General features: G+C 40.6%; 103 protein-coding genes, 1 tRNA gene, 3 pseudogenes and 1 riboswitch (2 of these 108 only partly in view). Of the genes and pseudogenes, 41 read left to right on the top strand and 66 right to left on the bottom strand.

Annotation, left to right across the window (positions count from 1 at the left end; translation table 11 throughout):
* The 7 genes from Xish_RS14985 to fbaB form a co-directional block, all read left to right on the top strand.
* Positions 1–1836, top strand: partial view of an MdtB/MuxB family multidrug efflux RND transporter permease subunit gene (locus Xish_RS14985; RefSeq protein ID WP_099118519.1) — the 3' portion only. The gene continues 1320 nt to the left of window position 1, outside the view; only the last 1836 of its 3156 coding nucleotides appear in the window; the start codon falls outside the window, past its left edge; it ends in the stop codon at positions 1834–1836.
* Complete coding sequence (gene mdtC / locus Xish_RS14980) at positions 1833–4934, top strand: multidrug efflux RND transporter permease subunit MdtC (protein ID WP_099118518.1); 3102 nt, start codon at positions 1833–1835, stop codon at positions 4932–4934. The genes Xish_RS14985 and mdtC overlap by 4 nt, the downstream gene beginning before the upstream one ends.
* A gap of 24 nt (positions 4935–4958) precedes the next feature.
* On the top strand, positions 4959–6341 hold the full coding sequence (baeS, locus tag Xish_RS14975) for an envelope stress sensor histidine kinase BaeS (RefSeq protein WP_167383274.1): 1383 nt from the start codon (positions 4959–4961) through the stop codon (positions 6339–6341).
* The gene (baeR, locus tag Xish_RS14970) at positions 6338–7048 is read left to right on the top strand and encodes an envelope stress response regulator BaeR (protein ID WP_099118516.1); all 711 of its coding nucleotides are present in this window, start codon (positions 6338–6340) and stop codon (positions 7046–7048) included. Before baeS ends, baeR begins: the two co-directional genes overlap by 4 nt.
* Positions 7049–7128: 80 nt before the next feature.
* Complete coding sequence (locus tag Xish_RS14965) at positions 7129–7473, top strand: YegP family protein (RefSeq protein WP_099118515.1); 345 nt, start codon at positions 7129–7131, stop codon at positions 7471–7473.
* Between the two features lie 203 nt (positions 7474–7676).
* Positions 7677–9041: a prephenate-dependent tRNA uridine(34) hydroxylase TrhP gene (gene trhP, locus Xish_RS14960; RefSeq protein ID WP_099118514.1), complete on the top strand. Its 1365-nt coding sequence runs from the start codon at positions 7677–7679 to the stop codon at positions 9039–9041.
* Positions 9042–9650: 609 nt separating this feature from the next.
* Positions 9651–10700 carry a class I fructose-bisphosphate aldolase gene (gene fbaB / locus Xish_RS14955; RefSeq protein ID WP_099118513.1) on the top strand — a complete coding sequence of 350 codons (1050 nt, stop codon included), beginning with the start codon at positions 9651–9653 and terminating at the stop codon, positions 10698–10700.
* Positions 10701–10761: 61 nt separating this feature from the next.
* Here fbaB and thiD read toward each other — a convergent pair whose 3' ends face one another.
* The 4 genes from thiD to mgrB form a co-directional block, all read right to left on the bottom strand.
* Positions 10762–11562 carry a bifunctional hydroxymethylpyrimidine kinase/phosphomethylpyrimidine kinase gene (thiD, locus tag Xish_RS14950; RefSeq protein WP_208614861.1) on the bottom strand — a complete coding sequence of 267 codons (801 nt, stop codon included), beginning with the start codon at positions 11560–11562 and terminating at the stop codon, positions 10762–10764.
* 41 nt (positions 11563–11603) lie between these two features.
* Positions 11604–11696, bottom strand: a riboswitch (TPP riboswitch).
* A 123-nt stretch (positions 11697–11819) separates the two neighbouring features.
* Positions 11820–12029, bottom strand: a complete 210-nt coding sequence (cspE, locus tag Xish_RS14945) for a transcription antiterminator/RNA stability regulator CspE (protein WP_099118511.1) — start codon at positions 12027–12029, stop codon at positions 11820–11822.
* A gap of 872 nt (positions 12030–12901) precedes the next feature.
* Positions 12902–14266 carry an amino acid permease gene (locus Xish_RS14940; RefSeq protein ID WP_099118510.1) on the bottom strand — a complete coding sequence of 455 codons (1365 nt, stop codon included), beginning with the start codon at positions 14264–14266 and terminating at the stop codon, positions 12902–12904.
* Positions 14267–14570: 304 nt separating this feature from the next.
* Positions 14571–14726, bottom strand: a complete 156-nt coding sequence (gene mgrB / locus Xish_RS14935) for a PhoP/PhoQ regulatory lipoprotein MgrB (RefSeq protein ID WP_099118509.1) — start codon at positions 14724–14726, stop codon at positions 14571–14573.
* A 187-nt stretch (positions 14727–14913) separates the two neighbouring features.
* Between mgrB and Xish_RS14930 the strand changes: the two genes are divergently transcribed.
* Positions 14914–15300, top strand: coding sequence for a helix-turn-helix domain-containing protein (locus Xish_RS14930; RefSeq protein WP_099118784.1), 387 nt, complete (start codon positions 14914–14916; stop codon positions 15298–15300).
* Between the two features lie 118 nt (positions 15301–15418).
* Here the strand turns inward: Xish_RS14930 and Xish_RS14925 are convergent, their stop codons facing one another.
* On the bottom strand, positions 15419–16249 hold the full coding sequence (locus tag Xish_RS14925; protein WP_244186143.1) for an N-acetylmuramoyl-L-alanine amidase: 831 nt from the start codon (positions 16247–16249) through the stop codon (positions 15419–15421).
* Positions 16250–16473: 224 nt separating this feature from the next.
* Positions 16474–17928, bottom strand: coding sequence for an alanine/glycine:cation symporter family protein (locus Xish_RS14920; protein ID WP_099118507.1), 1455 nt, complete (start codon positions 17926–17928; stop codon positions 16474–16476).
* Between the two features lie 791 nt (positions 17929–18719).
* Between Xish_RS14920 and Xish_RS18685 the strand changes: the two genes are divergently transcribed.
* The 3 genes from Xish_RS18685 (at position 18720) to Xish_RS14905 (ending at position 20168) form a co-directional block, all read left to right on the top strand.
* Positions 18720–18911, top strand: a complete 192-nt coding sequence (locus tag Xish_RS18685; RefSeq protein ID WP_167366747.1) for a hypothetical protein — start codon at positions 18720–18722, stop codon at positions 18909–18911.
* Positions 18912–19184: 273 nt separating this feature from the next.
* On the top strand, positions 19185–19664 hold the full coding sequence (locus tag Xish_RS14910) for a PliI family lysozyme inhibitor of I-type lysozyme (protein WP_099118505.1): 480 nt from the start codon (positions 19185–19187) through the stop codon (positions 19662–19664).
* 132 nt (positions 19665–19796) lie between these two features.
* The gene (locus Xish_RS14905) at positions 19797–20168 is read left to right on the top strand and encodes a hypothetical protein (protein ID WP_099118504.1); all 372 of its coding nucleotides are present in this window, start codon (positions 19797–19799) and stop codon (positions 20166–20168) included.
* A 394-nt stretch (positions 20169–20562) separates the two neighbouring features.
* Here the strand turns inward: Xish_RS14905 and Xish_RS14900 are convergent, their stop codons facing one another.
* The 8 genes and pseudogenes from Xish_RS14900 to Xish_RS14860 form a co-directional block, all read right to left on the bottom strand.
* Positions 20563–20946 (bottom strand): putative signal transducing protein, encoded by a 384-nt coding sequence (locus Xish_RS14900; protein WP_099118503.1) that lies wholly within the window; start codon positions 20944–20946, stop codon positions 20563–20565.
* Positions 20947–21072: 126 nt separating this feature from the next.
* Positions 21073–21396, bottom strand: a complete 324-nt coding sequence (locus Xish_RS19420) for a phage tail protein (RefSeq protein ID WP_141553986.1) — start codon at positions 21394–21396, stop codon at positions 21073–21075.
* 86 nt (positions 21397–21482) lie between these two features.
* Positions 21483–21776: a type II toxin-antitoxin system RelE family toxin gene (locus Xish_RS14890; RefSeq protein WP_099118502.1), complete on the bottom strand. Its 294-nt coding sequence runs from the start codon at positions 21774–21776 to the stop codon at positions 21483–21485.
* Positions 21766–22020, bottom strand: a complete 255-nt coding sequence (locus Xish_RS14885) for a type II toxin-antitoxin system RelB/DinJ family antitoxin (RefSeq protein ID WP_099118501.1) — start codon at positions 22018–22020, stop codon at positions 21766–21768. Before Xish_RS14885 ends, Xish_RS14890 begins: the two co-directional genes overlap by 11 nt.
* 378 nt (positions 22021–22398) lie before the next feature.
* Positions 22399–22851, bottom strand: coding sequence for a tail assembly protein (locus Xish_RS14875; RefSeq protein ID WP_099118500.1), 453 nt, complete (start codon positions 22849–22851; stop codon positions 22399–22401).
* A 76-nt stretch (positions 22852–22927) separates the two neighbouring features.
* A complete protein-coding gene (locus tag Xish_RS14870; protein ID WP_244186063.1) occupies positions 22928–23272 on the bottom strand; it encodes a hypothetical protein in 345 nt (114 codons plus the stop codon).
* Positions 23273–23386: 114 nt separating this feature from the next.
* Positions 23387–23752: pseudogene (locus Xish_RS14865) on the bottom strand (C40 family peptidase); the annotation flags it as partial.
* A 2-nt stretch (positions 23753–23754) separates the two neighbouring features.
* Positions 23755–24525, bottom strand: a complete 771-nt coding sequence (locus Xish_RS14860) for a phage minor tail protein L (RefSeq protein WP_099118499.1) — start codon at positions 24523–24525, stop codon at positions 23755–23757.
* Positions 24526–24662: 137 nt separating this feature from the next.
* Here Xish_RS14860 and Xish_RS14855 point away from each other — a divergent pair.
* A pseudogene (locus tag Xish_RS14855) lies at positions 24663–24965 on the top strand (site-specific integrase); the annotation flags it as partial.
* A 112-nt stretch (positions 24966–25077) separates the two neighbouring features.
* Here Xish_RS14855 and icd read toward each other — a convergent pair.
* Positions 25078–26331, bottom strand: a complete 1254-nt coding sequence (gene icd / locus Xish_RS14850) for an NADP-dependent isocitrate dehydrogenase (RefSeq protein WP_099118497.1) — start codon at positions 26329–26331, stop codon at positions 25078–25080.
* Between the two features lie 140 nt (positions 26332–26471).
* Between icd and rluE the strand changes: the two genes are divergently transcribed.
* From rluE to Xish_RS14810, 8 genes are all read left to right on the top strand, one after another.
* Positions 26472–27101, top strand: a complete 630-nt coding sequence (rluE, locus tag Xish_RS14845; RefSeq protein WP_099118496.1) for a 23S rRNA pseudouridine(2457) synthase RluE — start codon at positions 26472–26474, stop codon at positions 27099–27101.
* The gene (locus Xish_RS14840; RefSeq protein WP_099118495.1) at positions 27094–27546 is read left to right on the top strand and encodes an NUDIX hydrolase; all 453 of its coding nucleotides are present in this window, start codon (positions 27094–27096) and stop codon (positions 27544–27546) included. The genes rluE and Xish_RS14840 overlap by 8 nt, the downstream gene beginning before the upstream one ends.
* Positions 27547–27620: 74 nt before the next feature.
* Positions 27621–28724, top strand: coding sequence for a tRNA 2-thiouridine(34) synthase MnmA (gene mnmA / locus Xish_RS14835; protein ID WP_099118494.1), 1104 nt, complete (start codon positions 27621–27623; stop codon positions 28722–28724).
* A 2-nt stretch (positions 28725–28726) separates the two neighbouring features.
* A complete protein-coding gene (gene hflD / locus Xish_RS14830) occupies positions 28727–29353 on the top strand; it encodes a high frequency lysogenization protein HflD (RefSeq protein WP_099118493.1) in 627 nt (208 codons plus the stop codon).
* Positions 29354–29432: 79 nt separating this feature from the next.
* Complete coding sequence (gene purB, locus Xish_RS14825; RefSeq protein ID WP_099118492.1) at positions 29433–30803, top strand: adenylosuccinate lyase; 1371 nt, start codon at positions 29433–29435, stop codon at positions 30801–30803.
* A 353-nt stretch (positions 30804–31156) separates the two neighbouring features.
* Complete coding sequence (gene phoP / locus Xish_RS14820; RefSeq protein ID WP_099118491.1) at positions 31157–31840, top strand: two-component system response regulator PhoP; 684 nt, start codon at positions 31157–31159, stop codon at positions 31838–31840.
* The gene (gene phoQ, locus Xish_RS14815) at positions 31833–33296 is read left to right on the top strand and encodes a two-component system sensor histidine kinase PhoQ (RefSeq protein WP_099118490.1); all 1464 of its coding nucleotides are present in this window, start codon (positions 31833–31835) and stop codon (positions 33294–33296) included. Before phoP ends, phoQ begins: the two co-directional genes overlap by 8 nt.
* A gap of 131 nt (positions 33297–33427) precedes the next feature.
* Positions 33428–34549, top strand: a complete 1122-nt coding sequence (locus Xish_RS14810; protein WP_099118489.1) for a ribosomal protein uL16 3-hydroxylase — start codon at positions 33428–33430, stop codon at positions 34547–34549.
* 213 nt (positions 34550–34762) lie between these two features.
* Here the strand turns inward: Xish_RS14810 and Xish_RS18680 are convergent, their stop codons facing one another.
* A complete protein-coding gene (locus tag Xish_RS18680; protein ID WP_167383273.1) occupies positions 34763–34933 on the bottom strand; it encodes a hypothetical protein in 171 nt (56 codons plus the stop codon).
* Between the two features lie 465 nt (positions 34934–35398).
* Here Xish_RS18680 and Xish_RS14805 point away from each other — a divergent pair, with 465 nt between their 5' ends.
* A complete protein-coding gene (locus tag Xish_RS14805; protein ID WP_099118488.1) occupies positions 35399–39763 on the top strand; it encodes an inverse autotransporter beta domain-containing protein in 4365 nt (1454 codons plus the stop codon).
* 86 nt (positions 39764–39849) lie between these two features.
* Here Xish_RS14805 and Xish_RS14800 read toward each other — a convergent pair whose 3' ends face one another.
* The 8 genes from Xish_RS14800 to lolC form a co-directional block, all read right to left on the bottom strand.
* Positions 39850–40713 carry an N-acyl homoserine lactonase gene (locus Xish_RS14800; protein ID WP_099118487.1) on the bottom strand — a complete coding sequence of 288 codons (864 nt, stop codon included), beginning with the start codon at positions 40711–40713 and terminating at the stop codon, positions 39850–39852.
* Positions 40714–40894: 181 nt separating this feature from the next.
* Positions 40895–41926, bottom strand: a complete 1032-nt coding sequence (locus Xish_RS14795; RefSeq protein WP_141553985.1) for a hypothetical protein — start codon at positions 41924–41926, stop codon at positions 40895–40897.
* 135 nt (positions 41927–42061) lie between these two features.
* Positions 42062–43630 carry a hypothetical protein gene (locus Xish_RS14790; RefSeq protein ID WP_099118485.1) on the bottom strand — a complete coding sequence of 523 codons (1569 nt, stop codon included), beginning with the start codon at positions 43628–43630 and terminating at the stop codon, positions 42062–42064.
* A 676-nt stretch (positions 43631–44306) separates the two neighbouring features.
* Positions 44307–45542, bottom strand: coding sequence for a peptidase T (gene pepT, locus Xish_RS14785; RefSeq protein WP_099118484.1), 1236 nt, complete (start codon positions 45540–45542; stop codon positions 44307–44309).
* A gap of 64 nt (positions 45543–45606) precedes the next feature.
* Positions 45607–46437, bottom strand: a complete 831-nt coding sequence (gene cobB, locus Xish_RS14780; protein WP_099118483.1) for a Sir2 family NAD+-dependent deacetylase — start codon at positions 46435–46437, stop codon at positions 45607–45609.
* Between the two features lie 109 nt (positions 46438–46546).
* Positions 46547–47794, bottom strand: coding sequence for a lipoprotein-releasing ABC transporter permease subunit LolE (gene lolE, locus Xish_RS14775; protein WP_099118482.1), 1248 nt, complete (start codon positions 47792–47794; stop codon positions 46547–46549).
* Positions 47794–48498, bottom strand: coding sequence for a lipoprotein-releasing ABC transporter ATP-binding protein LolD (lolD, locus tag Xish_RS14770; RefSeq protein WP_099118481.1), 705 nt, complete (start codon positions 48496–48498; stop codon positions 47794–47796). Before lolD ends, lolE begins: the two co-directional genes overlap by 1 nt.
* Positions 48491–49693, bottom strand: coding sequence for a lipoprotein-releasing ABC transporter permease subunit LolC (gene lolC, locus Xish_RS14765; protein ID WP_099118480.1), 1203 nt, complete (start codon positions 49691–49693; stop codon positions 48491–48493). The genes lolD and lolC overlap by 8 nt, the downstream gene beginning before the upstream one ends.
* 199 nt (positions 49694–49892) lie before the next feature.
* On the opposite strand from lolC, the gene mfd reads away from it, so the two are divergent.
* The gene (gene mfd, locus Xish_RS14760; RefSeq protein WP_099118479.1) at positions 49893–53339 is read left to right on the top strand and encodes a transcription-repair coupling factor; all 3447 of its coding nucleotides are present in this window, start codon (positions 49893–49895) and stop codon (positions 53337–53339) included.
* 135 nt (positions 53340–53474) lie between these two features.
* Here mfd and umoD read toward each other — a convergent pair whose 3' ends face one another.
* The 19 genes from umoD to yceD all read right to left on the bottom strand — a co-directional run bounded on the left by umoD (position 53475) and on the right by yceD (position 69705).
* Positions 53475–53957 (bottom strand): UmoD family flagellar biogenesis regulator, encoded by a 483-nt coding sequence (gene umoD, locus Xish_RS14755; protein WP_099118478.1) that lies wholly within the window; start codon positions 53955–53957, stop codon positions 53475–53477.
* A gap of 731 nt (positions 53958–54688) precedes the next feature.
* Complete coding sequence (locus tag Xish_RS14750) at positions 54689–55993, bottom strand: NAD(P)/FAD-dependent oxidoreductase (protein ID WP_099118477.1); 1305 nt, start codon at positions 55991–55993, stop codon at positions 54689–54691.
* 202 nt (positions 55994–56195) lie between these two features.
* Entirely contained in the window at positions 56196–57206 is a 1011-nt protein-coding gene (nagZ, locus tag Xish_RS14745) for a beta-N-acetylhexosaminidase (RefSeq protein ID WP_099118476.1), read from the bottom strand.
* 39 nt (positions 57207–57245) lie between these two features.
* Positions 57246–58130, bottom strand: coding sequence for a phosphotransferase (locus Xish_RS14740; RefSeq protein ID WP_099118475.1), 885 nt, complete (start codon positions 58128–58130; stop codon positions 57246–57248).
* Complete coding sequence (gene lpoB, locus Xish_RS14735; protein WP_099118474.1) at positions 58117–58686, bottom strand: penicillin-binding protein activator LpoB; 570 nt, start codon at positions 58684–58686, stop codon at positions 58117–58119. Before lpoB ends, Xish_RS14740 begins: the two co-directional genes overlap by 14 nt.
* A gap of 50 nt (positions 58687–58736) precedes the next feature.
* Positions 58737–59087 (bottom strand): purine nucleoside phosphoramidase, encoded by a 351-nt coding sequence (gene hinT / locus Xish_RS14730; protein WP_099118473.1) that lies wholly within the window; start codon positions 59085–59087, stop codon positions 58737–58739.
* Between the two features lie 53 nt (positions 59088–59140).
* Complete coding sequence (locus tag Xish_RS14725) at positions 59141–59926, bottom strand: metal-dependent hydrolase (RefSeq protein ID WP_099118472.1); 786 nt, start codon at positions 59924–59926, stop codon at positions 59141–59143.
* Positions 59927–59948: 22 nt separating this feature from the next.
* Positions 59949–60965: a DNA polymerase III subunit delta' gene (gene holB / locus Xish_RS14720; RefSeq protein WP_244186061.1), complete on the bottom strand. Its 1017-nt coding sequence runs from the start codon at positions 60963–60965 to the stop codon at positions 59949–59951.
* 6 nt (positions 60966–60971) lie between these two features.
* Positions 60972–61604: a dTMP kinase gene (gene tmk, locus Xish_RS14715; protein WP_099118471.1), complete on the bottom strand. Its 633-nt coding sequence runs from the start codon at positions 61602–61604 to the stop codon at positions 60972–60974.
* Entirely contained in the window at positions 61601–62626 is a 1026-nt protein-coding gene (mltG, locus tag Xish_RS14710; protein ID WP_099118470.1) for an endolytic transglycosylase MltG, read from the bottom strand. The genes tmk and mltG overlap by 4 nt, the downstream gene beginning before the upstream one ends.
* A gap of 36 nt (positions 62627–62662) precedes the next feature.
* On the bottom strand, positions 62663–63490 hold the full coding sequence (gene pabC / locus Xish_RS14705) for an aminodeoxychorismate lyase (RefSeq protein WP_099118469.1): 828 nt from the start codon (positions 63488–63490) through the stop codon (positions 62663–62665).
* 68 nt (positions 63491–63558) lie between these two features.
* Positions 63559–64800: a beta-ketoacyl-ACP synthase II gene (gene fabF, locus Xish_RS14700; protein ID WP_099118468.1), complete on the bottom strand. Its 1242-nt coding sequence runs from the start codon at positions 64798–64800 to the stop codon at positions 63559–63561.
* Positions 64801–64874: 74 nt separating this feature from the next.
* The gene (gene acpP / locus Xish_RS14695; protein WP_012989255.1) at positions 64875–65111 is read right to left on the bottom strand and encodes an acyl carrier protein; all 237 of its coding nucleotides are present in this window, start codon (positions 65109–65111) and stop codon (positions 64875–64877) included.
* Between the two features lie 150 nt (positions 65112–65261).
* The gene (gene fabG, locus Xish_RS14690) at positions 65262–65996 is read right to left on the bottom strand and encodes a 3-oxoacyl-ACP reductase FabG (RefSeq protein ID WP_099118467.1); all 735 of its coding nucleotides are present in this window, start codon (positions 65994–65996) and stop codon (positions 65262–65264) included.
* Positions 65997–66007: 11 nt separating this feature from the next.
* Positions 66008–66937 (bottom strand): ACP S-malonyltransferase, encoded by a 930-nt coding sequence (fabD, locus tag Xish_RS14685; RefSeq protein WP_099118466.1) that lies wholly within the window; start codon positions 66935–66937, stop codon positions 66008–66010.
* Positions 66938–66955: 18 nt separating this feature from the next.
* On the bottom strand, positions 66956–67909 hold the full coding sequence (locus Xish_RS14680; RefSeq protein WP_099118465.1) for a beta-ketoacyl-ACP synthase III: 954 nt from the start codon (positions 67907–67909) through the stop codon (positions 66956–66958).
* Between the two features lie 6 nt (positions 67910–67915).
* Positions 67916–68968 carry a phosphate acyltransferase PlsX gene (gene plsX / locus Xish_RS14675; RefSeq protein WP_099118464.1) on the bottom strand — a complete coding sequence of 351 codons (1053 nt, stop codon included), beginning with the start codon at positions 68966–68968 and terminating at the stop codon, positions 67916–67918.
* A 29-nt stretch (positions 68969–68997) separates the two neighbouring features.
* Positions 68998–69168: a 50S ribosomal protein L32 gene (rpmF, locus tag Xish_RS14670; RefSeq protein WP_004253223.1), complete on the bottom strand. Its 171-nt coding sequence runs from the start codon at positions 69166–69168 to the stop codon at positions 68998–69000.
* Positions 69169–69180: 12 nt separating this feature from the next.
* On the bottom strand, positions 69181–69705 hold the full coding sequence (gene yceD, locus Xish_RS14665; RefSeq protein ID WP_099118463.1) for a 23S rRNA accumulation protein YceD: 525 nt from the start codon (positions 69703–69705) through the stop codon (positions 69181–69183).
* A gap of 145 nt (positions 69706–69850) precedes the next feature.
* Here yceD and Xish_RS14660 point away from each other — a divergent pair, with 145 nt between their 5' ends.
* On the top strand, positions 69851–70444 hold the full coding sequence (locus tag Xish_RS14660) for a Maf family protein (protein ID WP_099118462.1): 594 nt from the start codon (positions 69851–69853) through the stop codon (positions 70442–70444).
* Here Xish_RS14660 and rluC read toward each other — a convergent pair.
* Positions 70438–71394, bottom strand: a complete 957-nt coding sequence (gene rluC / locus Xish_RS14655; protein ID WP_099118461.1) for a 23S rRNA pseudouridine(955/2504/2580) synthase RluC — start codon at positions 71392–71394, stop codon at positions 70438–70440. The two genes, Xish_RS14660 and rluC, sit on opposite strands and share 7 nt — an antisense overlap.
* 554 nt (positions 71395–71948) lie before the next feature.
* Here rluC and rne point away from each other — a divergent pair.
* A complete protein-coding gene (gene rne, locus Xish_RS14650) occupies positions 71949–75230 on the top strand; it encodes a ribonuclease E (protein ID WP_099118460.1) in 3282 nt (1093 codons plus the stop codon).
* A 110-nt stretch (positions 75231–75340) separates the two neighbouring features.
* Here the strand turns inward: rne and tmaR are convergent, their stop codons facing one another.
* Positions 75341–75661 carry a PTS system regulator TmaR gene (gene tmaR / locus Xish_RS14645; protein ID WP_074018717.1) on the bottom strand — a complete coding sequence of 107 codons (321 nt, stop codon included), beginning with the start codon at positions 75659–75661 and terminating at the stop codon, positions 75341–75343.
* Between the two features lie 390 nt (positions 75662–76051).
* On the opposite strand from tmaR, the gene sbcB reads away from it, so the two are divergent.
* Entirely contained in the window at positions 76052–77482 is a 1431-nt protein-coding gene (gene sbcB, locus Xish_RS14640; protein ID WP_099118459.1) for an exodeoxyribonuclease I, read from the top strand.
* Positions 77483–77574: 92 nt separating this feature from the next.
* Here sbcB and dld read toward each other — a convergent pair whose 3' ends face one another.
* The 9 genes from dld to yieE form a co-directional block, all read right to left on the bottom strand.
* Positions 77575–79320 (bottom strand): D-lactate dehydrogenase, encoded by a 1746-nt coding sequence (gene dld / locus Xish_RS14635; RefSeq protein WP_099118458.1) that lies wholly within the window; start codon positions 79318–79320, stop codon positions 77575–77577.
* Between the two features lie 193 nt (positions 79321–79513).
* Entirely contained in the window at positions 79514–80899 is a 1386-nt protein-coding gene (locus tag Xish_RS14630) for an APC family permease (protein WP_099118457.1), read from the bottom strand.
* On the bottom strand, positions 80889–81101 hold the full coding sequence (locus Xish_RS14625; protein WP_099118456.1) for a hypothetical protein: 213 nt from the start codon (positions 81099–81101) through the stop codon (positions 80889–80891). Before Xish_RS14625 ends, Xish_RS14630 begins: the two co-directional genes overlap by 11 nt.
* A gap of 463 nt (positions 81102–81564) precedes the next feature.
* Positions 81565–83523, bottom strand: a complete 1959-nt coding sequence (locus tag Xish_RS14620) for a ligand-gated channel protein (protein ID WP_099118455.1) — start codon at positions 83521–83523, stop codon at positions 81565–81567.
* 152 nt (positions 83524–83675) lie between these two features.
* The gene (locus tag Xish_RS14615; protein WP_099118454.1) at positions 83676–84464 is read right to left on the bottom strand and encodes an ABC transporter ATP-binding protein; all 789 of its coding nucleotides are present in this window, start codon (positions 84462–84464) and stop codon (positions 83676–83678) included.
* Positions 84461–85546, bottom strand: coding sequence for a FecCD family ABC transporter permease (locus Xish_RS14610; RefSeq protein ID WP_099118453.1), 1086 nt, complete (start codon positions 85544–85546; stop codon positions 84461–84463). The genes Xish_RS14615 and Xish_RS14610 overlap by 4 nt, the downstream gene beginning before the upstream one ends.
* A gap of 19 nt (positions 85547–85565) precedes the next feature.
* On the bottom strand, positions 85566–86666 hold the full coding sequence (locus tag Xish_RS14605; RefSeq protein WP_208614827.1) for an ABC transporter substrate-binding protein: 1101 nt from the start codon (positions 86664–86666) through the stop codon (positions 85566–85568).
* A gap of 262 nt (positions 86667–86928) precedes the next feature.
* The gene (locus Xish_RS14600; protein ID WP_425275040.1) at positions 86929–88398 is read right to left on the bottom strand and encodes an amino acid permease; all 1470 of its coding nucleotides are present in this window, start codon (positions 88396–88398) and stop codon (positions 86929–86931) included.
* A gap of 147 nt (positions 88399–88545) precedes the next feature.
* The gene (gene yieE / locus Xish_RS14595; RefSeq protein WP_099118450.1) at positions 88546–89409 is read right to left on the bottom strand and encodes a DNA-binding transcriptional regulator YeiE; all 864 of its coding nucleotides are present in this window, start codon (positions 89407–89409) and stop codon (positions 88546–88548) included.
* Positions 89410–89598: 189 nt separating this feature from the next.
* Here yieE and Xish_RS14590 point away from each other — a divergent pair, with 189 nt between their 5' ends.
* Both Xish_RS14590 and nfo read left to right on the top strand, forming a co-directional pair.
* Positions 89599–90672 (top strand): YeiH family protein, encoded by a 1074-nt coding sequence (locus Xish_RS14590; protein WP_099118449.1) that lies wholly within the window; start codon positions 89599–89601, stop codon positions 90670–90672.
* A 95-nt stretch (positions 90673–90767) separates the two neighbouring features.
* The gene (nfo, locus tag Xish_RS14585) at positions 90768–91610 is read left to right on the top strand and encodes a deoxyribonuclease IV (RefSeq protein ID WP_099118780.1); all 843 of its coding nucleotides are present in this window, start codon (positions 90768–90770) and stop codon (positions 91608–91610) included.
* Here the strand turns inward: nfo and fruK are convergent, their stop codons facing one another.
* Positions 91611–92549, bottom strand: a complete 939-nt coding sequence (gene fruK / locus Xish_RS14580; protein WP_099118448.1) for a 1-phosphofructokinase — start codon at positions 92547–92549, stop codon at positions 91611–91613.
* A gap of 219 nt (positions 92550–92768) precedes the next feature.
* Here fruK and Xish_RS14575 point away from each other — a divergent pair, with 219 nt between their 5' ends.
* The 3 genes from Xish_RS14575 to yeiP all read left to right on the top strand — a co-directional run bounded on the left by Xish_RS14575 (position 92769) and on the right by yeiP (position 95303).
* Entirely contained in the window at positions 92769–93188 is a 420-nt protein-coding gene (locus Xish_RS14575; protein ID WP_099118447.1) for a nucleotide triphosphate diphosphatase NUDT15, read from the top strand.
* Between the two features lie 166 nt (positions 93189–93354).
* Positions 93355–94599 carry a tryptophan permease gene (gene mtr / locus Xish_RS14570; RefSeq protein ID WP_099118446.1) on the top strand — a complete coding sequence of 415 codons (1245 nt, stop codon included), beginning with the start codon at positions 93355–93357 and terminating at the stop codon, positions 94597–94599.
* A gap of 131 nt (positions 94600–94730) precedes the next feature.
* On the top strand, positions 94731–95303 hold the full coding sequence (yeiP, locus tag Xish_RS14565; protein ID WP_099118445.1) for an elongation factor P-like protein YeiP: 573 nt from the start codon (positions 94731–94733) through the stop codon (positions 95301–95303).
* Between the two features lie 78 nt (positions 95304–95381).
* Here the strand turns inward: yeiP and Xish_RS14560 are convergent, their stop codons facing one another.
* Both Xish_RS14560 and Xish_RS14555 read right to left on the bottom strand, forming a co-directional pair.
* The gene (locus Xish_RS14560; protein WP_099118444.1) at positions 95382–95693 is read right to left on the bottom strand and encodes a type 1 fimbrial protein; all 312 of its coding nucleotides are present in this window, start codon (positions 95691–95693) and stop codon (positions 95382–95384) included.
* Positions 95694–95974: 281 nt separating this feature from the next.
* Entirely contained in the window at positions 95975–96295 is a 321-nt protein-coding gene (locus tag Xish_RS14555; RefSeq protein ID WP_099118779.1) for a type 1 fimbrial protein, read from the bottom strand.
* A 470-nt stretch (positions 96296–96765) separates the two neighbouring features.
* Between Xish_RS14555 and Xish_RS14550 the strand changes: the two genes are divergently transcribed.
* Positions 96766–97470, top strand: a complete 705-nt coding sequence (locus Xish_RS14550) for a phosphatase PAP2 family protein (RefSeq protein WP_099118443.1) — start codon at positions 96766–96768, stop codon at positions 97468–97470.
* 345 nt (positions 97471–97815) lie between these two features.
* Positions 97816–98403: a bifunctional murein DD-endopeptidase/murein LD-carboxypeptidase gene (mepS, locus tag Xish_RS14545; protein ID WP_099118442.1), complete on the top strand. Its 588-nt coding sequence runs from the start codon at positions 97816–97818 to the stop codon at positions 98401–98403.
* Positions 98404–98496: 93 nt separating this feature from the next.
* Here the strand turns inward: mepS and Xish_RS14540 are convergent, their stop codons facing one another.
* The 3 genes from Xish_RS14540 to rsuA form a co-directional block, all read right to left on the bottom strand.
* The gene (locus Xish_RS14540) at positions 98497–98841 is read right to left on the bottom strand and encodes a YejG family protein (protein ID WP_099118441.1); all 345 of its coding nucleotides are present in this window, start codon (positions 98839–98841) and stop codon (positions 98497–98499) included.
* A 665-nt stretch (positions 98842–99506) separates the two neighbouring features.
* The gene (locus Xish_RS14535) at positions 99507–100697 is read right to left on the bottom strand and encodes a Bcr/CflA family multidrug efflux MFS transporter (RefSeq protein ID WP_099118440.1); all 1191 of its coding nucleotides are present in this window, start codon (positions 100695–100697) and stop codon (positions 99507–99509) included.
* Between the two features lie 33 nt (positions 100698–100730).
* On the bottom strand, positions 100731–101438 hold the full coding sequence (gene rsuA / locus Xish_RS14530) for a 16S rRNA pseudouridine(516) synthase RsuA (protein ID WP_099118439.1): 708 nt from the start codon (positions 101436–101438) through the stop codon (positions 100731–100733).
* A 271-nt stretch (positions 101439–101709) separates the two neighbouring features.
* On the opposite strand from rsuA, the gene radD reads away from it, so the two are divergent.
* Both radD and rplY read left to right on the top strand, forming a co-directional pair.
* Positions 101710–103467: a DNA repair helicase RadD gene (gene radD / locus Xish_RS14525; RefSeq protein ID WP_099118778.1), complete on the top strand. Its 1758-nt coding sequence runs from the start codon at positions 101710–101712 to the stop codon at positions 103465–103467.
* A gap of 178 nt (positions 103468–103645) precedes the next feature.
* Positions 103646–103927, top strand: coding sequence for a 50S ribosomal protein L25 (gene rplY / locus Xish_RS14520; protein ID WP_047679702.1), 282 nt, complete (start codon positions 103646–103648; stop codon positions 103925–103927).
* 98 nt (positions 103928–104025) lie between these two features.
* On the opposite strand, the gene yejK is transcribed toward rplY, so the two are convergent.
* Positions 104026–105033 carry a nucleoid-associated protein YejK gene (gene yejK / locus Xish_RS14515; protein ID WP_099118438.1) on the bottom strand — a complete coding sequence of 336 codons (1008 nt, stop codon included), beginning with the start codon at positions 105031–105033 and terminating at the stop codon, positions 104026–104028.
* Positions 105034–105310: 277 nt separating this feature from the next.
* On the opposite strand from yejK, the gene Xish_RS14510 reads away from it, so the two are divergent.
* The 6 genes from Xish_RS14510 to Xish_RS14485 all read left to right on the top strand — a co-directional run bounded on the left by Xish_RS14510 (position 105311) and on the right by Xish_RS14485 (position 111337).
* Positions 105311–105538, top strand: a complete 228-nt coding sequence (locus Xish_RS14510; RefSeq protein ID WP_074022095.1) for a YejL family protein — start codon at positions 105311–105313, stop codon at positions 105536–105538.
* Between the two features lie 29 nt (positions 105539–105567).
* A complete protein-coding gene (gene yejM, locus Xish_RS14505; RefSeq protein ID WP_099118437.1) occupies positions 105568–107307 on the top strand; it encodes an LPS biosynthesis-modulating metalloenzyme YejM in 1740 nt (579 codons plus the stop codon).
* 75 nt (positions 107308–107382) lie between these two features.
* Positions 107383–107459: transfer RNA gene (locus tag Xish_RS14500), tRNA-Pro, on the top strand.
* A 533-nt stretch (positions 107460–107992) separates the two neighbouring features.
* Positions 107993–109534, top strand: coding sequence for a phosphoethanolamine transferase (locus Xish_RS14495; protein WP_099118436.1), 1542 nt, complete (start codon positions 107993–107995; stop codon positions 109532–109534).
* A gap of 667 nt (positions 109535–110201) precedes the next feature.
* Positions 110202–110795 (top strand): lytic polysaccharide monooxygenase, encoded by a 594-nt coding sequence (locus Xish_RS14490; RefSeq protein ID WP_099118435.1) that lies wholly within the window; start codon positions 110202–110204, stop codon positions 110793–110795.
* A gap of 146 nt (positions 110796–110941) precedes the next feature.
* Complete coding sequence (locus Xish_RS14485; protein ID WP_099118434.1) at positions 110942–111337, top strand: VOC family protein; 396 nt, start codon at positions 110942–110944, stop codon at positions 111335–111337.
* A gap of 148 nt (positions 111338–111485) precedes the next feature.
* Here the strand turns inward: Xish_RS14485 and Xish_RS14480 are convergent, their stop codons facing one another.
* A complete protein-coding gene (locus Xish_RS14480; RefSeq protein ID WP_099118433.1) occupies positions 111486–111920 on the bottom strand; it encodes a lysozyme in 435 nt (144 codons plus the stop codon).
* A 513-nt stretch (positions 111921–112433) separates the two neighbouring features.
* Between Xish_RS14480 and Xish_RS19415 the strand changes: the two genes are divergently transcribed.
* Positions 112434–112829, top strand: coding sequence for a DUF6693 family protein (locus tag Xish_RS19415; RefSeq protein ID WP_425275000.1), 396 nt, complete (start codon positions 112434–112436; stop codon positions 112827–112829).
* A 204-nt stretch (positions 112830–113033) separates the two neighbouring features.
* Here the strand turns inward: Xish_RS19415 and Xish_RS14470 are convergent.
* The 4 genes and pseudogenes from Xish_RS14470 to nrdA form a co-directional block, all read right to left on the bottom strand.
* A pseudogene (locus Xish_RS14470) lies at positions 113034–113321 on the bottom strand (N-acetylmuramoyl-L-alanine amidase); the annotation flags it as partial.
* Between the two features lie 259 nt (positions 113322–113580).
* Positions 113581–113847, bottom strand: a complete 267-nt coding sequence (gene yfaE / locus Xish_RS14465; protein ID WP_099118432.1) for a class I ribonucleotide reductase maintenance protein YfaE — start codon at positions 113845–113847, stop codon at positions 113581–113583.
* A gap of 1 nt (position 113848) precedes the next feature.
* The gene (gene nrdB, locus Xish_RS14460; protein ID WP_099118431.1) at positions 113849–114979 is read right to left on the bottom strand and encodes a class Ia ribonucleoside-diphosphate reductase subunit beta; all 1131 of its coding nucleotides are present in this window, start codon (positions 114977–114979) and stop codon (positions 113849–113851) included.
* Between the two features lie 12 nt (positions 114980–114991).
* A protein-coding gene (gene nrdA / locus Xish_RS14455; RefSeq protein ID WP_099118430.1) for a class 1a ribonucleoside-diphosphate reductase subunit alpha crosses the window boundary here: on the bottom strand, positions 114992–115343 show its 3' portion. Its footprint extends 1940 nt past the window's final position; the window shows 352 of its 2292 coding nt (coding positions 1941–2292); its start codon lies beyond the right edge, outside the window — the gene reads right to left on this strand; it ends in the stop codon at positions 114992–114994.

Genomic DNA, 115343 nt, shown 5'->3' with positions numbered 1-115343 from the left:
GGTTTTACGATTATCTCCCTGACGTTCTCGTTAATCGCCGTCTTGATCCCTCTGCTGTTTATGGGGGATATCGTCGGTCGACTGTTCAGGGAATTTGCCATTACCCTCGCTGTCGCCATTTTAATTTCCGCCGTTGTCTCATTGACGCTAACACCGATGATGTGTGCAAGGATGCTGAAATCCGAAGCTAATATTAAACACAATCGCTTCGAACAGGCGTGCGAACACTTCTTTGAACGCATGATTGCCGGATATGCAGTCTTCCTGAAACGGGTGCTGAATCACCCCTGGATGACGCTTGGTGTCGCATTCGGTACGTTGGCTCTGACCGCCCTACTCTACATCATGATCCCCAAGGGATTCTTTCCCTTGCAAGACAACGGCCTGATTCAGGGCACACTGGAAGCACCACAATCTATTTCATTCAATGCAATGGCAGATAAGCAGCGGCAAGTTACGGTTCTGTTATTAAAAGATCCTGCCGTGGATAATGTCACTACCTTTATAGGTGTCGATGGTAGCAATCCAACATTGAATAATGCACGCCTTCAAATCACGTTGAAACCTCTCAGCCAGCGCGATGACCGTATTGACGAAGTGATCCCACGCCTACAGGCGCGGATTGCTAAAGTTCCTGACGTCAAGTTGTACCTGCAAGCAACCCAAGATTTGACTATTGATACCCAAATATCACGCACGCAATACCAATTTACGTTGCAAGCAACTTCACTTGATGAACTCGCTATCTGGGTTCCCAAATTACAACATGCCCTGAAACAACAGCCAGAATTGATGGATATCGGTAATAATTGGCAAAATCAGGGATTAGTGGCTTACCTTGATGTAAATAGGGATATGGCTAGCCGCTTTGGGATTTCTATGGCTGCCGTAGATAATGCTTTGTATAACGCGTTCGGCCAACGCTTGATTTCGACTATTTACACCCAATCAAATCAATATCGCGTTATCCTTGAGCAAGATACGAAAAATTCATCAGGACTGGAAGCGATAAACAATCTTTATCTGACCGGTAATGATGGAAAAATGGTTCCCCTGAATACCATTGCAACTGTCGAACAACGATTGGGGTACTTGTCTATCGACCATCTACAACAATTTCCCGCTGTCACTTTTTCATTCAACGTAGCAAAAGATTCGTCCCTTGAACAAGCTGTTAATGCCATCAAGGAAGCAGAACAAGCGATCCAAATGCCAAAAGACATCACTACGCAATTTCAGGGAGCAACGCTGGCGTTCCAGGATGCGCTCAGTAATACCCTCTGGCTGATTTTGGCTGCTGTTGTTGCCATGTATATTGTGCTCGGTATTTTGTACGAAAGCTTTATTCACCCTGTCACTATTTTGTCAACTTTGCCCACTGCGGGAGTTGGTGCATTGTTGGCGCTGATGGCTGGAGGGTATGAGCTGGATATTATCGCCATCATTGGGATCATTCTCTTAATTGGCATTGTGAAGAAAAACGCCATCATGATGATCGATTTTGCTCTGGCCGCAGAGCGGGAAAAAGGCATGACCCCTTATGAAGCTATTTACCAAGCCTGTCTGTTACGTTTCAGGCCGATATTAATGACAACCATGGCAGCATTGCTGGGCGCATTGCCGCTGATGTTGAGTACTGGCATTGGTGCAGAGCTGCGCCGTCCTTTAGGTGTCAGTATGGTGGGTGGCCTGATTATGAGCCAAATCCTGACCTTGTTCACAACTCCCGTGATTTATCTGCTATTTGATCAGCTAGCACACTATCGTCGAAATAATAAGAAAGGTAATCAAATAAAGCTGGATAAATCCTCAGATAATCATCAGGAGCCGCAGTGAAATTCTTTGCCCTATTTATCCAGCGACCAGTTGCCACAACATTGCTGAGTTTAGCCATCACTCTATGCGGCGCACTCAGTTTTGTCCTGCTGCCTGTGTCGCCACTGCCACAAGTTGATTTTCCCGTGATAACGGTTTACGCATCTATGCCTGGCGCATCACCGGAAACGATGGCGTCTTCGGTAACGACACCGCTGGAACGCGCATTGGGCAGAATAGCCGGTGTAAAAGAGATGTCTTCTGCCAGCTCATTGGGAAGTTCTTCTATTTATCTGGAATTCGATCTCAATCGGGATATCAATGGCGCAGCACGAGATGTCCAAGCCGCCATCAATGCCGCCCAAAGTTTGTTGCCTTCCGGTATGCCAAGCAAGCCAGGGTACTATAAAGCTAATCTGTCAGGCGCCCCGATCATGATTTTGACCCTTTCCTCAGACAATTATAGTGAGGGCCAACTGTATGATCTTGCTTCCACCAGATTAGCTCAAAAAATTTCTCAGATAGAAGGTGTCAGCAAAGTCAGTGTCATTGGCAGTTCGTTACCCGCTATACGTGTTGAACTAAACCCTAATGCACTCTTCAATCAAGGTGTTTCTCTTAACGATGTCAGTAATGCCATCAATAATGCCAATGTCCGTCTTCCGACAGGTCATATTGATTCCGATCACCAGATTTGGCAGCTACACACCAATGATGAATTGGAAACACCTGACAGTTACCGCTCAATTATCGTCCATTATAATAATGGAGCACCTGTCAGATTGCAGGATGTTGCCGATGTTAAAAGCTCTGTCGAGGATATCCGCGCCGCAGGCATGTCTGGAAATAAGTCTGCAATTTCTCTTATTATCCGTCGTGAAGCCGGTGCAAATATCATCTCGACCGTTCAACGTATTCGTGATCAGTTTCCTGTCCTGCAAGCCTCCTTACCTGCCAATATTCAGCTAAACGTTGTCCAGGATCGTTCGCCAACTATTCAGGCTTCCCTGCAAGAAGTAAAACGGGCATTAGCCATTGCCGTCGCCTTGGTGATTCTGGTTGTATTCCTGTTTTTACGTTCTGGCCGAGCTACGCTGATCCCAGCAATTGCCGTTCCGGTATCACTGATTGGTACTTTTACCGCCTTGTATCTATGTGATTTCAGTTTAAACAATCTGTCGTTGATGGCATTAACTATTGCCACCGGATTTGTTGTCGATGATGCCATTGTGGTACTGGAAAATATTTCCCGCCATTTGAATGCGGGGTTAAAACCCATGCAAGCGGCTCTCAAAGGAACCAGGGAAGTTGGATTCACTGTGCTGGCTATGAGCTTATCACTCGTTGCGGTATTTATTCCCCTTGTATTGATCGATGAATTACTTGGCAGATTATTCCGGGATTTTGCTGTCACCTTGGCAACCGCCATTGGGATTTCTCTGTTAGTCTCACTGACTTTAACCCCGATGATGTGTGCGCATTTGCTCAAATCCACACCTAAAAATGCCCAGAAACAGACGCGAGGATTCGGTAAGGTATTTTTGAGAATTCAACAAAGCTATGCCCGTTCATTGAAATGGATACTCAATCATACTCGCTGGGTATTGTTGACATTAGTTGGCATTATCGCCCTGAATATCTGGCTCTATATCAGCATTCCGAAAACGTTTTTTCCACAACAAGATACTGGGAAAATGTTAGGGTTTGTGGTCGCTGATCAAAGCATTTCATTTCAGGCTATGCGTGAAAAAATGAAACGATTTATGCTGGTCGTCGATGGTGATCCAACCGTGGATAATGTCGTCGGTTTTACCGGTGGTGGTAGCATTAATACAGGTTTTATGTTTGTTTCGCTAAAACCATTGAAAGAACGTAACGAAAGTATCCAGCAAGTTATTACTCGCTTAAGAAGTCAACTGACTAATGAAGCGGGAGCACGCCTATATTTAATTCCTGTTCAAGATCTGAGAAGTGGAGGAGGACAGGGAGGTAAATCAACATATCAGTTTAATTTGTTGTCGGATGACTTTGATGAATTACGTAAATGGACTCCTGTCGTCAAGAAAGCATTGGGAAAATTACCTCAATTGGTGGATATCAACGCCGATAGCGATGAAGAAGCTAAAGGCGCTGAAATAGCAATTACCTATGATCGTGATGTTATGGCCCGTTTAGGCATCAATGTTGCCGAGGCAAATAATTTGCTTAACAACGCTTTTGGGCAGAGACCAGTTTCCACGATTTATGCCCCGTTGAATCAATATAAAGTGGTCATGGAAGTTGCACCGCAATATAACCAAGATCCCAGTGCGTTAGAGAAAATGTTTGTCATTAATAGTCAAGGAGAACGTATTCCTCTCTCCTACTTTGCCCAATGGCGCCCTGCCAATGCACCCTTGGACGTTTATCACCAAGAACTTTCAGCTTCTTCTACCATTGCCTTTGATGTGGCACCAGGCTATACGCTGTCTGAGGCAATCAGTGCAATAGAAAGAACAATCACTGAACTGGGCGTGCCTTCCACAGTACGCAGCTCTTTTGCCGGCACAGCACAAGATTTTCAAAAGAGTGAAAACTCCCAATTAATGGTGCTTCTGGCTGCTATAGTCACTGTTTATCTGGTGCTCGGTGTCCTCTATGAGAGTTATATTCACCCTCTGACAATTCTTTCTACCCTGCCTTCGGCGGGTATAGGTGCTTTGCTGGCTCTGGAACTGTTCAATACGCCATTTAGCCTGATCGCCATGATTGGGATTATGCTGCTGGTTGGTATTGTCAAGAAAAATGCCATTATCATGGTGGATTTTGCCCTTGAAGCTCAACGAAACGGTAAACTCAGTGCCCAGGAAGCAATTTTTCAGGCCAGTTTATTGCGATTCCGTCCGATCATGATGACGACGCTTTCCGCTCTGTTTGGTGCTTTACCTTTAGTACTGAGCAATGGGGATGGCGCAGAATTACGTTTCCCGCTGGGTATCACAATTGTTGGTGGCCTGGTGGTAAGCCAGCTTCTCACTCTGTATACCACGCCGGTTGTGTATCTGTTTTTTGACCGATTGCGTGAAAAGTGGCGCCATCGCAAAGTGACACCATCTCAGATGGTTGACCCCAGTAGCTAAACCAGAATGAAATTCAAGGTAAAAATGGGTATCAGCAGTAAACTTTTTCTGGCAATTTTTGCCACTTGTATGCTGGTATTGGTCACAATGCACTGGGGCATTCATCTCAGCTTTCAGCACGGCTTTATTGGCTATATCAAACAAAATAGCCAAAATCGGGCGAATATGCTGGCACAAGCATTGACAGAACAATACCAGCAATATGGCAATTGGCATTTTCTGACCCAGAATGATCGCGCGATATTTCAAATTATCCGTACGATTGAACAGAGTGACACTCCTAATCAGAAAACCAAACCTCATGGTTGGCGTCCCCAATTTTGGGTTGTGGACACTCACATGCATCGTTTGGTAGGGCATTCTAATGATATTCCGGCAGAAAGTTATCGCAAGCCTGTCATCTATAAAAATAATATTGTCGGTTGGGTAATTGTCAGCGCATCAGACAAAATTACCCGTCAGGCTGATCTTAGTTTTGCCCACCAGCAGCAATTCACCAGTTGGGCTATTGTCGGTTTTTCCACTTTATTGGCACTGATTGTCACTTTTCTGCTCTCTCGTGGCCTCTTAAGACCGGTTAAGCGACTAGTGGAAGGGACACATAAACTCGCGGCCGGCGATTTCAGCAGCCGTGTCGTGCCATCCAGCAAAGATGAAATCGGTAAATTGGCAACGGATTTTAACCAACTTGCCAGTACACTGGAAAAAAATGAACAGATGCGCCGTGATTATATGGCGGATATCTCCCATGAACTACGTACCCCACTTTCTGTTTTGCGTGGTGAACTGGAAGCCTTACAAGATGGCGTGCGGAAACCAACACAGGAAACTATCCATTCTTTGCTTTCAGAAGTGACGACTCTGACCAAGCTGGTGGATGATCTGCACTTATTATCCCTTTCTAATCGTGGTTCATTGGCCTATAGAAAAGAGCCTGTTAATGTCAGTGAATTACTGCAAATCTCCGTGGCAAATTATCATGCCCGTTTTGTGGATAAACAACTTAAGCTATCATTGAATTTAAAAGAAAACGTAATATTGTTTGCCGATCCAAGTCGGCTAACACAGCTATTTCATAATCTATTGGAAAATAGCCTGCGTTACACCAATGAGCATGGAAAAGTGATTATTCGTGGATATTCAGATCAGCAAAAATGGATATTAGATATGCAGGACAGTGCACCTGGATTGACTGTTGAACAATGCCAGCATGTTTTTGAACGTTTTTATCGTTGTGAATCTTCCCGTAACCGCGCAAGCGGAGGTTCAGGACTTGGGTTAGCGATTTGCTATAACATTGTTGAAGCTCACAATGGAATCATTCGCATGGAAAGCTCAGCTTTAGGTGGTATTAAAATTCACGTAGAATTACCGTTGGTTAAATCGTCTGAACTTGAAACACAATGAGTACACATTTCACACAATACACTGTTCTCATCGTTGAAGATGAACCAAAGTTGGGGCAACTGCTGGTTGATTATCTACAATCCGCAGATTATCAAACTCAATGGCTTAAGCGTGGTGATGAGGTCATCGCTCATGTGCAAAAATACCATCCCCATATTATCTTGCTTGATCTTATGTTGCCTGGTCTTGATGGATTGTCTATCTGTCGGGAACTGCGTAAATGTTCAGATATCCCGATTGTGATGGTGACTGCAAAAACGGAAGAGATTGACCGGCTACTCGGCTTAGAAATTGGGGCTGACGATTATATCTGTAAGCCTTATAGTCCCAGGGAAATGGTAGCCAGAGTAAAAACAATCTTGCGCCGTTGCTACCGTCCGAAAGATATTATCAGTGAGCAAGGTGCGCTAACCATTGATGAAAACCACTTTCAGGCGCGTTACTTTGAACAAGTGCTCGAATTAACACCGGTTGAATTCCGGCTACTCAAAATTATGTCCAGCCAACCAGGGCGAGTTTTTTCTCGTGATCAGTTATTGAATAACCTTTATGACGATCATCGCATTGTTAATGACCGTACTATTGATAGCCACATTAAAAACTTGCGCAGGAAACTGGAACTATTAGATGGAGATAAATCTTTTATCCGCTCTATCTATGGATTGGGTTATCGTTGGGAAGCAGAAATCTGTCGTTTGATGATATAAATTTTTCTCATCAAACCCTTTGACTGTACAAAATTCGGACTAAACTTAAGCTGATAATTACCCAATCAGGAGAATTTCTTATGGCTACTGGGCATTATGATCTTAAGAAAGCAAAGAACGGGCAATTTTATTTCAATCTGGTGGCGGCAAACGGTGACATCATTCTGAGCAGTGATATGTATACCACCAAAGCTGCGGCCCATAAAGGTATTCACTCTGTGCAAGTCAATTCTCCCGATAAGACTCGCCATGAAATGAGAAAAAATAAATCAGGCAAACCTTATTTTGTCCTGAAGGCCCGAAACCACCAAATTATTGCTATCAGTGAAACTCATACTAATGAAGCAAGTATGAAGAAATCTATACAATCGGTCGTAAAAATCGGGCCAACCGAAAGCATTCGTGACCTGACCAAACAAAATTAGCAGAGACCATTAATGATCCGCGCCGTATCCACGGCGCGCTTTCCCACATAGCGATCAAATATGGCGCATATCATTGCCATAATGTATTTGTGCTAATGATAAAATAGGCGTTAAAATCCCCTTCCTTTAAACCTTACCCTTAGTAATGACAATGAAGACCGGGTAAGGGCTGACTTGAACTCAGACCGAGAACGTTAAAAAATATGTTTACTCCAGAATTACTTTCTCCTGCCGGCTCTTTGAAAAATATGCGTTACGCATTTGCTTATGGCGCAGATGCCATTTATGCCGGACAACCTCGCTATAGTTTGCGTGTCCGCAATAATGAATTTAACCATGAGACATTGGCACAGGGTATTAAGGAAGCGCACGAATTAGGTAAACGTTTTTATGTCGTTGTCAATATCGCACCACATAACGCAAAGCTGAAAACGTTTATTCGTGACTTAAAACCCGTCGTAGAAATGGGACCTGATGCTTTGATTATGTCTGATCCAGGCTTAATTATGATGGTGCGCGAGACATTTCCTGAAATAGATATCCATCTTTCGGTTCAAGCCAATGCTGTTAACTGGGCTACAGTTAAATTCTGGAAACAAATGGGATTGACGCGAGTCATTCTTTCCCGTGAGCTTTCGCTGGAAGAAATTGCTGAAATTCGTCAGCAAGTGCCTGATATGGAGCTTGAGATTTTTGTGCATGGCGCACTTTGTATGGCTTATTCTGGCCGTTGCCTGTTATCAGGCTATATCAACAAGCGCGATCCTAATCAGGGTACTTGCACCAATGCTTGTCGCTGGGAATACAATGTGCAGGAAGGCAAGGAAGATAGTATTGGTAATATTGTCCATATGCATGACCCTATTCCTGTTAAAAACATTGAACCAACACTGGGCCAGGGTGCGCCAACCGATAAAGTATTCATGGTAGAAGAAGCCAAGCGTCCCGGCGAATATATGTCAGCGTTTGAAGATGAACATGGTACTTATATAATGAATTCCAAAGACTTACGTGCCATTGAGCATGTAGAAAGATTAACCAAGATGGAAGTTCATTCACTGAAAATCGAAGGCCGTACTAAATCTTTCTATTATTGTGCCCGCACCGCCCAGGTATATCGCCGAGCCATAGATGATGCCGTTGCTGGGAAACCCTTTGATCCAACGTTGATGACCACATTAGAAGGTTTAGCACACCGTGGCTATACCGAAGGTTTCCTGCGTCGTCATACCCATGATGCTTACCAAACTTACGAATACGGCTACTCCGTATCAGATACTCAACAATTCGTTGGGGAATTTACTGGTAATCGAGTCAATGGCTTGGCAGAAGTTGCCGTGAAGAATAAATTTCTTGTCGGGGATCATCTGGAACTCATGACTCCATCGGGCAATATTAACTTCACGTTAGGATCTATGATAAATAAAAAAGGTCAGGCCGTAGAAATTGCGCCAGGTGATGGGCATCTCGTTTATCTTCCTATTCCTGAGGAAATTAATCTGGATTATGCTTTACTTGTGCGAAACTTAAAAGGTGGCAATACCAGAGCACCTCATCCACAGGAGTGATAAGTAAAGTAATTCAAAATAGGGTTTTAAAGAAATTGATCTATTTTTTTAGAAATAGATCACATCAATGTTAATTTATTTCTCGTATTATCAGCCCTGAAAAATAAAGAACTAAAAAATTTTGTTGTAAGACTAGGAACCACCTCCTTGGCTAGCTCAATCTCCCTTGGGCTGGCCTTTTCTTTTACATAAATAAACACACAAACAAGATAAAAATCAATAAATTCAATCGGTTAACAAAAACAACTTATCTTCAGAAACCATCAAATTAATTAATATTGCCAAATCCAAGCTGAACATTTATTCAGCTTTTACTGACGATAGTATTTATAATAATCAAAAAAACATCTTTTGATAAATATAGTTAGGATTTATTCAGTTTAATGAAGGAAATTTTGAGAAAAAATAAGCCTGATTTCTAAATAACTTCAATATTTATCACCACATCAGATAAATATTATTTCACTTCATTGTCATACAAAATGGTTAAGTTTTGGCAACATTTGTATTAACTGAAGCGATCCACTGCGGCTTCCCTCTCAACTTGTCTTGTGATCAGTTCAAATATAAACAACAATCAGTAGCGCCTTTTGCAAACTGGAGTTAATCATGACTGATATCGTTAAGTTGTTAGGAAAAGACGCAGAGAGTTTATTGGAACATCAATGCAATACCATTCCACGTGAAAATCTCTATCTCCCAGGTACAGATTTTGTTGATAGAGTAATGCTGGAAAATAACCGCCCCAATCCTGTTCTTCGTTCCATGCAAACCTTATTGAATCATGGACGTTTGGCAGGTACTGGTTATCTCTCAATTTTGCCGGTAGATCAGGGAGTTGAACATTCCGCCAGCGCTTCTTTCGCTGCCAATCCCCTCTATTTTGATCCCAAAAATATTGTTGAGCTGGCGATTGAGGCAGGCTGTAACTGTGTTGCTTCAACTTACGGTGTTCTGGCGTCTGTTTCTCGCCGTTATGCCCATAAGATCCCGTTTCTGGTTAAACTTAATCATAACGAAACTTTGACCTATCCCGCCCAGTATGATCAAACTTTATATGCCAGTGTCGAACAGGCATTTAACATGGGTGCCGTTGCGGTAGGTGCAACAATCTATTATGGCTCTCCCGAATCACGCCGCCAAATAGAAGAAATTTCAGCCGCTTTTGAACGCGCTCACGAACTCGGCATGGTCACTGTATTATGGGCTTATCTGCGCAACTCCGCTTTCAAGAAAGATGGGGTTGATTACCATACCAGCGCTGATTTAACCGGTCAGGCGAATCATTTGGCAGCAACAATCGGTGCCGATATCGTTAAACAAAAAATGGCTGAAACTAATGGTGGTTATACTGCTATTGGGTTCGGGCACACAGACAAACGCGTCTATAGCAATTTGACCACTGAGCATCCGATTGATCTCGTCCGTTATCAAATTGCTAACTGTTATATGGGGCGCGCTGGATTAATCAATTCAGGTGGGGCTTCTGGAAACAATGACTTAAGTGATTCTGTCCGCACTGCCGTTATCAATAAACGTGCCGGAGGGATGGGATTAATCCTTGGCCGCAAAGCGTTCAAGAAATCGATGAAAGAAGGCGTTGAGTTAATCCACTCCGTACAGGATGTTTATCTCGATAAGAAAATTACCATCGCCTAATCAAGTTATTAGGTTCACTACTTTCAAGATGGGGATCTCTGCATCCCCATTATGCAAGAATTCACCACCATTGATGAAAATGGTGAACCGGCCCAACACCATGACCAACTTGCAAACTATCCGCCTGTGTCAGAGCATTTTGTAAATATGTTTTGGCAACTGGCAGCGTGCTTTGCCAATCAGAATAACGCGGACGCAATGCAGCAAGTGCTGCCGACAAAGTACAACCTGTCCCATGAGTATGCCGTGTATTTACTCTGGGAGCGGTAAAACGCCACTCCCCTTCCGAGGTAAAAAGCCAATCAGGGCTTTCCTCATTATTCAAATGCCCACCTTTCAATAACACTGCCTGACATCCCATTGAACATAATGCTCTCCCCTGTCGCAACATTTCATTTTCGGTATCAGCAAGATCACATTTCAATATGGCTGCCGCCTCCGGCAAATTGGGAGTAATCAAAGAGACGATCGGCAGCAATTGCTCTACCATTGTGGTAATAGCCTCCGGTGATAGCAAAGGATCACCACTTTTCGCTACCATAACTGTATCCAATACAATGTAGGGAATAGGATAACGATGTAACGACTCTGCTACTACAGTGATATTAGCCGCATTTGACAACATCCCAATTTTGGCACTGTCTATCCTGACATCTGAAAGCACTGATTCTAGCTGAGCAGCAACAAAAAGAGGATCAAGCTCATAAATTGATTGTACGCCCAGTGTATTTTGTGCAACCAATGCAGTAACAACTGTCGTACCATAAGCTCCAAGCGCAGAAAAGGTTTTTAAATCGGCCTGAATGCCGGCACCACCGCTAGGATCGGTTCCTGCGATAGTGAGTGAATTAATTCTCATTATAATGGTTCCTGTCACCAGCTAAAGAAAAGCGGGTATCGGAACAAGGGATACCATGACTTCCCTACGCTGGCATTATCCAGATCAGGTAATACGGGTACTTCTCAGTTCAATAAAGAACGCCCCGAGTCAAATAAAAATCACTCTATTAGTACCCTAATAGAGTGATATTTGCAATAAGTTATTGTCAGATATTAAAACTGAACTAACGATAAGTATATTTAGCCAGTAATCAGATACCAGACAAATTAAATTTGTTACTATAAAGTTGTGACGTTTGCAGCAGCAGGACCTTTAGGGCCATCCTGAATTTCAAACTCAACTCGTTGGCCTTCAGACAATGTTTTAAATCCATCTTTCGTAATCGCAGAAAAATGTACAAATACATCTTTGCTACCATTAGCTGGAGTAATAAAACCAAAACCTTTAGACTCGTTGAACCACTTCACAGTACCAGTGATTTTTGCCATTTCAAAAATTTCCTTTGAATCACTTTATTAGCCTGTTGGCATAAAAACAAACAAACCAGTATTAGTTACTATTATTTATTTAACAGAACAATACTTCGTTTACCCATATGTTTTATCACATACTCTTTATATAATCGCAAGCCATTTTTTTCAGGTGCTGGAGCCAACGCACATATTTAAAATTCTGAATCTCTATTCCTGCTTGAAACTTCTAAACAATCTGTAAATAACATAACTGCATGAATTAATGTAAAAATAAAAAACCACCTCAAAAAACCTCCTTAATAGAGGTAATACATAATACTATTTTTCATATCTGTTATGGTGTAGATCAGGAAGTTATTGTTATGAAAAATTAATTTCAGATAAAAATAAAAATTATATCTCATTCCCCTTATTATTTCTGAACATACAATATAACCGCCTTACATATAACCAGTTTAATTTTTGTTTATCATTTATTAAATATCATTCAATTATAATATATTGAGGATATCTTTATACGATCAACTGATTCCATAAAGAAAGCGCATGCTATTGGAGGGGGGAAAGTTTAAAAAAATTATATTTTCAAAAAAGAGTATAGCCACTCTCATTCTGAATTATAGAAAAAATATAGAAATAATATTTCATTAAAATGGAATTAACCAGATAATGATATTTATTTACTCATAATCATATGATACAACCCTTTTATCTATGATAAAGGAAAATATCTTCGATTCGCTTTGAGGAATTTATATTTCCAGTTACACACAATAACAGTAATGTACTATTTAGCTGGCTATACTGGTTTGTGTAGTTAACAATAACAATCAGCCGGACATAATACCCGGCTGAAAAAACGTGACATGGCTTAACAACTAATTCATTTATCTTTTGGCTTTCTTTGAGTGAACAATCAAATAGCCAACCCATAAAATACCAATCCAAAATGGCATCAAGATAACTGAAATGCGAATTGGTGGCATCATTAAAATAACGATGAGAACGAATGCCAGGAATGCCAAGCACAGATAGTTCCCAAATGGATACCACAGTGCCTGAAATTTCGTCTTGACACCTTCTTTATCTTTGGCTGAACGGAATTTCAAATGAGCACAACAAATCATAATCCAGTTGATGACCAGAGTTGTTACGACTAATGCCATCAATAATTCAAATGCCTTACCAGGCATAACATAGTTAATCAATACACCAATTGATGTTGCCAGTGCTGATAAACCAATAGATAAGACAGGTACATTACGTTTGTTAACTTTTGTGAGTACACGAGGTGCATTACCTTGTTTAGCCAAACCATACAACATCCGACTATTACAATACACGCCACTGTTATAAACAGACAACGCCGCCGTTAGTACCACCACATTCAACATATTAGCTACCCAAAAGTTATCCAGATCATGGAAGATCAAAACGAATGGGCTACCACCTTCTACAACCTTCGTCCACGGATACAGCGACAGCAAAATAGCCAATGAACCGATATAAAACAGCAAGATTCGATAAACAACCTGGTTAGTTGCTTTTGGGATATTTTTCTCAGGATTTTCTGCTTCTGCTGCGGTAATGCCTACCATCTCCAGGCCACCAAATGAAAACATGATCACAGCCAACGCCATAATCAAGCCAGAAATCCCATTTGGCATAAAGCCACCCTGCTGCCATAAGTTGGTGATACTTGCCTGTGGGCCACCATTACCGCTAATCAGCAAATAACTCCCAAAGATAATCATCCCAATGATGGCACTGACTTTAATAATAGAGAACCAAAATTCGGTTTCACCATATAACCGAACATTAATTAGATTGACGAGATTAATCAGTATAAAGAATATTGCGGCAGAAACCCAGGTTGGAACTTCCGGCCACCAATATTGGATATACATACCAACAGCCGTTAATTCTGCCATGCCAACCAAAATAAACATCGCCCAGTAATTCCAGCCTGATAAAAAACCGGCAAAGCTTCCCCAATATTTATAAGCAAAGTGGCTAAATGACCCGGCTACTGGCTCTTCAACAACCATCTCACCCAGTTGGCGCATAATTAAAAATGCGATAAATCCGCCGACCGCATACCCAAGAAGCACTGAAGGCCCTGCCATTTTAATGGTTTGGGCAATACCCAAAAATAATCCCGTTCCTACTGCACCGCCAAGAGCAATAAGCTGAATATGCCTGTTTTTTAAACCACGCTTAAGCGTAGATTGTTGTTCTAGTTGTTCTGCCATCTAATCCTCTTTTTACGATGCTTAGAACCCGTCTCATTAGAAGTTGTTTTATTTGTTATTTTGAACCTTTGTACCTGAATAGAGTCAGAAATTCTCCTACTCTTCTCAAATTTAGCAAAATCTGCTGAGTTTAAATTTCCTCAACATAATTCCTTCAACATATTGTGGTGGCTGAATTATGTACTGATTTAACGCAATATTGAGTTTGTTAATTCGTATCAAGTGGATATTAAAACATCATTTACAAATAATGAATACTACAGATGCATATTAACACACATGCAGGCAGAATAATGTTTGATTGTTAAAAAGGTAAGTATCGGGTGATGGAACAAACGCCTAATTCAAATACATCATTACCTTGCTCACAATGTACATCCAACGCTAACAAATACAAAAACAAACCTATCAATATCGAACATAGAGTTAAAAGGATTTTTTTAGTATTCAATGAGGTCACCTTAGGATTATTTCATTGTAGTTAACTTTATAATAAAATATTATAGTAAGTTATCATACGATAGAGTGATGCTAGTGTATTAAAGTTTTTAATCTATTCACTATTTTCCCTACTAATGATGGATTTTGTCATCTTGAAAAGAAGTTGTGTATACTTCCCCCCAACCTTCAACCAATTTAAAATTGTAATGGCACAAGATAACCACTTAGCACTTGTATGCGCACTGAGCAAATGGATAGAAAACCATCTTGGCCGTGTCATTCATCTTGAAGAGCTTGCTGCTTATTCTGGCTATTCACTTTGGCATATGCAGAAAATATTCAAGGAAGTTACCGGCATATCTCTTGGGAAGTACATCCGTCAACGACGCTTGGCTGGCGCTGTTTATCTGTTGAAAAATAGTTCCTTGCCTATTTTTGATATTGCCCTGGATTTCGGTTTTGGCTCTCAATCCCATTTCACTTATATGTTCCGTAAAGAGTATGGCATTACACCTTATGATTTTCGCCAAAGTACAGATATTGAACTTGAAGTTAAGCTTCCACTACATCTAACTTACAACTGCGAATCATAAAATTTGGTATCGTTAGCGGCCATTATTCATGGCCGCCATGCCCAATTTATTTATATCCAGCATTTACTTTATCTTTCCGAAAAACATCACTCTATTTCTATATATTGAGCATAAGCTGTTATTGGTATTTTTCGATCAATGCCAGGGCTATCGCTTCCGTTTCTGCATCGGGAATCCCACTAATGTTTGACGGGCGAAAATGCATCTGAAATGCTTGAATAGTTTTATGTGTGGCACTATCCAAAACGCCCGTTTGAGGGATACTATAACCATAAAGGGACAGTACTTTCTGAATGGATATCACTGATGCTGGCATATCCGGTGCCCTACCAGCCAGATATTTATTCACTGTTGTATGATCAGGCCAAGCACCAATTCCCTGTTCATAAAGCTCACGCCACGGGAAAACAGGCCCTGGATCTTTTTTTCTCAGTGGTGCGATATCGCTATGGCCCACAACGTTCACAGCCTGGATCTTATACCTATGAATAATATCCTTTGCCAATCTGATGACTGCATCAATTTGTGATGGGTGATATAAACACCATTCTTTTTTAATAAATTCTTGTTTGAATCCGCAATTAACAATTTCAATACCGATAGAATAGCGGTTTAAACTTTGGTATCCATTCCACTCACTCTTCCCCGCATGCCATGCTCTTTCCTTTTCTGCAACCAATTGGAAAATAATCGGCTCCTTATCCTCATACCTCGGTTGCGAAGGGATAAGGTAATGACTACTAACACGCCCTCCCGTTAATTCCCGTAAAGAGCTTTTATCACCTAATGCAGTATAGTGAAGGACAAGAAATCTAATTGAGTCAATATCTTGCTTGGTCGAATAAGGATAGGAATAGTCAACAATGTAACCATTTCTATCTTCTTGCTTAGGGGAATAAGAACAACCAATCAACAATGTGATAAATATGCATATTACTAATCGTTTTATCATGATCGGTCAGCTATTTTGCAGAAAAAGATAACATTAGAATGATTATATATTAGATGAAACAAAAAGAGATGTGGTGTTCTTATACTTATCCGCATGTTTTTAAAAACAAATAAAAGCCAGCTATCCGTGGAACGAACGAATAGCTGGCTAATAAAATTACTTGATACGCGTCATCTTGTGTTACAGATATCTTATAGATAGACTACATAGACATTTCAGTATCAGCAATTACTCTTCTTACTGTTATGCGGTGCATCATTATCCCAAATACCTTTTTCAACTTGCTGTTGGATCTCTGGGTAGCTATTAATATTGAATGTTGGTAATTTGCCTGATTTTCTCTGCTGGTTATAGTCTTTCGCCAGTTTCATCGCGATACCTGACAACATAAGTATGGCAATCAAGTTAACAATAGCCATACACGCCATTGATAGGTTAGCCATATTCCAAACCAGAGGTACGTCCGCCAATGTACCAAACATCACCATACCCAATGCAGCCAACCGCAGAATAAATAAGCCAGCAGTATGGTTACGCTCCAGGAATATCATGTTGCTTTCAGCATAAGCGTAATTGGCAATAATCGACGTGAAGGCAAAGAAGAAAATAGCAATTGCAACGAACATTGTTCCCCAATGTCCAACAGCGGATGACAATGCTCGCTGAGTTAACTCAATCCCACTGATCGCAGTAACATTTTCGTTAAGAACGCCGGAAGAGAGGATAATCATAGCCGTCGCACTACAGATGACGATGGTATCCATAAATACCCCCAACATCTGCACATATCCCTGAGAGGCTGGGTGTGGTGGATATGGAGAAGCTGATGCCGCTGCATTTGGCGCAGAACCCATTCCCGCTTCATTCGAGAATAATCCGCGTTGAACGCCCTGAAGCATTGCCTGGGAAATACCGTAGCCTAATGTTCCCGCTATCGCTTCCTGAATGCCAAAGGCACTCTTAATAACCAGTGCAAATACCGCTGGGATACGTTCAATATTGTGGCCAACAACCCAAATTGCCAGGATAAAATAAGCAATCGCCATAAACGGTACAACAATTTCCGCGACCCGAGCGATAGAACGCAACCCACCGAAAATTATGATGCCACTGATGATAACTAATATGATACCGACATAAATAGGCTTAATATTAAAGGCAAAGGCGGCCGCTTCCGCAATTGAATTTGCCTGAACGGCATTAAATACAAGACCAAACGCGATAATAAGGAAGAATGAAAACAGAATCCCCATCCATCGCTTCTTCAACCCTTTTTCCATGTAGTAAGCCGGGCCACCGCGATAATTTCCTTGATCGTCTTTCGTCTTGTACAACTGGGCAAGCGTGCTTTCCACAAAGGCAGTCGCCATACCAATAAATGCCACTACCCACATCCAGAAAATAGCCCCTGGTCCACCGGCAGTAATTGCAATGGCAACACCGGCTAAGTTACCGGTTCCTACACGAGCAGCAAGACTGGTACACAAGGCCTGAAAAGATGAAATGCCAGAATCATCCGACTTATTACTTTTTCTCAGAACCGAAAACATGTGGCCGAAGTGGCGAAGTTGTATAAAACCAGAACGCAGTGTGAAGTAAAGACCAACCCCAAGGAGAAGGTATATCAGTACATAGTCCCAAAGAATGTTGTTAATGAAGTTAATCAGATCCGTCAAGATATTTTCCCCTTACTAATTAGCAAACATTAGCTGACCATAATGCCGTATTCGGCGAAATTTTATTGAACTTAATTCCTTTTATAATTAACAGGTAACATAATTCTGTATTTTTCATATACAGAGATACGAGCCATTAAAACAGAAAGAATGTAACACAATATTTATTTCAATGGGTAACTTTTAATGAAATTTTTACATTTACTTTAGTATTATTGAACTTTTACCTTGATATTCATAAGCGCTTCATTTCTTATTTCAAGCCACTTAATTACATTTTTAGCGCAAAAAATACGCAATAATTTTCTTCCCATATATAAGCAAGAAACATAAACAAATTAACAATCATACTTAAAATACGAAACCAGTTGGCAACCAAAATACAACATACCAAAAACAGCATCAATCTAATACCTACACCAATGCCTACAACATATAGAGCATATGTTAACTGGAGATTATTAATATCATGCCAAACAAAATGCATAGAAAAATTTAGATAATCACGTATTGCCATATCACTAATGTAGTAATAACCAAATTCATTAAAAAAAATGGGGTAATTACAAAATTTAATATTGAAATTTCCTATATTTACAAAAACATATGGTAATATTTCACTTAAGATGAGATTATTAAATTTTAACACTGTGATAGTTGGAAAAAGCTACCATTGCATATTAAAATTTTCAGTTGTTATTTTTACAATAGGAAACAACAATAACAATTTGGTAACATGTTAATAATCCACTATCTGGTCATCAGATAATCTGAAAGTGAGGTTATAATTGATGTTAGAGCGAAAAAGAAAAAATCCCGCAGACAACATACTGCCCAAGAGAGTTTACAGAGGAAAATCAAAGTATGAATATCACCCTGCAACAGGTGGTTCAATCTCTATCTGCTGTTTGAGCTCACCAGTATCTGTTGTTTGGAAAGAGTACAATAAAATTGTGGAAAAAATAGAAAAAAATAGCACATAGAGTCCAATATATGTCGAGGTTAATAAAAACGGGAGCCATGACTCCCGTTGATGCTAACTCCATAACCCCTACCATAATAAAACAATAAGATAATCTAATGTTTTTTTGGGGGATTTTATACTATATCCTCAATAATCTATATCATCTTTCATATCTATATACTCAATATTAAATAGCTATCGGGCTACCATTACCGTTAAGAATATAGTCTTCCCAAATTCGTGCTACGATATAAATCACACCTATACATTGATTAAAAACGGAGCATTACTCATGCCTATAAATAACATGATGAAAACTATTGCTATCCCTACCCTAATTACCCTAATGTTATCAACACCTGCCAGTGCAGGAGAAGGTAAACTGATTCAATTACCCGATAAACGATTTGCCGTCCTGTCCACTGGTGATCTGGAAAGTGCCTCAATTGGCAGCTACTCCATTGCTATTTTTAAGGATAAAGATCTCATAGACTTTGAAACTGGAGGTGTATTTAAACGTGATGGTTCAGTATTTGAAGATAATGGCACTCCGAGGATAAAATTTGCTGATATTGATAGTGATGGTGCCAAAGAGCTCATTGTTTCCAAACTTAGTGCAGGCTCTGGAAATTATCTTGAAGTCGATGCACTTAAGATTACCAAGAAAAATGTCAAACTTATCAGCCGCATCTATATAAATGGAAAAAATGATCCTATCAAGTCACTCCGAGCAATATGTAAAAGAGGAAAATGCATAGAGCAAAAGCCTTAATAACCATCTCCTCACTTAAAATTTCTATCCTTTGGGATTCAACGCAAACGTTGAATTATGTACTATTGTTAATGTTGTCGTTCCTGTTAAAGTTATCACTACTATCGTGATATAGTCGATCAAGAGGAAATCATGAAACATCTTTTATTACCAATTTTCCTTGCCCCATTCTTCTCATATGCCGCACATGCTAACGCAGATAAAACCGCAGAAACTTATTGTAACTTATTTGGGAAAGCCTCTGTAGAAGCATTTAAAACTCATGACTCACCCGACACGATAGCGCAAAAGGCATTCAATGAATTAACTGGTAAGGGATTTGATCTTAAAGAGATCCATAGTAACAAGGATGAATTTATTGCATCTATCAAACAAACTGTCACAGAAGTCAGAAAAAATAAACAAGTCTTCCCAAGCACACGCCATTTTGACGAATCATTGGATAAATCTGTTAAGGCATGTAAAGTACAAACAAAACATGCCCTATCTAACAGTACAAAATAAGATCTTGTAGAGCGACATACTATATTGTCGCTCTACTTTACTAACACTTTCCGTTCAAGCTATATTGCTGCCAGTGTTTAATTACTGTCATACTATTATTTTATATATTTAGCTCTATACCATGTGGAGTGGAAATTAAAGAATATCTATTAGTTGTATACACTTATTCCTGTAATACATTCCTTTCATAGATGATTCAGTCAAAAAGTGATTTAATAAAGACTTCTGGAAAGCAAACAATGCTTATACATGGTTAACGTATAATGATGAACTGTTTTACAATGAAATAAGGCGACTACCTAAATAACCATCTTTAAATATAATGGAAATTATACAAATCGTAAATAGGATCGCCATTGTGATGTATTTCACATAATATCTATAATCGATTATTTTAGTTTTTCAATGGCAATGCTATACCCAACATTAAAAACAATAAAAGTACTAAAAAAGTATTTATTGATACAGAGAAATAATATTGAAACGGTGATTTCTCTTTATTGCTCTGATTAGATTCTGTTTTATCTAACAAAAACTTATTATCCTCAATTTCAGTAAGTATCGCTTTTGCGCGTTCTATATCAGCATGATAAACAAGCAGTTTAACACCACCAAATGCCTGAGAATACATGTAGTTATTCCATACAATATCTTCATCTATTACTACTGCATAAATATCTTCTGATAACATCCTGCCCAAGACAATATGGGCATCTATTGGCGATAGAAAGTTCACTAATAACCGCATATTTCCTCTCTGAGGATGACTATTCCACATAAGTACACCATGATGAGATGATTTATAGATCAGTATAGCCTATCATTGCATTATCTCACTTCATTGTTTAATAGTAAAAACAACGGGGACCATTAAGCAATCATTATCTGTTTCTGTTAGTGACTATCACACATAAGAAATAATAGCATCACATAAATCGATACATTTAAGAAACTTAGAGACATCCATCAGGCGTTCAAAATCGTAAGTCACAGTCTTGGCAGCAATAGCACCTTCCATTCCCTTAATAATTAGGTCTGCGGCTTCGAACCACACCTCTTCTTTCACGCCGATATAAGAGTAAGACCACGATTGACTTTCTGGGTTAATATCATCAGCAGAAATTTGTTTGTAACCATCCCTAAACTCAATCGATTTAATTCGGTGTTTAAATTCACCGCTGGGCGAATCCTGAATTTGAGTGCGCCATTTAAATTCCTCAATAGACATATGAGTACCTATAAATGAAAAAACCGCAATTAAGCGGCCTTAGAAATGAAAAACCCGCGCGGGCGGGTTAGTTATAAATTTATGGCTTATCGTGCAATTCGTTCGCTGGCTATCTTATAGGCTTTCGAGTCTTCTCTTATGCCTACCGCTATCACCCAAATCACAATATCTTCATCTATCACCTGATAGACAAGGCGAAATCCAGAAGAACGAAGTTTTATTTTAAAACAGTCAACTAAATCACCATGTAATCTGGCTGACTCGATATAAGGGTTATCTTGTAGCTTCCGTAGTTTCTTTTTAAACTGCTCACGGATGGTATTATCCAGCTTATGCCATTCCTTTAAAGCACGCTCGTCAAACTCAATGTTAAATTTCATCGATATTTACCCGGATGCGTTTAGCGGGATTTTTTAAGCGCTCCCTCACGACATCAAGAATATCCTCATCTTCGTCTTGCTCCGAGACCATCACAGATACTTCTGTGAACGGCAGTTTCTCATTTTCTGCTACATAGCGTAAGAAGAGCCGCATTGCATCGGAAGGAGAAAGGTTCATTTTTTCAAGTGCCTGATAAGCACTTTTTTTAAGTTCTTCATCCACTCTAATCTGAATTGTGCTCATAGCATCACCATATGTAATTACATTTGTATTACATTGTATGCTATTTAATCTATAATACAATGGGTTTTGTGGGAATTTACGCCAGCCGTGGCTTAGAGTTAGAATGGACAGTTTGGAATTCTCAGTTTGTGTAGCACCTTCCAATTATCCTTTTGAACAGGTTTAACTTGAATATGTTCCGTTACTTTTTCCAGTATTCACCTTACTCTATTAGCACATTTTGATGATACGTTGGGGTTGGTTGGTAGCGAAAACTTCTTTGAGCTGTTGCCATGCAGCTAGTTTGATTGATTCATGAAATATAAAATTACATTCCATCTAACCTCCTATAATCCCTAGAAAATAGTATCCTCTTCTTGCCATTTCAGTAGATCACCCTCAGTACATCGCTGGTAACATTTGGACAACGCCACCGAGTGCCATTGATGCGCCCACCATCGCTGCTCCTCCCCAAAATCCTTGGGCGGCAAATGCCGCTCCAACACCACCTGTTGCGTATGCTGCAATAGCAACTAATGCCACACCTAAAATAGTCTGAAATAATCCCGCGCGTTTACTACCAATAATGACAGGCAGGATATGAATATCTTCCGTGCCTTTTGTCATCTCAAGTTCATCCTGACTGATATTTCTGTCACCCACAAAAATAGAAAACGTTAGCCCTTTTTTATGCGCCTCGGTCATATATTTTTCAAAACCGGGTAACAGGTTACGCATGGCGTTAATAGCATGTCGGGCATCCCGTGCTTTATATTGAAATTCTTTGCCGAAGCGGGAAATAAGAGTGCCATGTAAGCGCACGGTGCGCACGGGGGTATCGATAAAAGCCATATTATTCACCTATAAAAAAACCCTCCGAAGAGGGTTGGTTGGACTGAAAAGAAGCTTAAGCAATAGGATTGCGTTATTATTTCTTACATAACAATCTGAAATTCTCCAAGCCAGCTTGGTCATCATCGTCCACTATAACTACAGGTCCATGATGTTTTAGCTTACCGCCTTTGGTTTCAATATAAACATAATATGGTTTTTTCCCTGTGTACCCACCATATGTATTTTTGGCATTAACCATCCCACATACATAACCATCTGATTCATCTTGCGAGGGGTAGAATGAATCAAATTTTGCACTATCTGGATCTTTGAGGTTATCTCTAACAATAGATTCGCCTATGTTAATAAAGTCTTTTTCTGTAGGCTTACAAGCCACTAGTGATAATCCAAAAAACACAACAATTAATACCCTATTCATCCTTACCCCTTTTATTTCTTCGGTAATATTTCTCCATGCTAGTTATGATTTATTATTTATGCAATTTCTCATATCGCAGCATCTTCACAGTTCTGTCTTTCCAATACCCACCATACCCAACACGAATGGGCGACCCACCAACGGCAATTCACCGCGTGGGTAGATAGTCCTGAAATCACCTTCCGGCCAACTGACAATATGCCACGGTAGTTCAGTGGTATCACATTGGGCAGCATCCAGTTCACTCGGCTGGGTGGTGGCGTCCGGGTGGCTATGAACGATGCCGGTAATCGTGCCCCATTCGCTAGCTTTGGCATAATCAAGTGGGGCAAGGTGAAATTGTTCGGTGGGGTTGAGGGCTAAGTTTTTACAAGGAAAGTATTTTTCTACACGACTTTTTTGAGCAATCACGCCACAGCATTCGTTGGGATATTCTGATTTGGCGTGTGCAAAGATTGCCTGTAATGTATTGTCACGCATCGTCACCGCCTGATTAATGCCGCGCCGGGAAAACCGCCAAATGGTAAAGATTCATCTTCACAAAATCGCAACTTACACGCCCTGAGTAAGCCGGAGCATCTGTCTTTACTGGGATCATCAACCGGATTATCGTTTTCATCAAAGTAACGGTTTCCGGCATAATCACAGCCCTTCCCTGTGCGATACCAGCCCCGTGAGCACCATGTGCACAAGCTATGGATTTGTCGCGTGGGTATTCTGAGTCCTTCCAAATCAGCAGGACTGGCCAGCTCGAATGTGACCGATACATCTGTTTCTGACTCTTTTCGGTCAACATAGAAAACCTGTTTCCGCTCCTGTTCGGGGTTGGTGGTCGGGTTCCCCTCTGGAAAGTTCACCGCATCCAGATAATGCACAAAAGTGTCATGAATAATCACCTTAGCCTGAACCATGTCGTCAAATCGCAAGCAAAGCGCTGTCACGACCCCGTTGAGGTTAGCGATGGTTAATTTCGGATGGGCTGACTGTCCGTCACTGGACATCTCCAGCCCCTCCATTTTAACAGGCCACGCACCATATTCTTCTCCTTGCCACCAAATAGATTTCGGTTTGGGTTTATGCTTTGCTGCCTCAATTTCGTCAGGTGTGAGGGGAATACCGTAAGCATGGAAGCGCAAAACGTCTGCACCGAACGCGGTTCCATCCACTTCATACAACCGGATAGTATTACCCGGCTCCAGTTTTTGGATATTTCGCCGCAATATCCTGTTTACGGCGCTCAACCTCTTCGGCATTCTGTATAGCCCTGTCCGCAATCTGGCGCTGCAACTGCTTTTCGGCTTCTAAACGGGCATGTGTGGCCTTGCGGTACGGGTCGGACTCGATGGCGTCATGCAGATCTTGGGTGCGCTGTTTAGCCAGAATGCTGGCCTGCCGTGATCGTGTTGTTAGTCCCTATTTAGTTCACTATTTTCACACTACATCGCAATCTAAACGTGGAGGAAAAGTAACGGCCAATACACTAACGACAAATTTCAAAAAAGCACGCGATAAAGCAGAAATTGATTGGGGGGAAGGAACTCCTGCCTCTTTCCACGAACAGCGTTCATTGTCAGAACGCCTATATCGCGAACAGGGTATTAAAACGAAGGATTTATTAGGGCACAAAACACAACAACAGACCGATAAATATCACGATGACCGCGGTAAAGATTGGATAAAAATTGTGATCTAAAATACCTGAGTTTTGATAAATTGTTTTGATAACTTTTTGATAACCGTTACTCACGTTATAATAAAACAACGGGAACCATTAAGTCCCCGTTATCTGTTTCAATCAGTGACTGTTACATATGAGAGATAATGGCATCACCGAATTCGCTACATTTCAGCAGCTTAGCGCCATCCATCAGGCGTTCAAAATCGTAAGTCACAGTCTTGGCAGCAATAGCGCCTTCCATTCCCTTAACAATTAGGTCTGCGGCTTCGAACCATCCCATGTGGCGTAACATCATTTCAGCGGAAAGGATCACTGAGCCAGGATTGACTTTATCCTGACCCGCATATTTAGGTGCAGTACCGTGTGTTGCTTCGAACAGCGCGCATTCATCGCCAATGTTTGCGCCTGGAGCAATACCGATGCCGCCTACCTGTGCAGCCAGGGCATCAGAAATGTAGTCACCATTCAGGTTCATACAAGCAATAACATCATACTCTGCCGGACGCAGCAGGATCTGTTGCAAGAAAGCATCTGCAATGACATCCTTAATGATGATATCTTTGCCATTTTTAGGATTCTTGATCTTAACCCACGGACCACCATCCAACAGTTCTCCGCCGAACTCAGTGCGAGCCAGTTCATAACCCCAATCTTTGAACGCACCTTCGGTGAATTTCATGATATTGCCTTTATGAACCAGAGTGACTGATTCACGGTCATTATCAATGGCATATTCAATCGCGGCACGTACTAAACGTTTAGTACCTTCTTCTGAACAGGGTTTTACACCGATACCACATTGTTGAGGGAAACGGATCTTACTAACACCCATTTCATCTTGCAGGAATTTAATTACTTTGTCCGCTTCCGCTGAACCCGCTTTCCACTCAATACCCGCATAAATGTCTTCAGCGTTTTCACGGAAAATAACCATATCGGTCAGTTCAGGCTGCTTAACAGGGCTTGGCGTGCCTTGATAGTAACGAACCGGACGCAGGCAGACATACAGATCCAATTGCTGACGCAGTGCGACGTTCAGCGAACGAATACCACCACCTACTGGTGTTGTCAGAGGGCCTTTGATAGCAACACGGTATTCACGGATCAAATCCAGCGTTTCATCTGGCAACCAAACATCTTTACCATAGACATGCGTGGATTTTTCACCTGTGTAGATTTCCATCCAGGAAATTTTGCGCTCACCGCTATACGCTTGCTGAACCGCAGCATCAACAACTTTTAGCATGACCGGCGTAACATCAACACCAATGCCATCCCCTTCGATATAAGGGATAATAGGGTTATTCGGAACACTTAATTTACCTTTGGCATCAATAGTAATTTTTTTACCTTCCGCCGGAACAACTACTTTGCTTTCCATTAACCTCTCCTTTCAAATAAGCGCAATGCCTTGTTAATTTTTTGTAAGGGACGTGTCAATACTACTTGAATATTCTGCAAACGCCAACGGTCGCAGATTTAAGGTATAATACGCACCCTAATTTTTAACGATGGCTTATCATGACAAATATCTCTTTTAAAAAACGCCAACTTAACCGATTCAGCCAAAGAAAAAATAACAGAACCCTAAAAAAAACAATCGGTCCTCGTCGTGTTTTGATTTTTAACAAACCTTATGATGTCTTACCCCAATTTACCGATGAAATGGGAAGGACAACGTTAAAAGATTTTATCCCGTTTACTGATGTTTATGCCGCCGGTCGTCTGGATCGTGATAGTGAAGGCTTGCTGGTGTTGACCAATGATGGAAAATTGCAGGCCAAATTGACTCAACCCGATAAAAAAACCGCTAAAGTTTATTATGTTCAGGTCGAGGGCATTCCTGATGAAACTGCGCTGAATAAACTTCATAGCGGCGTTTTATTGAAAGATGGCCCGACTTTGCCCGCTGGAGCTGAATTAGTGGAAGAGCCGGAATGGCTCTGGGAGAGAACACCTCCTATCCGTGAACGAAAAAACATTCCGGTCAGTTGGCTTAAAATTACGTTATATGAAGGACGTAACCGACAGGTACGTAGAATGACCGCCCATGTGGGTTATCCTACACTGCGCCTAATCCGTTTTAGTATGGGTTTGACGCAATTAGACTCACTATCCCCTGGAGAATGGAGAGAAATTAACCTTGTTTAGTCCACATGTTACAGTTGCCTGCCTTGTTCATGCAGAAAATAAGTTTTTGGTTGTTGAAGAGTTGATCAACGGCAAACCTCTGTGGAATCAACCCGCAGGCCATCTTGAAGCTGATGAAACATTACTGGAGGCTGCTGAACGGGAATTATGGGAAGAAACCGGAATTCGTGCGCAACCGCAAGCATTTTTAAAACTGCACCAATGGGTTGCACCGGATGGAACGCCATTTATCCGTTTTTTATTCTTGGTTGAAATGGAAAAAATTCTGAGCACCAATCCACAAGATAATGATATCCATTGCTGCCACTGGTTAAGTGCAGAAGAAATCCTTAATAGTTCACAGTTACGTTCCCCTCTGGTTACTGAAAGTCTTCTCTGCTATTTAGAGCACAAAACTTATCCACTATCGATACTGGATTATTATGGTTCACCGTTCTTCAAATGAAGACGTTTGATGCACCTTGGCTGCCAACGTGCTAAAGTATTGCGTTTGTTTTTTTCCGCAGTGAGATATTATCCATGTCAGATAACAGCCAGAAAAAAGTCATTGTCGGCATGTCCGGCGGTGTTGATTCATCCGTTTCCGCCTACCTTCTGCAACAGCAGGGCTACCAGGTAGCTGGCCTGTTCATGAAAAACTGGGAAGAAGACGATAGTGAAGAGTATTGCTCGGCTGCCACCGATCTTGCCGATGCCCAGGCCGTTTGTGACAAACTGGGTATAGAATTGCATACCATCAATTTTGCAGCCGAGTATTGGGATAATGTATTCGAACATTTTCTTGCTGAATATAAAGCAGGCAGAACACCAAATCCGGACATTCTTTGCAATAAAGAAATCAAATTCAAAGCATTTTTGGAATTTGCCGCAGAGGATTTAGGTGCTGACTATATCGCAACCGGACATTATGTCCGTCGTCGGGATGTGAACGGCACTAGCCAATTGCTCCGTGGCCTGGATGACAACAAAGATCAAAGCTATTTCTTATATACCTTAAGCCACCAGCAAGTTGCCAAGAGCCTGTTTCCAGTAGGAGAATTGGAAAAACCCGAAGTACGCCGCATTGCCGAAGAAATTGGCCTGGTTACCGCAAAGAAAAAAGATTCAACCGGTATCTGCTTTATTGGTGAGCGTAAGTTCCGTGATTTCCTTGGGCGCTATTTACCCGCCCAGCCTGGCCCAATTATAACCGTGGATGGACAAACTATCGGCCAACATACTGGCTTGATGTACCATACGCTCGGCCAACGCAAGGGACTAAGAATTGGGGGTACGAAAAATGGCAGTGAAGAACCTTGGTATGTCGTTGATAAAGATGTCGAAAATAACATACTGATTGTTGCCCAAGGCCATGAACATCCTCGCTTGATGTCTGTCGGTTTGATTGCCCAGCAACTTCATTGGGTTGATCGCCACTCCCTGCAAGCAGAAATACGCTGTGTAGTTAAAACACGTTACCGTCAGCATGACATTCCCTGCACTGTCGTCCCTCTGGGCGAAGATAAAATTGAGGTTCGTTTTGATAGCCCTGTTGCCGCTGTCACCCCTGGTCAATCTGCCGTGTTTTATCAAGGTGAAATCTGTCTCGGTGGTGGCGTAATCGAACAACGTATACAGGAGTAGTTGTGGCTAAAAATTATTACGATATTACACTGGCTCTGGCAGGTATCTGCCAGTCAGGCCGTCTGGTACAAAAACTTGCCCATGAAGGCCAGTGTGATACTGATGCTTTTGAGATCATGATAAACAGCATCCTGAACATGAACCCAACATCCACGCTGGATGTTTTTGGCAATAACGCCTGCAACCTGCGTATTGGCCTTGATGCCATGTTGGGAATGTTCAATGGTTCACATAGTGGCGTTTCTGCTGATCTTACCCGCTATATGCTGAGTTTGATGGTACTGGAACGCCGTTTGAATAAAAATCAATCTGGCATCAACCAATTGACAAATCGCATTGAACAATTAGAACGTCAGCAAGCCCATTTTGAGCCTATGTCAGAGGGAATGCTCAACGCCCTGGCTGGAATTTATGTCGATGTTATCAGCCCACTGGGACCACGCATTCAGGTGACGGGTTCACCTGACGTATTACGTAATACATTAATTCAGGCAAAAGTCAGATCTGTGTTGCTGGCCGGTATCCGCAGTGCCGTTTTATGGCGACAAGTTGGCGGTGGCCGCCTGCAAATCATGTTTTCGCGTCAGCGCCTGATCCGACAGGCAAAAGAGATCATCGCTAATTGTTAGATAAAGACTATTAGCTAAAAACTGTTAAACCAAAGCTGTTAAGCTTAAATTATTAAATAAAATCCGGGAGTTGCTACCAATGGAATTATCCTCACTGACCGCTGTTTCTCCAATTGATGGCCGTTACGGCGATAAAGTCAGCGCACTACGCACTATTTTTAGTGAGTTCGGCTTACTAAAATTCCGTGTGCAAGTCGAAGTACGTTGGCTGCAAAAACTGGCCGCAACAACAGAAATCAAAGAAGTTCCTGCTTTTGATGCCAACGCAAACGCTTACCTTGATGAAATCATTGTAAATTTCAATGAACAGGATGCATTGCGTATTAAAGAAATTGAACGCACAACCAACCATGATGTTAAGGCTGTTGAGTATTTTCTGAAAGAAAAAGTTGCGCATATCCCCGCTTTGCATCAAGTTGCAGAATTTATTCACTTTGCCTGCACATCAGAAGATATTAATAACTTATCGCATGCATTGATGCTTAAAACAGCCCGTGAAGAAGTGCTGCTACCTCAATGGCGCCAAATAATCGATACCATGACACGCATGGCACATGATTATCGCGATCTGCCACTGCTATCACGCACCCACGGTCAACCTGCCACACCTTCTACTGTCGGCAAAGAATTTGCTAACGTGGCCTATCGTATGAAGCGCCAATTCCGTCAGCTTGAGCAGGTAGAAATTCTGGGTAAAATCAACGGTGCGGTCGGTAACTACAATGCACATTTGTCAGCCTATCCACAAGTTGACTGGCACCAATTCAGTGAATCATTTGTGACTTCTTTGGGTATTCAGTGGAACCCGTATACCACTCAGATTGAACCCCATGATTACATCGCTGAACTGTTTGATTGTGTGGCACGCTTTAATACCATCCTAATCGATTTTGATCGCGATATCTGGGGCTACATCGCCTTGAACCATTTCAAGCAAAAAACCATTGCCGGAGAAATTGGTTCTTCTACTATGCCACATAAAGTCAATCCGATTGATTTCGAAAATTCAGAAGGAAACCTGGGTCTGGCAAATGCGGTTCTGGGGCATCTTGCCAGCAAACTGCCTATTTCTCGCTGGCAGCGTGACCTGACAGATTCAACAGTATTGCGTAATCTGGGTGTAGGCTTGGGATATGCACTGATTGCTTATCAATCCACGATGAAAGGGTTGAATAAGCTGGAAGTTAATGAACCGAACTTACTGAGTGAACTGGATAACAATTGGGAAGTATTGGCAGAGCCTATCCAAACTGTTATGCGCCGTTATGGAATTGAAAAACCGTATGAAAAACTGAAAGAACTGACTCGTGGTAAACGTGTTGATGCTGAAGGCATGAAAACGTTTATTGATGGCCTTGAACTTCCTGAAACGGAAAAAGAGCGCCTCAAGTCCATGACGCCCGCGAATTACATTGGATACGCGACTTCGCTGGTTGATCAGTTAAAATAATTTCTGTTTACTCATATAAATGGGCGGGATGAAACCGCCCATACGCTGCAATTTCACACCCACTACGTAGTTTCAACAAACTCCCTGCCACCTCGTAGCAACTTGAATGTTACCGAGTACATGAAGTTATATAGAAGTTAAATAGGTTGTAAATTTATTTACCATTTCAACCTAACTATTTGTTTTTAAATAGTCTAATTATTAATATACCGACAAAAGCTAAATAGTTACTATACTTAGTATACTCATAATTATATATCTATAATTTTACTTAATATTTATTGACGAAATTGATTACTTAGCTATTTTAAATTTATTTGATAAACATTACTGATTAGCATAAGGAATCATTTATGCGGATATTGATCGTTGAAGATAACGCGCTACTTCGCCATCACTTAACCGTACAATTACGGGATATCGGACATCAAGTAGATGCTGCGGAGAATGCTAAAGAAGCGGATTATTACCTTAAAGAGAGTCACCCTGATATTGCTATCGTTGATTTAGGGTTACCGGGAGAAGATGGCCTTAGCATGTTACGGCGCTGGCGCAGTGAGCAAATTAATTTACCTATTCTTGTCCTCACCGCTCGCGAAAGCTGGCAAGAAAAAGTCAACGTGCTGAACGCAGGTGCAGATGATTATGTTACCAAGCCCTTTCATCTGGAAGAAATTAATGCCCGCATACAGGCATTAATGCGACGCAATAGTGGTTTGGCATCACAATTAGTTGAAATATTACCATTTTCAATCAATCTCTCGAGAAAAGAGTTTTCTATCCATGATATCAATATTAAATTGACCGCCTTTGAATACATTATTATCGAAACCTTAATGCGAAATAATGGCAAGGTTGTCAGTAAAGAAACGCTAATGCGCCAACTGTACCCAGACGCTGAATTACGTGAGAGTCATACAATTGATGTATTAATGGGGCGTTTGAGGAAAAAAATATTGAATGAATGGCCGGAAGAGGTCATTGTCACTGTGCGTGGCCAAGGGTATCGTTTCGATGTGAAATCTTATGATGCTTAAGTTTTCTAAAAAGCCTTTTTCCCTGAGAACGCGGTTTCTCATGGCTACGGCTGCTATTATTCTTGCACTGACGCTATCATATGGAATTGTTGCTATCGCCGGATATTTAGTCAGTTTTGATAAAACAAGCTATTCCATACTCCGTAGCCAAAGTAATCTATTTTTCACCTTAGCCAGATGGGAAAATAACAAGCTAGAAATTCTTGTTCCTAAAGATTTTTCCATGAATTACCGCTCATTAACACTGATCTATGATAATGACGGGAATATTCTCTGGCGCCAGAATAATGTGCCTGAATTGGAGAGAATGATTGATCCTGATTGGCTGAAAAAAGATGGCTTATACACACTAGAAGCGTATTTTAAAGAAAAAGGGGATTTTTTCTATAATCCAACAGCAACGCCAAATCAAGATAATACAAAAAAGGCAGAAAATAGTAAGGACGTGTTATTAACCTACTCAGTTGCTGTAAATGTTTATCCGGCCACTGACAAACTGCCTGCCATGACCATTGTTATCATTGATACCATCCCACAAGATGTACAGGAATCAGCAAAAGTATGGGAGTGGTTTGGATATGTGCTAATTGCTAACTTACTTCTAATCATTCCGTTAATCTGGCTTGCCGCTGATTGGAGCCTCAGGCCAATAAAATCCTTAATTACCCAGATCAGTTCACTAGAAAATGGCGAAAGGGAAGAACTGGACGAGAAAAATCCCCCTACTGAGTTAAAAGGACTGGTCAGAAACTTAAACAACTTGCTATCCAGCGAACGTAAACGCTATGCAAAATATCACACGACACTCTCGGATTTAACGCATAGCTTGAAAACACCTTTAGCGGTATTGCAATCGACTCTGCGCTCTCTATTACCCCCTCAAAAGCTGACTATTGAACAAGCTGAACCCATTATGCTGGAACAAATTGATCGGATATCACAACAAGTTGGTTACTATCTACACAGAGCCAATATGCGCAGCGACAATAGCCTACTCCTAAGACAGATTTCTTCTGTCCCAATCTTGTTAGATTGCCTAATCAGTGCCCTGACCAAGGTATATCAACATAAGGACATCAAAATTATGCTAGATGTCTCTCCAGAAGTGACATGGTTGGGGGAAAAAAATGACTTTCTGGAAGTGATGGGCAACATTCTGGACAATGCCTGTAAGTATTGCCTGAAACTGGTCAAAATCACCGCCACGATGGGAGAAAATTCAGTCACTATTATTGTCGATGATGATGGATTAGGTGTTCCCCCTGATAAGCGTGATATGATTTTTCAGCGTGGATTACGAGCCGATACATTGCGATCAGGTCAGGGGCTTGGATTATCGATCGCTTCTGAAATTGTCGAACAATATGAAGGTGATATCAGTGTTGATGATAGTCCACTTGGTGGCGCCAGAGTAAGCGTAATATTTGGCAGCCAACACAATACAGCCACACCATAATAATGACAATACTGATTCAGCGATTACAAGCACACTCTCGAAATATTTCAACCAAATCTAATACCGCCATTGACTATTCGTTATAATAGCGCGAAATTCATTTCTCATTTCACTCACTTCAGGATGTCACCATGGATTATCAGCTAAATCTGGACTGGCAAACGTTTTTGCAAAACCATTGGCAAAAACGGCCATTATTGATTAAACAGGGTTTCCATCAATTTGTTGATCCCCTTTCCCCGGATGAGCTGGCGGGACTGGCGATGGAAAATGAAATCGATAGCCGCTTGGTCAGTCAGAAAAATGGGCGCTGGGAAGTTTCCCACGGTCCCTTTGAAACCTACGACCATTTAGGTGAAAAAGAGTGGTCTTTGCTTGTACAAGCTGTTGACCATTGGCATCTCCCCTCTTCTGCACTTATGAAGCCATTCCGTGTACTGTCTGACTGGCGTATGGATGACTTGATGATCTCTTTTTCAGTACCCGGCGGTGGTGTTGGCCCACACCTTGACCAATATGATGTTTTTATCATTCAAGGAAAAGGGCGCAGACGCTGGCGGGTAGGTGAAAAAATCCCCATGAAACAACATTGCCCTCACCCTGATTTATTGCAGGTTGAACCCTTTGAAGCAATTCTTGACGAAGAGATGTTACCGGGCGATATACTCTATATTCCACCAGGTTTCCCACATGAAGGTTATGCTATTGAGGATTCACTGAACTATTCAGTGGGGTTCCGTGCCCCTAATGCCCGTGAATTATTCAGTGGATTTGCAGATTATATTCTGGCAAACGAGCTAGGAAGCCATCGCTACAGCGATCCTGAACTGACATTCCGTGATAACCCAGCCCTGATCCAGGCAAACGAGCTGGACACACTGCGTTCAATGATGCGTGAATTGTTAGAGCAACCAGAAACTTTCCAAAATTGGTTTGGCGAATTCATCTCCCAATCGCGCCATGAATTAGATCTCGCACCACCAGAACCCCCGTATGAGAGCGACGAGATTTATGATTTATTGAAACAAGGTGAAGAATTAAGTCGATTGAGTGGCCTGCGCGTTCTGCGGATTGGCGATCAATGTTTCGTCAATGGGGAGCTGATGGATACCCCTCATATCCATGCCACTGATGCCCTGTGCCAATATGACAAAGTCAATGCGGAACTTCTGGGTGATGCTATCGATGATGTCCGATTCATCAGCCTGCTCACAGCTTTGGTTAATAGCGGTTATTGGTATTTTAATGATTAATTTGAATAAAGGGGCATTTTTTCTATGCCAGTCAGCTTAACTGACTGGCATGAAGTATCTTTATTTCTTTTTGAATCTGCGGATTGTTACTTAAAGACTCGCCGCGATACCAGATAATGCATTTCCCCAGCGAATAATACTCTTTCTGCTGGGGAAGCTAAAAGCTATACCACCCTATCTGCAATACCCCAGAAAAGCTATTTCTCTGTCCAGTTACCATGAATCCTTTTTTGCAGCCTTTGTGGTATACATAGTCAGTACCCTAAAAATTTTTATCTCTTTATCGTGCATTTCTTCGGATTTAAAATAACCATCTTTATTCCTGTCAGCAATAATCACATTTATACCTGAGCTCTTTGCTAATCCAGAAATGATAATGAACATATATGAATTTCCTTTTCTGACCAAGGATTCAGAAGCAGGAATTTCATAAATTTAATCAATAAAAAGCAGCACAATGAACTAGCACAATAATTAATTTTTGCTATTCTTAAGTCATTTCTGATACTAAGGCGATATTCTTCACGTGCTACCTGACTGAATTCTGGACGGCGATACAGCTCATTGATTTCATCAGTTTAAGGTTTTGTATCCGGCTTTGGCGCATTGGCCACACGGTTTTCCTCTGGTAGAGACTTTTTCCAAAAAATTTATCGAAATAGTTCACGGTGAATACTGATAGTATGTACTCATACGGAATAACAGACAAACAGCAGGACTAAAATTTCATTATCATTTAATGTGAGCACAGATGTTTTTAAATTTGAGCAGTTACAACTATTATTAATCAATATATTGGTATAAGTGATGCTGAGTTAACTGGTATGAATCCTTATGAGGTATTTATAAATGTTTTCATATGTAAGAAAAATCATTGTTTTTTACACGTTATTTATGATTATCTCAATGAGTAATGCTTCCGAAGTGCATAATATAAATCCAGAGAAGCCGGATACACATTTAAAACAAACTCATAACACCACCGAAGCTGATATATCACATATCCTTGCTGGTAATATCCAAACATTTGGGAATGTTTTATCATCACCTTCAAATCTTGCAGAACAGGCAAAATCCTATGCATTGGGTAAATTTAACAGCACTGTATTTTCCGAAGCTCAAAAATGGCTATCGCAGTATGGGACAGTGAGAATTCACTTTGGATTAGACAGGAAATGGGCTCTGAAGAATAATTCAATCGATATCTTACTGCCAATTTTTGATAACAAAACAGATTGGCTGCTTTTTTCCCAGTTGGGTTATCGTAATAAAGACAGTAGAAATACGGTTAACCTGGGTGTAGGTGGTCGCTATTTTTATCAGAATTGGATGTATGGATTAAATACTTTTTATGATCATGACATTACTGGAAAAAATCAACGTTTGGGGCTGGGTGGAGAAATTTGGGGCGACTATATCAAACTTGCCGCTAATACCTATTATCGTTTAATTGACTGGCAAGAATCACAAAACTTTCAAGATTATTATGAACGCCCCGCCAACGGTTATGATATTAATGGAGAGTTTTTCTTGCCTGTTTACCCTAATCTGGGAATGAAACTGACATATGAGCAATATTTTGGTGATAACGTAACTTTATTTAACCATGACACCAAACAGAAAAATCCCAGCTTGGCTAAATTAGGCCTGACTTATACTCCGATCCCACTATTCACCATGGGTGTGGACTATAAACAAGGGAAAAGTGGCCATACTGAAACACAGTTTTTGGCAAACTTAAATTATAAATTTGGGGTTCCCTTTAGTACTCAATTGTCACCCGTTAATATAGCTTCGATGCGGACATTAGCAGGTAGCCGTTATGATCTAGTGGAAAGAAATAACCATATTATTTTAGATCACTTAAAAAGAGAACAAGAAATGTTGATCGCGTTAGAGCCTATTGTTGGATATGGACAGCAAGATATACCCGTTAATGCACCTATACAGCCTGATGCAAATATTAAACACGTTCGCTGGATTGTGACAGATAAAGCATTTACAGATAATCATGGGAAACTCTCTTCTGATTCAGGAAAAAGCATTGTTATTACACTTCCCAGTTATCAGGAAACACATAAAAGCGATTACAAGTTGGATATATTAATCACCTATAATCAAGGAGGAACCAAAGTTATTCAGGTTCCTATAAAAGTCTTTCCTTTTTTGATCGATGGAAAAGTAAATATTATTCCACCTGAATATCCGATAACAACAGGTCATGAAGAAAATGGGTATACATTCAGCGATCCCATTATTACTTATCAGGGTTTACCCGCTGGAAAGTTTGTCAAGAATGCCAAAATTGATAAAGTAACTTGGACAACGGAACCCGCTTTAGGCGATGAATCTGGATTAAGTTTCAAATGGAATGATTTGCCGGCTAAAACGAATGAAAAAGGAGAATTAACAAATAAAGAAGGGCAGTTAATGCCCAACATTTTAGTCAGTAAAAAAATACACCAAGAGGTCGTTGTTTACATACAACTGGATGGTGCCCCACGGCAGAAAATAGGTAAGGTGGCATTTAGTGACTATAAAATAAAAGGCAACGCACTTAATGTGATGCCCGATCCTAAAAAACCACTGATTGCTGATGGTGTTCAAAAGTTCACTTATACGGCAGAGATCACGTTCAGTAACAATTTACCGGTGGGGGACGTTGATATTAATCATGTGAAGTGGAACGCGGTTGGCAAAGATTCTGCGGGAAATGAAATGAAGGATATTTTTGTCGATGGCCCAATCGGTACGGTTAAGACGAATCAAGGGAAATTAGAAGCAACATTAAGCAGCAAAATTCAATTAACTGATGTCGTGGTAACACTTTCTATTGAAAATAAGGAATCAGCCTCAGCCAAGGCGGTTTCTTTTGTGGCTGATCCGAAAAGGTTCTATGTCAACCAAATCGCAATTGATAAGCCAGGCCCGCTGATAGCCAATGGAGAAAATGCCTATACCTACACGGCCTATATCGTAGATCAGGATGGGAAGGCCGTCCCCGAAGGCCAGGAAATTTCCAGTATTCGCTGGAGCCTGGACGATAAGAATAAGGGCAATAAAAACCTTGAGTTCAAAGCCAAAGGGAATACTGCCGGAAAAGGCGGCACACTGACTGCCACACTGGGCAGTATCGACGCTGTTAAGGATGCCGTCGTTTCGCTGGCGGTGGAAGGGCAAAAAACACCCAAGGAAGCCAAGGCGGTTTCTTTTGTGGCTGATCCGAAAAGGTTCTATGTCAACCAAATCGCAATTGATAAGCCAGGCCCGCTGATAGCCAATGGAGAAAATGCCTATACCTACACGGCCTATATCGTAGATCAGGATGGGAAGGCCGTCCCCGAAGGCCAGGAAATTTCCAGTATTCGCTGGAGCCTGGACGATAAGAATAAGGGCAATAAAAACCTTGAGTTCAAAGCCAAAGGGAATACTGCCGGAAAAGGCGGCACACTGACTGCCACACTGGGCAGTATCGACGCTGTTAAGGATGCCGTCGTTTCGCTGGCGGTGGAAGGGCAAAAAACACCCAAGGAAGCCAAGGCGGTTTCTTTTGTGGCTGATCCGAAAAGGTTCTATGTCAACCAAATCGCAATTGATAAGCCAGGCCCGCTGATAGCCAATGGAGAAAATGCCTATACCTACACGGCCTATATCGTAGATCAGGATGGAAAGGCCGTCCCCGAAGGCCAGGAAATTTCCAGTATTCGCTGGAGCCTGGACGATAAGAATAAGGGCAATAAAAACCTTGAGTTCAAAGCCAAAGGGAATACTGCCGGAAAAGGTGGCACACTGACTGCCACACTGGGCAGTATCGACGCTGTTAAGGATGCCGTCGTTTCGCTGGCGGTGGAAGGGCAAAAAACACCCAAGGAAGCCAAGGCGGTTTCTTTTGTGGCTGATCCGAAAAGGTTCTATGTCAACCAAATCGCAATTGATAAGCCAGGCCCGCTGATAGCCAATGGAGAAAATGCCTATACCTACACGGCCTATATCGTAGATCAGGATGGAAAGGCCGTCCCCGAAGGCCAGGAAATTTCCAGTATTCGCTGGAGCCTGGACGATAAGAATAAGGGCAATAAAAACCTTGAGTTCAAAGCCAAAGGGAATACTGCCGGAAAAGGCGGCACACTGACTGCCACACTGGGCAGTATCGACGCTGTTAAGGATGCCGTCGTTTCGCTGGCGGTGGAAGGGCAAAAAACACCCAAGGAAGCCAAGGCGGTTTCTTTTATACCAGATATACAGGATTTAGATATAAATATCAGCATATCTCCGACAGGATCATTAATGGCTAATAATTCTGATACATATAGTTATACAGCTACAATTACTAATAAGAAAACAAATAGTAACGTATCAAATTATACGTTTGATTCAGTAGAATGGGCTGTGCCAGAAAATATAGCAGATATGACTGTAACTAAAGATTCAGACGTTACTGATACACAAGGGAATTTAGTTGCAAGGGTAAAAAGTGATGTAGGTATTGATGATTTTAGCATAACGTTGACCCTCAATAAAAAAATAAGCAAAACTAGTGATAAAAGAACTTTCAATCCTGTTCCCAAAAAAGCAGAAATATTTCTATATAATAACCAGAATTCCTCGGTTAATAGTGATAATAAAAATATAATCTTTTCTAATTCACCTGCACCTGTTAATGCCTTTAGTTCTTTAAGTGGGGTATTAAGAAATTCGAATGGGGAAAAAATCACCAAATCAAACAATCACTCAGTTATTTTTTCTTCAACCAACCCTGATATAACCTCTATTGATGCAGATACTGGTGAAATATCTTTTTATAAGCCAGGTAACGCGACATTGTCTGCGACAATAACAAACAAAAGCAGTAGCATAAAAGAATTATATATTTACACGACAAAAGTTAAAAGATATTTCGAACAAGATCCAAATAATATTGTTTTACAATGGAATGGTAGGAAAAACTGTGAAGATAGTGGCCTTGTTACACCAAACTTAAAAGCAGACATTTTTAATAATAATGACGCCACAGTGTTATCGACAGAATTTCCAGATATTAGTATATGGAATTTGCTAATAACGAGTGATGACATTAATAGTCCTACGGGTAGTCATACTACATTCTTTTTAGTTTTGGATGATTATAATGATTATCTAATCTATAACTCGTTGGATCATAGTACAAATCCGGTTAGTTTAGGAGGAGGATACCTACTTTGTGTAGTTAAGTAATGTTGATTGTTTGTTGCACTAATGAAACACATCATTAGTGCAACAAAAGCTAAATATATCTATCTTTAATACTGTAGAATCTGCCATTAATTTATATTAATCTGATCTTCTTGGTCATAAGTAAAACGAACATCTTCACTCTTATCTCTGGGGAAGGTTATTTTTATGATAGGTAGCAGTATACCGGTAGATTGATAATAATCTTTTTGATCATACTGTGCATCTTGTAATCCATCATTTTGATAAAAAAAAGCTTCTATAGGTAATTTTTCAGGAATATCTTGGTCCCAGACAGCCAAAAGTAATTCATTGTTTAATGGCAAATCAATAAGTGAGCTAACTTTAATAGCCTGCATAAATATATCTGCACTGTTATCACCAGTCACATCAAAACCACATTGAGCATTACGATCAAAATGATTAACATTTATGTAATTATTAACCCATTGTTCTGCTGTAGTAATATTTTGTTGTTGACAAGATCCACTATTAAGATACCCTGAATAAGAACCACATCCTTTATCATTTCTAGCATCGGTGCCTCCATCGATAGGAAAATAACAGAGGATTTCAGGATTAATTTTAGGGTTACCTGTATTATCAAAACTTTCAAGATAGGGAGAAAAAATATAACCATTATGATGATTAACTTCTAATTCAATGATTTTAACATCAGATCTTAGATAAGAAAATGAAACACTTCCCTTTCTTTGAGAAGTTGGGCTAGGATTCCATGAGTGATATTTATCTGACGCAACAGTTCCCCTTATTAATACTCCTGAGCATAAAAATACCGGAAGCCCATCATCCCCACAATATATTTGATTGTCAAAATACCTTTGAGTTATTTTTTGCGCAACGTCGTACCCTGTATCTGAGTTAGCATTAGCGACAGGTATAAAAAATGCCATATACAGAAATAATTTAATAATTAACTTTACTCTTCCCATAATATTCACCTATAATTTCTTTAATTATAATTAAATTTATCAGAGTTTTAAAAAGATATTGGTACATAAGCATATAGATACTAAAGAGAAACAATAACATCTATTAATCTCAATACATTTTCTTTATCATGCACCAACATCTTATTTAAGATATTATAATTCATTTAAAGTATAATGATTATTATAAAACTTGTCTTAATACCTCAGAAAAATCATACTCGACTCCTGGGTGCATGCTTCCTACCGCATAATCAACTAGTACAATTTGTCCCCGATTTTCTTCTACCCAATCAGTTGAAAGCCGTGCTCCCATTTGTTGTACATCATCAACGGGTTTATAAGGAGTTTGTATCATTGTTTTTCCAACTGCACGTATTTCCACTGATTGATCTGATGTCATATTAGGATATTCAATGATTACGTGAACAGTTCCATCACCTCGATAGAAAAGTCTGGGGGGAGGTAAATTAAGTTTTTGCCCTGCAATATCTAGAGATAAAGTTCCTGAGTATACAGAGGCATTTTGGTTTAATCCGCCAACTTTAAACCGGATTTTTGCTGTACTACCAATACTATTAATAAATTCCATCCGGGGAATATGAAATATCATCGGCATAATTTCATTTATTTCTTGTGATGGCGTTGAGTAAGGCGGTATATTATTACGACCTTGCCATAAAACTTGAACAGTTTGTCCTAAAGCCATGCCGGTATAGATTGGTACAATTACCTTTAAATTATCCAACCTATAATAATCGCTTTTTGTTAATAGTGTCCCATGATTATCTGTGGCTTCTGGAACGGCAGGAAAATAATCAGGCAAACTGGATAACACTGTTTCAATATTTACCGCTGCTATTTTAGATTGTGCCGTATTACCCGATAGTTTTGTTACAGTATAATGTCCTGTATATTCTCCATTTGTTGAAAAATCATCTATAGAAAATACAACTTCAAAGAAATTAGATGGGATAATATTAATATTAACAGAATAAGGAAATGAAGGTATAGTATTACCTTTACTGTCTGTAAAGTAACCAACAATTCTGTCGCCAGATTTTTCATCACCATAACCTGGAATTAGCATTGTTATGTATCTAGCCCCTTCAGCTTTTTGAGCATCTATATCAATCACACCTCCTGACGCTTGTGGATAAGAGGGTGGATTTAATTTATATTCATATGTCATATTTAATATGTAAATGCATCCCATTTATATGAATTTTCTCATAACTTTCAGCATTTACCCTTTTTTCAGTTATTGGAAGTATTTTATTAGCCATCTATATTTATTAAAAATGAGTGACGGCCTGATTTATAATTAAAAAGAATAATTTATATTTAAATGTTAATTAATTCCTCCTCCTGGCAGGACAGTATCTATATATCCCTTCCAATTATGACTGTATTTAACATTATCTACATCCACTTTATAATATAAAATATAAATAACAGCGCTCCCGCCGGATATCCTTGAATCAACATCTCCTGTTATAGAAATAGGGATAGGTATATGCCCTTTCGATGTTGTAGCAGGAGAAGTTGCTTTAGGTAATTGAATTGTCTTATTATAGGATATATCACCTCTATTTGATGACTTAATGAATACCTCAATCGCAACAGTATCTCCAGGATTTACTTTCTGGTTATCTGCTGAGTCAGCTTCAATTTCCACATAAAGGGTATCTCCCCCATTAAATCTATATTGATTAATTGTAGTGAAATTAATTCCATATCCTGGGTTTAAAATAAATTCTGGATTAATTCCATAGCTGGAATATATTTTAGGAAGATCAAAAACTCTATTCTTATCGGAGTCTGGTGGACCATACTGATAACCATCATACTTAAAAAGAATACCATCTGAATATCTAATATTTGAGTTTTCTCTTGCAATAATATAACTAAATTTAATCTCCTTTGATATGGGTAATATTGAGAATGGCAATTTGTAAGAATAATTATCTAAGTTTGATAAATCCGAAACTTCAATATAGTTTCCCACTACGTTATCATTAATAAGATACAAGATAAAATCTGTTGTTTTTATACCATCATAAGAAGGGATTTTTATATGAAAATTTTCTTCATTATCTAATGGCTTTAAGGCATCACCTAATAATTCTCCTATATCAGGAGCTGTCAGATGTTCTTCAAACTCAGCACCTACTAAGTCTAAAATAAATAAAGGATTTTTAGATTTACGTTCAATAGATAAACCTTCTATAGAACTATAGAAAGCTAATGCAACTGACTGACTTTGTTGAGGAAATACATAAAATTCCAAATTACCCTGAGGATCAGTGGTTAAGGTAACTTGTTGATGTTTTTCAAAATTATTAGTCTTAGTTTGTAATGGATGACCTTTAGCATCCATTAAAGCAACTTTTGATAAACTATCTAGACTATTTGCTGATATATTAACACTTAAATTTGGAATTGCTGCTCCTGAACTGTTTTTCACAGTCGTTGTTATTTTTACTTTATTAGGATTTGTTAGATCTGGTTTGTTTTCGCCAGAAGGTGTTTCGATATAAAATTTATCTGTTGTTAATGATAAAGTATCCGAATTTATATCTGAGACTTTATAACTGAAACTCTGAGGTTTATAGCCTGTATTTGATGTTTTTACCGTAAAAGATTGTGGGGTATTGGAGAATTTTTTGTCTTTATTAACTTTAATAAAAACCTCAGCAGTAGCATGTTTAGGCGTAATTTCTACTTGACTTTCCCCAATAACTGTTATCCAATCACCAGTTGGATTCAGCGTTATAGTATCTGTACTTATAAAGTCTTTCGCTCCTCCTGATAAATTAATTGTTAATTTCAAATGTTGATCAGTAATTAATGTTGGGTTTTTAGATAAGTCTGTTCCATTATCTGTTGTTACTGTTATTTTTTGATTGTTAGATGGCATTTTTTAATTTCCCTTCTTATCAACGTGGTTTTGATTTTTAAAATATCACTATCTACAACAAACTTCATAATACCCCCATCAAAATAGAATAGATGTTTACTTTATCATAACGTTACTTTTCACAGTCAATTGTATTTTTTATTTCCAATCACATTGGTTTATTTTTATTTTGATGTTATCATCCCAATGCGTAATTACCTTACCCCTAATTTTTAATTTAAAATCCTATTTGTTTATTTTTTGACAGTATCTTAGATTAAAATCATAAATGCAATATATACATTAAAAATATAATTTTCTTTTAAAATAATCATTTTATGGTATATGTACTCGCTTTTTTATTGGCGATTTATTATGATTTTTGTTTTTTGTATTATTTTTTACTGAAAAATCAGGTTATGATCCCAATTTATTGATCGTGATAAGTATTTCAAATAATATCCAATGATTTTGTCATACATTTTGACGTATTTTCAAAAAGATAGCGCTTTGCAAGTGAGTCTTGCTAAGAGCTGACGAAGGTTGAAGAGTATAATCGAGAGAATTAAATTATTTATTATGTCATAACTTGTTAATAATGCATTGTTTATTATGACCATTAACCTAACAGATATATTGTATTTATCGTTCTCTGTTAGGTTTATTTAGGTGTACTAGCCGCAACTCGAGCTAACAGTTACTCATGACTCCCGTGACTTACCGTCAGTTCAGCAATCCGCATAATTACGTTAACTGCCTGTTCCATATCTTCCAGTGAAATAAATTCATGCTTGCTATGATAATTATACCCACCTGTGAAGATATTTGGACAAGGGAGGCCACGATAAGATAACTCTGCGCCATCAGTCCCACCACGGATCGGCTGGATTATCGGCTCAATGTTACAATCCTGTATTGCTTGTTTAGCAATGGCAATAACATGGGGATATTTAAGTACTTCGCTATGCATGTTGTAATAATCATCTTCAATCGCCAGCTCAATATAGCAGTCTGGATGCAATCCTTCTCCAACATTTTCCGCAATAGCAATAAGGTTTTTTTTGCGCTTTTCAAAATTAGCCCTGTCAAAATCCCGGATAATGTAGTGCATCTCGGCACGCTCAACAGTCCCTTTCATGCTATACAAATGATAAAAACCTTCATAGCCTTCCGTCTGTTCAGGTGTTTCTTCAACAGGTAAGGCATGATGGATGCGCATGGCTAATGTCAATGCGTTAACCATGACGCCTTTGGCACTGCCCGGATGAGTCATATTACCCATAATCTTGATGACCACGGATGCGGCATTGAAATTTTCAAATTCCAATTCCCCCACTCCACCCCCATCAACGGTATAGGCCCACTCTGCACCAAAAGCTTCTACATCAAAATAGTGCGCCCCCCTGCCAATTTCTTCATCTGGCGTAAACGCAATCCGAATGTCACCATGTGGAATATTTCCCTGTTTCAAACGCACCATTGCGGTAATGATTTCAGCGATCCCAGCTTTATCATCAGCACCCAACAGTGTCTTCCCATCAGTCGTAATTAATGTTTTTCCCAATAAACTATGTAATACAGGAAACATGACTGGCGACAGCACTTCATCTCCCATCCCTAACGCAATATCACCGCCACGATAGTTTTCCACAATCTGGGGATTAACATGCTTACCAGAAAAATCCGGTGAGGTATCGAGGTGGGCAATAAAACCAATGACAGGAACAGGAGTTGCAACATTGGATGGCAATGTCGCCATAACACATCCGCGTTCATTGAGAATGACATCGGCAAAATCAAGTTGGATCAGCTCTTCGTATAATGCCTTAGCAAGATCTAACTGACCGTTACTACTGGGAATGGTTTTTGCGGATAATTTTGATTGGGTATTAAATGCAATATATTTAAAAAAACGCTCTAATAATCTATCCATCTTCTCCTCCCTAATTCAGGTAATGAATTATGAAAAAGATGGATAGCGCAGGCATTGCGTCAAATCAGCTTTTGTTTACCTTTATCTGCTGAGTTAAGGATTGAACATATTGCATAACTATTTTACTGGCGTGACCATAGTGTTTTTCATCAAACAGATTTTCGACCTGGCTAGGTTCAAGATTCAACTCAACAGTATGTGCTCCAGACAATTTAGCCTCATGTACGAAACCTGCTGCCGGATAAACATGGCCTGATGTTCCGATAGCAATAAAGATATCGGCATCAGCTAAAGCAGAATAAATCTGTTCCATCCCCAATGGCATTTCCCCAAACCACACGACATGAGGACGCAATGGGGACGGAAACTGGCAACAATGGCAACGATCTTCCATTGTTAGATCAGTTGTCCATTCAACGACTTGTCCAGATTGACAACACCGAGCTTTCAATAATTCACCATGCATATGCAAAACACGCTGACTTCCCGCACGTTCATGTAAATCATCAATATTCTGTGTCACCAATAAAAAATGGTCGCCAAGCTCATGTTCGAGTTCGGCCAGAGCATAATGTGCAGCATTAGGCTGGATATCCGGTTGCTGTAACTGCTTTCGACGTGCATTATAAAATGCCTGAACCAGATCAGGATCACGCTGAAAACCTTCCGGCGTCGCAACATCTTCAACACGATGTTCTTCCCACAGGCCATCGGAAGAGCGAAATGTTTGGATACCTGACTCAGCAGAAATTCCTGCTCCCGTCAGTACCACCACATAAGGTCTTTCTAGTTTATTTGCCAATCGGGTATCCCTGTAAAAGTTTTGTCTATGCGATCGTTGACGCCGTAATCGCCTGATTCGGTAAAATTTGCTGTGTCGATGCAGAACCCGCATGAATTATTTCCTTAATGTGTCTAAATACGTTCTTTCAGTCGATCCATCTTACCGATTCAACGCTATAGCTATACGATAGCGTGCTTAGATACGCGTTAATACTCGTATACTATTGCCCACTCAAAATTCGCGCTGGATCAAGTTTACTAGCCCGACGAGCAGGATACCAACTAGCCAACAAGCTTAATACTAATGCCGTTAACAGAACATAACACACATCCATAACATGCAATTCTGACGGCAGAAAATCGATAAAATAGATATCTCCTGAAAGGAGTTGGTGCCCAAACAGCTTTTCTAACCCTTTAATGATAGTCGTCAAATTTAATGATATAAAAACCCCAACAACACCACCAATTATGCTGCCTATCATGCCTGTCAGTAATCCATACCATAAAAAAATTGCCCTGATATGGCTATCTTTGGCTCCCAATGTACGCAGGATAGCGATGTCACTGCTTTTATCCTTCACGGCCATAATCAATGTTGAAATAATATTAAAGCAAGCAACACCAATTACCAGAACCATAGCCAGGTACATAATGCTACGTACCATCTGGATATCGTTGTACATATAACCGTAATCTTTTATCCATGTGCTGATATACACATATTTTCCTGTCGCATTACCTGCGTCCCAAACACGCTGCTCTGCGGCAAAAACATTATCTGCTTTAATGGCGATACCTGTGATTGCACTACCATAATCCAGATAGTTCTGAGCATCAGGTAAGGGAACAAGAGCCAGGCTGTGATCTAACATGCCACTCAACTGGAAAATACCCGCAACTTGTAAACGGATACGTTTAGGCTGCAAAAGTTTCAGGCTTGCATCGTTATTGGGGATCATGACAGTCACCCAATCCCCCTGTTTCACGTGCAATGAATTAGCCACACCCTGCCCTAAAATCACCTGATTTTTTCCTGCCCTGAACGTTTTCCATGCCCCATGACGCACAAACTGTGGCAGAGTACTCACATCCCTCTCGGTATCCAGATCGACCCCACGTACCTGTATAGCATGCAGTTTTTCACCACGCTCCATCAGGCCAGTAAACTCAATATAGGGAGAAGATCCTACAATACCTGGTGTCTGTCTTACCCGCTTAAGGGCAGTTTGCCAATCCTGAAAAGGCTGCTCCACAGCATAAATTTGCCCATGCGGAACAACGGAAAGTATCCGATTTTTCAGTTCCCGTTCAAAACCGTTCATGGCACTCAGACCAATAATCAGCACCGCGACACCCAGCATGATGCCCAGCGTCGAAATGACAGAGATCAGGGAAACCATGCCTGAACGACGTCGGCCACGACTAAATCGTAATGCAGTAAATAATGCAAGGGGCAGATTTACCATTACATCTCCCCCGCCGTCAGGGTTAATTCATCCTGTAAATATCCATCACGCATTTCTACCTGACGAGCCAGTTGATTTGCTAATTTCAGATCATGAGTGACAACAAGAAATGCTGTGCCTTGCTGTTGGTTCAATTCTTGTAAAAGCTGAAACACACTGTCTGCATTTCGTTGGTCAAGGTTACCCGTTGGCTCATCCGCCAATACCAATGAAGGTTCATTGACCAGTGCGCGGGCTATTGCGACACGTTGGCGTTCTCCCCCCGACAATTCAGATGGCCGATGATGCGCCCGATTTTCCAATCCAACCGCCGCCAGCATATCCAATGCTTTTGGTTGAGCACGGCGTTTCTGGCCACCAATCAGGAGTGGCATCGCAACATTTTCCAATGCCGTAAAATCAGGCAATAAATGGTGAAACTGATAAATAAAACCAATTTCTCTGTTACGTAATTCTGACCGTGCAGATGAGGACATTTGGTTGAGTGATTGCCCTTTGAAAAGGACTTCACCAGACGACGGTGAATCCAGGCCACCAAGCAAGTGCAACAACGTACTTTTACCAGAGCCAGAACTACCGACAATGGCCATAATTTCTCCCTGTTGCATGGAAAAAGTGACATTCTTAAGTACTTCTGTAGAAATTTTTCCTTCCTGATATTTTTTGCACAGTTGATGACACAGTAATAAAGGGTGATTACTCATAACGTAAAGCCTCAGCAGGTTGGGTGGCAGCCGCGCGCCAGGAAGGGTATAGCGTCGATATTAAGGAGATCAGCATGGCACTAATGGCGATCAACATGACTTGCGTAGTATCAATCGCAACCGGTAATTGCATGCCCTCAGCCAGCAAACCGATAATTGGCATGAGGTTATTTAACTGACTGGAAAGCAATATTCCTAATCCCGTTCCCAATACAGCGCCAATAATGCCTGCTCCCGCTCCCTGGATCATAAAAATAGCCATGACCTGACGGCGGGTCAGCCCTTGTGTCTGCAAGATAGCGATTTCACCCTGTTTTTCCATCACTAACAAAGAGAGAGAGGTAATAATATTAAAAGCAGCGACGGCAATGATCAGGCTCAACAATAACCCCATCATGTTTTTCTCCATACGAACTGCCTGAAAAAATTCCCCTTTGCGTTCGCGCCAATCTTTCCATATCAGCCCTTTTGGCAAGGTTTGCTGGCTCAACTCATCTACTGATAATGGCTCATTAAGAAACAAGCGCCAGCCCGTAATATTACCAACGGGATAGCGCAACAATCTGGCTGCATCCTGTTGATTGACCAAAATTTCTGTACTATCCGCTTCACTATTGGCGAAAAATGTACCCGCTACAGTGAATAAACGTTGACTGGGAATTCTGCCCATTGGTGTTAACTGGCTGGCACTCGGCACGATAATACGGATTTGATCACCACGTTTTACCCCTAATTTGGCCGCCAATTTTTCGCCCAGAATGACAAAATAACGTCCGGGTTGTAGCTGGTTGCGATCAACATTGACAAGATGTTCCGCCAATGGCGCATATTCGTCACGGTTAATACCCAACATAACACCAACCCCAACATTGTGGTGACTCTGTAGCACTACATCCCCTTGCACAATAGGAGTCATACGGCTCACGCCTTTTAACCCTGCAAGCTGACGGCTTGGGTGTTCAACGGGGTTGATAGAGCCGTTTTCCGATGTAATGACAGCCTGCGGCATAAAGCCCAAGATGCTACTTTCTAATGAACGTTCAAAACCGTTCATGACTGACAATACCGTAATCAATGCCGCCACGCCCAGCGTAATGCCAATCGCTGACAACCATGAAACAAAACGGCCAAATTTGTCGACCGCCCGCCCGCGCATATAGCGCAATCCTATAAATAATGAGACAGACTGAAACATGAAATCTGTTACGCCCCTGTTGCCAAAGCAAAGTGTTCGAGGATAATAAAGGGTAGCAATACTTTATGGAACCACCCATATCCCGGTTATGTGGTTTTTTTTACTTTCTCTCAACCTACCCGCGTATTTATTGTAAGGCTATTGGGGCAAAAATGTGTTGGGAATGGACTGAATCTTAGAGAACACATATCAAACGCTTATGTCAGTAAAATACCGTTATCAACTTCCTGAACGCCGCGGTGATATCCGCTACTTAGGCCACTTAACTGGCGCAGCCTGTGCCGTTGAGTGTGCAAACATTATTGAACGTCACGCAGGGCCAATACTGCTGGTGACAAAAGATATGCAGAATGCCCTACGATTGCGCGATGAAATTCAACAATTCACCGACGTACCAATAAATACCATGTCAGATTGGGAAACCTTGCCTTACGATAGTTTTTCTCCTCACCAAGAAATCATCTCCAACCGCTTGTCCACGCTTTATCACTTACCATTTATGACGAAAGGTGCATTAATCCTTCCCGTCAATACCTTAATGCAACGTGTCTGCCCACACGACTATCTCAAAGGACATGCTTTGGTCATGCATAAGGGGCAACGCCTTTCACGTAATAAACTGCGGGCAGAATTGGAACAAGCTGGTTATCGCAGTGTTGAACAGGTACTTGAACATGGTGAATTTGCGACACGTGGCGCCTTGTTTGATCTCTTCCCTATGGGCAGTGAATATCCCTATCGCATTGATTTTTTTGATGATGAGATAGACAGTCTACGCACTTTTGATGTAGATACCCAACGAACGTTGATCGAAGTAGAAAAAATTAATTTATTGCCAGCTCATGAATTCCCAACCGACCAAGAAGCCATTGAGCTGTTTCGCAGCCAATGGCGCGAACAGTTCGAAGTCCGTCGTGATGCTGAACATATTTATCAGCAAGTCAGCAAAAAAATGCTGCCGGCTGGTATTGAATATTGGCAACCGTTGTTCTTTGCACAGCCCTTGTCTGCCATTTTTGAATATCTGCCTGAAAATACCTTGTTGATTACCCAGAATTTGGTCAATGCAGCGGAGCGTTTCTGGCAAGATACGAAACTACGCTTTGAAAGCCGCAAAGTTGACCCCATGCGCCCGTTACTCGCGCCTGAACAGCTCTGGTTGCCTGTTAATAACCTCTTCTCAGAATTGAAAAATTGGCCTCGTATTGAAGTTGATCATGGATCCCTTCCCCAAAAAGCAAGGAATACCAATTTAGCTTATCATCCTCTGCCTGATTTATCGGTCTCTGCACAGCAAAAAGAACCATTGGATAAATTATGCCGTTTCATAGAGCAATTCAGCGGCAAGATAGTGTTTTCAGTGGAAAGTGAAGGGCGCCGCGAATCGATACAAGAGTTATTATCCCGCATCAAAGTTAAACCGAAAAACATAAACCAGCTAGCTGATGCCAATCATTCTGGCCATTATTTGATGGTTGGAGCCGCAGAGCATGGCTTTGTTGATGCAGACAACGATCTCGCTCTGATTTGTGAAAGTGACATGCTTGGCGAACGTGTCAGCCGTCGTCGTCAAGATAATCGGCGCACTATCAATACCGAGACATTGATCCGTAATCTGGCTGAATTACGGCATGGGCAACCGGTTGTTCACCTTGAACATGGCGTTGGGCGTTATCAGGGGCTAATAACGTTAGAAGCGGGTGGTATTAAGGCAGAATACCTGATCCTGACTTACGCCGGTGAAGACAAATTGTATGTGCCTGTTTCTTCTCTTCATCTTATCAGCCGCTATGCGGGTGGTGCTGAGGAGAGCGCACCTTTGCATAAATTGGGAGGCGAGGCATGGAACAAAGCACGCCAGAAAGCGGCTGAAAAGGTGCGTGATGTTGCTGCTGAATTATTAGACGTTTACGCACAACGTGCTGTTAAGCCAGGCTTTGCTTTCACGAACGATCGCGAACAATACCAACTGTTCTGCCAAAATTTTCCATTCGATACAACGCCTGATCAAGAACAGACTATCAATGCTGTACTTGATGATATGTGTAAACCTATTGCTATGGACAGGCTGGTATGTGGCGATGTCGGGTTTGGGAAAACAGAAGTCGCTATGCGTGCCGCATTCCTGTCCGTCCTCAACACTAAGCAAGTTGCAGTCCTTGTGCCAACTACCTTATTAGCACAGCAACATTATGATAATTTCCGCGACCGCTTTGCAAACTGGCCTGTGCACATTGAAGTTATGTCACGCTTTCGTAGTGCCAAAGAACAACAAAAAGTCATTGAAATGGCAGCAGAAGGCAAAGTGGATATCATTATTGGTACTCATAAACTCCTGCAAAGTGATGTGCGCTGGAAAGATCTCGGTTTGTTGATCGTTGATGAGGAGCATCGCTTCGGGGTGCGCCATAAAGAGCGTATCAAAGCCATTCGGGCAGATGTTGATGTTCTGACTCTGACCGCAACCCCGATCCCTCGCACACTCAATATGGCCATGAGTGGCATACGCGATCTCTCCATTATCGCCACGCCCCCTGCCCGTCGTCTGGCCGTGAAAACGTTTGTACGCGAATATGATAGCCTCGTGGTGCGTGAATCTATCCTGCGTGAGATTTTGCGCGGCGGGCAGGTTTACTATCTATATAACGATGTTGAGAACATTGAAAAAGCAAAAGCCCGACTGGAAGAGTTGGTTCCCGAAGCCAGAATTGTTGTGGGGCATGGGCAAATGCGTGAACGTGATTTGGAACGCGTGATGACGGATTTCCATCGCCAACGTTTTAATGTTTTGGTGTGTACCACTATTATCGAAACGGGTATCGATATTCCCAATGCCAATACCATCATCATCGAACGTGCCGATCATTTTGGTTTAGCCCAATTACACCAATTACGTGGGCGTGTCGGGCGCTCCCATCATCAAGCCTATGCTTATCTGTTGACACCCCATCCAAAAGCCATGACCAGTGATGCGCAAAAACGGCTTGAGGCTATTGCATCTCTCGAAGATTTGGGTGCTGGTTTTGCATTAGCTACCCACGATTTGGAAATTAGGGGAGCTGGCGAATTATTGGGTGAAGATCAAAGTGGGCAGATGACCAGCATCGGTTTTACTCTCTATATGGAATTATTGGAAAGCGCCGTTGATGCCCTTAAAAATGGGCGGGAGCCTTCGCTTGAAGATCTCACCAACAACCAGACTGAGATAGAATTGCGTATGCCTGTGCTATTACCTGATGACTATATCCCAGATGTCAACATACGCTTATCTTTCTATAAACGCATTGCCAGCGCACGGAATAATCTCGAATTGGATGAATTGAAAGTCGAACTTATTGACCGATTTGGTATTCTACCTGATTCCGGACGCCAACTGCTACAATCTGCTTCTATTCGCCTGATCGCCCAACAACTCGGTATCAAACGCATTGAAGCACATGAAAAAGGTGGTTTCATTGAATTTGGTAGTCGTAATAAAGTTGAACCAAATTATCTCATTGGTCTGTTGCAAACGCAGCCCAATGTTTACCGATTGGATGGCTCCTATAAATTGAAATTTATTACTGAATTAACTGAGCGGGCTACTCGTTTATCGTTTATCCAGCAATTATTAGAAAATTTCGATCTGCACAAGAGTGATGCCTAACCGAGTCACTTAAGTGATAAAAAAGCAATACCGTGATTGCTCTGTTTTGCCCAGTTCGTCAATATACAACTTTATACAAACGACAAACGAAACAGTGCAATCACCTTCAACCCTCTACTAAATAGTTAGAGAAACTTATTGTTGTGAATATGATTTTAGGATCAATTGTCCTTTCTCATTTAAAGGGATAGTGTCATCAGGTTTGTACGCTATCCTGACTTTTCCTGGTTGCTCACCAATGACATAATTAACGTCATAGGCAACGACACGTGGTTTTTTAAAACGAAACTCTATGCAGTTTTTTAATACCGAATGGATTAAAGCTGGATATTCCCTATGAATTTTCAAGTGGTTAATAATAGTCAAAATACGATATTCATATTTAATCAAATGCTTATGCGTAATATCTTTTACTGTATCAGGAATGGGAAATGCTGCAATATGGCAATAAGATTGTCGAAAAACAACTGTTGATCTGATAGGTTCCGCAGATAATACATGCGCAACGCTGGGAGGCGGGGATTCAAAATAAAACGTTGCGGATGTACCCATGATGGCAATAGTGATAATAATTATTATAGAACTAATTATATACTGTTTTATCGTTAGCTTAACCACATAGCACCTTGATATATTAATAGTTTTCCACACAATTTTATTGAAAGAATATTTCGCAACTATTTTAAGTAAGCTAAAAGTGCGCTAAGTTCATTATTGAGAAAAATCCCATTCCATTAAATCAGCAAAATCATTAAGTGCTTATCCATGTAGTCATCTATTCTTGTGAATAATTTCAGCATTGACTTTACGAAAAAAACAACCTCTATACCTATTTCATTAAGAGTTAGTACATGAATATTTATGTAATATTCACTCTATTCATATCACATGAAGATTTTTCAAAACAAAAACTACCATATAAAAATCACATACAACACAAAAAATAAAAAATATATCTCCTGACGTCATAATCCTACAGACTGAACAAATTTATGATACCAGGATAACCTACCTAAAACAGGCTTTATTATGACGATTAATTAAATTTCCTGATAAATTATTTTATAATCCATTAGGTATGGCATGCATCACTAAGTCAATTAAACGTATCTTGTATAACATATCATTATAATTACAGACTATTATTTTAAAAGGTTATTACATATAACAATAATGGATTAATTAAAATGAAACCAGAATTTTGGTTAAAATACAGTTTTATTCATTATATTAAACAATCAAGATGAATTTAGGGAAGAATAATTATGATATGTATAATAATAAATAATATAAATAAGTAAATGACTCATCTTAATAAATTACTTCAAGATGAGCCATTTTTTGACTAATTAATGTAACTTCAGGCGTGGACGAATAACGCGGTTAATCCCGCCAACCAACATCATCAAACCTGTTTTAATATATCCATGCAGAGCTACCTGATGCATACGATACAAAGAGATATAAACTATACGAGCAATACGGCCTTCAACCATCATTGAACCACGCATCAAGTTCCCCATCAGACTACCAACAGTACTGAACTTGGATAATGAAACCAATGAACCATGATCTTTGTAAACATACTCTTTCAATGGTTTATCATTCAACAATGCCAAGATATTGTCATAGCAACGACTTGCCATCTGATGAGCAGACTGGGCGCGAGGAGGAACAAAACCGCCCTCTTTTTTCGGACATGATGCACAATCCCCAATGGCAAAAATACGATCATCCAATGTCGTTTGCAAAGTCGGCTTCACAACCAACTGGTTGACGCGGTTTGTCTCCAATCCACCAATGTCCTTCATAAAGTCAGGCGCTTTAATTCCCGCAGCCCAAACCATCAAGGAAGCTTTGATCTGCTCACCCTCTTTTGTATTCAAACCATGCTCATCAGCGCTGGTTACCATTGTTTTGGTTAATACCTTAACACCCAGCTTAGTCAACTCTTGATGGGCTGCACTGGATATGCGAGTCGGCAATGCAGGCAGGATACGCTCCCCCGCCTCAACCAAAGTCACGTTAAGGGCTTCTGAATTCAGGCTTTCAAAACCATAGCTGTTAAGTTGCTTAACCGCATTGTAGAGTTCCGCAGAAAGCTCTACGCCAGTCGCACCACCACCAACAATCGCGATATTTACTTTTTCTTCTGCACAGTGATTTGCTGAATATTTTAAGAACAGGTTCAGCATTTCATTGTGGAAACGATGTGCCTGTTGTGGGTTATCAAGGAAAATACAATTTTCCTTCACACCAGCCGTACCAAAATCGTTAGATTGGCTGCCTAATGCCATGACAAGAATATCGTAAGCTAGTTCACGCTCTGGTACCAACAAATCACCAGCTTCATCACTTATCCCTGCCAGAGTAATTGTCTTCCCTTCACGATTGATAGTTGTGAGTGTACCTAGTTGGAAATTGAAATAATGGTTACTTGCATGAGCCAAATAACTCAATGCATCAACACCATCATCAAGAGACCCTGTTGCCACTTCATGCAATAGTGGTTTCCATAAATGGCTATTATTGCGATCTACCAAAGTAATTTCGGCTTTTTTCTTACGCCCTAATTTGTGTCCCAAACGCGTTGCCAGCTCTAAACCACCAGCGCCCCCACCAATGATGACAATTCTTGTCTTTGGCGTTGTCATGAATACCCCACTGAAAATACAACATAATGTTATGTAAGGCGCTAAGTTCGTTTATTTAAGTAAAAAAACCTTGATTAACGTCCTTAGATAACTTCAAGCTAAACAAATTTCATATTGAAAATATCTCCAGAATAACATGGCAGGTAAGTTGGTCATACCAAAAATAATCACAACCAAATTCTTTTGATTAATTAGACATCAATCACAAAAATTGTTCACACAAACCCTGTAACGCCTGGTTAGACTTTTGCCAACGTTCAGATTTCTGTAATTCTTCCAAACTAAGTTGTTTACCTTGATGATATAACTGCTTAACTTTAGGTGATTCAATTATCGGGAGGTTATCCAGCACACTGAGTGCGCCTTCTCGATTGTTGCACACTAAAATCATGTCACAACCGGCATCTAATGATGCTTTAGCTCGTTCAGCATAACTGCCCATCACTGCTGCGCCTTCCATCGACAAATCATCGGAAAAAATAACGCCTTTAAATCCTAATTGCTCGCGGAGTATGGATTTCAACCAATAGGGTGAACCACTTGCAGGGCGATGATCTATCTGAGGATAAATAACGTGAGCGGGCATAATTGCATCCAGCAGATTACGTTGGATAAAATCGCGGAAAATCACCATATCATGACAACTAATGGCATCCATGGGACGGTTATCCCTTGGTGTTTCTTTATGAGAATCTGCCGTCACGGCGCCATGTCCTGGAAAATGTTTCCCTGTCGATTTCATACCCGCAGAATGCATTCCTTGGATAAATTTTTCTGCCATTACCATCGCAGGCTCAAGCTCTTCGTGGAATGAACGTTCACCAATTGCTGTACATTTATGTCCCAAATCCAATACTGGCGCAAAGCTGATATCAATATCCATTGCGATCATTTCTGATGCCATTAACCAGCCAGACTCTTTGGCCAGATGTGCCCCCATAAGCATGTCATGTACACAAGCAAAAGATTGTGCCGCAGGTAAACGCGTAAATCCCTCATGAAAACGCTGAACACGTCCACCTTCCTGATCAACGGCCACCACCAGACGGTGGCGGGAAGCTACGCGAATTTGGCGAACCAGTTCACGTAATTGCTCTGTATCGTGGAAGTTGCGGGTAAATAAAATTAAACCACCCACTAATGGGTGCTGTAGAATTTCGCGCTCTTCGTTATCCAATTCATAGCCAACAACATCTAACATTACTGGCCCCATAGCATTCCTCACTTCTCTTTATATTGGTTATTAGATTCATTACGACAATTTAAAAGCCTGACGTAAGGGATGCGCCAGCGATAAAAATTGTTGTTCTCTCGTCTGCTGCCAGCGCACTTCATACCACATTAACATCATATAAATAACCCACGGCTTCCATCGCTTAATTTGTTGCTGCAATAATTGGATATCTGAATATCCTGATGCCTGGGTACAATAATAATCTAAAAAAAATTTTTGCTGCACCTCATCCCATTGATTTCCTTTGAATAGCACAGCCAATGAAAAGCCAATATCGACATCCGCAGCATACTCCCAATCAATCAATTTTAACCCCTCTTCAGTCATTAATAGATTATCGGGGTGAACATCCATATGAGCCGGAGCCATCTTTAATGCGGTGGGTAATCGGGTTGCCATAAAAAATTTGTGCAGGCGTAACCAGCGAGGAGATAAGCGTCTTCTGTCAATTTGCTGCCACTGGAATGCAATTTGTTTTTTTAATTGAAGGGGATAGCCCAGTGGAGAGTGGCTATGAAGAATAGCAAGTGTTTGAGCCAATGATTGCTGTAAAGCTGGCTGACTCAATGTGCCAGGTTTTATTTTTGTCCCAGTGAACCACTCAAGTAACAGCCAGGTTCCGTGCATAGCCACTACTTTAGGCGCGATACCAGTGGAAGATAATCGCCGCAAAATCTGATTTTCTCGTTGACGATCGACGCCGAGCATTTCACTCTGTGGTGTTTGTACGCGTCCAACCATCTCACGCACTTCATTTGTATTGGCAATATAGTAACTTCCCTGTGTCAAACCCGTTAATGGCCTAATTTCCCAAGAGTCTGCGGAAATATCAGGCCATAACTGATTCAGTACCCTGAGCAAGGCATCGTCGTTAGTTAAAACATTACCGTTAGTTAACGTCACCACGACCTGACCAAAGTATTTCGCCAGTTTTAACCAGCATTAACTGCATCTCCAGCGCACGCTGACCCTGATTATTGGAGACAACAGAATAGAGAACATAATCGGCGTTTAAATAACGTGCTAATCCAATAGACTTACTGCGCAACCCCAGGCTATCTTCCGATGATAACCCCAGCGCCTGTCTGGCTAAATGGATTTGGGATTTCGGTACAACCTGAAAAACTTGTTTAGTACTGATTACATTTGTGAGCACATCAGTAGCTTTCAGGGTTCGCAATGAACCATTAGTGTTGTTTTTGACAGAATCAACAAGCAGTAATTTTCCCGTTTCCACACCATTAGCATTCATCATCTGATCAACTAACGGCTGAACAACACTATCCCAATTAATAGATTGAATTTTAGGCGGCTGGGGCACTTTTTCTGATGGCCCTACCGACGGCTCCGGTTTTTTCTTTGGCTCCACCGGTGTAACAGGAGCAGGCTGCTGTGTTTCTGGGGCAACACAACTCGCCAGCAACATTGCTGATAGCATAACAAAGAGAATTCTTTTCATTAATCTACTCCAGTTACATCACTACTTTATACCGATATTTATCAATTAAGTTATTTTGCTAATAGCGGTCCCAATGGACGACCACCCACTAAATGCATGTGGATATGGAAAACTTCCTGCCCAGAATGGCGATTACAGTTCATGATCAAGCGATAGCCATCTTCTGCAATGCCTTCCTCTTTTGCTATTTTTGCAGCGACGGTAAACAGACGTCCCAACGTAAGCTCATGATCAGCAGTAACATCATTAATCGTTGGGATCAGTACATTAGGTATGATCAAAACGTGGGTTGGCGCCTGAGGGGAAATATCACGGAATGCAGTCACCAAATCGTCCTGATAAATAATATCAGAAGGAATTTCTCGACGGATGATTTTACTAAAAATAGTTTCTTCTGCCATTTTACTTCTCCTGTTTGTTGTGAGGCCTAAAAACACCGTGTGACATGACTAACTTAGTTTTCTTTAATACTGATATGAAACAGTTCACAAAAATTTCTGGTCGTCACCGCCGCCAATTCTTCAATACTGACACCTTTCAATACTGCCATGTATTCAGCAACATCACGTACAAAAGCTGGCTGGTTTTGTTTGCCTCGATGGGGAACCGGTGCCAGATAAGGTGAATCAGTTTCTACCAGAATGCGATCGAGTGGCACAAATCTTGCCGCCTCACGGATTTGCTCGGCATTACGGAAGGTAACAATACCAGAAAAAGAGATATAAAAACCCAAATCCAGCAAAGCCCTTGCCGTTTCTTTATCCTCCGTGAAACAGTGCAGCACGCCACCACAATCTTGTACTCTTTCTTCCCGCAAAACCATCAATGTATCGTCTTTTGCTTCACGGGTATGCACAATCACTGGCTTATTTAATTCACGGCCAATACGAATATGTTCACGGAATGAAGTTCTCTGGAGTTCAGCATTTTCTTGCTGATAATAATAATCCAGGCCAGTTTCCCCCATTGCGACAACTTTTTCATCCGTAGCCAGTCGGGCAAGCTCTTCGAAATCGTAACCTTCATCCAAATTCAATGGATGGATGCCACAGGAATACGCTACGTTTTCCCGTTGACCAATTAATTCTTTCATTTGCCGGAAACCAGGCAACGTTGTTGCCACCGCCAGCATATATTTCACATCCCGCTCGGCCGCTTTCGCCACAACATCATCTACACTTTGGTGCAGCGTTTCATAATCAAGGCAATCGAGATGACAATGCGAATCAACTAAAAACATAATATACTCGTATCTAACTAAGTTACTGTGCAGGGCAAAATTGCCTTTCCCAATTGAGTAATTGTTCCGTTAGCAACAATTCCCGATTAACTCCCATCACAGATAATAATTGATGGCGACAACGTACCCAATCATCAACTGTATTTAATAATGTCTCTACATTTTGACCAGAAGCCAGATAATGAATCAAAGCCTGCTGATCTTGGTTAATACAGTAATTCGGCGCCTGCTGTCGCCATTTCACTGCATCGGATAATAGGCTGATCAACCAATGCAAAGATTGCTGCACATCATCACGATTTAGCAATGGTAAAAGTGACAGGGTATCACATTTATGCAATGCCTGTTCAATCGCTTGGCAAAGCGAATTCCTCTGCTGCCATTTTTCAGTCTGGAGTAGTTGCTCCGCTGCCAATGGTGCTCCTTGAGAAAGTCTTAATGCTGTTTGTGCATCCAAAGGGGATATCGCTGGAAGTTGCTTTTGTAGCCAATAAAGCCCCTGCGAGGGTTCAGGAGCCGGAATAAAATAGTAAAAACAGCGGCTGCGTAATGTTGCCAGCAAGTTTATAGGGCTTTGACATTGCAACAAAAAGTATGTGTTTTTCGGCGGCTCTTCCAACGTTTTCAATAGAGCGTTAGAAGCAGCATCCGTCAGGGACTCTGCGGATGTGATCCAGGCAATTTTAGCTCCCCCTTGCTGAGAATATTCATAGAGCTTCTCACTGAGCTGACGTACTGCATCAATCCCAATGACATTTTTTCCCTTCTCAGGAGCAAGAACATGCCAGTCAGAATGCGTTTCCGCTAACATCAAATGACAGCCGTGACATTTGCCACAGCTTTTAATGCCCTGCTTATTCTGACACATTAGCCAGCGACTCAAACCATACAATAGTGCATCAGCCCCCATTCCCGCATGAGCATGAAACAAAATAGCATGATGCCCACGCCCTTGTTGATGGAGTTCAACTAACTGACGGTATGCATGATTAAGCCACGGATACCAATTTCTGCCTGAATTTTCTGTGCTTTTAATCAATGTTCTTTAACCGATGTTCTTTAACCAAGCAAGTAAGGTATGGCGAATATCTTCCTGCACTTTTTCCAGTGGTTGGGTTGCATCAATCTTTTTGATACTGTCATCTTTCGCCATCAGTTCGAGATACCTTGTACGGGTACGATAGAAGAAGTCTAACGATTCCTTTTCAATCCGATCCAATTCCCCTCGCTCAAGAGCACGTTGTAAGCCCACTTCTGGAGGTACATCAAGATAGAGAGTTAAATCTGGAGAGAAATCACCCAATGCAGCCTGGCGTAGTGACGCCATCAAGTGCTGATCAATACCTCGGCCACCTCCCTGATAAGCTTGGGAAGAGAGGTCATGACGATCACCAATGATCCAAGTTCCCTCTGCCAAAGCTGGCTTAATAACATTCTCTACCAATTGGACTCTGGCAGCATATAACATTAATAGTTCTGCTTTATCTGTCAGTGGTTCTCCTTCAACGCCTTGCTTTATCAGCTCACGTAATTTTTCTGCCAGCGGTGTTCCGCCTGGTTCACGGGTAAGAGCTAAATCAGTAATACCCTGCTGTTTCAAGGTTTCAACCACTGTTTGGATTGCCGTTGTTTTTCCAGCACCCTCAAGCCCTTCAATTACAATAAATTTGCTACTCATTTATCCTGCTTTAACCTTTGGCGATAAAGACTTACTGCCTTATTATGTGCTACCAGATTGGTGGTGAATGTGTGCCCACCATCGCCATTCGCAACAAAATATAAATATTCTGTGACAGCAGGATGTGCTGCCGCTTTAATGGAAGCCAAACCAGGCATGGCGATAGGTGTTGGTGGCAACCCATCAATCATATAAGTATTGTATGGTGTAAATGTGTTGAGATTGCTGCGAAAAATCGTCCCCGTATATTTCTCCCCTAATCCATAAATCACTGTTGGATCAGTTTGCAATCTCATCTTTAACCGTAGACGATTTACGAATACTGAGGCAACTTTGGTTCGTTCAGATTCAACTGCCGTCTCTTTTTCAATGATAGAGGCCATGATCAACATGTCATAGGCGCTTTTATACGGCAGGTTCTTTTCCCTGTTTTCCCACTCCTGCTCCACTAGCGTTTTCATTTTGTTATGGGCTCGTTTAAGCAGTTCCACGTCACTTGTTCCTGCTGTATACAGATAAGTATCAGGGTAAAACCAGCCTTCCAGTGATTCGGCCTCTTTCATGCCCAAAGCATCAAATAGCTCTTTCGGTGTCTTATTTTCTGTTTCATGCGTTAAATATGGCGCATTCCGCAATATTTTTGACCAATCAGAAAGACGACTGCCTTCAACAAAGCGAATGGTAAACTGAGCTTCTTTACCACTGGCAAACAGTTGCAAAACAGCCCTTAAGGACATGCCTTTTTGCAAACGGTAAGTGCCGGCTTTAAACTTCACTAACTCTGGCTTAAATCGAAATAACCACGGCAATAATTGATTATCTTTAATCAATTTATGCTGCGTCAGTAAGGTTTCCAGTCCAGCACGTCCAGTCCCCGCCGGCACAGTAAATATCAGCTCTTGGCTAAGATTAATCTCTTGATCAGCAAAGTTCTCTATTTTCTTCATAAAAGAAAAAAACACGATCACAGCAATCGCAATAAACAAACCTGGCAGAATGAAAATGCGCTTTTTTAGTTTCATTCGGTAATCACTTTTATTGGTGCTTCTGAATACTAACTAAAGTTTTAGACATTCAGGTAATAAATATTCATATAACTCTCTTGATTGGTATTTCCACTCAGGTTGATTTTTATGCGCTTGAATTCGGTTTACTGGCACCACAGGCATTAAGGAATTACAGATAATCACTTCGTCTGCATAAGCCAAAGCTTCAGGATAGCGCATAACACATGATAAGTTATAATCACTTTTCGCCAACAATTCGATTATCTTTTGTCGCATGATCCCTTCCACCCCGCACTGACTGAGGTCAGGCGTATAAACATTTTTTCCTTTTCGCCAGAAGATATTGGCAGTAGCACATTCAACTAATAAACCATCACTATCAAGTACCAGAGCTTCATCTGCTCCAGATTGTTCAATGAACCGTTTGATTAAAACCTGCTCCAAACGATTTAAATGCTTAATACCCGCCAGATAGGGATTAATTCCCATTGGAATGGGACTAAGGGTCAATGACACACCAGTTTGACGCTGAGTAATATATCGTTCAGGATATGAACTCAAAGACAAGATCTGCGTAGGCCCAACCGTATCAGCAAAACCATAGCCACGGCTTCCCGAACCTCTGGAAAGAATGATTTTTAAAACACCAGACCCACATGCTTTCACTACCTGTTTAATATGGTTCTCAAGTTGGAACCAATCCAGCGCTGGCATAAAGAGTTTTTCAACACCTTTCTGCAACCGTTTTATGTGCAAAGGTAGCAAAGCTGGTAGCCCTTGCTCAACCCTTATTGTGGTAAAACAGCCGTCACCAAACTGTACCGCACGATCATTAACAGGTATATGATCGCACTGATTACCATTAATCCAATACGTCATGTTAACTTCTTATTTTTGATAAAAAAGCCCCAACAAATGTTGGGGCTTTTCATAAACACAAAGTGATTTTAGATCTTGCGGAAAATCAATGACCCATTGGTGCCACCGAAACCAAAAGAGTTACACAATGCGTATTCCATTCCTTCAACGTTGCGCGCTTTACCTGGAACTAAATCCAGACGACAATTCTCATCCTGATCCTCCAGGTTAATGGTTGGAGGAATAATCTGTTCACGCAGAGAAAGAATAGTGAAAATAGATTCAATTGCCCCTGCTGCACCTAACAAATGGCCTGTCATCGATTTGGTTGAACTCACCAATACTTTAGTGCCTTCACCAAAAACAGCTTCCACTGCACGTGCTTCAGCAATATCACCAACTTGTGTTGAAGTACCATGAGCATTGATGTAACCCACTTGCTCTGGTGAAATCCCCGCATCTTTCAGGGCATTTTGCATCGCTAAAGCAGCGCCTGCGCCATCTTCAGGAGGTGATGTCATGTGGTAAGCGTCACTGCTCATGCCAAAGCCAACAACTTCAGCATAGATTTTTGCACCACGTTTTTTCGCATGCTCATACTCTTCAAGCACGACAATACCTGCACCATCACCCAGAACAAAGCCATCACGATCTTTATCCCAAGGACGACTTGCACCTTGAGGATCATCATTACGGGTTGACAATGCGCGTGCAGCACCAAATCCAGCAACACCAAACTCAGTACTCGCTTTTTCTGCACCACCTGCCAGCATGATATCAGCATCATTATAGGCAATAATGCGAGCAGCATGGCCTATATTATGTACGCCAGAAGTACAGGCAGTTGCAATGGAGATGCTCGGACCACGAAGGCCATAAAGGATGCTCAAATGGCCTGCCACCATATTGATGATGGTTGAAGGTACAAAGAATGGGCTGACCTTACGAGGCCCTGCCGATAGCAGTGTACTGTGATTTTCTTCGATCAGACCCAATCCACCAATACCAGAACCAATAGCAGCACCAAAGCGGCTAGCATTGGCTTCTGTTACTTCGATTCCTGCATCTTCCATGGCTTGTTTGCCCGCAGCAATACCATACTGAATGAAGAGATCCATCTTCCGTGCTTCTTTGCGCGAAATATTGAAATCTTCATGATTAAAATTCTTCACTAAACCTGCAAACTTAGTTGCATGGTTAGAGGTATCAAAATGTTCGATAAGGCCGATACCACTCTGTCCGGCACAAACAGCATTCCAAGAAGACTCTACTGTATTGCCGACAGGAGATAACATGCCTAGTCCGGTCACGACTACTCGACGCTTAGACACGGTTATCCTCCAGGGAGGGAAAAAATTTGGGACGAAAAACATAGGCGGTCGAATGACCGCCTAGGTATGTGTGCTTATTTACCTGCGTTTTCAACGTAGTCAATAGCAGCTTGAACTGTAGTGATTTTTTCAGCTTCTTCGTCTGGGATCTCGATATCGAACTCTTCTTCCAGAGCCATTACCAGTTCAACTGTGTCAAGAGAATCAGCGCCCAAGTCATCAACAAATGAAGCTGTGTTCACAACTTCTTCCTCTTTAACACCCAGTTGTTCAACGATGATTTTCTTAACGCGTTCGTCGATAGTGCTCATACTATTAAATTTCCTATCAAAACTCGCTTCTGCGATGGTTTTCGTAGTTTATAAAATACAGGAAAAGATGCAACCAAATCCCGGCTGGTCGAACCACAATCTGCTTTTTTTGTATAAAAAATACATCAAAAACAGTGGGTTCGCTCATTTTTAGATCATGTACATGCCACCATTGACATGTAATGTTTCACCCGTGATGTAAGCGGCCTCGTCAGAAGCAAGAAACGCTACAGCACTGGCAATTTCCTTTGCATCACCAAGACGATTAGCAGGTATTCCAGCAGCAATGCCTGCACGTTGTTCGTCTGTCAACGCTTTGGTCATATCAGTTTCGATAAAACCAGGTGCAACCACGTTAACAGTGATGCCACGGGAAGCGACTTCACGAGCCAATGATTTACTAAAACCAATAACCCCTGCTTTCGCTGCCGCGTAATTCGCCTGTCCCGCATTTCCCATTGTTCCAACAACAGAGCCAATGGAAATAATACGTCCATAACGTTTTTTCATCATAGAGCGCATTACTGCTTTTGACAGACGAAAAATCGAAGAAAGATTAGTGTTAACAATATCTTGCCACTCATCATCTTTCATGCGCATCAACAAGTTATCACGAGTGATGCCTGCATTATTAACTAAAATGTCTATTTCACCAAATTCAGCACGAATATTCGATAGTGCATTTTCAATGGATTCTGAATCTGTGACATTTAGTACAAAACCTTTGCCTTTATCACCAAGGAAAGCACTAATTGCTTCAGCTCCCTTCTCACTGGTTGCGGTGCCAATAACACATGCACCACGTTCAACCAATAATTCTGCAATCGCGCGACCTATGCCACGGCTCGCACCAGTGACCAGTGCAATTTTTCCATCAAAGCTCATGTTTTCCTCAGTCATTTATTCAGAGCAACTGTGAGTGATGATACATCATTTACTGCTACAGCACTTAAAGTATCAACAATACGTTTCGTTAGCCCAGTAAGTACCTTACCTGGCCCGATTTCTACTAATTGTTCGATTCCCTGCTCAGCAATATATTCAACGGATTCTGTCCAGCGCACTGGATTATACAACTGACGAACCAAAGCGTCCCGAATAGCATCAGCAGATTCTTCTACTTTTACATCAACGTTATTCACGACAGGGAATTGTGGCTGGTTAAACTCAACGTCTTGCAGTGCAGCCGCTAATTGTTCGGCTGCGGGTTTCATCAGTGCGCAGTGCGAAGGCACACTAACGGATAACGGCAATGCTCGTTTTGCACCTGCGGCCTTACATGCGGCTCCCGCTCGTTCTACTGCCTCTTTTTCACCTGCGATAACCACCTGTCCAGGTGAATTATAATTAACCGGCGAAACAATCTGACCTTGCGCTGACTCTGCACAGGCCTTTGCAATGGTTCCATTATCTAAACCGATAATGGCATACATTGCCCCTTGCCCTTCTGGTACAGCTTCCTGCATCAGCTTCCCACGCAACTCAACAAGTTTAATGGCTTGCTGAAACTCAAGCACACCAGCGCAAACCAGCGCAGAGTATTCGCCAAGGCTATGACCTGCCATCATGGAAGGCGCCTTACCACCTTTCTCCTGCCATACACGCCAAATCGCCACTGAAGCGGCCAGCAATGCAGGCTGAGTTTTCCAGGTTTTATTCAGTTCTTCCGCAGATCCTTGCTGAGTTAATGCCCATAAATCATATCCCAAAACCGCAGAAGCCTCTGCGAACGTCCGTTCAACCAGTGGAAATTCTGCGGCTAAATCTGCCAACATACCCAGAGATTGAGAACCTTGGCCGGGAAACACCATTGCAAAATCAGACATGTTTATTTTCCTGTTAAATTAAAAACGTACCAGCGCCGAGCCCCAGGTAAAGCCACCGCCAAATGCTTCAAGTAAAATAAGTTGACCGCGTTGGATCCTTCCATCACGTACCGCTTCATCGAATGCTGTTGGAACTGATGCTGCCGAGGTGTTGCCATGACGATCCAACGTCACAACCACCTTATCCATTGTCATATCTAATTTCTTGGCAGTCGCCGCAATGATACGCAAATTCGCCTGATGAGGAACTAGCCAATCAAGCTCCGAATGAGGCAAATGATTGGCTTTTAATGTTTCATCAACAATATTCGCTAATTCACGAACAGCAACTTTAAAGACTTCATTGCCAGCCATCGTCACATATTCTGGTGTATCACACTTCACTCTGCTTTGATGAGGTAATGATAGCAATTCACCATAACGACCATCAGCATGAAGATGAGTGGATAGGATGCCAGCTTCCTCTGAAGCACCAACTACCATCGCCCCTGCTGCATCGCCGAAAAGAATCACTGTGCTACGATCTTTAGGGTCTACGACTCTTGAAATAATATCAGAACCAATCACCAGTGCATGTTTAGCAGCACCCGTTTTAATAAATTTATCTACAACGCTCAATGCATAAGTGAAGCCGGCACATGCCGCCGCAACGTCAAAAGCCGCAACGCCTTGAATGCCCAACAACTGCTGAATTTGGCAAGCTGCACTTGGAAAAGCGTGAGTTGAGCTTGTTGTGGCAACAACGATTAAGTCAATTTGTGCTTTATCGATGCCTGCCATTTCAATGGCCTTCTCTGCTGCTTTGAAACCCAAAGTTGCAACGTTTTCATCTTCGGCCGCAATACGGCGTTCACGAATACCCGTCCGAGTGACAATCCACTCGTCAGACGTATCTACCATTTTTTCTAAATCTGCGTTAGTACGCACCTGCGCAGGCAAATAACTGCCCGTACCTAAGATCTTTGTATACATTTGTGTTTATTCACTCTTGGGTAATATTGCATCCAGCCGGGCAGCAATTCTGTCTGGAACCTGCTTCTCTGTAGCTTGAATGGCTTGATCAATAGCCGCTTTGAAAGCATGTTCATTGGCAGCACCGTGACTTTTTATGACGATACCACGTAATCCTAATAACGTTGCCCCGTTATACTGGTCAGGGTTTAGATGGCCAAACCGTTTAGTTACCTGTCTTAATAACCATTTTTTAACTATCTTCATCTTGAACAGTTTCATTAGCCAAGATGATTTTTTCTGCTGACCATCCGGTGATTTTACCAGAGACAGGATCACTCTGATCGCACCTTCCATCGTCTTCAGCGTAACATTACCTGCGAAGCCGTCACATACGAGTACGTCCGTTTTTCCCGTCAGTAACTCATTTCCTTCCACATATCCGATGTAATTAATCATTGGGATATTACGCAAGGTTATAGCGGCTTCGCGGATATTATCCAGCCCTTTGGATTCCTCTTCCCCGATATTGAGTAACGCTACACGTGGATTCTCTACGCCAGCAACATACTCTGCCATTACGGCACCCATAATCGCAAACTGAACCAACATACTACTATTACAATTAATATTAGCGCCCAAATCTAATACAACTGTCTTCTGTTGTTTTAGATTAGGTATCACTGTCATCAATGCAGGCCGTTCAATTCCTTCGATGGATTTCAGCATCAATTTAGCCAATCCCATTAAAGCTCCGGTATTTCCCGCACTGACACAAGCCTGTGCTTTGCCTGACTTAACTAAGTCTAGTGCTATACGCATTGAAGTACCGCGACTGGAACGGATGGCCTGAGACGGCCTTGCATCGTTGGAAACGACATGTTCCGCCGGAACAATTTGTAAACGGCTAAGCAGCTCGGCATTTTGATTTGCAAGCAAAGGAGAGATGGTTTCGGGATTGCCGACCAACAATAACTTCAGTTGCGGATTAGATGCCAGTGCCTGCAATGCAGCAGGCACTGTAACGTGAGGACCAAAATCCCCACCCATTGCATCTAACGCTAAGGTTAGATTAGCCAAGATATCAACTTGCTAATGGTTAGCTGAAATTACTTGTTGATTACCTTGCGGCCACGGTAGTAGCCATCAGCAGTCACGTGATGACGCAGGTGAGTTTCACCAGAAGTTTTGTCTACAGAGACAAGTGTTGCAGTCAGCGCGTCATGAGAACGACGCATACCACGCTTGGAACGAGTTGGTTTATTCTGTTGTACGGCCATTGACCTTACTCCTTAAGTACTTTTCTTTAAACTGGCTAATGCGGCAAACGGGTTTGGTTTTTCTGCTTCAGGAGGCAGTGTACCAAACACCATATCCGCGTCGGACACTTCACAGTGTTCAGAATCATGTACCGGAACCACCGGCAGAGATAGAATTATTTCATCTTCAATCATTGCCAGCAAATCTATTTCGCCAAATTCGTTAACGTTTATTGGCTCATACTCTTCCGGTAATGCCTCAGCCTGTTCATCATTGACGACCGGGCTAAAACAATACGTTGTGTGAACATGATGACTGAAATTACTGCCACAACGCTGACAGGCAAGCGTAACATCCACTGCGGAATGCCCTTTTACAACTGCCAGACGCTGATTATCAATTTCAAATGATAATGAGCTATCTACATCACCATCCACACTGACCACGGATTCTGTAAGACGAGAAACTTGCCCAGCAGAATAACTACCATGGTAATCCAATCTTTTCTGGGCTGCTCGAAGTGCATCGATGGTCAGGGGTAATTTTACCTTTTGCATAAGGCGCGCATATTATCTTTGTAATGAGACATAGTCAAAGAAAAAGGCCACACATCTGCGCCTTTCCGTCAAATATTCGCTTATTAAGCGACGTATAGTTTAAAATGCCTACAAATATTTCTCTACGTATTTTATGGAAAAAAAGATGCTTCCGATTGTTTTATCGTCAACTTCCGAATATCGCCGCCTATTACTAGAAAAATTGGGATTACCCTTTACCTGTGCTTCTCCCAATATTGATGAAAGTCCGTTGGAAAACGAAAGCCCAAAACAATTGGTTATGCGGCTGTCATATGCCAAAGCTCACGCATTACAGCAAGAGTATTCTAACCATCTAATTGTAGCGTCAGATCAAGTTTGTGTTTTAGATAACAAGATTACTGGCAAGCCACATAATTTTGAGAATGCTTTCTTACAATTGAAAAACGCCAGTGGAAAGTGTGTCACTTTTTATACTGGCATTACCTTATTCAATAGCAAAACAGAAATGGTTGATACTCGTTGTGAACTATTCTATGTCTATTTCAGAGAGTTGGCAGAAACAGAAATTATTTATTATCTGAACAAAGAAAAGCCCTTCAATTGCGCTGGTAGTTTTAAAAGCGAAGGCTTAGGAATTACATTATTCGAAAAACTTGACGGCAAAGATCCAAATACACTTATCGGCTTACCACTAATCACTTTAACAGAGATGCTTATCCGTCAGGGGATAAACCCACTGACGGTGTGTTCTCAATGATTATTATGCCGCAATACTCTTAAACATTTCAGCAACCTATCGTCCATGGGGGCTTCGAAACGTAGTGTTTCCTCCGTGGATGGATGGGTAAACCTTAATGCGCTGGCATGCAAGAACAATCGGTTAAGCCCTGTTTCTGCAAGCTGGGCATCAAATGTTCTGTCACCATAACGATCATCAAACGCAATGGGATGACCAGCATGTAAAGTGTGCACACGGATCTGATGGGTTCGCCCCGTCACTGGACTCGCTCGCACCAATGTCGCAATCGCATACCGTTCTTCAACTTTAAAACGTGTTTCAGATGGTTTGCCTTCTTTACTGACTTTGACCACCCTTTCCCCACTTTGCAGGGTGTTTTTCAATAAAGGGGCTTCTACTACTTTACAATGGGATTGCCATTGCCCACGCACTAGCGCCAAATACTCTTTTTGCATCTGTTTCAAGCGTAATTGTTCATGCAATGCGCGTAATGCAGAACGTTTTTTCGCAATCAACAAAATACCCGATGTATCGCGGTCAAGCCGATGTACCAGTTCAAGAAAGCGTGCTTCAGGACGCAAAGCCCGTAACCCTTCTATTACACCAAAACTCAGACCACTGCCCCCATGTACTGCGGTTCCTGAAGGTTTGTTTATGACTAAGATATGGTCATCTTCATACAAAATACACTCCGCCAGAGCCGCAACCTTATCCAGCTTAACAGAAATAGATGTTTCTTGTTTTTCTGCAACTCTAATCGGCGGTATCCTGATGACATCACCTGCTGTCAATTTATATTCAGGCTTGATTCTTCCTTTGTTAACTCGAACTTCACCTTTACGCAAGATCCGATAGATCAGGCTTTTAGGTACACCTTTTAAACGGGTCAGTAAAAAGTTGTCAATTCGCTGACCGGCATATTCGTCATCAATCGTGACAAACTGTACAATTTGATTATCTGTTTTCATGGGCAAGATTCTAATAATCCAACCAACAGAGCGCCACTCATTTTTAACTATGTCTAAATAACATCCATTTTTCCTATTTCATTGTTTCAAGTGACTTAGGATAAAGACTAAATATTAACAACTTATCACTATTTCCTAATAAAAAAACCGTAAAGCGATAAAGTCACCTTGCTATCACCCCAATAGCAATGGAATAATGCTTTCTGGCCACGGTTTACTAAACTATGAATGGCAAGATTGAAATTGTTTGTTATCTGTTTGATCGAACAAAAACGCAGCAATGGCATAAGACGTAATGTTCTATCAAATAATTTATGGGCTGCGGGTGGCAGCTTACTGGATTGGGCAAAATCTGTACCTTTTATTACAGCGTCCCAATAAAGAGTACTGTATTCAAATGAAATTCGGACTCGCCGACAAATAGGCGCCTCTATACAGACGACAGCCGTGAGGCTGGCGGTTTTGTAAAAGACACGAGGTCATCGGTAACTAGTAGCTCACCTCTTTTTTACTCGCAGCTCTATATTAATGTAAAAAATAATGAGTAAGTTTGAATGAAAAGAATGTTAATCAACGCAACCCAGCAGGAAGAGTTGCGTGTTGCCCTTGTTGATGGGCAGCGTCTTTATGATTTGGATATTGAAAGCCCTGGACACGAGCAGAAAAAGGCAAATATATATAAAGGTAAAATTACTCGAATTGAACCTAGCCTGGAAGCTGCTTTCGTTGATTACGGAGCGGAACGCCATGGTTTCCTCCCCATAAAAGAAATTGCTCGCGAATATTTCCCAAGTAATTATCACTCTCATGGTCGCCCCAACATTAAGGATATCCTTAAAGAAGGCCAAGAAGTCATCGTTCAGGTTGATAAAGAAGAGCGAGGCAACAAAGGTGCAGCTTTAACAACCTTTATTAGTTTAGCTGGCAGCTATTTAGTCCTGATGCCAAATAACCCAAGGGCAGGCGGAATTTCTCGCCGCATTGAGGGTGATGATCGCATCGAATTAAAAGAAGCGCTTTCTTCTCTGGAAGTTCCAGAAGGCATGGGGCTTATCGTACGTACTGCTGGCGTCGGCAAATCTGCCGAATCTTTGCAGGGCGATTTGAACTTTCGCCTGAGACATTGGGAAGCCATCAAAAAAGCCGCAGACAACCATCCAGCGCCCTTCCTGATCCATCAGGAAAGCAATGTTATCGTGCGTGCATTCCGTGATTATCTGCGCCCAGATATAGGGGAAATCTTGATAGATAACCCTAAAATCCTTGATTTGGCACGCCAGCACATCACTGCACTGGGTCGCCCAGATTTTGCCAGCAAAATCAAACTGTATAGTGGTGAAGTTCCCCTGTTTAGCCATTATCAAATAGAATCGCAAATCGAATCAGCCTTCCAGCGTGAAGTTCGGTTGCCTTCCGGCGGCTCTGTGGTCATTGATACTACGGAAGCTTTAACTGCTATTGATATCAACTCATCCCGTTCAACTCGTGGCGGTGATATCGAAGAAACGGCATTTAATACCAATCTGGAAGCGGCTGATGAAATTGCACGCCAGTTGCGTCTGCGTGACCTCGGTGGTCTTATTGTTATCGATTTCATTGACATGACTCCAGTGCGCCATCAACGTGAAGTTGAAAACCGGCTGCGTGATGCTGTGAGGCAAGATCGTGCCCGTATTCAAATCGGCCGAATTTCCCGCTTTGGCTTACTTGAGATGTCGCGCCAACGTTTAAGCCCATCTCTGGGGGAATCCAGCCACCATGTCTGCCCACGTTGTAGCGGCACCGGAACTATTCGTGATAACGAATCGCTGTCCCTGTCAATTCTGCGTTTAATTGAAGAAGAAGCGCTGAAAGAGAACACACATCAGGTTCATGCTATTGTTCCTGTACAAATCGCGTCCTACTTACTGAATGAAAAACGTCAGGCAGTCAGCGCCATTGAGCATCGTCAAGGTGGTGTTGGCGTTGTCATTGTCCCAAATGATCAAATGCAAACTCCGCATTTCTCTGTCTTACGTGTACGTAAAGGCGAAGAAATTTCGGCTTTGAGCTATCTGCTTCCACAATTACATGAAGCGGAAATGGCAAATATTCAGGACGATCCTCAACATGAACGCAAACGTCCAGAGCAGCCGGCCATTTCAACTTTTGATCTGCCCGCAGAAACAGCACCGGCAGCAGCAAAAGTAAAAACAAAAGAGAAAAAAGTCGTCACCAATAACCAAAAACAGGCAGAAAAACCAGGTTTGCTCAGCAGATTCTTGAGTGCCCTGAAAAAAATGTTCAGTGGTGAAGAAGAAAAGCAAACCCAAGACATAGGCAAAAAATCGGCCGGCAATGATAATCGTCGTTCACCAGAACGTCGTAACTCACGCCGTCAGAATCAGCGTCGTGAAAATGAAACACGGAATAACCGTGAACGAGATGAGCAACGCAAGAGCCGTAATACTCAGCAGAAAAATAATGTTCAGGATAGTACTGCGCCGGATAACGAGGCTCGTGAAGCACAGCAGCAGCAACGCCGTGAACAACGTGCTGAACGTCAACGTCGTCGTCAAGAAGAAAAACGCCAGCAGCAACTGGAATCTAAGTCTCGGCAGGTAATCAATCAACCTGACATTGTCGAAGAGGAAGTTGAAGAACGCCAGCCAGTCATGCCTCGCCGTCAACGCCGCCAGCTTGAGCAAAAGGTACGCATTACTGACGAATTGAAACAAGAAGCTAACATTGTAGCCCTACCTGCTACAGTGCCTGAGTCTGTATCAGAAAACGTTCATAAAGAGACAAAAGCGTCTGTACCAGCCGTTATTGATACTCATGCAACTAGCCAACCTGAAACGCTACAAAATGCAAATTCCCAGAACTCTGCATCACAAGCCGCAGTTTCACAACCTGTGAATTTACAAAACAATGAACAGCAAGATAACACGATGCCTCGTCGTTCCCGCCGTTCCCCACGCCACTTGCGTGTCAGCGGTCAACGTCGCCGGCGCTACCGTGATGAACGCAATCTGACTCAATCGCCAGTACCATTGAACATGGCTGTCGTATCGCCAGAATTGGCATCGGGCAAAGTATGGGTTCGTTATCCTGTGACTCCTGTGACAATGACTGTACCTGAAATCCCTGCTTCTGTTGATGTAATTAGCGAACCGGTTGAAAAGAAAACAATACCTGTACAACAGGAAAAAGTTATTCTGATACCATCAGTCACAGAATCAGCGCCAGCTACAATAGTGCCTCACGTCGAAATAACAGAACTGCAAGAAATAGCAGAACTGAAAGTAGCAGAGCCACAAGACAACATCACTCACTATGACAATGTGAAATCTGCTGTTGATAGCGTTTCTATCGTGACACCAGTAGAGCCGGAAGTAGAAAACGCTAAGGTTTCGGAACCAGCTAGTGTAGAAGCAATCATCAATCATGATGAAAAACATTGGCCAGAAATTTTAAGGAATGGAGAATCACATATTCTAGTATCACATGATCCTGAAAAAATATGTCACACAGAGGCTCCCATCGTTATGACGTCGCTTGTTGAACAGGAACACCATGAAGAACAGCCATCGGTCGCAACGGAAACATGTGCTAAGGCAGAGGAAGTTAAAATGGAAGAGAAAAAAGTTGCTGAGTCTTCGATTATCGTGGCAAAAAATCATCATGCTTATTCCCCAATGACGAAGGCTCCAGCACCAGATATGATGGGCAAGCCTGTGATTATCACTGAATGGCAGCGCCCTGCTTACCCATTCAAAGGCAAAGGCGGTGCAGGCGGACATTCTGCAACAAGTATTGCAACTTCTGCTATGTCTAAACCACAGCCAGTCGAATAATTGGATACTGTGATTTGAATCAAATGGCTCCCAATTCAGGGGAGCCATTTTTTGTATATACAAAAACAACCACGCCATTAGGCGTGGTTAATACTTTTAAAGAACAAAACTTACTTAACTCCACCATCCATTGCCTTAAGTTTTTTGGATAACTCACGGCGCTCTTTAGACAGCTCGGCATTTTTGATGATATATTCATCAACACGTTCTTCATAATCACTGCGCATATGAGCAATAATTCCTTGAATATCTTCAATCGACATTCCTGGTTTTATGTAGTCACTCAGGTTATCAAGCAAAAGTACACGTTTTTGGTTATCTCGGATCTTTTTCTCATTGTCTACAATTTCGCGCTGTAATTTGTTTTTGCGGCGAAATATACGCACAAATTCCAGTACATTTTGGAATGTTGGTTTATTTGTGTTGTCCATTTTTTACACCTTTTTAATCAGACCGATAATTTCTTATGCTAAGCTAACTACACAATACAATTTCAAGTGGCGCATAGACAAGTCAGTTTCAACAATTTATTGATACAAACTACCTTTCAGATACATTTCTTGATCAAATTTCTTTTCCCATATACCTGGTGAACACAATAACTGTCACTGCCACGGTGGGTTTGAGTTTGGATAGCCATACGAACTGTTTCGCTCGAATCTTATTATGGTTTACCATGTATAACACATAATTTAACGTCATCGAGAATGAGCGTTTTTGGTGTACAGCCTAACGAAAAGTTAGATAAATATAATACCAATGGAAATAATAATTCATTGATTAGTAGTAATTAAATTGGCGATAGCGGAGAATACACAACCTTGAATACCAATAAAGAAAACCAAAGTTTCTACTTTCATGATTATGAAACTTTTGGTAAACATCCGGCCTTAGATCGCCCAGCACAATTTGCAGGAGTTCGTACTGATAGTGATTTCAATATCATTGAAGAACCTTTAGTAGTGTATTGCGCTCCTGCTGATGATTATCTTCCCGATCCTGAAGCTGTCATGATCACAGGAATTACCCCCCAGTTGGCCTTGAAAAAAGGCGTTAATGAGGCCGAATTCGCCCGACAAATCCACGAAGTATTCAGCAAACCCAATACATGTATTCTTGGGTATAACAACATTCGTTTTGATGACGAAGTCAGTCGTAATATCTTCTATCGTAACTTTTACGATCCTTACGCCTATAGCTGGCAAAAAGGCAACTCCCGCTGGGATTTGCTCGACGTATTACGCGCCTGCTATGCATTGCGTCCAGAAGGCATTGTCTGGCCAGACAATGAACAGGGATTGCCTAGCTTCAAATTAGAACATCTGACAAAAGCAAATGGAATTGAGCATACTCATGCTCACGATGCGATGTCCGATGTTTATGCCACTATCGCAATGGCAAAGCTGGTGAAAAAAGCTCAACCTAAATTGTTTGATTACTTTTTCCAGTTAAGAAATAAACAAAAAGTCAGCCACCAAATTGATATCCCACAAATGAAACCTCTGGTTCATGTGTCTGGCATGTTTGGGGTTCTGCGCAGCAATATTAGTCTTGTTGCCCCCTTAGCATGGCATCCGAGTAACCGTAATGCGGTTATTATGTGCGATTTGGCTGGCGATATCACTCCACTGTTAGAACTCAGCGTCAATGAATTACGCGAACGCTTGTATACCCGACGGGATGAATTACAGCCAGAGCAAAGCCCAGTACCAATTAAACTCGTACACATTAATAAATGCCCAATCATTGCGCCAGAAAATACCTTGCGTCCAAAAGATGCAGAGCGAGTAGGATTAGATCGCAACCGATGTGCACAAAATCTGGCTATCCTGCGTAATAATCCGCAAATCAGGGAGAAAATTGTTGAACTGTTCTCCCATTCAGAAGCGTTTCCAGAATCTGATAATGTCGATACTAAACTATACAGCGATTTTTTCAGCGATGCCGATAAAACTGCAATGGAAATCATCAGAGAAACGTCTCCCCAGAACTTGCCTGCTTTGGATTTAACCTTTCAGGACACACGTATTAAGCCACTGTTATTTCGCTATCGTGCGAGGAATTATCCAGCAACATTGGATTATGACGAACAACAACGTTGGTTACGCCATCGGCAGGATACATTAACACAGGAAAACATCAGCCAATACCTTGCAGCTATTGAAGAACTTTTTATTGAATATCAGTCTGATGAAGAAAAATGCCGTCAGTTAAAAGCATTGGTTGATTATGCAATCCAAATAGCCGGATAAGGCTTTTATATACGTTCTCTGCCTAATAAAATAAAAAAGAAGAAGACAAACACTGATGTTTTGTCTTTTCTTTTTTCCGCAATCAAAACAAACTAATCATGTGAATGTCCGGCAACTTGGCAACCACATTCTCCACCCCAATTTTTTAGCTTGGAGGTTTTCCCAATTCCCGGATTTAAGGTATTAGTTGGATCAATGACTTGATAGAAATGCTTAAGCTGGGGTTTGGCTTTATACAAGTGACCAACGTTATGTTCGGCAGGATATTCAGCTCCGCGCTGATGCAAAATTTCCAGCATTTTCGTTTTCAATGCATGGATATCTGTCCCTTTTTTGACAATATAGTCCTGGTGGAATACATAGCACATAAAATGTCCGTAATATAACTTATGGACTAACGCTTCATTGATTTCGGCTGGTAAAGTTTCAAGCCATTCACGATCATTACGCCGTAAGGCAATATCCAATGCCAAAATATCTTCCACTTCATCACTGTGAACAGCCTGGTAACGAATAGCTGCTCCTGCTGCGGCAAAACGGTGTAAAAATGCTTTCGTTCCTTCTTCTGGAGTACAAGCAAAATACTCCCCATCAACCTGCTTGAAGTAATTTTCCAACCACTCACTCGCTTCTTTTATACCTTCACCTGACATTTTCAACATTAAGTGATGTTCAAAACGATTTCGGTATTCTTTCAGGCGAGTAGGTAAATGGGAAGGCAATAAACGACTCACTCCCTGCATAACACGATCCGTTAAATGTGCCGGTAAAAATGGGACCTTACCTAATATGGCATCCATTCGTCCTTTCAAATTAAAAAACATTGGCATTTTATCTGTGCCTAGTTTATCAATCATGATAAAGGTGTCTTTTCCATATATTTCTGCAATATCAAATATATCCCGATGCATATATTCGCCGGCAACTGGCAGATGCTGGAAATTCGATAGAATATGACGACGCAATTCTGTCAATACTTCGGGTTGATTAGTACCGATATAAAAAACCTGTGAAGATGGCTCTGTCAAAAAAGTATCCAGTCGAACAGCAAAAACAACTAATTTACCCGCACAGCCAGAGGCTTCAAACAGCCTGCGTTCATCAGCATTAAACCGTGATGGTGTATCTGCCTCAACATCCCGCACACGCTGTGAATATTCATGATCAGAAGCGACCCTGTCACTATGTTGAATATCTTCGGTTCGATAACGTTGTTCTTCCAGACAAGTCAAAATATCCTCAGGTTGATCACCTAACGAGATCCCCAAATGGTTAATCAGTTCAGCTTCTCCCTTCTCATTAACACGGCCATAGAGCGCCATTTCAGTATAAGCTGGACCACGCTGAACCAAAGAGCCCCCTGAGCTATTGCAAATTCCGCCAATAACAGATGCTCCAATACAGGACGAACCAATAACCGAGTGTGGTTCACGTCCCAATGGTTTTAATACTTTTTCTAAATGCCACAACGTACTACCAGGGAATGCAATAACTTGGTTTGTTGATTGAAGAACCTGAATTTTATCCATTCGTAAGGTACTAATAATGACGATATCGCGGTCATAATCATTGCCACTCGGTGTTGATCCTTCCGTTAATCCAGTATTGGCTGCTTGCAGCAAAATAATTTTGTCAGCTTCAACACAGGCTTTAAATACTTTCCATTGTTCTAATAATGAACCCGGAAATACAACGGCAAGAGCCTCCCCTTGTCCAGAGCGGAAGCCTTTGCGGTAACGTTCCGTTTTTCGAGGTTCAGTGAGAATATGAGAAGATCCAACAATATTCGTGAGAGTGGCGATTAACCGCTGATTTTGGGGATTCCTAGCATCGTTCATAATAGTTCTCTTACCTTACTCAGGCCAAATAAACAGGCTTTTAATGAAAACAGGCATGGAAAATTATCTTATTATATGACGCTTTTTGATAATATTTGTATGATTTGCACTCTATTTTGTCATTTCAAGCAAAAAAAACAGCACCTGATGATGCTGTTTTTTAGTAATAGCAGTAACCTGAGATGTTTTCTGGTTATGATTCAGTAAACTGTGGCATTGGTTGACGGAAGCTACGAGTCAGGAAAAACATGTAAATAAGACCAATGCCTCCCCAAATCAAACCTAATTCCATAGAATTTGATTCTAAATTCACCCATAAAACACCCACTGTTGCAGCACCAAGAAGTGGCAAGATCAAGAAATTCAGGGTGTCTTTCAAGGTATTATTACGACGCTCACGAATATAGAATTGAGAAATCACTGATAAGTTAACGAATGTAAAGGCAACCAACGCACCAAAATTGATCAGTGCTGTAGCCGTGACTAGCTCCAACCAACATGCTGATAAGGCGATAATACCAACCAATATCACGTTAATTGCTGGAGTACGCCATTTAGGGTGAATATAAGCAAATATTTTTTCAGGCAATACACCGTCACGTCCCATAACATAGAGCAAACGAGATACACCCGCATGTGCAGCCATACCAGAAGCCATTACTGTGACACTGGAAAATATGAGAATCACATATTGGAATAACGCACCAGCAACATAAAGAATAATTTCTGGCTGGGAAGCGTCTGGGTTTTTAAACCGAGAAATATCCGGGAAATAGAGCTGTAAGAAATAAGATACTGCAATAAAGATCATGCCACCAATTAACGCGGTCAGGAAAATCGCTTTAGGAACAACCTTACCTGCATTTGGTGTTTCTTCCGACAAAGAACTAATGCCATCAAAACCAAGAAATGAGAAACAAAGTATTGTCGCACCAGTAATCATTGGAATTAATTGTGCTTCTTCTGATGTAAATGGCTGGATACTCAGTAGCGTTCCTGCACCTTCTCCACTATAAACACCACGGATCATTAACCCAACAAGTATCACCATAACAGCAATCTGGACGATCACAACGATGCTATTGATATTAGCAACGACATTAATACCACTCAGATTGATGATTGTCATAAGTGCAGTCAACACGACTACAAAGATCCATGGTTCAATACCAGGGAACAAAGCCTGTAGGTAAATCTTTGCCAATAATACATTGATCATCGGCATCAACATATAATCCAGTAAAGAAGACCAACCTACCATAAATCCAAGATGGGGGCTCATCGATTTTTGTACGTAAGTATAAGCAGAACCCGCCGATGGAAAACGCTTTATTAATTTTCCATAACTTAGCGCTGTAAATAAAATTGCAGTTAATGCAATAGCATAAGATGTCGCAACATGCCCACCGGTCAAACCAGAAACAATTCCAAATGTATCAAAAATAGTCATTGGCTGCAGATAGGCAAGCCCCATCATGACTACCTGGAACAGAGTCAATGTTCTTCTTAGTTGAACACGGTTGTCAGCACTGGCTTGGTTAATACCGAGTGCACTAGGAGTGGTGGTATTATGCAACATGAGCAAAACCTCCCATAACTTCGATCTGGGTACTGATACAACTACTTAATCGATAGTTACTGGGTAGACTTCGCATCTGTCTATAAACAGAAAAGAAAGAAGAATTGGAAAATGGTGAATTGACATAGGAGCTTGCCCCATAGTCATCATTGCAGCAACGAGCGCCAATTGGCACAAGTGCAAAAGAGAATAATTGCTCCATATTTGCATTCCTCAGTACAGCAACCCTATCTCGATGACGGCTGCTTATAGTCAATATCGATCCGGAACAGAATCCGGCCTCTTGGTGTTGTAAAAAATAATTCAAAGCAAAAAAAATAACTGATGCATATTTACGCATCAGTTATTTTTAGTGCACGCATTTTGCACTTCAAGTTCAGAAATAGCAAGCGCGATAACACTAAAAATTCATTATTTTTTACGACACTACAGAGCCTTATGGAGCAGGCTCTTACTGAGTTAGTGCTGAAACCTAACGCCATCATATCCTTCGATTGGCTTTCGATAAGTTTTTAGCACAGAGGAGAACTATTTACCATTTAATTATGATTTTTTTGATGGAAAAAAATCATCCCGCCGTGACCTAAAGTCGATGGCGGGATGATTTTATATGATGTCCGAATGTTAAGTATAATGATTAATATTTATTATAAGAAAAATATTAATTAAAAATCATAATTAATGCCAATGTTGTAGCGGCGGCCATCCAGAACTGCATCGTGGGTTTCTTCAGTTACTCGTTTGTCAAAAACGTTATAAATTCCACCTAACAAGCGTAGATTTTTAGCCAAATTATAAGTTACCCCTAGATCGACAAAAGTATAAGAAGGAGTTCCATCTTTCATACTAGAGCGATACTGATAATTCTTTGTTTTACTGCGGAAATTAATACGTGTCCATGTATCTAATTCAGATAGCGGTTGCCAGTTTAAGGTTGCATTTGCCATATGTGTTGGCATTTTGTTTAATGGCTGACCTTTAAAATCACCACTTTTTTGCTCAGAATCGGTATAAGTATAGTTTGCTGCCAATGATAAATTTTCAACAATGCTCCAATTCATGGTGGTTTCAATACCTCGAATATTAGCTTTATCAACATTTGTACGCTTGTTAATAAAATCATAATCGTCACCACCGAGCTTACAATCTTTATCGCAATCTCTAACTTCAGTAATTTTGTCTTTAAAGGCAGTATTAAAAACGGTGACACCAATATTAAAGTTTTCTAGGTTATTCCAGATAATACTAATTTCTTCATTAACACTTTTTTCTGGCTTGAGATCTGGATTCCCTAAGATCATTCCATTACTAAATCGCCCACCTGTTGTCTGTCCCCAGTTAGGAGCAACTTGCCTTATATCTGGAGAACGATAACCGGTAGAAATGCCACCCTTAACAGTCCATTGTTCATCAGCATGCCATACTCCATATAGACGAGGTGTCCAATGCATTCCAAAATTTTGATCTTTATCTAATCGCACTCCACTAGTAAGAGCAAAATCATTAATCATTTGCCACTCGTCTTCTAAGACTAATGCCCAACTCCAGCGGGTTAACTTATTAATATCTTTAGCCGAAGGTAGTTTATTGCTATTGTCTCGCAAATCTTCATAACGATATTGGCCGCCAATGCTTACTGTATGGTCGTCGAATACAAATGTCGTATGGTTGTTAAATACCGTATCATTGTTTTTCATTTCACGTTCAGGGTTACGAGACTCATCTCTTTGAATATAAGAAGTCATCGTACCAAAACCATAAATGCCATGATGAGTAATAGCGTAATTATTACGTTTATAACGACTTATATCATCTTCACAAGATTTTGGCTGACAGTCACGTGTCTTACCAATAGTTGAATCGCGATCTTGTTCATAACGGCCTGCCTCAAAAGTAAAAGCATTTTCCTCATTTGGTGTCAAAGAGAACGCTACTGCACCATTGCGTATTTCCTGTTCTCTAAATCCCCCTAAGAATTTATCTTCATTGCGATGAGAATATGATCCATTCACTCTTAAGCCCAATAATCCATCAATTATTGGTCCTGCGGCATAAATACTGCTCTGATAACTATTACCAGAATCTTTACTCTCAGTCAGGGTAGAGTCCGCTTTCAGAGTTAAATGCCATTCTTTCTGAGCCTTACGAGTAATAACATTGATCACTCCTCCCATAGCATCAGAGCCATATAGAGAAGACATTGGTCCCCGTATCACTTCAATACGCTCAATCGCGGCCAATGGTGGTAACCACCCCTGCTCAATACCAGAACCATCACTATTTGGACGAGTACTACGTGTATCAACACGCCTACCATCAACTAAGATCATAGTATATTTGGAAGCCATACCACGAATACTGATATCACTACTACTACCACCGCCAGTAACAACCACTCCCGGCACATCTTTCAATGCATCGGTCACATCACGGTAGGCTTTAGTTTCCAACTGTTCGCGGCTAACAACGGAAATAGAAGCAGGTGCATCCTCGATCTTTTGCTGGAAACCTGACGCAGTGGTTACAACAATTTTATCTTCACCATTATTAGCAGCTAAAACAGCGCTGGATGAAATAGCAGCAATAATACCTAATACAACTTTTTTCTTTGCAAAGACAGTCATTCCCGATTCTCCAAAAGGTAGAATAGAATTGTTTAAACAATATGGATAACAGACACATACTCGCAATACAGGAATAATAAAATTATTCCTGTCAGGTTATATTTATTAAATTCCACTTCAATTGTATTAAAGCGAATTATGGCTTTTATATTTTAACTTATGAATTCTGTCACCAAACCATCAATTAATACTTGTGGTATGCCCTGAGAACAACGTTCAATTCGGCCTTTAATACCATAAACTTCTGCCAAACTGCTTGGTGTAATAACCTGTTCAGGTTTACCTTCAGAAATTAATTTACCTTTTTTTAGCATTAATACATGATCACCATGACGTAATGCAATATTAATGTCATGAACAACAACAATTGTAATAATATTACGCTGGCGCGTTTCACGTGCAACTAAATCCATGACATGATATTGGTAATTTAAATCCAGTGCACTTAATGGTTCATCTAATAATAATAATGTCGGACGGCGGATTAATGATTGAGCCAATCCAACTAACTGTTTTTGACCACCAGATAATTGATCCAAATAGCTGAGTGCCAAATGTTCAATACCAAGCTGGCGTAATAGCTCCATGACTTCCTGTTCACATTGGCTATTGCTCACACCACCAGATGCTCGTTGGGCAACAATTACCGATTCCAATACATGAAGATGTACACCTGCCGGTAATGTTTGCGGCAAATAAACGACGTTTTGGGCACGTTGGGCAAAATTCATCTTCATCAGATCCTGCCCATCCAATAGCAGTTCGCCACTGGCTTTATTCAATCCAGCCAGCGAACGCAGAAGTGTGGATTTACCACAACCATTCGGTCCCAACAATACCGTAATTTGACCACGTGGCAATGTGTTGACATCCAAATTTTCAATCACGGAGTGCTTTGGATATCCCGCCGTCAGGCAATTGATTTTTAATCCCTGACTCATACAGTTCCCCTATGGCGTAAGACTATGCTAAGGAAGAAAGGCACACCAACCAACGATGTCACTATCCCAACCGGTATAATAATGCCCGGTATCAGGTTCTTAGAAGCAATGGAAGCTATGGATAAAACTAATGCACCAATCAATGCACTCGCAGGCAAGAAGAAACGGTGATCTTCACCAAACATCATTCTGGCGATATGAGGAGCCACCAATCCAATAAAAGCAATAGGGCCAACAAACGCAACCGCCAATGCGGTCAGGATACTGATACGCAATAATGTTCCCAAACGAAGGCGGCTAATGTTGATGCCAAAACTGATAGCTCGATCTTCTCCCAGACGCAGTGCAGTCAATTTCCAGGAATTGCTCAATGAGACAGGCATAATGACAGAGAAAACGAGTACCATAATACCCAATTTTTCCCATGTCGCCCTGCCAAGGCTACCCATTGTCCAGAAAACCAATCCCTGTAAGGTATCTTCCGTAGCGATAAATTGCATCATCGAAACTAACGCTTCAAAGGTAAACACCATCGCAATTCCGAACAATACAACGCCTGAGGTTGCAACTCTTGTCCAACGGGTAATGCCATCAAGCATTAAAGCAGCCAAAAATGCAAAGAGAAAAGCGTTTGCGGAAATAAACCACTGATCCGGTATCCCTGGAATGCCAATACCAAGCACAATGGCTAATGCCGCACCAAAAGAAGCTGCATTGGAAACCCCCAAAGTAAATGGGCTGGCTAGCGGGTTATTCAGGATGGTCTGCATTTCAGCACCGGCCAGTCCAAGCGATAGGCCGATCACTACCGCCATCAGGGCATAGGGCAATCGAATATCCCAAACAATCACCCTTGTTGCTGCGTTAACACTCTCTGGTGAAAACAGGGTTTGCCAGAGGGTTTGCAGCGATAACCCTGATGGTCCCATGGTAAAATCCAGTACAACAGAAATGCCAATCGCCAGGGCGATGAATAATATCCATGCAATACGTCGGCGCAGGATATGACGATAATGTGCTTTTATATCGCACTCACTCAATTGCTGTTTCACCATTGGCATAGGCTCGGTAGTGACACTCATTTTTATTACCTGTTACTGCTTATTTCTCGCTGACCCAATATGTACCTAACGGTTCAATAGCCAAGAATTTATTATGAAGTTCTTTCAATGTTTGTTGCGGATCTAAATCAGCGAATTTTTCAGGATAGAACCATTTAGCAAAAACTTGTGTAACAACAACATTATAAGGAGAGTTATAGTAGTGATGCCAAATCGCATAGCTACGCCCTTCCTTCACAGCAGTTAAGTTATTGATCCCTTTACGTTCAGTGATTTCTTTCAGGCCTGCGCGGGTAATATCGGCAGAAGTTTGGGCGCCCATTTTGATCCCCTCACCTTTGTCACCTGGATCTTGTGCACCGCTTGCGATGTAAATATAAGGATCTTCAGCAATGACTTTTTCCAGATTCATTGTGCCCAAAGGAGAAGGAAGTACTTCTTTGGCGATGTTTTTGCCACCCGCCAAATCAATGAAGTTCCCCATATTGCCGTTACCTGCTGTACCACAGCAATCTTCACTAGAACCTGCTCTCAGTTCAATAAATACGGAAGGTTTCTCAGCGTTTGGTACACGATCCGTAATATCGGTTACCAATTTTAGATTTTTTTCATAAAAATCAGCGTAAGCATTAGCCTGATCTTCACGATGCAAAATTTTGCCCAGCATACGGATGCTAGGTAATGTATTTTTCAGGGGGTCATTGCGGAAATCGACAAAAACAACAGGTACACCCGCTTTTTCCAACTGTTTCACCAATTCACTGTTTTTTCCTGGGCCATGTCCAGACAGACCAAAAATTGCAACGTCAGGATTGAGTGTAAGCACTTTCTCGGAACTGACACTATCAGCGCTGGTGTTACCAATCAGAGGGATATTATCGATTTCAGGGAATTTAGCTTTATAAACAGCGTAAGTTTGTGGGTCCAGTTTACGGAAATCACCTTGCCAGCCAGCGATACGAGCCAGAGGTTTATCTCCTTCCAATATGGCAACAGAATGGAATAGACGACCTTCACCCAACAAGATACGGTTAACTTTCTCTGGCACTTCAACAGTACGTCCAGCAACATCAGTGACTGTTTCAGCCCAAGATGCAAAACTTGCCATCATGGCAGAACCTGCCATTAAACTGATACTCATACTTTTCACAACTGTTCGAAATACAAACTTCACTTTAGTTAGCCTCTTCACACAACAATTTTGCTGCTAACAATAAAGCAAATAAGAATACTTATCAATGCCGATTGGAATGGTATATCCGAAATTTACTATCGATATTTCTTCCCTAACCCCCTGAAAAATAAAAACTGCCAGTTTCATCACAAAACAGGCAGTTTTTGCAAAATAAAACCAATAATATTTTAATTAAAAACCACCAATACACTAATCATTTATTAACATATTATTCTTTATCAGTATATGTGAATATTGGAAATTCCATTTCACTGTACTTAACAAAGCGAGTTTTCTTTTTCAGCTTGTAACTAAACCAAATAATCAGGAATAGGGGGATGCCGATGTAGGTTGCAGTTACTCCGTACCAGTCGATTTTATCTTGCAAAAATGCCTGATAATTTTGGCCTAAAGTGATAACCAGACATAAAATAAAGGCAAAAATCGGCCCAATCGGGAAGAAACCTGAACGATATGGCAGGTCATTGATATCCAAACCTTTAGCAATATAGCCTTTGCGAAAACGGTAATGGCTGATTGCAATTCCGAGCCATGCAATAAACCCTGTCATACCTGAGGTATTCAATAACCACAAATAGACGGTTTGGTTACCAAACATGGAGCTAAGAAAACACAACCCTGCAACCAAGGTTGTAACATAAAGCGCATTACGCGGAACACCACCTTTAGACAGATGACTAAAAATTTTCGGAGCCTTACCCTCTTTTGCCAGTGTGAATAGCATACGGGTAGAAGCATACATTCCCGAATTTCCCGCTGACAAAACAGCCGTCAATATCACCGCATTCATTATGGCAGCCGCTGATAATAAACCAGCATTTTCAAATACCAGTGTAAATGGGCTAACACTGATATCTTTCACACCATTGCGCAACAAATTAGGATCAGTATAAGGAATGATCAGGCTGATAATTAAAATCGCAAATACATAGAACAATAAGATACGCCAGAATACCTTGCGCACAGCACGAGGGATATTTTTTGCCGGATCTTTAGATTCTCCCGCGGTAATACCTATCAATTCAGTCCCTTGAAAGGAAAAACCGACAATCATTGCCACTCCGATCATGGCTGCAAAACCACCCGCAAAAGGAGCATCATCAACTGCCCAATTATGCCAGCCGGCACCTTCAGCGCCTTTCATGATGCCGAAAATCATGAGCACACCAACAGCGATGAACACAATAACCGTGGAGACTTTGATCAAGGAAAACCAATATTCTGCTTCACCAAAGCCTTTAACGGAGATGAAATTCAACAGGAAAATTATGCCAAGGAACAACGCACTCCATACCCAACCAGGCACATCATTAAACCAGTAACCCATCACCAATTGGGCAGCGACAAGGTCAACCGCAATCGTCACCGCCCAGTTGTACCAATAGTTCCACCCCAGAGCGAAACCAAAGCCTTCATCAACATATTTGGAACCATAAGTTGAAAATGAGCCTGAAACTGGCATATACGCGGCCAATTCACCTAAGCTGGTCATCAAAAAATAGACCATTAAGCCAATTAATGCATAGGAAAGTAAAGCCCCACCTGGGCCAGCCTGAGAAATTGTTGCGCCAGAAGCAACAAATAATCCCGTGCCAATTGATCCACCTATGGCAATCATTGCCATATGTCGTGCTTTTAACTCACGACGCAGGGTTTTTGGGGCCTGATCCTGCGGCATGCTTTCTTCTCGAGACATTCTATTCCTATATCATTTGAAATGAATTTAATGCGGAATTGTAACAAATCCTTGTCTCCAGAATAGCAGCGATTCGTGGTTATAAGATACCTTCATAATCCATAGCTAATTATTAGCTACACGATTATTTTAGTTACAATAACTCAGTAACTTCCGTAATGCATTGGATATGTGTTTCTGGCGATGGTAAATCAGGTACAAGGTACGATTGAGGCTAAGTCCAGGAATAATCAGTTCAGATAGTGTTCCATTTTTCAGTTGTTCCTGAACAACTCGCCGTGAAAGACAACTGATCCCCATGCCATATTGAACAGCATGTTTGATGGCTTCCGAATTACCCAATTCCATCGCAATATTGAATCTCGGCATTTGTGAGAACAACAGGTGATCCAAAATTTCTCTTGTTCCTGAACCTTTTTCTCTCAATATCCAAGGCGCTTGGATCAAATCCTCCACGCTCAGTTCACGTTGCAATAACGGACTTTCTGGGGAGGAAAAAACAATCAACTCATCTTTCATCCACGGCTGTGTGATCAATGCAGGATCATGGCATAATCCTTCAATCAATCCCAAATCAACACGGAACTCGACAACTGCCCTGATTACGTCGCCAGTATTGCTGATATTCAATTCCAATGGTGTTTCAGGGTAATCCTGACGATATTTTGCCAGCATTTCAGGTAACATATAGTTTCCAATCGTACTGCTGGCTGCTAACCGCAATGCTCCCAATTCAAGTTTGAAAAGCTGTTCCACTTCACCAGCCTGTTCAAGTAATGCCAATGCCTTAGGATAGAGCAAACGCCCATGTTCATTGGTGACCAGACGTTTTCCGACCCTATCAAACAGTTGTACTCCCAACTGCCCTTCAAGATCTGTCAGTGAAGCACTCACAGCAGATTGTGATAACGCTAATTGCTGAGAAGCCTGTGTCGTTGAACCACTTTTCAGAACTTCTGCAAAAATTTCCAGTTGCCTCAGAGTGATACGCATATGGCCTCACGGGAAGCTAAATAAAAGGGAAAGGTAATCTTGATTTTAGACAGTATTATGCAACTTAACAAAAGTCACCCATAATTAATCTATTTTGGTGTTTATATATATAAATATTATCAATTTTATTACTTTGAAAATCTTCTATATGCTTATTCCTAAAATGCATAAGCTAATAGAGCTGCCACAATGTCTGAAAATCAAGTAGAGAAATTTACCAGAGTCCACCAGAATAGCGCATTGAGATTCATTCCCGGTATTCTATTAGCCACAGTCCTGACGGCAATCGCCATCTGTATCGGTACGCTCCCTTGGTTTATAAATATGGGATTGGGAGCACTGACTCTTGCCATCTTATTGGGGATCATTATCGGTAATACTCTGTATCCTTTCTTAAAATCTACCTGTGATAGCGGCATCCATTTTTGCAAACACTATCTACTACGAGCAGGCATCATTCTTTATGGATTTCGTCTGACTTTTCAACAAATCACAGATGTTGGTACAACAGGGATATTGATTGATGTCATCATGCTTTCTTCAACATTTTTTATGGCATTATGGATTGGACGTGCTTTTTTTCGACTGGACAGCCAAACCGTGATCCTAATTGGGGCTGGAAGCAGCATTTGTGGAGCTGCCGCGGTTATGGCAACAGAACCCGTCGTCAAAGCTCCGGCCAGCAAAGTTGCTGTTGCCGTCTCTACCGTCGTTATTTTTGGCACACTGGCAATATTTATCTATCCGTGGTTTTATCAACTCAATGCTCACTATCAATGGTTTGATTTCACTCAGGAAACATTTGGCATTTTTTCTGGTTCAACTGTTCATGAAGTAGCCCAAGTTGTTGCCATTGGGCATGCATTAGGAAGCGATGCGGAAAATGCAGCGGTTATCAGTAAAATGATCCGTGTCATGCTATTGGCGCCTTTTTTATTACTGCTTTCTGGCTACCTCAGTCGCACAGAAGTTAAAAATTGTCCCCAAAAATTCCCGATCACTATTCCGTGGTTTGCGGTGTTCTTTATTGTCACTGCGGGTTTCAACTCTTTTCATCTATTACCTGAATCCCTTGTTAACCATATCATTGCCACTGATACCATCATGCTGGCAATGGCAATGGTTGCTTTAGGGTTAACCACCCATATCAGTGCTATTCGTCAGGCTGGGGTTAAGCCCATCTTGTTGGCATTCATTTTGTTTGTCTGGCTGGTAGTAGGAGGATTAATCGTCAATCAGGGCATCCATCATTTATTACGCTAATTCAGAACGCAGGGATATTAAACTGACTTGTGCGACCCAAATTTTATCAAAAAGGTGAACAATGCCATAATGACGAAAACACAGGAGAAAATGATATGAAATTTGTTGGAGCCCATGTGAGCGCTTCGGGTGGTGTTGATCAGGCAGTGATCCGTGCTCATGAATTAAATGCAACGGCATTTGCCCTGTTTACAAAAAACCAGCGCCAATGGCATGCCGCACCGTTATCGACAGATGTCATTGATAAATTTAAAGCAAACTGTGAACGTTACGGTTATGGTAGCCGACAAATTCTTCCCCATGACAGCTACCTAATTAACCTTGGTCACCCTGAAACAGATGGTCTGGAAAAATCCCGCGCTGCGTTCCTTGATGAAATGCAGCGCTGTGAACAATTAGGCATCGACTTGCTGAATTTCCATCCGGGCAGCCATCTCAACAAAATTGACATCGATAAGTGCCTCGCCCGTATTGCAGAATCCATTAATATTACTTTGGACAAAACACAGGGAGTCACTGCCGTTATCGAAAATACCGCCGGTCAAGGCACTAACCTTGGTTTTAAATTCGAACAACTGGCGGCAATTATTGACGGTGTCGAAGACAAAACCCGCGTTGGAGTCTGCATTGACACCTGTCACGCTTTTGCGGCTGGTTACGATTTACGCACTGAAAAAGATTGCAATGCGACTTTCAAGGCATTCGATGAAATTGTTGGATTCAAATATCTTAAGGCCATGCATTTAAACGATGCCAAAAGTGAATTTTCCAGCCGCGTTGACCGCCATCACAGCCTTGGTGAGGGCAATATCGGTAAAACACCTTTTAGCTATATCATGAAAGATGAACGTTTCAATGGTATTCCCTTGGTTCTTGAAACGATCAATCCAGATATTTGGGCTGAAGAAATTGCCTGGCTAAAATCCCAGCAAAGTTAATTACCTGACTGAAATTAACTCTATCCTCGCCATCATTGATGCAAGTTCAGTACGGCTTTTAATCCCAACACTCGGCTGGCTAACCGTGAGTGCAGAAACTGCGGTTGCCAGACGCAATGTGTGTTCGCTGGATTCTCTCATCAGCAAACCATAGACCAATCCCCCGACCATAGAATCCCCTGCTCCAACTGTGCTGACTACTTCACAATGTGGTGGTTTTGCCAACCATGCACCAGAGGCATTGACCCATAATGCACCCTGCTCTCCCAGTGAAATAACAACGTGGGCGATCCCATCATTGCGCAATTCATAAGCTGCATCAATAACGCTATCTAAATCCGGCAATGGTTTACCCGCCCAAACCTCCAATTCATAACGATTGGGTTTTACCAGCCAAGGCGACGCCTTAAGGCCAGCGACAAGAGCTTCACGGCTACTGTCGAAAATAACGCAGGGACAAGATTGTTTTAATCGCATCATCCAATCCGCAAATAATTCTGCTGTAATCCCTTCGGGCAAACTACCGCTGACAACAACCATATCGAACTGCCCCAGCCATGTCAGAGAATCACTGACAAACCGATTCCATTCTTCTTCTGTCACATGGAAACCAGAAAAATTGAAATCTGTCACTTCACCCTGTTTTTCGGTCAGCTTGACATTAATACGTGTTCTCCCAGAGACGAGATGAAAACGATTTATCATTCTGTTTTTGCTAAAAAATTGCTGAAATCCGTCCTGATTTTCTCGTCCCAAAAAACCACTGACCGTCACATCAATGCCTAAATCACGCAGCACCTTCGCAACATTGTTTCCTTTACCAGCAGCGTGAAGCCCTGCCGTCTGTACACGGTTAACATTTCCCTTAACAATATCTGGGCATAAGCCAACTAAATCATAAGCTGGATTTAAGGTAATTGTGGCAACTCGGCGGCTCATCTTGCCCGATATCTCCTGAATAAACAGTCATAAGTAATATTAAATTTTATCTGTTATTTATAACATCAAAATTGAATCGTTTCAGTTAAAATTACAGCTCAATTGGTCATTGTGTTAATGCAATCTAAAAGTAAAAATATGCAACGGAATAATTTCTTATTAGATGACTAAAATCAATCTGAACCAAAGTAAGTAGATACTAGTCGGAGGAATATATCAGTGTCAGTCGTTGTCGGAGTGGGCGTCATTATCACCAATGATAAGGGCGAAATTCTACTGGGAAAACGTACCAGCCAGCATGCACCATACTGGTCAATTTTCGGTGGTCATGTTGATCCCGGCGAATCCTTTGAAGAATGTGCTATTCGTGAAATTAAAGAAGAGATTGATCTAACAATCCATGACCCTAAAGTTTACGGTATTTGCAATAATCTCGAAACCTATCGTGAAGAAGGAAAGCACACAGTTTCAGTCTGTTTGCTGGCACAGTATGCCGGAGGTGAGCCGAAATTAATGGAGCCCGATAAATGTGAACAATTAATGTGGTGTGATCCTGACCATCTTCCAGAACCTCATTTTGAGGCCAGCCGTAATGCCATCAAATTATGGCAAAAAGCGCAATTCTATTCCGCAAGCTGATACCAAACTTCCTACAGGCAGGTTTTCCCAGATAACCTGCCCTACCTTTGTATGCAAAATGCGCCAAAAGCAATTTGATTATTTTTCTTAATTATTTGTTTACACATATAATTTATTTATGTATCGTTGCGCTAGTACAAGGTAACACCATTCATCAGGAGTCTCTATGACCATTGAGGTAACGCAAAATTTGAAACGCCCCTCTATAATTGGTGGCGCTATGATCATTGCCGGAACTGCTGTCGGCGCGGGTATGTTTTCTATTCCGATTGTTACATCAGGTGTCTGGTTTACAGGATCAATCATTTTGCTGTTGTATACCAGTGCATGTATGTATTTCTCTGGCCTGATGATCCTGGAAGCCAATATAAATTACCCCGCTGGTTCCAGTTTTCATACTGTTACTAAAGATTTACTAGGCAGAAGTTGGAGCCTCCTCAATGACTTATCCATCGCCTTCGTTCTGTATATATTAACTTATGCTTATATTTCAGCAGGTGGCTCAATTCTTTCTCACAATATCGAGAGTATTATTCCACTACCCCAATCAATATCTGGATTATGTTTTGCCTTTATCGTTGCCTTTATTGTTTGGTTATCGACTAAAGCAGTAGATCGCTTAAGTACTATCTTGATAGGTGGCATGGTAATTACCTTTATTATGTCTGTCGGTGGAATGTTTACCGAAGTCAAGCCAGCCATCTTATTTGATCAAGCCAATACCAATTCAGACTATTTACCCTATGCTTTAATCTCCTTACCTTATTTACTGGCCTCATTTGGCTATCACGGTAACGTTCCGGGGCTGGTTAAGTATTACCATAAAGACAGTAAAGCCGTCACACACAGCTTGCTATACGGGACATTGATAACATTAGCGATTTACATTTTATGGCAGTACGTCATTCAGGGAAATATTCCACGTGAAGCCTTCAAGCAAATCATTGCTGATGGCGGTAATATTGGTCACTTATTGCAGCAGATGGATAATACTTCTGGTAATACAACCGTAACTCAATTCTTAAATGTCTTCTCATATATGGCCTTAGCGAGTTCATTCCTAGGTGTATCATTAGGATTATTTGATTATCTGGCAGATTGCTTTAAATTCGGCGACCATCGCAATGGTCGTTTTAAAACAGCACTGATTACATTCGTTCCCCCGACTGCATTGGCACTGATTTTTCCAAACGGCTTCTTATATGCAATCGGCTTTGCTGGCCTGGCAGCAACCATTTGGGCAGTTATTGTTCCTGCTTTAATGGCTCGAGCTAGTCGTAAGCGCTATCCAACATCCAGCTATCGGGCTCCGGGCGGTAATTTTTTGATTGTCTTTGTTATCCTATTCGGTTTGGTAAATGCATTAGCACACATTCTCTCTCTGTTTGATTTGTTGCCAGTTTATCGTTAATGTTTTTCCTTCCGCCCCAGTATTTTTACTGGGGCATTCATTCACTTCTTGCCTAATAGGCCAACTGCGAGTAATTTTGTCGCCACTTAAATATTCATTCCACTATTCCCTTGTTTTTACAGAAGGTATCTATGGCTAGAGCCAATGAAATTAAGCGCGGCGCTGCAATCAGCTACAATGGAAAACTATTATTAGTTAAAGACATCGATATTCAGTCACCCAGCGCACGCGGTGCCAGCACTCTATATAAAATGCGTTTTACCGATATTCGTACTGGTCAGAAAGTGGAAGAACGTTTCAAAGGTGATGATATTCTTGAAACTATCACATTGACCCGCCGTAGTGTCAGTTTCTCCTATATTGATGGTGATGAATATATCTTTATGGATGACGAAGATTTCACCCCTTATCACTTCAAAAAAGATCAAATCGAAGAAGAACTGTTATTTATTCCCGAAGAAGGTTTACCTGGAATGCAGGTCCTGACAATGGATGGGCAATTGTTAGCTCTTGAATTGCCTCAAACTGTTGATATGGTTATTGAAGAAACATCACCAGGTATTAAGGGTGCATCAGCGAGTGCCCGCACTAAACCGGCTAAAATGAATACAGGGTTGACTATTCAAGTTCCTGAGTATTTGAGTTCTGGTGAAAAAATTCGTATCCATATTGCAGAACGTCGCTATATGGGACGTTGTGACTAATTCTTGATCATTAAATATGAGTTGCTCTTTTGGCGAGAATAACGTTCTATAGCAAAGGGCAACTCATCGTCTATGAAGTTAGAAATAATCCACATTAACAATTGCCACACGTTTCTGATTATCAGTCCACTTCACTCTGGAAACACCAATGTTACCAGGAAGCATGACATCGCCTTTTGTTTTGTGAGTTGAAATGATTTGTTTAACAGTGAGATTTTTACCTAATCGATAGCAAGAGATATTGGCTTGAGTGTTTGATATAACGACTTGACATCCTGGATCAACAATCGCACCTGAAAACCGAATTACTCCTCCTTTAGATTCGGCATATCCATAAGAAAGCCACGAAACCAATAAACAACTAATTAACAGCTTAAGATAATTTTTCATGGTCACCTCACTTTCGTTTTTCCATTAACTAAAACTCAGCTACCTTTTATTCCTTCATCTCCATAATAACTATTTCATGTAAAAAAAATACGACATTGAGAACTTTTATTGATAAATATCAAAAGTGATTTTTCAATTAAAAAATAGACACATTATTTCTATTAGTTAATTAAAAAACCGTTATTAATAATCATTGTTAGAATTAAGTCACAGTTAAGTTTATTGATTTTTATTTATATTATTTAGCTAAATTAAATAATTATTATACTTTTATGTAACATTTAATGATAAGTTACAATAACAATACCCAATTCTTTATTTTTTCCCACCCATTTTATTTCTTCTGTTCCAATATGTTTTTCAATCGACAGTGGGGCCTTCCTATCCTTCTGATATTCTACAATTTTTTCTTGAATCAATTGCTTGCCATTATACCAGCAGACCATTTCAGTATGTTTTTTATCCCAGCTAAGTTGGCACGGAGGCTCGACGATGGCACCGTAGAAATAAATATTTCCCGAACTGGAAGTTGATGGAGAATTCGCCATTACAGGATAATAAGACAAAGACATGAACAAAAAAGTCGTCATTTTTCGTAACATAAGCATTCAACCTCCACTACAAGTGTTATTATCTTTTTTCAACTTTAGCTCGAGCTAATTTGAAAACCAGATAATGGTGTAACGCTCTGCTATATAACGATATAACGTCAAATGAAACTTTTTCTTTATACTTTTTATTAATTCGAACCACAATTCGATACAATATTCTAATAAGTTGGGATATGGTAAAATCTATTGATGGTTATTTAATCATAGTCAGGTGCTGACATTGCATCAAATATATATTATCGGTACTGCCGTGGGGATTTAGCTATTTTTTCGATATCATAAAAATAGTTACATATTTATCAACAATAAAATTTAGCGATGAACTATACAAATATACTGATATAATCACATGTTAACCACAGTATCCAATGGTGATTACGCTTCCTCATAAATTTTGTTATAGTCCCTTTCCAAGTTAATTTGTCTGCCAAATTCCATTTTACGTGTTAAATAGGTATCTCATGACTCGCAGTCACCCACTCGCTATATTTATTCTCAATATCCTTGGTATCACCCTGTTCCTCTCATGGTACTTGCCTGAAAATCACGGCTTTTGGTTCCATATTGATTCTGCCATTTTTTATTTTTTTAATGAAAAATTACTGTCAGGTTCGAAATTTGCCCTATTTGTCGCTATCGCGAATGTTAGGGCATTCGATGTTATATCACTTCTATGCATGGGCCTGCTTTATTACAGCGCATTTCGCAAACAAGATTACGCCGGCAAACGCCGACTCTTCATGATTGGCTTAGTCATGCTTATCTCTGCCGTCATCATTAACCAAATAGGCCATCAAATCCCCGTTAGCCGCCCAAGTCCAACGTTAACATTTGAAAATGTTAATCGTATAAACGAAATGACAAACTGGCATACAAAAGATGCGTCCAAAGATAGCTTTCCTGGTGATCACGGTTTAATGCTCCTAATTTTCAGTAGTTTCATTCTACGTTACATCTCCCGCAGCGCATTCTGCATTGCTCTACTGATTATGGTCGCTTTTGCTCTTCCCCGTATTATGGCAGGTGCTCACTGGTTTACAGACATTGCTGTAGGCTCTTTATCTTTAACACTGATCGGTATGAGCTGGGTGTTGCTAACCCCATTAAGTGATATTATGGCGACATGGCTAGACAAAAAATTACCGCATATTAGTCGCAATAATTAAATGCATAATATCGAGGAGATATCTGCTATCTCCTCGATATTACCTCATATTTATTAAGACAGTATAAAATAACAACATTTTATCCTAACCCATTAGTTCCTAATCTAATTTTTTGTAAAGAACTCTTTTTGTCTCTCGCTTTTTACTCATGATTTCAGTAATCTTTCCTGCGTCCTGTTTATTAAAATAATATGTTTTGTAAAGATAGTAATAAAATGTGTTATTTCGCACACTTTATGGATGGGAAATTTGTTAATTCACCGTATTCTGACTAGGCTTTAGAACATTTAGTGTTTTCATGATAGTGATAAGTCACGTTAAGGACTGCAAGGAAAAATCAATAACATGGTTAAATCTAAACCAACACTAAGATACATCTTGCGGCTGATACCCGCAATTATAGCGGCAGTAGTACTAACCGCATGTAGTTCACCAGATTCTAACCTACGCAATAAACAAACTGAGACGCATGCAGTAAACACTGGAAAGCATTATTTACTGCAAGCATCTCAGGATGAATTTGAAAACCTGGTCAGCAAATTAGACATTAAGTCTAAGATACTCAATCAATACGCAGACTGGAAAGGTGTAGCCTATCGGTTTGGTGGAAACACCAAACGCGGCATTGATTGTTCTGCTTTTGTGCAGCGCACTTTTCATGATCAATTTGGTATGGAGTTACCACGCTCCACATTAGAACAACAGAATATAGGGCAGACCGTTAGTCGCTCTAAATTGCAGGCTGGTGATCTGGTACTGTTTAAGACTGGGGTTCACAGGCGCCATGTCGGCATCTACATCGGCAATAATCAATTTGTTCATGCTTCAACCAGTAATGGAGTCATCGTTTCCAAATTAACCGATACTTACTGGAGTAAACGCTACTATGGTGCAAGACGAGTGTTATCAGGTAACCTAAAAGCCTCGACTTAACTGACACCTAACGTGATTTATTACTGAGATTTTACCTTGCAGACATTAAAAAAACGCTTCCATTTAAGAAGCGTTTTTTATCAATGAGCAAAATCATAGTGGATACAGCGCAGTTATATTTTCTGCAATTGCAGCGCCTAACGTCTTTAAACGACATATCACTGCACTCTCATCTTCCTTAGAAAAAAACAAACATGGTTCTCCTTCCCATTCAATCACAGCACTCGGTATCTGCATATCAGCGATGGACTGATTTATAACATACAAAATTTCCCGTGCTTCTTCGCCTTCATGGCTTAATAATTTAAGCCCCATTAGGCTACTTCCTAAATCTGTTTCTTCTGTTGGTAAAATCTCAACTTTTGTACCAACAAAGCCAGTTGACCACCGATAACTTTGCGGCAGTCTGTGTACTACCGAAAGTTGGATATTATTCACGTATCATTCCTATTAGAAACAACATTAATACATCTAACCACCAGTTGTAGGTTATCGATTCGTCAAAACCGAATAACCATTCAACAAAAAAGTAAATAAAAGGTTAAAATAAAAATCGCGTTACCGCACTTACTTCACTTCCCACCTCAAAAAAAGTGCGACCTTGCTCGCATTTTATATATATTTATACTGTTTAGGTAAAAAATTCAACTTATTTTTATGCAAAGAAGCAACCTTTAGTTCAAATTTTATTTACATATTTTTTTCTTTCAGACGTTATTACATATCAATAAAAGCATAATCTTTTTATTTACAATAGGTTAAATAATGACAGTCCTATAATCTTCTATAGTCGTAAAATCATTATTAAATATTAACAAAAAAGCAACACATCAATACTTATTGGATATACTAAAGTTAACAAACCCTTACATTTGTTTGATGATTGTTCGATATTTCCTGTTTATCAAGTTACCCAATAACATTTTTAAAGGCTCAGGGTACTTTAAGAAAAAACGGTTAAATAAATATATCTTTTCATTCGATACCGGAAAAATAACCTCCGATAATAAACAAAAGGCCATTCCATACTAGCAGATGGCCTCTAAAAACATTTTATCTCTGAGCTTGATTACTTCTTAGGACGTGGCTATTTATGATACTGATTATTTATACGACTTACTGCGTGCATAGAAAATAAGCATCACTGCTAACGTCACGCATAACGCCATTGAGCCTACCATCGGCCAGGCATTCTCTTCAGGCAATAAAGACAAAATAGCGCCCACTGATGCAGCAATACTAAAACGGATGGTTCCTGCCAGTGAAGAAACGGTTCCGGCCATATGGGGATAATCATCCAACACAACCGCCATAGTGTTAGACGTAATCATGGAAATTCCACTGATATAAATGGCAACGCCTATAACCAGAGCGATAAACCCCAAGTCAAACATAGTACTAAACAGTAACCATAATCCCACGACAAATTGAATAAAAAGCCCAATATGCAACATTTTCAATGGGCCATATTTGCGCACACACTGGCTATTAATAGTTGTCATGATGAACAGAAAAATAATATTCAGTCCAAAATAGTAACCAAAATGCTGTGCAGGTACACCGTTCAGTTTGATGTAAACAAATGCACCAACGCTGAGAAAAGAGAACATGCCAGCAAAGGAGAAACCACTAGCTAAGATATAGCATAGTACTTGGCGTTGCCGGAACAGCATGACGAACTGTCTTACAGTCGTTTTTAAGTGGAATTTCTGCCTTTTCTCTTTAGGTAATGTCTCTTCTATGAAGAAAACCACCAGAGCAACAGTAATGACTGCAACCAGAGCAATCGACCAGAAAATAGCATGCCAGTTAAACCATACCATCAATATCCCACCCAACATGGGAGCCAATAAAGGTGCGATGATCATCACCAAGGTCACAAAAGACATACTGCGGGAAAATTCTTCTTTTGTGAATCTATCACGCATCAAAGCGTTGATGACAACACCGGCAGCCGCAGCAGAAAACCCATGTAAGAAACGCATGAAAATAAAGGTATCAATATCTTGTGCTAAAGCACATGCAGCAGAAGAGATAGCAAAAACAATGACACCCCCCAAAATGACTGGCTTGCGTCCTAAGCTATCTGACATTGGCCCATAAATCATTTGCCCAATAGCAAAGCCTAAAATATAGCTACTCAGCGTCATTTGCACCAAACCATCACTGACACCAAAATTTTCAGCAATCGTTGGCATACTCGGCAAATACATATCAATTGCCAATGGCATTAACATAGAAAGCAAACCAAGGATCAACACTAATCCCAAATAGGACGAACGTTGTTGTTGCACGCAGTTACTCCTGAATCAATTGAAGGATAAAAATTAAGATGTTGGGATTTGTATGCTATTGATTTCATTATCAGTCAGCGCCCGATACTCTCCAGGCTCCAGTGCCGGATCGAGATAAATTTCACCGATTTGCTCCCGATGAAGCGCAACAACATGATTTCCCACTGCGGCAAACATCCGTTTTACTTGGTGATAACGTCCTTCACTGATAGTCAAACGCACAAGTTGAGGCTCGATAACTTCCAGTTGTGCGGGTTTTGTCAGCGCTTTTTCCCCATTTAACTGCACTCCTGCCAAAAATTTTTGCTTGGTATCCTCAGAAACTGGGTATTCCAATGTCACAAGATAAGTTTTTTCGCAGTGATGTTTGGGGGATGTAATACGGTGTGACCATTGACCATCATCAGTCAACAAAACCAATCCTGTAGTGTCAATATCCAAACGCCCTGCTGAATGTAATTTATAGGCAACAGGCTCATCGATAAAATACAAAATTGTCGGGTTTGACGGATCATCTGTCGAGCACACATATCCCTGAGGTTTATTCAGCATGAAATAACGTGGACCACTGAGTTGTTGCAATATCGTGCCATCATAGGCAATTTGCTGATCGGCCTTCAATTTATAGGCTCCTGTTTTGATGATTTCATCATCGACAGTGACTAGCCCTGCCCGCAACTCTCGCCCCACATCGTTGCGGCTAATACCTAATTGTTGTGATAAAAATTTATCCAATCGCATGAATAGATGTACCTGACAAAAAATAAACACATAAGAACATGTCCTTGATATTACGAACAACTTCAAGGCCACTATTGGGATACAAAATTAAACAGATAATTCACAGAAAAATCATCACACCAGCAACTATAACAATAATAAGCTACACGTTATAGCCTATCTGATCCTAGAGAAATAATGACGAATTATCTCTCGACGGCAGGCTTCAATGAAAAATGTTATTCTCTACAGCAATTATCTTTTACCTGATATTTGTGACAGTAACATAAAAATGGCTTTTACTTTACGTTCTTATCAACAAGAAGCGGTAGACGCAACCATTCGCTATTTCCGCCAGCACAGAGATCCCGCCGTTATTGTTTTGCCAACAGGGGCAGGTAAAAGTCTTGTTATCGCTGAATTGGCAAAGCTGGCTCATGGACGTGTTTTGGTACTGGCACATGTGAAAGAACTTGTTGCGCAGAACCACAGCAAATATGGTGCTTATGGATTGGATGCAGACATTTTTTCCGCAGGGCTAAATCAAAAACAAAGTGCAGGAAAAGTGGTTTTTGGTAGTATTCAGTCTATTGCCCGCAACCTGGATTGCTTTAATCACCATTTTTCACTGCTAATTATCGATGAATGTCACCGCATCAGCGATGACGAAAACAGCCAATACCAACAAATCATCCAACAACTTCGAAAAAACAATCCTCAAATTCGCATCTTGGGTTTAACCGCAACACCTTATCGCCTCGGTGCTGGCTGGATATATCAATATCATTATCATGGCATGATCCGTGGTGATGAACGCAGTTTTTTTCGCGATTGTATTTATGAACTTCCATTGCGTTATATGATTAAACATCGTTTTCTGGTTTCCCCAGAAAGATTGGACATACCTGTAATGCAATATGATTTTAGTCAGGTACGAACCAGCCAACAAGGAATATTCAATGAAGCAGAATTAAATCGGGAGCTAAAACGCCAAAAGCGTGTCACTCCTCATATCATTAGACAGATCGTTGAATATGCGCAAAATCGAAAAGGGGTGATGATTTTTGCTGCGACAGTCGAACATGCCAAAGAAATCTTCCAATTGTTGCCTATAGGACAAGCCGCGCTAGTCAGTGCAGATACCCCACCATCTGAACGAGATAGCTTAATTACGGCATTTAAGGAACAACAACTCCGCTATATGGTTAATGTTGCCGTGCTCACAACCGGATTCGATGCACCCCATGTTGATTTAATCGCTATATTGCGCCCAACAGAATCTGTCAGCCTTTATCAACAGATTGTCGGACGTGGCTTACGTTTATTTCCTGATAAAAAAGATTGCCTGATTTTGGACTATGCCGGCAATCCCCACGATCTTTACACTCCTGAAGTAGGTAACAGCAAACCCAACTCACAAAGTGTGCCCGTTCAGGTATTTTGCCCTATCTGCCAATTTGCCAATACTTTCTGGGGAATATGCACAACAGATGGCGACATCATTGAGCATTTTGGACGACGCTGCCAAGGTTGGGAAGAAGACGAAAATGGGAAACGTCAGCAGTGTGATTTTCGGTTTCGTTTTAAATTATGTCCCCATTGTGGTACGGAAAATGATATCGCAGCCCGACGCTGCCATCGTTGTGAAGAAGTGCTCGTCGATCCCGATGATATGCTGAAAGCAGCTTTAAGACTAAAAGATGCACTCGTGCTACGTTGTGGTGGCATGCAACTAACACCAGGTCACGACAATAAAGGAGAATGGCTAAAAATCACCTATTACGACGAAGATGGAGCGAATGTATCTGAATTGTTCCGTTTATCTACTCCAGCTCAAAAGAAAGTATTTGAACTACAATTTCTTCGCCAACACCAGCGTGCGCCAGAAATTATTTTTCGCTGGAAAACAGTGTCAGATATTGCTAATCAACTTCCTTTATTACGCCATCCTGATTTTGTTGTCGCGCGTAAAAAAGGGCAGTTTTGGCAAATCAGAGAAAAGGTTTTTGACTATCAAGGGCGATTTAGACGGGCTGACGATCTGTACTAAATTGTCGAATAGAACTCTCCGCTAACCAACCGGAAAACATATTTATATTTGCTGTCATATCGGTTTTTCGCTAGAATGCCGCCCGCTTAACGTAATAACTCATGTTAAGCCAAGTATCGAACCTGCTGCTGGGTCGCCTGTAGCAGGATTTATTTTCTTCTTTTACAGAGAAAAAATAATGTTAACTATTAATGCAGAAGTACGTAAAGAGCAGGGCAAAGGTGCGAGCCGCCGCCTGCGTAGAGCTAACAAGTTTCCAGCAATCATTTACGGTGGTAACCAAGAGCCAGTTTCTATCGAACTGGATCACGATGCAGTTATCAACCACGAAAGCAAGCCAGAATTTTACGAAGTTCTGACCCTGGTTGTTGATGGTAAAGAAACTAAAGTTAAAGTGCAGGCAGTACAGCGTCATCCGTTTAAACCTAAGCTGACGCACATCGATTTCCTGCGTGCTTAATTAGCCACATTCGAGCTTTTATCGGGACGCCGAGTAAATAACGCCGCAATTGCGGCGTTATTTATTTTTACAGTTTAGTCTCTTTACGGTGATCAATATTAGCGATTGCCACTACCATGACGCTGTAATTGATCGCGCAAATTCGGTGGCGTTCCCTTAATCGTCAACGTATCTGTTACAGGATCCCAAAAAATTCGTTCTCCCATCAGCATGGCATCAAAATTGATGGTTAACCCTCCACCACTGCCCGCAAATTTCGTCAATTGGCGCAATGTTCCGCGATCGGCCGGAAAACTCTCTTCCAATTCATAGCCCTTATCCTGCGAAAATTGCTGAAAACTTTGCCCATCTAACGAGGGTAACTCTTGGGATAGCTCTTGTAACTTAATTTCCTCGCCCGCCTGTAACTGTTCATTACAGTAACCATAAACTTGTTGACGATAAGCCTGACGTTCATTTTTCTCCAACTGTGCCGATTCACAATAATCATCCAATGCCTGCAACAAACCTTTATTTTGAACTTTGGTATTCATGCCTTCACTGGCGGCCAGGAAATCCATAAAAAAGTCCGAAACCTTACGCCCTACCCGCCCTTTTAAGAAAGTCAGGTAACGACTGGATTCAGGATTGGTTTCCCATTCAGTTAGATCGATTCTTGCGATAATATCAGCATGAGGAATATCAAGATATTGTGTTGTATTTACATCGAGTTCATCATTGACGGACGTACTGTTACAACTATTAAGAACAGCAATCAGTAAATATTCCACGGCAAGATAGCGATATTGACAAAACAATACCGTTCCCCCTTCTGCAAACGGATACTTCGCTAACTCATCTTTTAAGCGAACAGTTGCAGCCCGACTAAAACCGAGAAAATCGTCATTTCCTTTACGTAGATGACGCAGTGATCCCGCCAACTCACTTTCTTCATTGAACAAACCGTAAGCTTTACTTTTCGCACTATATACACGATGCAACTCTGCCATCATCTCTTCAACCACTTGGTTGGTATCCAGCAAAGCATCACGCAAAATCACTTCCAGCGTCTGTTCATCACGTTTAATCAACCGATGTAGCGCGATCTGGGTAATTTCCAGACTCATTATTTATACTCCTTTTGCAGCTTTGGCCATATAGAGCCGTGCGGTTAGCGGCGTATTCAAACATCGTTATCTTTCTGCTGCAACCAAAAACCTGATTGACAAAAAATACTCGTCATTTAATTGCCAATATCCTGCATACCAAAGAATAAAATGATGCAATATATTCAATATTGGCAACAACCTCGGCAGCAGAGAATTAATTTGTCATAAAAAAAGCAGAAAATCCCCCCTCTATACGGTAATATATGGGGCTTTGTACATTCAGGATATTTGATTTATGCCACAGTCATCTCGCTATAGCGATGAAAAAGTTGAACATTTATTAACTGAATTAGTAAATGTTTTCGAGAAAGACCATACTCCAACTGACCTGACCTTGATGGTTTTGGGTAATATGGTAACAAATTTGATCAATACGAGTATTGCTCCTGCACAACGCAAACATATTGCAGACTCGTTTGCACACGCGTTGCAATCTTCAATCAACGAAGATAAAGCGCATTAATCTTCATTAACACGTTGACGTAAAGAAATATGGTGACTAGCTGTCAGCATTACCGCGAAAAAGTTTCTCAGATGATCAGTTGGGGACACTGGTTCGCACTGTTCAACATTATGTTCAGTCTTGTGCTGGGCAGTCGCTATCTATTTGCATCTGACTGGCCGGGTTCACTGTTTGGTCGCATCTATGCGCTGGTCAGTTGGCTCGGTCATTTCAGTTTCATTGTCTTTGCCATCTATTTACTTATTTTATTTCCGCTGACATTTATCGTTATATCTCAGCGGCTAATGCGGTTTCTTTCGGCCGCATTGGCAACCGCGGGCTTGACACTACTGATATTCGATTCATCCATCTATGTTCGCTTTCACCTGCATTTAACCCCATTGGTTTGGAATTTAGTCACCAATCCAGAACAAGGCGAGTTGGCAAGGGAATGGCAACTGATGTTCATCTGTATTCCATTGATTTTCTTAATACAGATGCTTTTTGGCACATGGAGCTGGCAAAAGTTACGCAGCCTCAACCGCCAACGATTTGGTAAGCCACTGGCAGCAATATTTATTACTGCTTTTATCGCTTCGCACCTCATATACATATGGGCTGATGCCAATTTCTACCGTCCGATTACTATGCAGCGCTCAAACTTGCCAATTTCTTATCCAATGACCGCTCGCAAGTTCCTTGAAAAACATGGCTTATTAGATCAACAAGAATTTCAACGCCGCATTAACCAACAAGGCAATCCCACCGCCTTGAGCGTCAATTATCCACTGAATAATTTATCTTATCAGGATGCAGGTCGTGGTTATAACTTACTTCTGCTTGTCGTAGATGGGCTGGATCATCACGATATCACCCACGATATGCCAACTTTGGAACGTTTCGCGAAGAACAATATTCAGTTTACCCAACATTTCAGTACCGGCATCCACGATGATACTGCATTGTTTGGTTTATTCTATGGCATATCATCGGGTTATCTGGACGGCATTCTTAATGCCAGAAAGTCCTCAGCACTTATTGATGCCCTGACACATCAAGGGTATCAATTTGGTCTTTTTTCTTCAGATGGATTCCAGACACCACTTTATCGTCAGGCCATATTGACCGACTATTCATTGCCAGAAGCTAAAAGGCAAAATGATAACTTAACAGTGACGCAATGGAGCCAATGGTTAGATCTACGCAATGGTTCCACACCATGGTTCTCATTGCTGGATATTAATGGTTTCGTACCTTCATCCGGTAAATTTGATAAGCAAGCGCTGGATACTGAAATCAGTCATGTCTTAGAAATCCTGAAAACTAAAGGCGTCTTAAATAAGACGATCATTGTAATTACAGCTAAACAGAGCAAAGAAACAGCAGGTAACAAAGGAAATTGGTTTACGGATGACAAATTCAATCGTGAACAGCTTCATGTTCCTCTGGTAATTCAGTGGCCAGGTACTCCGGCACAAACTATCGATAAATTGACTAGCCATCAAGATATCATGACAACCTTAATGCACCGTTTATTACACGTGACTAATTCTCCAGAAGATTATTCTCAGGGTGAAGATCTCTTTAATGCCCAAAGAGAAAATCCATGGCTTATTACAGGTGATAATGGCTCATTAATTATTACAATGGCGCAAAATACTGTCTATCTTTCCAAGGATGGAGAGTATCATCTGTATGATTTAGAGGGTAATGAAATTCAGAATGCCAAACCAAATTTTGCCCAATTATTACAGATATTAACGGAAGTGAAACGATTTTTAGCAAACTAATTGCTTAAAAATCAGGCACTCACTAAATTAGGGACTTGCTTTGCAAATAAAAAACGGTAGTATAGAGGAAGTCATCGGCATGTAGCGCAGCTTGGTAGCGCACCGTCATGGGGTGTCGGGGGTCGTAGGTTCAAATCCTATCATGCCGACCAAATTTCCCTAGAAAAACCAACCTGTTAGGGTTGGTTTTTTTATGGCTCAAATTTGCTTGAGGTAAAATGGGTGTAAAACCCTCCGTAAAAAACACCAATTCACTGAACTAAAAATAATCATATTTTAATTATTTTTCATTCAGAATTATGATGAATGCTCATCAGTTCAATTTTTTGTCACTTCTCACCCCACATTCCACACCGAATCTACTAAGAGGATCACTAAACCTCCTTGTTCACCTTTCCCTGATTTTAAGATGAACAATTTGCAATCAATTTTTCTTGAGCACTTAACATAACCCGCGATGTGATGGTGGGGTTTGGTTATTTTTTAGCGAAGATAACTATACTTCGTTATCATACTATTCAATAATTCTTCACAAAAAATAAATATGCCCTAATGTTTCTTCAAAAATGACTAAAAGATATAAGCATGAATTTCATTCTAAAATGGTAGCTACGATTGTAGAGATATAATGTAAGAAGAGTTATAATGATAATAACATTCTTTATTTTTCATAAAATGATATAAAATGAAATTAATTAGTTTTACATATTATAAATATATTTTAACTATAGTTATTGGGTTAGGTTTAACTTATCCACTGAATACCCTAATCTTTCAAAAAGACTCTAGCATACCTCATTTATCAACTCTTGCACTACTATTGTCTATTTTTTTGTTAATTAAAGAAAAAAATAGAGTTTTAACCAGTATTGGAGGTATACTTCTTTTCTTTCTTATTATACAAATAAATTATTCTCTTATTTTTAATGAAAGAATATCAGTGTCAGTTCTTGATTCATTTATTGAAACTAATAAAAAAGAATTGCTATCAATGACTGGCCATTTATTTTTCACAATGTTATTGCCATCAATCACTATAACAATAGTTTTATTTTATTTAATAGCAAGAAGAACTAAAAGCATTCATTATCACATATCATTCAAAGCATTACCTATATTTATTTTTTTTGTGACATTTTATCTTAGTGCCTCAGCTATAGATAAAAAACTATTATCTGATATAAAAGAAGATGATAAATTAGTTGGTCGATTTATAAGGGACAGATATCCCGCTGTCTTTGGAGACTTTGTTTACTTATATATTTCAAGTTACTCAAATAATAAATATGCGGACATCAGTGAGATAACTAAATTTAATGAATCGATAATAGGTAAGAAAAAAAATAATATCAGTAATATTATCTTAATCATGGGTGAATCATCATTATCTACTCATTATAGTGCATATGGATATAAACTAAATACAACTCCAAACATGAGTCATATATTTTCTTCTAACGGGGGATGCATAATTAATAACGCACACTCTAGCGCACCAATAACAAGAAACTCTGTTTCTATGTCCCTTGCATTTCATACACCAGAAAGTGAAGAAAATTTATTTAAGAACAAATCAATAATAGAAATGGCCAAATCAAATGGCTATAAAACTTATTGGTTAGGCTCGCAAGATCTGGATGGTCTTCACTCATCTAAATATGGATTCATCGCAAAAAAATCTGATGTAATAAAACTCACAAACTTTAAAGATGACAACTTAATTTTTCTATTGAATGAAGTTGTTTTAGATAATGAAGAAAACAAATTCATTGTAATTCACTTACATGGCAGCCATATGCCTTATAATAATTACGATGATACCGATAAGATAGCGCTACCTAATGCTGATCACTATGATTTAACTATCCATCATACAGATAGAATTATAAAAAATATATATGACATTATTAATAATAAAAATATCAATTATTCATTGATATATACTTCTGATCACGGGGAGATAGTTAATAAAGGGCATGGATATCAAAAAGGTAAGGAGCAATATCTTGTACCCTTTATGTACAAATCAAATAATCATCAATACAATTGTCAATTTATAGAGTCATTCAGAAATAAAGATGGTTATTTAAGCGGATTAATGAATAAATATATATTATCAAACCTTATGGGTTACGATATTAACCAATCAATCCTGAATAAAGAAAAAAATAATGATAGAGTTTTAGCAGCAGATGAATCCGTTATACCATTTTCGCAAATAGAATGAGATAGAATATAAAATTACGGCCACTTAAATAAGTGGTCGTAATGTTGTTAAGGGTAAAGTTCAATTCAGCTCCACCATTCCCCTCTCCGTTGATTGATAAAAAATTATTTTATTAACAATGGGTTATAATGAAACTATAACTCCAATAGCTAGATCATCTATAAATTTTATGGCTGCTGAACAAGCATCGATTTTATCCAAAATTTATTTTCACCCACTTGGATCATATATCTAACCTATGTTGATTTTGAGACGGTTCGTACTCTCACTTTTTGTTTAAGTTTGGTTTATTGCATATTATTCAATTAGGGACTATCTTATTTACGTGTACTCAAAATCCTACTTGTTTAGTACACCCTCATTTGCTTCTTATTTCGCTCTTCCCCTCCCTGCACTCAGGGAGGGATTTTTATTATTAAAAATTTCTAAAATAGATTTTTCCTACCATCCGTAATTTTTTCAGAGTCAACGACAACTATATCTCTCAATAATATCTTTCTGGTATACGCCTATCATAAATTAAGTATTTATAATTGCCTAATTTTGTTATAAATATTTCTATGCATTTCCATTAAAAGAATTTAAATTTCATTAATGATTAACATAACAATAAGAAAGTAAATTCACTTATTTTACAGTCAAGTAAGGAAAAAATAGGAAATTCATTATGAATATTAAAAAATCTCTACTTTTGGCGGGATTGACGGCTTTTGGTGCTATCCCATTTTCTAGTATTGCTGAACCAGATTCAAATCATGGATATATTGACACACCGCCAAGCAGGGCACTTTTATGCCAAAAAAGCATCAATAAAAACTGCGGGCCTGTTACGTATGAGCCACAATCGATTGAAGGTCCCAAAGGCTTCCCACAAGGGGGACCACCAGACGGACAAATTGCCAGTGCTGGTGTTGGTCAGTTCAAACAACTCAATGAACAAAGTATAGACCGCTGGCATCATGTCACTATCAATAAAGGAATAAACAAATTTAATTGGACAATAACAGCCCGGCATAGCACCACTTCATGGCAATTCTATATTACCAAACCTGACTGGGATCCAAACAAACCTCTAACACGCGCACAATTAGATCTAAAACCCTTCTGTGAGCGTTTTGATGATGGAAAAAGACCAGGCCAAACTGTTTCTCTAAACTGTGATATTCCCGATCGATCAGGCTACCATGTTATTCTCGGTGTATGGACAATTGCTGATACCGCTAATGCTTTCTATCAAGTTATTGATGTTGACATTAAATAATATTTTTTAATTATAATAACATTTTATTTATAAATATTATCTGAGTACAAAAAGTGCTGATCATTTGCCAGCACTTTTTTCTAAAAAATGAAAATATTTTTCAGATAAGATATATTCACCTAACACAACTCTACACATAGAAAAATATGAAAAAATCAACTATTCTTAGAATTGCCAGACCAACAGATAATCTTACTAAAATTGCAGAAATGTATTGTCATGGCTTAAATTTCACCATACTAGGCGAGTTCAAAGATCATGATGGTTTTGATGGTATTATGCTGGGGCATCCCAACCATTCATGGCACCTTGAATTTACTCATCACCACAATACACATGTTGGTAAAGCCCCAACTAAAGATAATTTATTAGTATTTTATATTGAAGATAAGATTAAATGGCAAGAGCAAACACAATCAATGCAAAATGCTGGGTTTATTCTCGTCCCTTCTTATAATCCTTATTGGGATAAGAGCGGAAAAACTTTCGAAGATATAGATGGTTATCGTATTGTATTACAATATGGCACATCAGGAATTTAGTTATTTTACTGTTAATTTCTTATTAAAAATACTATTTCCTTATCATATTGATCGTTTATTCAATTAGGCTGTGAGTGATAATCTGATTAGACTTCTACTTTTTATTTCTGATAGCCTAAAAAACTACCAAAATGTTTATTTGATCATGTCATGATAAGAATGTTTTCTGCTCAGATTCCCTTCGCATACGTAAAGCTGCTAACTCTCTCCCATCGGCACGATCCCATTTCACAAACTCTTTGGCTGCACCTTGGTAATCACCTGTATTCAATTTTTTCAATAATGTTGAATGAGCAAAATCACCGATCCCTAAATTGAAAATAAACGAGCATAAGGCATCAAATTGCCCTTGTGTTAGAGGTACTTTAACCAATCGCTGAATGGCTGCATAAATAGGGATAAGATCTTGATGTAACAGTTCCTCAGCCTGTTGCACAGTTATCACTTGTCCAGACTTTACTTCTTTTGTATGACCATATCCAATTGTCCACGGCGCTGCTCCAGTAGCAGGATCTGGATATGCTTTCAATTTCAAACCTTCATAACTTTTAAGTTTATTAATACCACTTTCACTGATTTCCATGCATTTTCTCCGCTACCAACTTGAGTACCAAAGTCATTTTTGTCTAAAAAACAACCTGAAAATCAAGTATAGATGAAAGAAATCAATAAAGTCCCTAATTACACTGGGTGATAAAGTCTCTACACCAATCCAAATAAATAATAATAATACGTTAAATTTCAAAAAATTATTTAATTTTACAATTTTTTTTTAATTTTTAAAAAAATAATTTAATAAATATCTTGACTCTTTTGCTTTTGAGCATAAAATCCTCCTTAGAATTTAGATTTTCGTGAAGTAAATCACAATTTATAACCCTCAAAGGAAATCATCATGAAATCTGTAAAATCTTTCCTCTCAAATGTACACTGCGTTGTTATCCGGTTATCAGCAACTCGTTTTATGTAAGAATTGCTACAATCAAAATAAGCCAGTTCAAAAGTCTGGCTTTTTTATCGTCACTACAACCCCAAAGTAAATGCTTTCTTGTCGGTTTCATAATTTAAATGAAGGTATAGAGTTCATAGAATTTCTATGCTGACTGGTTTGCAGTGTTTATTTAAACATCAGGAGAACACGATGAACTCGATGGACTTTCGTAGTCTGAAGTTAAAATCAGAATTAGGGATACTTGAGATTATTTTACATCTCGTCATTTGGTTCCTGATTATTTTATTTACATTAGGTTTAGCTGCCTTCGTGTTTCCCTACTATATGACTCGTTTTATCATTAGCAAAACACATGTTATCGATCGAGATAGTGGACAAATTATCGGCAAATTAAATTGTGATATCAGTTTAGTCCAAATAATTGGATATGTTGTGATTTGGGCTATTCTCTCTTTTATTACATTTGGCCTTTTATATTTTGTATACCTTTACAAAATCATAGCGCACTGTATTAATCATACACGTGTGATCTCTGCATAAAAACTAGCAGAATATATAGTTACAGGAATAATCTTCTTGTGTCTATTATCATAAGAAGCTATGACATATTTTCTAAAAGCAGATATCCCAGTTAGATTAACATTATTTCTACACTATATTTTATTTACCTTTAAAATTGCAGCTAAATTAATAAGCTGCAATTTGATATCTATAAAATATATTTTTTTGAAAATTAAGATTTATTATCAAAGTATCATTCAACCCTTCTCGCCCTGCCCAAAAACTTATTCCTGCATGCCAGGTTCTTTCAAGTTCATCGACTAAATTGAATATGTGAACCTTATCAAATCCAGCAGCTTGATAAGTCGGATCATCTGGATTTGGGACTAGGTAATGGGCACTGACTAGCTTCCCAGTCAAGGCCTGAATAGATTTCTCAAAGTTCAATGCAGTATAGTGCATAACTAAAAAGCGGGAACGTCTGTTAAAACTTTTGGTCGAACGATATGAATTATAATCAATTTTATACATCATTGTCCTCCTTCATTTATTTTGCTGGGTAAAAACTGTAATTATCAAACTACCTCTAACCCGTTGTTGCTAACAACATAAAAAGAATAAATATCGTAATAAAGATTTTGTTTATTTATTTTTAGAGCCTCGTGAAGAGGCCGGTGAGAAATGGTAGAAAGGTGGACATATCACCGTAATGAATAATATGTCCATAATCCAGAATAATCCGAAGTTTGTCGCAGCAATAATAAGATTAACAGATTATCTTTAAGGGAAATTAAAGCTCAATTTCAATATCCGTTAGTGGATAACAGCTACAAGGCAAAATTTCCCCTTCATTAACAAACGCTAATGGCTTACAAGGATAACCAACCTTCCCTTTGACCAAGCGAACACGGCAAGAACCGCAATACCCTTGCCGGCATTGGTACTCAGGCTGAATTTTGCCGTGTTCCAGGGCTTCCAACAAATTGTCGTGCAAACCTGAAGAATAATGGATATATAACCCCTGCCGTAACGGCAGGGTGACTTTGTAATCAGCCATATCAGAGTTCGAAACCGCTGAGATCCTCAGTATTGACTTCCGAATCAATCTGACCAACCAAATAAGAGCTGACTTCAACTTCCTGTGGAGCCACTTGAACATTATCAGAAACCAGCCATGAATTGATCCATGGGATCGGATTAGAACGGGTTTCAAATGGTAACTTCAAGCCAACTGCCTGCATACGAATATTGGTGATATATTCAACATACTGACACAGAATATCTCTATTCAGTCCGATCATTGAGCCATCTTTAAACAAATAATCAGCCCACTCTTTTTCCTGTTCTGCTGCCTGTACAAACAAATCGTAGCACTGTTGTTCACACTCTTTGGCAATTTCTGCCATTTCAGGATCATCCTGACCAGAGCGTAACAGATTCAACATGTGCTGCGTCCCCGTTAAATGCAGTGCTTCATCACGAGCAATCAGTTTGATAATTTTGGCGTTACCTTCCATCAATTCACGTTCAGCGAAAGCAAATGAACATGCAAAACTGACATAGAAGCGGATAGCTTCCAGGGCGTTAACGCTCATCAAGCACAAATAAAGTTGCTTTTTCAATTTACGCAAATTAACGGTAATAGCTTTACCTGCAACATCATGCGTCCCTTCACCGAACAGGTGATAATAATTGGTCATTTCGATCAGATCATCGTAATACGCGGAAATGTCTTTGGCGCGTTTTAAAATCTGTTCGTTCTCCACAATATCATCAAATACGATAGAAGGATCATTCACGATATTACGGATAATGTGCGTGTAAGAACGCGAGTGGATCGTTTCTGAAAACGACCACGTTTCAATCCATGTTTCCAATTCCGGAATGGAAATCAATGGCAAAAAAGCCACATTCGGACTACGACCCTGAATGGAGTCCAATAGCGTCTGGTATTTTAGATTGCTAATAAAAATATGCTTCTCATGCTCCGGCAATGCGTTATAGTCAATGCGATCGCGGGAAACATCCACTTCTTCCGGACGCCAGAAGAAGGAGAGTTGTTTTTCGATCAATTTCTCAAAAATAGGATATTTTTGCTGATCAAAACGCGCCACATTAACAGACTGACCGAAAAACATCGGTTCTTGTAGCTGATCATTTTTTACTTGTGAAAAAGTGGTATAGGACATAGTTTCCTCAAATTAAATCTTACACGCGCCGCCTTCACAATCGGAATCTGCTGACTCAACAACTTCTTCCAGATCACCCTGAACATCTTCTGCACCATCACGGGTGTTGTGGTAATACAGTGTTTTCACGCCATATTTGTAAGCGAGCAATAAATCTTTCAGCAATTGGTTCATCGGAACTTTGCCATTAGGAAAACGCGCCGGATCATAGTTCGTATTGGCAGAAATCGACTGATCGATGAATTTCTGCATTATCCCTACCAATTGTAGGTAGCCATCGTTGCTCGGCATTTGCCACAGCAGTTCGTAAGCCCCCTTCAGAAGCTCGTAATCTGGCACAACCTGACGCAGGATACCGTCTTTA

Source organism: Xenorhabdus ishibashii (genome assembly GCF_002632755.1).
GTDB lineage: Bacteria > Pseudomonadota > Gammaproteobacteria > Enterobacterales > Enterobacteriaceae > Xenorhabdus > Xenorhabdus ishibashii.
This window is presented reverse-complemented; position numbering and strand designations above follow the sequence as displayed.

Excerpts from the sequence above, each read along its gene's own strand:
- baeS (WP_167383274.1), top strand. The coding sequence starts at position 4,959 with ATGGGTATCAGCAGTAAACTTTTTCTGGCAATTTTTGCCACTTGTATG.
- baeR (WP_099118516.1), top strand. The coding sequence starts at position 6,338 with ATGAGTACACATTTCACACAATACACTGTTCTCATCGTTGAAGATGAA.
- Xish_RS14965 (WP_099118515.1), top strand. The coding sequence starts at position 7,129 with ATGGCTACTGGGCATTATGATCTTAAGAAAGCAAAGAACGGGCAATTT.
- trhP (WP_099118514.1), top strand. The coding sequence starts at position 7,677 with ATGTTTACTCCAGAATTACTTTCTCCTGCCGGCTCTTTGAAAAATATG.
- fbaB (WP_099118513.1), top strand. The coding sequence starts at position 9,651 with ATGACTGATATCGTTAAGTTGTTAGGAAAAGACGCAGAGAGTTTATTG.
- cspE (WP_099118511.1), bottom strand. The coding sequence starts at position 12,029 with ATGGCAAAAATCACTGGTACTGTGAAGTGGTTCAACGAGTCTAAAGGT.
- Xish_RS14940 (WP_099118510.1), bottom strand. The coding sequence starts at position 14,266 with ATGGCAGAACAACTAGAACAACAATCTACGCTTAAGCGTGGTTTAAAA.
- Xish_RS14930 (WP_099118784.1), top strand. The coding sequence starts at position 14,914 with ATGGCACAAGATAACCACTTAGCACTTGTATGCGCACTGAGCAAATGG.
- Xish_RS18685 (WP_167366747.1), top strand. The coding sequence starts at position 18,720 with ATGTTAGAGCGAAAAAGAAAAAATCCCGCAGACAACATACTGCCCAAG.
- Xish_RS14910 (WP_099118505.1), top strand. The coding sequence starts at position 19,185 with ATGCCTATAAATAACATGATGAAAACTATTGCTATCCCTACCCTAATT.
- Xish_RS14905 (WP_099118504.1), top strand. The coding sequence starts at position 19,797 with ATGAAACATCTTTTATTACCAATTTTCCTTGCCCCATTCTTCTCATAT.
- Xish_RS14900 (WP_099118503.1), bottom strand. The coding sequence starts at position 20,946 with ATGTGGAATAGTCATCCTCAGAGAGGAAATATGCGGTTATTAGTGAAC.
- Xish_RS19420 (WP_141553986.1), bottom strand. The coding sequence starts at position 21,396 with ATGTCTATTGAGGAATTTAAATGGCGCACTCAAATTCAGGATTCGCCC.
- Xish_RS14890 (WP_099118502.1), bottom strand. The coding sequence starts at position 21,776 with ATGAAATTTAACATTGAGTTTGACGAGCGTGCTTTAAAGGAATGGCAT.
- Xish_RS14885 (WP_099118501.1), bottom strand. The coding sequence starts at position 22,020 with ATGAGCACAATTCAGATTAGAGTGGATGAAGAACTTAAAAAAAGTGCT.
- Xish_RS14875 (WP_099118500.1), bottom strand. The coding sequence starts at position 22,851 with ATGGCTTTTATCGATACCCCCGTGCGCACCGTGCGCTTACATGGCACT.
- Xish_RS14870 (WP_244186063.1), bottom strand. The coding sequence starts at position 23,272 with ATGAATAGGGTATTAATTGTTGTGTTTTTTGGATTATCACTAGTGGCT.
- Xish_RS14860 (WP_099118499.1), bottom strand. The coding sequence starts at position 24,525 with ATGCCGAAGAGGTTGAGCGCCGTAAACAGGATATTGCGGCGAAATATC.
- icd (WP_099118497.1), bottom strand. The coding sequence starts at position 26,331 with ATGGAAAGCAAAGTAGTTGTTCCGGCGGAAGGTAAAAAAATTACTATT.
- rluE (WP_099118496.1), top strand. The coding sequence starts at position 26,472 with ATGACAAATATCTCTTTTAAAAAACGCCAACTTAACCGATTCAGCCAA.
- mnmA (WP_099118494.1), top strand. The coding sequence starts at position 27,621 with ATGTCAGATAACAGCCAGAAAAAAGTCATTGTCGGCATGTCCGGCGGT.
- purB (WP_099118492.1), top strand. The coding sequence starts at position 29,433 with ATGGAATTATCCTCACTGACCGCTGTTTCTCCAATTGATGGCCGTTAC.
- phoP (WP_099118491.1), top strand. The coding sequence starts at position 31,157 with ATGCGGATATTGATCGTTGAAGATAACGCGCTACTTCGCCATCACTTA.
- phoQ (WP_099118490.1), top strand. The coding sequence starts at position 31,833 with ATGCTTAAGTTTTCTAAAAAGCCTTTTTCCCTGAGAACGCGGTTTCTC.
- Xish_RS14810 (WP_099118489.1), top strand. The coding sequence starts at position 33,428 with ATGGATTATCAGCTAAATCTGGACTGGCAAACGTTTTTGCAAAACCAT.
- Xish_RS18680 (WP_167383273.1), bottom strand. The coding sequence starts at position 34,933 with ATGTTCATTATCATTTCTGGATTAGCAAAGAGCTCAGGTATAAATGTG.
- Xish_RS14805 (WP_099118488.1), top strand. The coding sequence starts at position 35,399 with ATGTTTTCATATGTAAGAAAAATCATTGTTTTTTACACGTTATTTATG.
- Xish_RS14800 (WP_099118487.1), bottom strand. The coding sequence starts at position 40,713 with ATGGGAAGAGTAAAGTTAATTATTAAATTATTTCTGTATATGGCATTT.
- Xish_RS14795 (WP_141553985.1), bottom strand. The coding sequence starts at position 41,926 with ATGGGATGCATTTACATATTAAATATGACATATGAATATAAATTAAAT.
- Xish_RS14790 (WP_099118485.1), bottom strand. The coding sequence starts at position 43,630 with ATGCCATCTAACAATCAAAAAATAACAGTAACAACAGATAATGGAACA.
- pepT (WP_099118484.1), bottom strand. The coding sequence starts at position 45,542 with ATGGATAGATTATTAGAGCGTTTTTTTAAATATATTGCATTTAATACC.
- cobB (WP_099118483.1), bottom strand. The coding sequence starts at position 46,437 with ATGCGGGTTCTGCATCGACACAGCAAATTTTACCGAATCAGGCGATTA.
- lolE (WP_099118482.1), bottom strand. The coding sequence starts at position 47,794 with ATGGTAAATCTGCCCCTTGCATTATTTACTGCATTACGATTTAGTCGT.
- lolD (WP_099118481.1), bottom strand. The coding sequence starts at position 48,498 with ATGAGTAATCACCCTTTATTACTGTGTCATCAACTGTGCAAAAAATAT.
- lolC (WP_099118480.1), bottom strand. The coding sequence starts at position 49,693 with ATGTTTCAGTCTGTCTCATTATTTATAGGATTGCGCTATATGCGCGGG.
- mfd (WP_099118479.1), top strand. The coding sequence starts at position 49,893 with ATGTCAGTAAAATACCGTTATCAACTTCCTGAACGCCGCGGTGATATC.
- Xish_RS14750 (WP_099118477.1), bottom strand. The coding sequence starts at position 55,993 with ATGACAACGCCAAAGACAAGAATTGTCATCATTGGTGGGGGCGCTGGT.
- nagZ (WP_099118476.1), bottom strand. The coding sequence starts at position 57,206 with ATGGGGCCAGTAATGTTAGATGTTGTTGGCTATGAATTGGATAACGAA.
- lpoB (WP_099118474.1), bottom strand. The coding sequence starts at position 58,686 with ATGAAAAGAATTCTCTTTGTTATGCTATCAGCAATGTTGCTGGCGAGT.
- hinT (WP_099118473.1), bottom strand. The coding sequence starts at position 59,087 with ATGGCAGAAGAAACTATTTTTAGTAAAATCATCCGTCGAGAAATTCCT.
- Xish_RS14725 (WP_099118472.1), bottom strand. The coding sequence starts at position 59,926 with ATGTTTTTAGTTGATTCGCATTGTCATCTCGATTGCCTTGATTATGAA.
- tmk (WP_099118471.1), bottom strand. The coding sequence starts at position 61,604 with ATGAGTAGCAAATTTATTGTAATTGAAGGGCTTGAGGGTGCTGGAAAA.
- mltG (WP_099118470.1), bottom strand. The coding sequence starts at position 62,626 with ATGAAACTAAAAAAGCGCATTTTCATTCTGCCAGGTTTGTTTATTGCG.
- pabC (WP_099118469.1), bottom strand. The coding sequence starts at position 63,490 with ATGACGTATTGGATTAATGGTAATCAGTGCGATCATATACCTGTTAAT.
- acpP (WP_012989255.1), bottom strand. The coding sequence starts at position 65,111 with ATGAGCACTATCGACGAACGCGTTAAGAAAATCATCGTTGAACAACTG.
- fabG (WP_099118467.1), bottom strand. The coding sequence starts at position 65,996 with ATGAGCTTTGATGGAAAAATTGCACTGGTCACTGGTGCGAGCCGTGGC.
- fabD (WP_099118466.1), bottom strand. The coding sequence starts at position 66,937 with ATGTCTGATTTTGCAATGGTGTTTCCCGGCCAAGGTTCTCAATCTCTG.
- Xish_RS14680 (WP_099118465.1), bottom strand. The coding sequence starts at position 67,909 with ATGTATACAAAGATCTTAGGTACGGGCAGTTATTTGCCTGCGCAGGTG.
- rpmF (WP_004253223.1), bottom strand. The coding sequence starts at position 69,168 with ATGGCCGTACAACAGAATAAACCAACTCGTTCCAAGCGTGGTATGCGT.
- yceD (WP_099118463.1), bottom strand. The coding sequence starts at position 69,705 with ATGCAAAAGGTAAAATTACCCCTGACCATCGATGCACTTCGAGCAGCC.
- Xish_RS14660 (WP_099118462.1), top strand. The coding sequence starts at position 69,851 with ATGCTTCCGATTGTTTTATCGTCAACTTCCGAATATCGCCGCCTATTA.
- rluC (WP_099118461.1), bottom strand. The coding sequence starts at position 71,394 with ATGAAAACAGATAATCAAATTGTACAGTTTGTCACGATTGATGACGAA.
- rne (WP_099118460.1), top strand. The coding sequence starts at position 71,949 with ATGAAAAGAATGTTAATCAACGCAACCCAGCAGGAAGAGTTGCGTGTT.
- tmaR (WP_074018717.1), bottom strand. The coding sequence starts at position 75,661 with ATGGACAACACAAATAAACCAACATTCCAAAATGTACTGGAATTTGTG.
- dld (WP_099118458.1), bottom strand. The coding sequence starts at position 79,320 with ATGAACGATGCTAGGAATCCCCAAAATCAGCGGTTAATCGCCACTCTC.
- Xish_RS14630 (WP_099118457.1), bottom strand. The coding sequence starts at position 80,899 with ATGTTGCATAATACCACCACTCCTAGTGCACTCGGTATTAACCAAGCC.
- Xish_RS14625 (WP_099118456.1), bottom strand. The coding sequence starts at position 81,101 with ATGGAGCAATTATTCTCTTTTGCACTTGTGCCAATTGGCGCTCGTTGC.
- Xish_RS14620 (WP_099118455.1), bottom strand. The coding sequence starts at position 83,523 with ATGACTGTCTTTGCAAAGAAAAAAGTTGTATTAGGTATTATTGCTGCT.
- Xish_RS14615 (WP_099118454.1), bottom strand. The coding sequence starts at position 84,464 with ATGAGTCAGGGATTAAAAATCAATTGCCTGACGGCGGGATATCCAAAG.
- Xish_RS14610 (WP_099118453.1), bottom strand. The coding sequence starts at position 85,546 with ATGAGTGTCACTACCGAGCCTATGCCAATGGTGAAACAGCAATTGAGT.
- Xish_RS14605 (WP_208614827.1), bottom strand. The coding sequence starts at position 86,666 with ATGAGTATCAGTTTAATGGCAGGTTCTGCCATGATGGCAAGTTTTGCA.
- Xish_RS14600 (WP_425275040.1), bottom strand. The coding sequence starts at position 88,398 with ATGCCGCAGGATCAGGCCCCAAAAACCCTGCGTCGTGAGTTAAAAGCA.
- yieE (WP_099118450.1), bottom strand. The coding sequence starts at position 89,409 with ATGCGTATCACTCTGAGGCAACTGGAAATTTTTGCAGAAGTTCTGAAA.
- Xish_RS14590 (WP_099118449.1), top strand. The coding sequence starts at position 89,599 with ATGTCTGAAAATCAAGTAGAGAAATTTACCAGAGTCCACCAGAATAGC.
- nfo (WP_099118780.1), top strand. The coding sequence starts at position 90,768 with ATGAAATTTGTTGGAGCCCATGTGAGCGCTTCGGGTGGTGTTGATCAG.
- fruK (WP_099118448.1), bottom strand. The coding sequence starts at position 92,549 with ATGAGCCGCCGAGTTGCCACAATTACCTTAAATCCAGCTTATGATTTA.
- mtr (WP_099118446.1), top strand. The coding sequence starts at position 93,355 with ATGACCATTGAGGTAACGCAAAATTTGAAACGCCCCTCTATAATTGGT.
- yeiP (WP_099118445.1), top strand. The coding sequence starts at position 94,731 with ATGGCTAGAGCCAATGAAATTAAGCGCGGCGCTGCAATCAGCTACAAT.
- Xish_RS14560 (WP_099118444.1), bottom strand. The coding sequence starts at position 95,693 with ATGAAAAATTATCTTAAGCTGTTAATTAGTTGTTTATTGGTTTCGTGG.
- Xish_RS14555 (WP_099118779.1), bottom strand. The coding sequence starts at position 96,295 with ATGTTACGAAAAATGACGACTTTTTTGTTCATGTCTTTGTCTTATTAT.
- Xish_RS14550 (WP_099118443.1), top strand. The coding sequence starts at position 96,766 with ATGACTCGCAGTCACCCACTCGCTATATTTATTCTCAATATCCTTGGT.
- mepS (WP_099118442.1), top strand. The coding sequence starts at position 97,816 with ATGGTTAAATCTAAACCAACACTAAGATACATCTTGCGGCTGATACCC.
- rsuA (WP_099118439.1), bottom strand. The coding sequence starts at position 101,438 with ATGCGATTGGATAAATTTTTATCACAACAATTAGGTATTAGCCGCAAC.
- radD (WP_099118778.1), top strand. The coding sequence starts at position 101,710 with ATGGCTTTTACTTTACGTTCTTATCAACAAGAAGCGGTAGACGCAACC.
- rplY (WP_047679702.1), top strand. The coding sequence starts at position 103,646 with ATGTTAACTATTAATGCAGAAGTACGTAAAGAGCAGGGCAAAGGTGCG.
- yejK (WP_099118438.1), bottom strand. The coding sequence starts at position 105,033 with ATGAGTCTGGAAATTACCCAGATCGCGCTACATCGGTTGATTAAACGT.
- Xish_RS14510 (WP_074022095.1), top strand. The coding sequence starts at position 105,311 with ATGCCACAGTCATCTCGCTATAGCGATGAAAAAGTTGAACATTTATTA.
- yejM (WP_099118437.1), top strand. The coding sequence starts at position 105,568 with ATGGTGACTAGCTGTCAGCATTACCGCGAAAAAGTTTCTCAGATGATC.
- Xish_RS14495 (WP_099118436.1), top strand. The coding sequence starts at position 107,993 with ATGAAATTAATTAGTTTTACATATTATAAATATATTTTAACTATAGTT.
- Xish_RS14490 (WP_099118435.1), top strand. The coding sequence starts at position 110,202 with ATGAATATTAAAAAATCTCTACTTTTGGCGGGATTGACGGCTTTTGGT.
- Xish_RS14485 (WP_099118434.1), top strand. The coding sequence starts at position 110,942 with ATGAAAAAATCAACTATTCTTAGAATTGCCAGACCAACAGATAATCTT.
- Xish_RS14480 (WP_099118433.1), bottom strand. The coding sequence starts at position 111,920 with ATGGAAATCAGTGAAAGTGGTATTAATAAACTTAAAAGTTATGAAGGT.
- Xish_RS19415 (WP_425275000.1), top strand. The coding sequence starts at position 112,434 with ATGCTGACTGGTTTGCAGTGTTTATTTAAACATCAGGAGAACACGATG.
- yfaE (WP_099118432.1), bottom strand. The coding sequence starts at position 113,847 with ATGGCTGATTACAAAGTCACCCTGCCGTTACGGCAGGGGTTATATATC.
- nrdB (WP_099118431.1), bottom strand. The coding sequence starts at position 114,979 with ATGTCCTATACCACTTTTTCACAAGTAAAAAATGATCAGCTACAAGAA.